General features: G+C 36.6%; 82 protein-coding genes, 1 tRNA gene and 2 other annotated features. Of the genes, 9 read left to right on the forward strand and 74 right to left on the reverse strand.

Annotated features, from left to right (window positions below; all coding sequences use genetic code 11):
- Positions 1–139: 139 nt before the first annotated feature.
- From EJN67_RS06650 to EJN67_RS06740, 20 genes are all read right to left on the reverse strand, one after another.
- Positions 140–2,488 (reverse strand): glycoside hydrolase family 65 protein, encoded by a 2,349-nt coding sequence (locus EJN67_RS06650; protein WP_129723569.1) that lies wholly within the window; start codon positions 2,486–2,488, stop codon positions 140–142.
- A 15-nt stretch (positions 2,489–2,503) separates the two neighbouring features.
- The gene (locus EJN67_RS06655) at positions 2,504–3,316 is read right to left on the reverse strand and encodes a carbohydrate ABC transporter permease (RefSeq protein WP_129723570.1); all 813 of its coding nucleotides are present in this window, start codon (positions 3,314–3,316) and stop codon (positions 2,504–2,506) included.
- A complete protein-coding gene (locus EJN67_RS06660) occupies positions 3,316–4,236 on the reverse strand; it encodes a carbohydrate ABC transporter permease (protein WP_129723571.1) in 921 nt (306 codons plus the stop codon). Before EJN67_RS06660 ends, EJN67_RS06655 begins: the two co-directional genes overlap by 1 nt.
- A gap of 74 nt (positions 4,237–4,310) precedes the next feature.
- On the reverse strand, positions 4,311–5,624 hold the full coding sequence (locus EJN67_RS06665; RefSeq protein ID WP_129723572.1) for an ABC transporter substrate-binding protein: 1,314 nt from the start codon (positions 5,622–5,624) through the stop codon (positions 4,311–4,313).
- A 153-nt stretch (positions 5,625–5,777) separates the two neighbouring features.
- Positions 5,778–7,307 carry a response regulator transcription factor gene (locus EJN67_RS06670; protein ID WP_129723573.1) on the reverse strand — a complete coding sequence of 510 codons (1,530 nt, stop codon included), beginning with the start codon at positions 7,305–7,307 and terminating at the stop codon, positions 5,778–5,780.
- 2 nt (positions 7,308–7,309) lie between these two features.
- Positions 7,310–9,130 (reverse strand): cache domain-containing sensor histidine kinase, encoded by a 1,821-nt coding sequence (locus tag EJN67_RS06675; RefSeq protein ID WP_129723574.1) that lies wholly within the window; start codon positions 9,128–9,130, stop codon positions 7,310–7,312.
- 134 nt (positions 9,131–9,264) lie between these two features.
- Complete coding sequence (locus tag EJN67_RS06680) at positions 9,265–9,837, reverse strand: HDIG domain-containing metalloprotein (protein WP_129723575.1); 573 nt, start codon at positions 9,835–9,837, stop codon at positions 9,265–9,267.
- An 18-nt stretch (positions 9,838–9,855) separates the two neighbouring features.
- On the reverse strand, positions 9,856–10,854 hold the full coding sequence (locus EJN67_RS06685; RefSeq protein WP_129723576.1) for a Gfo/Idh/MocA family protein: 999 nt from the start codon (positions 10,852–10,854) through the stop codon (positions 9,856–9,858).
- A 22-nt stretch (positions 10,855–10,876) separates the two neighbouring features.
- Complete coding sequence (melA, locus tag EJN67_RS06690; RefSeq protein ID WP_129723577.1) at positions 10,877–12,199, reverse strand: alpha-galactosidase; 1,323 nt, start codon at positions 12,197–12,199, stop codon at positions 10,877–10,879.
- Between the two features lie 154 nt (positions 12,200–12,353).
- Positions 12,354–13,112 (reverse strand): sugar phosphate isomerase/epimerase family protein, encoded by a 759-nt coding sequence (locus EJN67_RS06695; protein WP_129723578.1) that lies wholly within the window; start codon positions 13,110–13,112, stop codon positions 12,354–12,356.
- A 13-nt stretch (positions 13,113–13,125) separates the two neighbouring features.
- Positions 13,126–14,127, reverse strand: a complete 1,002-nt coding sequence (locus EJN67_RS06700) for a hydroxyacid dehydrogenase (protein ID WP_394347510.1) — start codon at positions 14,125–14,127, stop codon at positions 13,126–13,128.
- 8 nt (positions 14,128–14,135) lie between these two features.
- The gene (locus EJN67_RS06705) at positions 14,136–15,155 is read right to left on the reverse strand and encodes a sugar kinase (protein WP_129723580.1); all 1,020 of its coding nucleotides are present in this window, start codon (positions 15,153–15,155) and stop codon (positions 14,136–14,138) included.
- Positions 15,156–15,171: 16 nt separating this feature from the next.
- The gene (locus EJN67_RS06710) at positions 15,172–17,172 is read right to left on the reverse strand and encodes an FAD-dependent oxidoreductase (protein ID WP_129723581.1); all 2,001 of its coding nucleotides are present in this window, start codon (positions 17,170–17,172) and stop codon (positions 15,172–15,174) included.
- A 1-nt stretch (position 17,173) separates the two neighbouring features.
- The gene (locus tag EJN67_RS06715) at positions 17,174–17,950 is read right to left on the reverse strand and encodes a 3-ketoacyl-ACP reductase (RefSeq protein WP_129723582.1); all 777 of its coding nucleotides are present in this window, start codon (positions 17,948–17,950) and stop codon (positions 17,174–17,176) included.
- A 19-nt stretch (positions 17,951–17,969) separates the two neighbouring features.
- Entirely contained in the window at positions 17,970–18,971 is a 1,002-nt protein-coding gene (locus EJN67_RS06720; RefSeq protein WP_129723583.1) for a LacI family DNA-binding transcriptional regulator, read from the reverse strand.
- Positions 18,968–20,332 (reverse strand): oxidoreductase, encoded by a 1,365-nt coding sequence (locus EJN67_RS06725; RefSeq protein ID WP_129723584.1) that lies wholly within the window; start codon positions 20,330–20,332, stop codon positions 18,968–18,970. Before EJN67_RS06725 ends, EJN67_RS06720 begins: the two co-directional genes overlap by 4 nt.
- A 175-nt stretch (positions 20,333–20,507) precedes the next feature.
- Positions 20,508–20,678, reverse strand: a complete 171-nt coding sequence (locus EJN67_RS14010; protein ID WP_165000781.1) for a hypothetical protein — start codon at positions 20,676–20,678, stop codon at positions 20,508–20,510.
- Positions 20,679–20,752: 74 nt separating this feature from the next.
- Positions 20,753–22,189 (reverse strand): glucose-6-phosphate isomerase, encoded by a 1,437-nt coding sequence (locus EJN67_RS06730; RefSeq protein ID WP_129723585.1) that lies wholly within the window; start codon positions 22,187–22,189, stop codon positions 20,753–20,755.
- 108 nt (positions 22,190–22,297) lie between these two features.
- On the reverse strand, positions 22,298–22,804 hold the full coding sequence (locus EJN67_RS06735; protein WP_129723586.1) for a GNAT family N-acetyltransferase: 507 nt from the start codon (positions 22,802–22,804) through the stop codon (positions 22,298–22,300).
- 35 nt (positions 22,805–22,839) lie between these two features.
- Complete coding sequence (locus EJN67_RS06740; RefSeq protein WP_129723587.1) at positions 22,840–23,490, reverse strand: HAD family hydrolase; 651 nt, start codon at positions 23,488–23,490, stop codon at positions 22,840–22,842.
- Between the two features lie 245 nt (positions 23,491–23,735).
- Here EJN67_RS06740 and EJN67_RS06745 point away from each other — a divergent pair, with 245 nt between their 5' ends.
- A complete protein-coding gene (locus tag EJN67_RS06745; RefSeq protein ID WP_129723588.1) occupies positions 23,736–24,965 on the forward strand; it encodes a ComEC/Rec2 family competence protein in 1,230 nt (409 codons plus the stop codon).
- 19 nt (positions 24,966–24,984) lie between these two features.
- Here the strand turns inward: EJN67_RS06745 and sfsA are convergent, their stop codons facing one another.
- The 7 genes from sfsA to EJN67_RS06780 all read right to left on the reverse strand — a co-directional run bounded on the left by sfsA (position 24,985) and on the right by EJN67_RS06780 (position 31,439).
- The gene (gene sfsA, locus EJN67_RS06750; protein ID WP_129723589.1) at positions 24,985–25,731 is read right to left on the reverse strand and encodes a DNA/RNA nuclease SfsA; all 747 of its coding nucleotides are present in this window, start codon (positions 25,729–25,731) and stop codon (positions 24,985–24,987) included.
- Positions 25,724–26,374 (reverse strand): HAD family hydrolase, encoded by a 651-nt coding sequence (locus tag EJN67_RS06755; protein ID WP_129723590.1) that lies wholly within the window; start codon positions 26,372–26,374, stop codon positions 25,724–25,726. The genes sfsA and EJN67_RS06755 overlap by 8 nt, the downstream gene beginning before the upstream one ends.
- 31 nt (positions 26,375–26,405) lie before the next feature.
- Entirely contained in the window at positions 26,406–27,332 is a 927-nt protein-coding gene (locus EJN67_RS06760; RefSeq protein WP_165000782.1) for an aldose 1-epimerase, read from the reverse strand.
- Positions 27,333–27,347: 15 nt separating this feature from the next.
- Positions 27,348–28,622 (reverse strand): lactate racemase domain-containing protein, encoded by a 1,275-nt coding sequence (locus EJN67_RS06765; protein WP_129723592.1) that lies wholly within the window; start codon positions 28,620–28,622, stop codon positions 27,348–27,350.
- Positions 28,623–28,640: 18 nt separating this feature from the next.
- Complete coding sequence (locus EJN67_RS06770) at positions 28,641–29,459, reverse strand: SDR family oxidoreductase (protein WP_129723593.1); 819 nt, start codon at positions 29,457–29,459, stop codon at positions 28,641–28,643.
- A gap of 25 nt (positions 29,460–29,484) precedes the next feature.
- Complete coding sequence (gene gndA / locus EJN67_RS06775; RefSeq protein ID WP_129723594.1) at positions 29,485–30,897, reverse strand: NADP-dependent phosphogluconate dehydrogenase; 1,413 nt, start codon at positions 30,895–30,897, stop codon at positions 29,485–29,487.
- Positions 30,898–31,055: 158 nt separating this feature from the next.
- Entirely contained in the window at positions 31,056–31,439 is a 384-nt protein-coding gene (locus EJN67_RS06780) for a universal stress protein (protein WP_129723595.1), read from the reverse strand.
- 99 nt (positions 31,440–31,538) lie between these two features.
- Between EJN67_RS06780 and EJN67_RS06785 the strand changes: the two genes are divergently transcribed.
- Positions 31,539–31,823, forward strand: coding sequence for a hypothetical protein (locus EJN67_RS06785; RefSeq protein ID WP_129723596.1), 285 nt, complete (start codon positions 31,539–31,541; stop codon positions 31,821–31,823).
- Between the two features lie 5 nt (positions 31,824–31,828).
- Here EJN67_RS06785 and EJN67_RS06790 read toward each other — a convergent pair whose 3' ends face one another.
- The 6 genes from EJN67_RS06790 to acpS all read right to left on the reverse strand — a co-directional run bounded on the left by EJN67_RS06790 (position 31,829) and on the right by acpS (position 36,229).
- The gene (locus tag EJN67_RS06790; RefSeq protein WP_129723597.1) at positions 31,829–32,620 is read right to left on the reverse strand and encodes a sugar phosphate isomerase/epimerase family protein; all 792 of its coding nucleotides are present in this window, start codon (positions 32,618–32,620) and stop codon (positions 31,829–31,831) included.
- Positions 32,621–32,633: 13 nt separating this feature from the next.
- Positions 32,634–33,464, reverse strand: coding sequence for a YitT family protein (locus EJN67_RS06795; protein ID WP_129723598.1), 831 nt, complete (start codon positions 33,462–33,464; stop codon positions 32,634–32,636).
- A gap of 82 nt (positions 33,465–33,546) precedes the next feature.
- A complete protein-coding gene (locus tag EJN67_RS06800; RefSeq protein WP_394347511.1) occupies positions 33,547–33,894 on the reverse strand; it encodes a type II toxin-antitoxin system PemK/MazF family toxin in 348 nt (115 codons plus the stop codon).
- A 6-nt stretch (positions 33,895–33,900) separates the two neighbouring features.
- A complete protein-coding gene (locus tag EJN67_RS06805; protein WP_129723600.1) occupies positions 33,901–34,176 on the reverse strand; it encodes a CopG family ribbon-helix-helix protein in 276 nt (91 codons plus the stop codon).
- 116 nt (positions 34,177–34,292) lie between these two features.
- A complete protein-coding gene (locus EJN67_RS06810; RefSeq protein ID WP_129723601.1) occupies positions 34,293–35,852 on the reverse strand; it encodes an NAD(P)H-hydrate dehydratase in 1,560 nt (519 codons plus the stop codon).
- A gap of 11 nt (positions 35,853–35,863) precedes the next feature.
- Complete coding sequence (gene acpS / locus EJN67_RS06815; RefSeq protein WP_129723602.1) at positions 35,864–36,229, reverse strand: holo-ACP synthase; 366 nt, start codon at positions 36,227–36,229, stop codon at positions 35,864–35,866.
- A gap of 123 nt (positions 36,230–36,352) precedes the next feature.
- Between acpS and aroC the strand changes: the two genes are divergently transcribed.
- Entirely contained in the window at positions 36,353–37,468 is a 1,116-nt protein-coding gene (gene aroC, locus EJN67_RS06820; protein WP_129723603.1) for a chorismate synthase, read from the forward strand.
- 5 nt (positions 37,469–37,473) lie between these two features.
- Here aroC and EJN67_RS06825 read toward each other — a convergent pair whose 3' ends face one another.
- From EJN67_RS06825 to EJN67_RS06885, 13 genes are all read right to left on the reverse strand, one after another.
- Positions 37,474–37,713: a peptidoglycan-binding domain-containing protein gene (locus EJN67_RS06825; RefSeq protein WP_243641247.1), complete on the reverse strand. Its 240-nt coding sequence runs from the start codon at positions 37,711–37,713 to the stop codon at positions 37,474–37,476.
- A 52-nt stretch (positions 37,714–37,765) separates the two neighbouring features.
- Positions 37,766–38,890: an MGDG synthase family glycosyltransferase gene (locus tag EJN67_RS06830; protein ID WP_129723604.1), complete on the reverse strand. Its 1,125-nt coding sequence runs from the start codon at positions 38,888–38,890 to the stop codon at positions 37,766–37,768.
- A 136-nt stretch (positions 38,891–39,026) separates the two neighbouring features.
- A complete protein-coding gene (locus tag EJN67_RS06835) occupies positions 39,027–39,206 on the reverse strand; it encodes a hypothetical protein (protein WP_129723605.1) in 180 nt (59 codons plus the stop codon).
- 116 nt (positions 39,207–39,322) lie between these two features.
- Positions 39,323–41,143 (reverse strand): L-fucose isomerase, encoded by a 1,821-nt coding sequence (locus tag EJN67_RS06840; protein WP_129723606.1) that lies wholly within the window; start codon positions 41,141–41,143, stop codon positions 39,323–39,325.
- A 31-nt stretch (positions 41,144–41,174) separates the two neighbouring features.
- Positions 41,175–41,867 carry a class II aldolase/adducin family protein gene (locus EJN67_RS06845; protein WP_341538798.1) on the reverse strand — a complete coding sequence of 231 codons (693 nt, stop codon included), beginning with the start codon at positions 41,865–41,867 and terminating at the stop codon, positions 41,175–41,177.
- Positions 41,868–41,994: 127 nt separating this feature from the next.
- Entirely contained in the window at positions 41,995–42,756 is a 762-nt protein-coding gene (locus EJN67_RS06850) for a DeoR/GlpR family DNA-binding transcription regulator (RefSeq protein WP_129723607.1), read from the reverse strand.
- A gap of 15 nt (positions 42,757–42,771) precedes the next feature.
- Complete coding sequence (locus EJN67_RS06855) at positions 42,772–44,196, reverse strand: rhamnulokinase (RefSeq protein WP_129723608.1); 1,425 nt, start codon at positions 44,194–44,196, stop codon at positions 42,772–42,774.
- A 143-nt stretch (positions 44,197–44,339) separates the two neighbouring features.
- Positions 44,340–45,308, reverse strand: coding sequence for an ABC transporter ATP-binding protein (locus EJN67_RS06860; RefSeq protein WP_129723609.1), 969 nt, complete (start codon positions 45,306–45,308; stop codon positions 44,340–44,342).
- Positions 45,301–46,320 (reverse strand): ABC transporter ATP-binding protein, encoded by a 1,020-nt coding sequence (locus tag EJN67_RS06865; protein ID WP_129723610.1) that lies wholly within the window; start codon positions 46,318–46,320, stop codon positions 45,301–45,303. Before EJN67_RS06865 ends, EJN67_RS06860 begins: the two co-directional genes overlap by 8 nt.
- Positions 46,321–46,331: 11 nt before the next feature.
- Positions 46,332–47,210, reverse strand: a complete 879-nt coding sequence (locus tag EJN67_RS06870) for an ABC transporter permease (RefSeq protein WP_129723645.1) — start codon at positions 47,208–47,210, stop codon at positions 46,332–46,334.
- A 43-nt stretch (positions 47,211–47,253) separates the two neighbouring features.
- Positions 47,254–48,183: an ABC transporter permease gene (locus EJN67_RS06875; protein WP_129723611.1), complete on the reverse strand. Its 930-nt coding sequence runs from the start codon at positions 48,181–48,183 to the stop codon at positions 47,254–47,256.
- 156 nt (positions 48,184–48,339) lie between these two features.
- Positions 48,340–50,034: an ABC transporter substrate-binding protein gene (locus EJN67_RS06880; RefSeq protein WP_165000783.1), complete on the reverse strand. Its 1,695-nt coding sequence runs from the start codon at positions 50,032–50,034 to the stop codon at positions 48,340–48,342.
- A gap of 326 nt (positions 50,035–50,360) precedes the next feature.
- On the reverse strand, positions 50,361–51,359 hold the full coding sequence (locus EJN67_RS06885; RefSeq protein ID WP_207207982.1) for an asparaginase: 999 nt from the start codon (positions 51,357–51,359) through the stop codon (positions 50,361–50,363).
- A gap of 181 nt (positions 51,360–51,540) precedes the next feature.
- Here EJN67_RS06885 and EJN67_RS14015 point away from each other — a divergent pair, with 181 nt between their 5' ends.
- Positions 51,541–51,717, forward strand: coding sequence for a hypothetical protein (locus tag EJN67_RS14015; RefSeq protein ID WP_165000784.1), 177 nt, complete (start codon positions 51,541–51,543; stop codon positions 51,715–51,717).
- Positions 51,718–51,844: 127 nt separating this feature from the next.
- Positions 51,845–52,378 (forward strand): hypothetical protein, encoded by a 534-nt coding sequence (locus tag EJN67_RS06890; protein ID WP_129723613.1) that lies wholly within the window; start codon positions 51,845–51,847, stop codon positions 52,376–52,378.
- A 91-nt stretch (positions 52,379–52,469) separates the two neighbouring features.
- Here EJN67_RS06890 and EJN67_RS06895 read toward each other — a convergent pair whose 3' ends face one another.
- The 19 genes from EJN67_RS06895 to EJN67_RS06985 all read right to left on the reverse strand — a co-directional run bounded on the left by EJN67_RS06895 (position 52,470) and on the right by EJN67_RS06985 (position 71,102).
- Complete coding sequence (locus EJN67_RS06895; protein ID WP_129723614.1) at positions 52,470–53,306, reverse strand: DUF4367 domain-containing protein; 837 nt, start codon at positions 53,304–53,306, stop codon at positions 52,470–52,472.
- Between the two features lie 23 nt (positions 53,307–53,329).
- Positions 53,330–53,890: an RNA polymerase sigma factor gene (locus tag EJN67_RS06900; protein WP_129723615.1), complete on the reverse strand. Its 561-nt coding sequence runs from the start codon at positions 53,888–53,890 to the stop codon at positions 53,330–53,332.
- A gap of 385 nt (positions 53,891–54,275) precedes the next feature.
- Positions 54,276–54,351 (reverse strand) — tRNA-Ala (locus EJN67_RS06905).
- 247 nt (positions 54,352–54,598) lie between these two features.
- A complete protein-coding gene (proS, locus tag EJN67_RS06910; RefSeq protein ID WP_129723616.1) occupies positions 54,599–56,044 on the reverse strand; it encodes a proline--tRNA ligase in 1,446 nt (481 codons plus the stop codon).
- A 46-nt stretch (positions 56,045–56,090) separates the two neighbouring features.
- Positions 56,091–56,304, reverse strand: a binding site (T-box leader).
- A 40-nt stretch (positions 56,305–56,344) separates the two neighbouring features.
- Complete coding sequence (locus tag EJN67_RS06915; RefSeq protein WP_129723617.1) at positions 56,345–56,521, reverse strand: Spo0E family sporulation regulatory protein-aspartic acid phosphatase; 177 nt, start codon at positions 56,519–56,521, stop codon at positions 56,345–56,347.
- A 137-nt stretch (positions 56,522–56,658) separates the two neighbouring features.
- Entirely contained in the window at positions 56,659–57,165 is a 507-nt protein-coding gene (locus EJN67_RS06920) for a Gx transporter family protein (protein WP_129723618.1), read from the reverse strand.
- Positions 57,166–57,176: 11 nt separating this feature from the next.
- Positions 57,177–57,575 (reverse strand): NusG domain II-containing protein, encoded by a 399-nt coding sequence (locus EJN67_RS06925; protein ID WP_129723619.1) that lies wholly within the window; start codon positions 57,573–57,575, stop codon positions 57,177–57,179.
- The gene (locus EJN67_RS06930; protein WP_165000785.1) at positions 57,572–58,633 is read right to left on the reverse strand and encodes an FAD:protein FMN transferase; all 1,062 of its coding nucleotides are present in this window, start codon (positions 58,631–58,633) and stop codon (positions 57,572–57,574) included. Before EJN67_RS06930 ends, EJN67_RS06925 begins: the two co-directional genes overlap by 4 nt.
- A 45-nt stretch (positions 58,634–58,678) precedes the next feature.
- The gene (locus EJN67_RS06935) at positions 58,679–59,281 is read right to left on the reverse strand and encodes an HD domain-containing protein (protein ID WP_129723621.1); all 603 of its coding nucleotides are present in this window, start codon (positions 59,279–59,281) and stop codon (positions 58,679–58,681) included.
- Between the two features lie 13 nt (positions 59,282–59,294).
- Entirely contained in the window at positions 59,295–60,125 is an 831-nt protein-coding gene (locus tag EJN67_RS06940) for an amino acid kinase family protein (RefSeq protein ID WP_129723622.1), read from the reverse strand.
- Between the two features lie 10 nt (positions 60,126–60,135).
- A complete protein-coding gene (locus EJN67_RS06945) occupies positions 60,136–61,101 on the reverse strand; it encodes an NAD(P)H-dependent glycerol-3-phosphate dehydrogenase (protein ID WP_129723623.1) in 966 nt (321 codons plus the stop codon).
- Positions 61,102–61,323: 222 nt separating this feature from the next.
- Positions 61,324–62,739, reverse strand: a complete 1,416-nt coding sequence (locus EJN67_RS06950; protein WP_165000786.1) for a DUF4340 domain-containing protein — start codon at positions 62,737–62,739, stop codon at positions 61,324–61,326.
- Positions 62,736–64,160 carry a GldG family protein gene (locus EJN67_RS06955; RefSeq protein WP_207207983.1) on the reverse strand — a complete coding sequence of 475 codons (1,425 nt, stop codon included), beginning with the start codon at positions 64,158–64,160 and terminating at the stop codon, positions 62,736–62,738. Before EJN67_RS06955 ends, EJN67_RS06950 begins: the two co-directional genes overlap by 4 nt.
- Before the next feature lie 12 nt (positions 64,161–64,172).
- Positions 64,173–65,036, reverse strand: coding sequence for an ABC transporter permease subunit (locus tag EJN67_RS06960; RefSeq protein WP_129723625.1), 864 nt, complete (start codon positions 65,034–65,036; stop codon positions 64,173–64,175).
- A gap of 2 nt (positions 65,037–65,038) precedes the next feature.
- Positions 65,039–65,986, reverse strand: a complete 948-nt coding sequence (locus EJN67_RS06965) for an ABC transporter ATP-binding protein (protein ID WP_129723626.1) — start codon at positions 65,984–65,986, stop codon at positions 65,039–65,041.
- A gap of 98 nt (positions 65,987–66,084) precedes the next feature.
- Positions 66,085–67,494, reverse strand: a complete 1,410-nt coding sequence (gene cysS, locus EJN67_RS06970; RefSeq protein ID WP_129723627.1) for a cysteine--tRNA ligase — start codon at positions 67,492–67,494, stop codon at positions 66,085–66,087.
- Complete coding sequence (gene cysE, locus EJN67_RS06975) at positions 67,481–68,140, reverse strand: serine O-acetyltransferase (RefSeq protein ID WP_129723628.1); 660 nt, start codon at positions 68,138–68,140, stop codon at positions 67,481–67,483. Before cysE ends, cysS begins: the two co-directional genes overlap by 14 nt.
- Before the next feature lie 53 nt (positions 68,141–68,193).
- Positions 68,194–68,412 (reverse strand) — a binding site (T-box leader).
- 107 nt (positions 68,413–68,519) lie between these two features.
- Positions 68,520–69,311 (reverse strand): response regulator transcription factor, encoded by a 792-nt coding sequence (locus EJN67_RS06980; protein ID WP_129723629.1) that lies wholly within the window; start codon positions 69,309–69,311, stop codon positions 68,520–68,522.
- Positions 69,312–69,329: 18 nt separating this feature from the next.
- Positions 69,330–71,102: a sensor histidine kinase gene (locus EJN67_RS06985; RefSeq protein WP_129723630.1), complete on the reverse strand. Its 1,773-nt coding sequence runs from the start codon at positions 71,100–71,102 to the stop codon at positions 69,330–69,332.
- Positions 71,103–71,321: 219 nt separating this feature from the next.
- Between EJN67_RS06985 and EJN67_RS06990 the strand changes: the two genes are divergently transcribed.
- Complete coding sequence (locus EJN67_RS06990; RefSeq protein ID WP_129723631.1) at positions 71,322–72,626, forward strand: ABC transporter substrate-binding protein; 1,305 nt, start codon at positions 71,322–71,324, stop codon at positions 72,624–72,626.
- A gap of 115 nt (positions 72,627–72,741) precedes the next feature.
- Here EJN67_RS06990 and EJN67_RS06995 read toward each other — a convergent pair whose 3' ends face one another.
- The 6 genes from EJN67_RS06995 to ispD form a co-directional block, all read right to left on the reverse strand.
- A complete protein-coding gene (locus EJN67_RS06995) occupies positions 72,742–73,584 on the reverse strand; it encodes a carbohydrate ABC transporter permease (RefSeq protein WP_243641248.1) in 843 nt (280 codons plus the stop codon).
- 49 nt (positions 73,585–73,633) lie between these two features.
- The gene (locus EJN67_RS07000; RefSeq protein ID WP_243641249.1) at positions 73,634–74,503 is read right to left on the reverse strand and encodes a carbohydrate ABC transporter permease; all 870 of its coding nucleotides are present in this window, start codon (positions 74,501–74,503) and stop codon (positions 73,634–73,636) included.
- Positions 74,504–74,594: 91 nt separating this feature from the next.
- Entirely contained in the window at positions 74,595–75,974 is a 1,380-nt protein-coding gene (locus EJN67_RS07005; protein WP_129723633.1) for an ABC transporter substrate-binding protein, read from the reverse strand.
- A 147-nt stretch (positions 75,975–76,121) separates the two neighbouring features.
- A complete protein-coding gene (locus EJN67_RS07010) occupies positions 76,122–76,985 on the reverse strand; it encodes a DUF1002 domain-containing protein (RefSeq protein ID WP_129723634.1) in 864 nt (287 codons plus the stop codon).
- A 66-nt stretch (positions 76,986–77,051) separates the two neighbouring features.
- Positions 77,052–77,519 carry a 2-C-methyl-D-erythritol 2,4-cyclodiphosphate synthase gene (gene ispF / locus EJN67_RS07015; protein ID WP_129723635.1) on the reverse strand — a complete coding sequence of 156 codons (468 nt, stop codon included), beginning with the start codon at positions 77,517–77,519 and terminating at the stop codon, positions 77,052–77,054.
- Positions 77,516–78,214, reverse strand: a complete 699-nt coding sequence (ispD, locus tag EJN67_RS07020; RefSeq protein WP_129723636.1) for a 2-C-methyl-D-erythritol 4-phosphate cytidylyltransferase — start codon at positions 78,212–78,214, stop codon at positions 77,516–77,518. Before ispD ends, ispF begins: the two co-directional genes overlap by 4 nt.
- A 298-nt stretch (positions 78,215–78,512) precedes the next feature.
- Between ispD and EJN67_RS07025 the strand changes: the two genes are divergently transcribed.
- From EJN67_RS07025 to EJN67_RS07035, 3 genes are all read left to right on the forward strand, one after another.
- Positions 78,513–79,481, forward strand: a complete 969-nt coding sequence (locus tag EJN67_RS07025; RefSeq protein ID WP_129723637.1) for a N(5)-(carboxyethyl)ornithine synthase — start codon at positions 78,513–78,515, stop codon at positions 79,479–79,481.
- 393 nt (positions 79,482–79,874) lie between these two features.
- Positions 79,875–80,867: an alpha/beta hydrolase gene (locus EJN67_RS07030; protein ID WP_129723638.1), complete on the forward strand. Its 993-nt coding sequence runs from the start codon at positions 79,875–79,877 to the stop codon at positions 80,865–80,867.
- Between the two features lie 6 nt (positions 80,868–80,873).
- The gene (locus tag EJN67_RS07035; RefSeq protein ID WP_243641250.1) at positions 80,874–81,887 is read left to right on the forward strand and encodes an alpha/beta hydrolase; all 1,014 of its coding nucleotides are present in this window, start codon (positions 80,874–80,876) and stop codon (positions 81,885–81,887) included.
- 9 nt (positions 81,888–81,896) lie between these two features.
- On the opposite strand, the gene EJN67_RS07040 is transcribed toward EJN67_RS07035, so the two are convergent.
- From EJN67_RS07040 to EJN67_RS07050, 3 genes are all read right to left on the reverse strand, one after another.
- Positions 81,897–82,757 (reverse strand): HDOD domain-containing protein, encoded by an 861-nt coding sequence (locus EJN67_RS07040; RefSeq protein ID WP_129723640.1) that lies wholly within the window; start codon positions 82,755–82,757, stop codon positions 81,897–81,899.
- A gap of 119 nt (positions 82,758–82,876) precedes the next feature.
- Complete coding sequence (locus tag EJN67_RS07045) at positions 82,877–83,974, reverse strand: PIN/TRAM domain-containing protein (protein ID WP_129723641.1); 1,098 nt, start codon at positions 83,972–83,974, stop codon at positions 82,877–82,879.
- A 125-nt stretch (positions 83,975–84,099) separates the two neighbouring features.
- Positions 84,100–84,579 (reverse strand): CarD family transcriptional regulator, encoded by a 480-nt coding sequence (locus tag EJN67_RS07050; RefSeq protein ID WP_129723642.1) that lies wholly within the window; start codon positions 84,577–84,579, stop codon positions 84,100–84,102.
- Positions 84,580–84,939 lie beyond the last annotated feature (360 nt).

Below are 84,939 nucleotides of genomic sequence, written 5' to 3' on the forward strand. Positions count from 1 at the left end.
ATCTTTTGACCAGCTATTTTTAATCAACGTCTCTTAGGTGGTCTCATTGCCATGTCATTTTTAAATTTTCTGCTGCAAGAAGGCCCTCAAGAAACTTTCAAAATTATTTTATAAAAGTACTTGACTTTAATTAACTGGTCTAATATTTATAGATATATGATGGGTGCCCTTTATCAAGCAAAAGCTTTTCACTTTTATGGTATATTACCGCTCTTTCTCCATCTAGTAACTTATATGCTACTTCATCTCTATTTATATTAACTTCGATTAACGTCCCGTGATAATTAATCCTAAAGCTATATCCGCTCCATCCTTCAGGAATATATGGATTAAAGTAAATAGCTCCATCCATAGTCCTCATACCAGCAAAACCATTTACAACACACATCCATGTACCGGCCATATTTGCAGCATGTATACCATCCTTGGTATTACCTTGGTAATCATCAAGATCCATACGGGCAGTGTCCATAAAATATTTATAGGCCTTTTCCCTATAGCCTATCTCATTTGCCATAATGCTAAAAACACAGGTAGACAAGGATGAATCATGGGTGGTAATCCTCTCATAATAATCATAGTTTACCTCTTTTTCTTGCTGCGTAAAATATTGTCCTAAAAGATACATGGCTAATACCAAATCTGCCTGTTTGCATACTTGATGCCTATATATGACAAGGGGATGATAGTGCAATAAAAGCGGATAGTTTTCCTTTGGAGTTTGTTCAAAATTCCATACTGCTTTTTGAAAAAAGCTATCATCCTGTGGATATAAGCCTGTTTTTTTATCCTTTGGGATATACATCCTATCCCCTTTTATTTTCCAATCCCCTATCTCCTTTTCATCAATATCGAGCTTTGTACATAAATTTCTATATACATCCTCCGCATTCTGTTTTAGCCATAGGGCCACTTCATGGGCATACCACAAATTTTCCCTAGCCATCATATTGGTATATACATTGTTATTTACAATAGCAGTATATTCATCTGGACCAGTTACCCCATTTATACAAAACTGATTACCCTTTTCAGGTATGAAATCGCCTAAATCAGCCCATAATATAGCTGTTTCAAATAACATCTCAGCCCCATATGATATAAGAAAATCCACATCTCCTGTAGCATCCATGTATTTTTTTATGGCAAGGGCAATATCTGCATTTATATGATACTGTGCTGTCCCGGCAGGATAATAAGGAGAACACTCTTCTCCCCCTATAGTTCGCCAAGGGAAAAGTGCACCTTTTTTATGCCCCATCTGCCGGGCACGCTCCCTAGCCTTATCCAATATACCATAACGATATACCAAAAGTTGACGGCTAATATCAGGATGATTATATATAAAAAAGGGCAGTATATAGGTTTCCGTATCCCAGAAATAATGTCCTTCATACCCTTCACCTGTAAGGCCTTTTGACGCTATATTGGTCTTCCCGTCACGTCCTGTTGATTGGAGAAGATGAAACATATTAAACCTTAGGCCCTGTTGAAGTGACATATCCCCATCTATGGATATATTGCTTCTATACCAGAACTTATCCAAATACTCTTCTTGCTCAGCACAAAGCCTTTCAAAGCCTAGATTCTCACCCTTTTCAAGTATATCATCTAAATGTGAAAGCATATCCTCCTCTTCAAAATCTAGGGAAGTAATATATGCTATATATTTGTTCAAAGATATAACCTGTCCTTTAAAAGCATCTATATTATATATCGAGCTAACCCATTCATCTTGTAACTCTTCATCCATAGAATAACTATTAGTATATTCCAAACTATTTTTCATGCCACATATGAGTTTGAAATCAGTATTTTGAGTGCTAGACGCAATATAACCATATCCTGAATGAATCTTCCTATCATATGCAATAAGGGATTTACCCTTTAGCCCAGATCCTATCCTAGGATCATTTTCTACAGTAAGATTTGAGACCGATGCATCCAATGCCGTAATCAAAGTAATCTTACCATCAAAATTAATGGGTATTATATCCAAATGAATAGCTGCCAGCTGTTTATGGGTAAAAGACACCAGCCTTTTGAATACAATTTTTACCTCCCGCCCCTTTGGTGAACGCCATGTGATATCACGTATCAATATGCCCTTTTTTAGATCCAATGTCCTTTTATACCCTACCAACTCTCCCCTTAGCATATCAAAGGGCTCATCATCTATATATATACGGATAACCTTGCCGTTTGTAACATTTAACATGGTCTGACCCTTTTCTGCATATCCATAGGCAACTTCTCCATAGGAAATAGTATATGTGTCATAAAATCCATTTATATAAGTACCTTCAAGGCTACTACCTTTAGGTCCGGTATAGCCTTCTTCAAAAGTGCCCCTCATTCCAATATATCCATTGCCTAAGGCAAAAATTGTCTCACCTATATAATTGCTGTCGACATCAAAATGATCTTGGCTAATAGACCATTCTTCAAACGGATATAAACTTTTATTATTTAACTGAGTCTTCTTCATGTAAACCCTCCTACTTTATGATTTTAATCCTGAAGTTGCAATGCCCTGTACATATTGTTTCTGGAATATTAGAAAAAATATAATAACTGGAATGGTAGTAAGTACTACTCCGGCCATAGTCAGATTTGTACGATCAAAGAATAGATCCTTAGTAGTATTCAATCCTACTGTTAATACATACATATCTTCCTTACTTACGAAAGTACTGGGTATCATATAGCTATTCCATGTCCCGGTAAAGGATATAATCATCATTGTAACCATTGCCGATTTTGATAGTGGCATTACAATTTTAAAGAATGCCCCAGCCTTTGTCAATCCGTCTATCCTAGCTGCCTCTAGAAGTTCATTGGGAATAGAAGCATAAAACTGCCTCATCAAAAATATATAAAGGCATTGATAGAGATATGGTACGGTAAGGGACGCAAAGCTATTTAGCCATCCTATCTTAGCCATCATTATATAAACTGGAATAAGGATCATCTGATACGGAACCATCATTGTCGCTAATACTATAAAAAATATAAATCTTTGGCCTTTGAATTTGAGCTTAGATAGGGCATAACCTGCCATGGTATTGGTAAAGCAATTACCTAAGAGAATGATAGCAGTCATTATGATTGTATTTCTATACCATTTACCAATGGGATAGTTTGTAATAAGGGTCTTATAATTATCCATGGTCATACGGTTAAAGCCCACAATCTTATCCACATCCTGTAACTCTAAAAAAGAGGTGTATAGTGCATAAACAAAAGGAAGGATAAATATAATAGAAAATAAGGCCAATATAATATATAATAAAACCTTTCTTATCTTAGATGACATTATACCTCCTCCTTTTCATCCAATAATTTCTTTTGCAATAAAGTGATAGCAAGTATAATAAGAAAGAACACTATTACAGAAGCACTGCCCAATCCCATATCTTCCGTATACCGAATTCCATGTTGATAAAAATACGTTAAAAGTGTGCTGGTAGCCCCAGCAGGGGAGCCCAATACTCCGTATCTTGAGATGGCAGCTACTTGATCGAATATTTGGAATGCATTTATGGTACCCACCGTTACTACAAAAAAGGTCACTGGTCTTAGCATAGGTACAGTAATGTTATGGAACCTCTGCCACCCATTAGCCCCATCTACAGTACTTGCCTCATATAATTCTTTTGGTATATCCTGCAAGCCTGCTAAATAAATAATCATAAAAAAGCCTACCTGCTGCCAAATATACAATATGATCACAAAAGGCAAGGCCAGATTAACATTAGCAGTCCACGTTTCATTTGGCAGTTTAAAAACAGTCGATAAAACCCTAGTTATTAGATGATCCTGTCTAAAAAGGATCATAAAAACTGTAGCAGCAGCAATTCCAGAGGTGATATTTGGCATTACATATACTGTTCGGAAAAAGCCCTGTCCCTTAATGTCTTTATTCAAGGCACCTGCCAATAATAAAGCAATAATAGTCTGAACAGGTACTGCTATAAGAACAATTTGTACTGAATGCCATAATGCCTTATAAAATTCCGGATTGTTTTGAAACAAATTTTTGTAGTTTTCAAGCCCTACAAATTTAGCATTATCAGGATTTAAAAAGTCAAAACTCTGAAAGCTTAATGAAAACGACTGAATAAAAGGATACAAAAACCAGCTAATCCACAATATTAAGAATGGAGCTGAAAAAAGCCAACCAACAAAGCTATCTGAGTCTAACATATCCCTTTTTTGTTTTTGTACATTTTGCATTCTGGCACCTCCTATATCAAAATCAAACTCCTAAAGCAAATGTAGGGGAGACTCCCGCCTCCCCTATCTATAACCTACTTGTTAAACTTTTCTTGGATTTCGTCTAGATAATCCTTTACTTCACGATTGCTATTGTTGAATATTAAATCATCAACGGCATTGACCAGGGCATCATTGAACTTCTTGGTATCGGCAGGATATCCAAAGTCCTTAGCATACTCTACCATAGGCTGCACTGCTTTGGTCTGAGGATTTACCTCATAATACTGATCCGACAGCTCTGGAATAGCAGGATTTATACCTACGCCTTCCATCAACTTCTTCTGTGCTTCTTCTCGAGTTAGATATGCCGCAGCTTTAACAGCCGCTACTTTATCCTGGGCATCCTTCATCACTACCATAGCATCTGAATGCATGGTACAACCTTTCGTTGTGCCCTCAGGCATGGGGAGTATTTCATAATTGATATCAGGAGCCGCTTCTTTCAGATAGCCTATATACCACCAACCACCTGTTGTCATGGCACCTTTTTTGTTTGCAAACACTTCACCATCCCAACCGAAACCTGCTTGTTTCGGAGAGATAGCCAATCCTTCTTTATACATATCTACTATAAATTCAATAGCCTTTACATTGCCTTCAGAATTTATTGTTTTGCCGTTTCCCCAGCCGCCTCCAAATGACAATGCATAATTTGTTATATGATATTCATGATCATTTATTACAATACCTTTTACCCCATCTTTAGTAAGTGCTTTAGCAGCCTCTTTTACTTCATCCCAAGTCTTTGGATATTCTTTAAGACCTGCTGCATCCCACATATCCTTGTTTACTATGAACATGGCGGGAGCTACACTAAGGGGCAACCCATAAATCTTATCATCTACAGTCCATATGCCTTTTGCAGAATCACCATATATACCCAAATCTATATTTGCTTCTTTTACAGCATCATCTATTGGAACTAGCATACCCTTTGCTACATATTCATAATATCCCTCATTAGTCAGTTTTACTATATCAGGTGCTGTTTTTGCAGCTACCTCTGCAGGTAACTTGTTCCAGAACGTCTCACTATCGGGATATGCCTGGACTTCAATCTTTAGTCCCGGATATACCTCTTCGCTATTCTTTGCATTTTCCTTTTGAATATCTAATTCAGCTTGAGAACCCCATAATCCATAGCGTATAGTAATATCCTTTGATTCTTCCTTCTCTTCTTCTTTTTTCTCATCCTTCTCATCAGATGTTTTATCTCCATTTTGAGTATTATCTTGTGATACATCAGCTTGTTTATTGTCCTCATTTTTGCCACAACCGGTCATTGCCAAAACCAGTAACATACATAAGGCCAGCACTAATGAAACAACTCTAAAAGATCTTTTCATTTTTTCTCCTCCCTATCATAACCAATATTATTTGTTAGGTTTATAATATCAAACCTGAATTATAAAGGAAATTAAGCACTTTGCATTTTATTTAATATTTTTATACTTTTAAATGCATATACTTTTTTCTTTAATAAAATTGCACTTTCTTTATTATAATTGCATATACTGTTGTCTATATTGGGTGGGTGACATGCCAATGTATTTGTTGAATACAATATTAAAATGTACTGCACTTTTAAATCCTACCATCGTGGATACTTCATATACTTTAAGCTCTGGATCTTTCAAAAGTTGCTTTGCCTTTTCAATCCTAAATTCATTTATATAGTCAAACAATCCCTGATTCATCTCTTCCTTGAATAATCGGCTAATATAGGAAGGGCTAATATTTAGATTATCAGATAGTGCATTGAGGGAAATATCCTTATTATAGTTATCAGATATATAGCGAATGGCCTTTTTTATCAAATAATTGGACGTCTGATTTTTATTAAGATTGTCCCGGTTGCATATATAATTTCCTATAATTGAGTCAAATGTATCGTTTAGATCTTTAAGGGTTTCACATTGATTTATCCTGTCCATCTCCTGAAGACTGGAAGAGCTGTCTTTGATTAAAAATATAAAACCATTAAATATCCTTTTTACCTTCTCCTCTGACAATGCCTTTGTATCCTGCAATAAATCCGTTAATGCCATAAGATGGGACTTAAAGCTATCCATATCATTACGTACTATATAGGCCTTTAATTCTTCTACCGCCCCATCTATTTTCTTTATCTTCCCATCATCTCTATTTTTAATTTCACCATATCTCACCACACTACTGCCCTGGGCATAAAAATTGAGGTTATGGGCTTTATAGGCCTGCATAAAAGCCATATGGATGTTTTCATAATTATTTACAATATCACTTATGCCTATATACAACTCTATATCAAGAAATTTTTTCAATGCATCCTTCACTAATCTAGAAATTTCATCTAAACGTGAGAGCATTTTTTGTTGGCTTACAATATTATTAAACCCGATTAATATAACATATAGATTTCTATCATAGTGCAGAATCTGGATATCTTCATAATTTGAAAGAACCTCTCCCAAGATATTTATAATGGATGATTCTAAAATTTTTGTATCAGAATCTTTATAGCGCTGTTTAATCCTATGGTAATTGGATACTGAAAATACTAAGCAGCTAAAACAAGGACCTTTTATACCAATATTCTGCTTGTTATATGCTTCTCCATCTATCAATCGTCTTATACTATCCTCCATTAAAGTCTTGTCAGTTAAAAAATAGCTTAATTGTGCATCATCTCTTATCTCTTTTAATATCTCTATAATATCCTCAGAACGCATTCTAGGTTTGTGTATATACTCCAATGCCCCTAACTTCATTGCCTCCTTGACCAATTCAAAATCGTCAAAACTACTTAGTATAATAACTTTTCCCTTTAGATTTTCATCCTTCATGCGTTTCATTACATCGATACCACTCATGCCGGGCATCTTTATATCTAAAAAAATTATATCAGGCTCTAAATAACGGATCTGCTCCAATGCTTGAACACCATTTTCTGCTTCACCTACTATTTCCATACCATACTGCTGCCAGTCAATTGAGGATTTTAATCCTACCCTTACCAACAACTCATCATCCACTATAAGAATTTTCATATCTATATATCACCTCCATTAGTACGTTCATCAAATTTAATAGCTGGGGTAGCAATAGTAACAAGCGTTCCCCATCCCTTTTCACTTCGAATAGATAAGCCATGGGTCTCTCCAAAGTGTAGCTTTAATCTTTTATTAATATTGGGAATACCAATAGAATTAAAACGATTTTTTCGCTTTTCTTCATTTTTTTGCAGGATGGACTCTATGTCCTCCTTTTCCATACCCACACCATTATCCTGTATTTTAAATATTATTTGATCTTCCCATTTATATATAGATATATATATTAGCCCCCTCTCTTTAAGGCCTTCAAATCCATGAAATACCGCATTTTCTATAATAGGTTGTAATAGGAATTTAAGAGTCTTATACTGATAGACCTCTTCTTGAATATCATACTCTATAGCAAACTTATTATAGTATCGAAGATTCAATATGGCAATATAATCTTCTATAAACTGCATCTCCTCTTTAATGGAAACAAAATCTCCTTCCTTTCGAAAAGTATAGTAAAGTAAAGAGGTTAAATTTTCTAAAGCATTCTCTATTCCCGTAACTCCCTGCATATGTGCCATCCACTTGATTACATTTATAGTATTGTATAAAAAGTGAGGGTTTATTTGACTTTGGAGAGCTAGCATTTCCACATCCCTCTTTTCCGCTTCCTGTTCATAAATTCTACGTATCAATTCCTTTATCTCATTGAGCATTTTTTGCGCCGTCATGCTTATTTCCCCAACTTCTCCACCCTTTATATCTATATCAATATCCAAGTTTCCCGCACCTACCTGTCGCATCTTTTCATTCAATTGATTCAATGGACCTGTGATACTAGTAGCAATCCAAACTGCGGCAATGATTGAAAGAATAATGACTAAAAACGTACTTATAAAAGTTATGCGCCACATATATTGTTTATATGATAACAGCTGTTCTTTAGGTATAATAGTGATTCCAGTCCAACTAGATATGCCAGATACGGAAGAGATCAAATAGTTAGTCATTCCAGATATAGTCTGAGTCTTAATAGATTTATTTAAAAATTTTTCATTATCATTCAAGACCTCATGAATATCAATATCTAATTCATTGGAAAAATCACTATATATGATTCGGGACTTTTCATCTATTAAATAGAATCGGCTCCCAGACGTACTTTTTGTATCCATCCATAAGTGTTCTAGGTTTTCTGCTTTTACATTTATAACTATAACCCCTAAATCCTCCTTTGAATAAGGATCTTTTATAAGTCTACCTATAGATATGACGTAATCTTCCTTTGCGCTCATCTGATAATCCCTATGGATACCTACTATATGACCTGCACCTTCCTTATCAATGATCTCTTTAAACCAATCTTCAGCACTAGGATTATAAGCACTATTTACATAATCTGTTGGTGAGCGTCCGCTAATATCCCAGCCATCCATACGATAAAGGACACTAGAATCAATCGCATTTGAAAATGAGTTGATCTTTTCATATAAAAAATTATTGACTTTTGCAAAGTCCTTTTTTCTCTCATAAACTGGATTTTCTACCTTGGTATAATCCTTGGCAAGAATACTTCTTATTTCAGCATCTGAAATGGGATACTCGGAAAGCTTTATTATCATTCCCAAAAATGTATCCAAATTCTTAATAATCTGCTCGCTATTTTGTACTGCTGATTTTTCAGCTGTTTCCTTTATTACCTTTGAACTTATCTGGGTAAATACTGTTCCTAGCACTATTGCTGGGACAACAATAAAACATACAAAAGCAGTGATTAACTTTTTTCTTAAAGGTAAATCAGAGAACATACTTATCCATTTTTTCACAGTATATAATCAACTCCCCAAATCCTATTATAATCATAAGATATATGAGTATTATCTTACAAACAGAATATCAATTTTAATATAATATTTCAATAAAAAAATCTCCCACTTCTAAAGTAGGAGATTTAGTAATGTTAGCCTAAATCAATGTCAGCGGCTACTTTTTGCATACCCTTTATTGTTTCTTCTATTACCTCATTTAAATCCATGGCCAGCATTTCAGCACCTTCTTTGATTATTTCCCTGTTCACACCTGCAGCAAAACTCTTCTGCTTCCATTTTTTCTTAACTGATTTTACTCCAAGATCCGCTATACTCTTACTAGGGCGCATAAGGGCAGTAGCTGTAATAAGACCCGTAAGTTCATCTATTGTATAGAGCACCTTCTCCATCTTATCAACTGGTTCAACATCTGTACATATCTTCCAGCCATGACTCTCTATGGCATGAATATACTCTTCAGGCCAGTTTTCTCCTTCCAATATCTCACGAGTCTTTTTACAATGTTCATCAGGATACATTTCATAATCAAGATCATGCACTAGCCCTATGATGCGCCATTTTTGAGTATCCGTTTCTCCAAATAGCTCTGCAAAATGTAGCATTACAGATTCAACTGCCAATGCATGTTTTATCAGTCCTTCCGTTTTATTATAATCAGTAAGTAATTTATATGCCTGCTCCCTAGTAGGTACAATATTAGCCATAAATAAGTCCTCCTCTGCTTATCTTAATAAAGTAGAAAATGATATCTTCCTTCCTTCATTAAATGATGCATAAGCACCTTCCATAAGTTGTGTAAGCTCCATCCCTTCATTCAAACCAAATTCTATATGTTCACCTTTTGTTATTGCAGCTATCCACTGTTCGATTGGCATGGGCAAAGCCTTGGGCAGCTCATCTTTATCCACCCATCTCGTACCCACATCCTCCCTTGTAGATGATATATAGACCCTATCTTCTGGCCCTCCAATAATAAGCACTCCTTGAGTACCATATATTTCCAACCACGGCATACTGTTTGTGGATACAAATCCCGTTTCAACTATGCCAATAGCCTTGTTTTTAAATTCTATTACACTTACAGCATTATCCTCTACAGGCTTTTCAGTAAAGCTATTAAATACCGATGAGATGGACACAGGTTCTCCCAACAACCATCGAGACAAATACATTGGATGGGCTCCTAGATCCATCATAGCCCCGCCTCCACATAAAGCTGCATTATAGAAATAATCAGGAAGCCAATTTGCTATGGCACCATTGTGTGCATTACGTATTCTAAGAAGAGTAATATCTCCTATGAGTTTTTCAGATACTACCCTCTTGGCAAATAAGTTAGCAGGAAATGTCCTTTGGGGAAAAGATATGCAAAATTTGACTTTTCCATTCTCTACGGCATCTTTTATCTCTATACATTCCTTTACAGTAGGTGCCATAACCTTTTCAGTAAAAATATGCTTCCCCTTATTAGCTGCAGATACAATGACCTCCCTATGCATACTGGTGGGAGTATTAACTACTACAGCATCTATATCAGTCCTTGACAAAAGTTTTTCAAGATCCGGTTCAAAATCCACCCCTATTTCATCAGCCCATCTTTTCCCTCGTTTTGAGTCTTCATCCCATACAGCTACAATTTCGGCTTCATCATTTTTCATTATCTGTTTTGCATAATCATCTGCATGTACATGCCATCTACTAAGCATAGCTACCCTAATCATCTACTATTCCCCCAATCATATTTTAATCAAATTTAAACTGTGGTAACCACTCTTTATTAGCTGCAAACATCTCATCTACCATTTCCCGTATTTCATTTAAGCTAAGCACTGCTGAAGTCAGTGGATCCATACATATGGCATGAAATATCTTTTTCTTATTTCCTTCCATCGCTCCCTCCACAGCCAGCTCCTCACACTGAGCATTAACTCCAGTTAATGCAGCAAGATGCCTTGGAAGGGCACCTACGTATATGGGATCAAATCCCCTTTTAGAGGCCAATACAGGTACCTCAACACAACATCCATACGGCAAGTTGTCTATAAGACCAAAGTTACGCACATTTCCATTAAATTTAAATAAAGTACCATCGCCTATTATGGCATTTAATATCCCTGCAGCATATTCCTTGCCTCTGTTCAAATCTATATCATTTTTCTCAAGCCATTCTTCTATATCTACCTTCCAGGTATGTTCTCTCTTTAGATATTCTTTTAGAATGTAGGCATACTCACCTGGATTCCATCCTGTACCACTAGTACAATATTCTTCAATAAGATCCTGACGTTTTCTAAACCATGGATTATATTCTGAATTATGTCCACTTGACTCAGTTACATAGTAATCTAGGTTCAAAAACATCTCGTTTCGTACCTGCTCCTGATTGTATATATTTTTATCAGACATTATCGCCTTCTTTATATATGGATACGCATCCTTGCCCTTCCATTTAAAATCCAAATACCACGCTTGATGGTTTATACCGGCGCATAGATATGTAATATCATCCATTGAGGCACCAATCCATCCTGCTAACATTTCTGCCGTTCCCTGTACACTATGGCATAGACCAGTAACCTTCACATCTGTCTCCCCCTGCATAGCTCTACACAGCATGGCCATGGGATTGGTATAATTAAGTACTGTGGCATTTGGACAATACCTTTCAATATCCCTACATATATCAAGCATGACTGGAATAGTACGCAAAGCCCTGAATATTCCAGCTGGCCCTCTAGTATCACCTACATTTATATCTACTCCATATTTCTTCGGTATTTCAATATCATGGCGCCATACCTGCACACCACCCTGCAATATGGTTATAATAACGCCATCTGCACCGTCTAGTACCTCCGCCCTATTGGTCGTCGCAATTACATTTGCACCATAAGCTCCCGCCTTTATAATCTTTTCCACCGCTTGCCTGCTGTAATCCAGTCGCTCTGGATCTATGTCCATAAGTGCTATGGTACAATCAGCAAAAGCCGGATAGGATAATATATCCCTCACCAAATTACGGGTAAAGTCAAAACTTCCCGCTCCTATAAAGGCAATCTTTTTCATGATAATCTCCTTTCATACTTTCACACACATCTAACCTATTTAAAGTTTTTCTCCTATAGGAAAGCTATATAGGTTAAAAAAAATAGTAGTAGCATAATAATACTACTACTTTACAATAATTGTATCAATTTGTATAAGGAGTGTCAATCTGATTTTATGGTAATAATTCTCTTAAAACCTTTGCATCTTCTATAAATTGCTCAGGCCTATCATCCTTCACAAACTCCATCAGTATAAATCTATCCTTCGGCAGATCAGATAATATATCAATGTATTTTCTCCATTCGTCTGCCCCTTCTGCCAAAGGCATACGCTCTACTCCATGCCAATGAAATATGTGTACATTTTGGAGCCAAGGAAGTATATTTTTTAATCCTTCCAATCTATATTCTATAGATGTACCCACAGGTGGTTGCCAATAGGAATACATATTATCATGATCTACTTCCTGCATCAATTTTACAGCAGACTCATTTGTATCTGTCAAGGTGTTTCCATGGAATTCATATGCCACCTTTATTCCCTCTTTTTTGGCAAGATCGGCTATTCTTATGGAGTCCTCTATTACCTTCTCCCGCCAGTACATATCCCCATCTTTTGAGCCTTTGTTACCTGCCCATACCCTTATACATTCTGTTTTCAGGGTACAAGCAGTATCAAGTACCGCATTAAAGGATGGATTTTTATCCCCTTCATCCAAACCTACTCTATAATATGAACCGTAGGCACAAATGGAGATACCTGTATCTTCTGACATCTTCCTAACCTCGTCAGCCCTTCTTATATCCCCATGGGGTACATGAACATCTCCCCCCCATTCTACAGATTCTAAGCCGGCTTTTGATATTAACTTCACTATCTCCTCTGGAGATAATTGTCTAAAACTTACAGATACCAAACCAGTATGAAGCATGTTTAAAACCTCCCTATGCCAATATTTGAGCCTTTTGCCGCGTTATTTGCCACTTTAAATCCTGCCCATCTATGAAACGCTGTAGCTCCTCCACCATATACCTGCCCATACGCCTACATTCATTATTGAGTGATCCGGCAATATGGGGGGTGAGCACCACATTGGACAATGTATACAGTGGTGAACCTTCTACCGGAGGCTCTGGATAGGTAACATCTAATAATGCAAATATATCAGGCCTCTTTTTAAGTACCTCTATCATTTCATCTTCCTTTACTATAGCGCCTCTAGAGGTGTTTATAAAGGTAGAATACTCCTTCATCTCAGAAAAATGTCTACCCGTTATCATGCCTTCCGTCTCTTTCAGCCAGGGTGTATGCAAGGATACTACATCGGATTGTTTAAATATATCATCTAGGGATACCAGTTTAACGCCTAGTTTTTCCGCATCTAGTCCTGATACATATGGATCATATGCTATTATATCCACATCAAAGGGCTTTAAAAGCTCGCATACCCGTCTACCTATCATACCTAAGGATATAAGTCCTACAGTACTCCCATATGCCCCGGGCATATATTGCTTTATGGCATGTCTTTTTTGTTCCTTTGCATAGAGCACATAATACCAGCCCCTCTTTAATGAAAAGAGTATCTGCGATAGTGTATACTCCGACACGGGAATAGCATTTGCTGCATAGGCACTAGTTATAACTATATCCCTATCCCAAAATGCATCCGTTACAATATGCTTTATTGAGCCTGCACCATAGAATACCGCCTTAAGATTGGGAGCTGCGTTCATAAACTCATCATCAAGCTTTGGAGCTCCCCAGCCAGAAAATATCACATCTATATCCTTGAGAACTGATAAATTTTCTCCAATCGTCTTTTCAGTGTATAAAGGCCCACATATATCTACCAATTTCTCTATATCTCGTCTCTCATCTGGTCCATATATAACATTGAAAGATTTTTCATCTAATATATATAATCCCTTTAGCAAATTTGCCATCTCCTTTTCTATCGCTTTACACCACCTGATTTATCCCCGCTCATAAGCTTTTCTATCTCTTCTACACTTACCCAGTTTATATCCCCTTCAATAGTGTGCTTTAGGGCACATGACGCCCCGCCAAAGTTTAGGGCATATGCATCTTCCATGCCATTTGCAAGTCCATATATAAGCCCAGCTGCAAATGCATCTCCACTGCCTACCCGATCCACTACATGGATACTGTATCTAGGGGAGATATATACCTTTTCTCCATCATATAATGCCGACCACCATATGGTATCAAGGGCCGATACGGTACGCCTGTAGGTAATAGCTACCTTTTGACATCCAAACCTCTCCATGATCTTACTACCTATATCCTCTACAGACCTCTCATCAAATCCATCTTCCATACTATAGGGAGATGTTATATTAAATAATTCTTTGGCATGCTGCTCATTTATAATGCACACATCTACATATCTGAGTAGCTTAGATAAAACTTCTCCCGCTCTATTCTTATCCCATAGCTTACTCCTATAGTTTACATCACAGCTTACAGTTATGCCCATCTCTTTTGCCATTTTACATGCATCCATTGTGATATCCAGGGTATTATCGCTTAAGGCGGGAGTTATACCTGTAAAATGAAACCACGAAGCATCTTTAAATATCTCTCCCCAGTTAAAATCCTCCTGTTTTGCTCCTGCTATTGACGAATTGGCCCTGTCATATACTACATCGGATGATCTCATGGCAGCGCCCCGCTCTAAAAAGTAAAGTCCCATTCTGTCACCGCCTAATACTATATCATCTGTACACACACCTATGGAACGAAGATGATCTATGGCACCCCGGGCTATAGATGTAGGCGGGAGCTTTGTTATAAAGGAGGCATTTTTACCCCATCTGGCTAGACTCGCAGCTACATTAGCTTCAGCCCCGCCAAATTGCATTTCCAACGTTCTTGCCTGCTCAAGCCTTTGGTATCCCGGCGGTGTAAGCCTAAGCATTATCTCTCCAAACGTTACTATATTGCCCTTCATCTTATTACCACCCCTTTTAACGTATTATCCTACCCTCTCTGTAGTCATTCCAGACATTTTCAAACCAACCGTCCCCCTTGGGAATAGGACGTACATCTTCCCAGTTTACACTACATTTAAGACCGCCTTCTGTATTAAGCACAATTTCACATGCCTTACCAGATAGATTGCCGTCATCAAGGGTAAACTTAAATACATCTGGCAATCCTTCAATAGGCAGTCCACCTTCATCATCCTGAACAAGATATGATCCCCTGCTTTTCCCACCTTTTTGCATATATGCCTTAATGGCATTTAAGTATACAAATTGGGAAATAAGTATATCACGATTTCTAAAGACATGGGGTAGTTCATATATAGAAGATAACTTAGCATGATCTACTAAATTTTCTATATCATGCAGACACTCATCTATTGCTTTTCTACATCCTTCGATTGAACGTATATGGGCACCTGCCCTGGTCATCCTGCGCTGTGCCTTTATACGCCTATCTATTACATTGGATTCTTTGCCAATACTGTTCTTAAATCCATATGCCAAGTCTACTTTTTTTATTATTTGATCCAATGCCTCATCTAAAAATGCATCTACCTTTACAGGCGGTGCTGCATAATTTGCCATTATATACTGGGCTGCCCTTAGGCTTCCCACCTGAGTAGAGTTAAGGGCCGTACCTCCAGGTCGGTAGATACCAAATGTGCCATTTACCTCACCTACCGGGAAGAAATGCTTTAAATTGCTTTCATACCATACATTTCCTGCAAGCCCCCCATTATTATGTTGTGCACATACTGCTATCTCAAGATATTCCCTAGTTATATCTATACCATTATTCTTATAGAGGTCTATAGCTGGCTGATTCATCTTGGCCAGCCTATCTATAGGTTTGCCAAAGAGGGCATTTGAATTTTTGAGATAATCATAGCTCTCCGAACCCAATAAAGAAAAATCCAATTCTTCTCCGCCACTTCCCCATCTGGGATTTCGAGTAAAGTCTAAAAACACCCTTCGACCCTTTATTTCCGTCTCATTATATACAAGTATATCTATAAGTGAGGAACCGTAGCCATCTATCTTCCTAGGATCGAATGGCCATTGATATCCCTTTAGAAAAATGGCATCTAACATATGCCCCGGGGTATCGAAATAATCATTTAAAAACTCCCGCTCATCATTCCCCTCCTGATCGGTAGAGATATATCTTGGTATAACCTGCTGGTATGTGCCTGATAAATTCCATCTAAATTTAGTAGATGCAATACCATATTGCCATTCAGTAAGATTTATACCCCGCGCTCCCGCCTCAAATGCTACGCCACTTCCACCAGTCTGACTCTCTGGATATACCGATGTAAAGTACATACCTGCAGGACCGCCCGTTGCATATATTATATTGGTACAATTGAATAGGGTAATGCCCATATTCGGATCATCAAGACTATCTGTATTCAAGGTTATAAGCCCTATTGCCTTCTTTCTATCTCCATCTGTCAATATGCCTATTACAAGGTAACCATCGAATATCTTTATACCCTTTTGTCTAACCTGTGCCTCTAGTTTTTCAGTCATATATTTTGAAGTAAGGGGACCTACCGATGTAGCACGCTGCCTTGGGTCATGGTCGGTCTTATAACCTACGTACTCTCCATATCTATTATGGGGAAATGGCACCCCAATATTTATAAGCTTATAAAAACACTGTGAAGATAAAGCTGCCTCAGTAAGGGCTATATCCCCATGCATGCAACCACCTTGGAACAATGTATTTGCCATATCATATACTGAATCTGGCTCACCCCCTGCAAGGGTCAATTTATAGTATGTCTGTTTGTCTGAGCCGGTATTTCTAGAGGTACCCATATTTACCCCTTCAGTTATTATTGCAATATCTCGCTGCCCAAGATTATAAAGACTATCAGCTCCATTAAAACCAGCTACGCCCGTACCTACCACCACTGTATTTAGGCTATAGACCTCAATATCCATTCCATGTATGTTTACAGTACATCTATCCATCCTATAACCTCCTTATATGGAACCCTCCATCTACATTTATAACTTCCCCAGTGGAAAAATTAAGTTTGTCTGAGCAAAATACCGACACAGCATTTGCTATGTCTTCAGGATATCCCCAACGCTTTATAGGGGTTAGTCCCTCTCCTATAAGCTTATCGTATTTATCCTTAACTACCGAAGTCATATCGGTATATATGATACCCGGGCGTACTTCGTATACATTTATGCCATACTCTGCCAACCTATCTGCAAAAAGCGTAGTTATCATGCTTATACCTGCCTTTGATATGCAGTATTCCCCCCTAGATGTAGAAGATGTATATGCAGACATGGATGATATATTCACTATCTTAGGCCTTATGCCTGGTATATCTTCTATTTCCTTTATCATTACATTTGCAACAAGTTGTGTAAAGAAGAAGGTACCTTTTAAGTTTATACCCAGTACAAAATCAATACTCTCCTCAGTAGTCTCCAGTATATCCATGCGTACCTTTGGAGCCACACCTGCATTGTTTACCAATACATCTATTCGTCCAAAATCATTCATCACCTTGCCTACAAATGCTTTCCTGTCATCACTATTTGTAATATCCCCTCTAAAATACATTACAGGTTGACCATTTTCCCTTATTGCATCCAAATTTTCATTTACCTTTTGCTCATCTAGTATGTCAAATACTGCTATGGCGTATCCTTCCTTTGAAAGCTGCCTGGCTATACCATTTCCTATACCCCTGGCTGCCCCCGTTACTATAGCAACTCTATTCTCTAACAATTAAATCACTCCTCAAAATTTATGATTTTTCCCCGGTAGACTTGCGTGCTACCAATTTCACATCCATAACATCTACCTTGGGCTGAATTTTTTCTTTACCCTCCATTACTTCAATCAATCTTTCCATAGCCCTAGCTCCCATCTGATACCAGGGTTGAGCCATGGTTGTGAGGGGAGGATTTATAAAAGCACTAAGCTCCAAGTCATCAAATCCCATAACCGATATGTCCCCGGGTACATCCAATCCAAAGTCCAATATCGCCCGTATAACACCGTAAGCCTTTGGATCACTAGTAGCAAATACAGCAGTAGGCATATTTTTTGATTTTAAAAGGTTCGATACTGTCTCATAGGCTTGGCTAGTTGACTCTATATCCTGTAAAATAAATTTATCATCTATTGAAATGCCTGCCTCCTCCATAGCATGTTTATAGCCCTTAAACCGATCCTTATAGAGTTTTAAACTGCTATCCCCATTTACTATGGCTATATCCTTATGGCCTAAGCCTATGAGATACTTTGTTGCTTTATATGCCGCACTAAAATTATCCACCACCACCGCATCTATCTCATCCTCTATATTTCTTATGAGGAGTACCACAGGTATTCCTTGATCCTTTAAATCCAGTATGTGATCGTCTGCCTTGCCAGCGGTAGCAAATATAAATCCATCTACCCATCTTTTTTTGAGCTTTTCTATATATTCTATTTCTACATTCAGCTGTTCATCTGTATTGCATAAAACAACGGTATATCCATGTTCCCTTGCAATATCCTCCACGCCCCTTGCTACTGCCGGAAATACAGGGTTTCTTATATTTGGCATTATAAGACCGATGGTATTGGTTTTCCCTTCCTTTAGGCTTTTGGCCAAAGGGTTTGGCTCATAATTTAATGCCTTTACAGCTGCAAATACCTTCTGTTTGGTGGCCTCATCTACGGGCACCTTGCCACTAAGTGCCCGAGATACGGTGCTAGCTGATACTCCCGCCATTTTGGCCACATCTTTTATTGTGCTCATATATGCTCCTTTACCTCATTCCCCTGCAGGCTTTTCTTACCTTCACTGACCTTTTTATATATAGGGGCATATACTTTAGCATCTTTTATAACACATCCTGTAGTACCATCATAGCGCATTATCTCAGTACATTTGCTACATGATATACAGCATTTTTTCCTATCCATCTCACCTTTTTCTATTATATCTCGAGCAAAGTTAGGATAAGCAAATGCCTGGCGTCCAAACCCTGCCATTTTAAACCATCCATCTTCTATTCCACCAGCAGCCACATATGGTGCTAGATCCCTTAGCCAACTGTACCCTGTGGATATAATGGGCATATCAGGCACTGCAGTTTGAACATCCTTTATTATATTTAAAAATCTGTCTATACCGTCTAATGGATGCTCTGGAGGTACATATGGTCCCATATCGTATGGACGACCTACATGGGGGTTATAGTATGGATTGCCTATTGTAATATTTATAAGTCTTACACCCCTGTCCTTAAGCATGCCTATAAGGCGTATGGGCTCCGTCAAATCAGGTTTATGGAAATCTTCTTTATCAACGCCCCAACCATATGGATATGGAATAGCATCATATGCGTTTAACCTAACGGTGATATCTATGCCATCTCCTAACCTGTCTTTTATCTTATCTACTATATTCAATAAAAATCGTGTTCTATTTTCAAAGCTTCCACCATATTTCCCTTCTCTGGTATGTGATGATAGAAGTTCTGACGAAAGATACCTATGACAGCTTTTTATATCAACTCCATCAAAACCTATCTCCTTTGCTAAAATCGCCCCTTCTACAAACTTATCCTCCAATTTTTCCAGCTCACCATCGGTGATTATGCGGTAATTAGGAGATAAAAACTTATCTAAATAAGGATTTTTAGTAGCAATTATGGGAGCTGGCTTATCATATGGTCTGCTATAGCGACCGGAATGGGTCATCTGAAGCACTGTATATGGCTTAAAGTCAGATCCAAATTCCTCTTTTGCTCTCCTATTGATAGTATCTACAAGTTTTTCAAAATCAGCCTTATTTTCTCTACTTATATAGAGCTGCCTAGGATTTGCACGACCATCAAACTGTACAGCGCTGGCCTCTACCCACAAAAGCCCTGCTCCACCCCTCGCAAATCTATCATAACGCCTGAGGGTAAGTTCGGATGGCTTGCCATCTGCTGTGCCATCACATCCTTCCATTGGGTGAATAGCCAATCTATTTGGTGCAATCTTTTCCCCTATAGGAAGGGATTTTCTTAATAGATCAAGATCATAAGATATTGGAATATTAAGTCCTCTGTCCTTAATATCCTGCTTCAGTTCGTCTAAGTTTTTATACCTAAAAGATGCGTGTTCCATTTCATCCTCCTACCTTTCTTGAAAACGTTTGTGCAATCGTTTGTATACATTATATATATTCTATACAGGATTTAAAAATCCTGCTTTTTAGAAAAAAATTATTCTTAAATAAGAAATAGAGGATATCTCTATTTAAGACATCCTCTATTTCTAACCTGATGCAATTTGTTATATGCTATCCCCTTCTTATCTGACTTATAAATACTCGATCATCAGCAAAAAGGCATATTAATATTCCTATTATCAATGACGGCAAACTTACCAATAGGCCAAATATCAATATAGATGTATCTAAAATCATCTTGCCATTTCTAGCACCTAATATCCCTATATTTCTAAACATCATAACAGACGAAAACATTTCTTAAAAATGGCATTGAAAAGGCTTAATTAGATAAGTCCTAATTAAGCCTTTTTGTATTATAATATATAATTTTCCTTTTTCATTGGTCTTGCATCCAATTCCTTCTTTTTCTCATCATAACCAGGACGTCCAAACATGGCATATGTGGCATTTTTCCCTTCCTCTACACCTGGCTGATCAAAGGCATTTATATTCAAGAGCTCACCCATAACAGCGGTTTGTACCTCTAAGAAGTATAATAGCTCCCCTATTGTAAAGGCATTTACCTCAGGCAAAGCTATGGTATTATTGAGCTTTTTAGACTTTAATAGGGCATATTCAGTAGCCATCTGCTCTGTCTTTATAAGCTCACCCATAGTATGACCACCTAAAAATGCAATAGAAGGAATATCTTCATACCCATGGGGGATATCCACATCGCATCTATACTTATCCACAGTTATAAAGGTAATCACCTTATCAAAAGGTCCCTCAGTATACAGCTGCACCTGAGAATGCTGATCCGTAACGCCTAATGCCTTAACGGGGGTTTGACCTACAAATACGTCCATACCCTGCTTATCCACACGCTTACCAAGGCTCTCTGCCCAAAGCTGTGCATACCAATCAGCCATATATTTTAGGGAATCAGCATATGGCATCATAACCGATACATTCTTGCCATTTTGCATTGCTATAAATTGAAGAGTAGCTGCTACGTAGGCAGGATTTTTAAGTACATCCTGATTTTTGCACATCTCATCCATATATGCAGCTCCCGCCAATAGACCTTCTATGTCTATACCGCACATTGCTGCAGGTAATAAACCTACGGGACATAGCTCAGAAAATCTACCGCCTACACCTGCTGGTATGTAAAAAGTCTTAAAGCCTTCAGCCTTTGCAATCTTTATAAGATTACCATTTTTTCTGTCAGTAGTGGTTATTATATGATCCTTATAGCCATCTCCTAGATTTTCTTTCAATATATCCTTTATTATCAAAAATTGTGACATGGTCTCAGATGTGCTACCAGACTTAGTAATAACATTGAACATGGTTTTTTTCACATCTATAATATCAAAAAGGGCAGTCATCCTTTCAGGATCCACATTATCCACTACGTAAAACTTAGGAAATCCACCTCTTTTTTCTTTGCTCAACTCGTTATAATGCAAATGGTTTAAAGCCTGTTGTACAGCTATAGGGCCTAATGCCGAACCTCCTATACCTAGCACTACAAATGCATCAAACTTTTCCTTTACCTCATTTGCAGTATCTAGTATATCCTTTACTACCTGATCCTGCGTATATGGAAGATCCATCCATTCTAACTCTCCATTAGCCCTCATCTGTCCTAGAGACAATGATGCACTTTTTAGTCTATCTTCCATCTCCTTTATCTGATCAAATGTTATACCTTGCTCAGGGCCTATAAATTCAGCCATCATATTGTTGAAATCAAAACGCAATTTCATGCCTTTTTTCCATGTATCATCTAAATATTTTTCCATGATCACACTCTCCTTATTACTTGCTATAGTTTAGATTTTATCACATTAGGATTTAAAATTCACCATAATATTATTTTCATACTATAGGATTCCCATTTATAGACCTCATCAAAATTTTTTAGCTAATGCCCTTAATGAATCACCATGCAGTCTATATATGGTCCATTCATCCATAGGTACTGCTCCCATATTTTTGTAAAATTTTATGGATGGTTCATTCCAATCAAGACAAACCCAATCCATTCTACCGCAATTTTTATCTACTGCAAGCTTGGCCATAAATGTAAACATCTCTTTCCCAAGGCCCTTACCCCGCATATGGGGCTTTACATATATATCCTCTATGTATAGTCCTGGTCTACCTACGAAGGTTGAAAAATTATAGAAAAATACTACGAATCCAACCGGCTCCCCATCATATTCCCCAATTATAGTCTCCGCTACTTTGCGCTTAAATAATGAATCCATTAAAGTTTCTTCAGTTGCAACAACTTCAGCCTCCATATTTTCATATGCTGCTATACCCTTTATAAATGATAATATAAGGGGTATATCCCCTTCGCATGCAAATCTTAGTTTAAAATTTTCTATATTGGTATCAATTACTTCATGCATATATGTCATCCCTTTCTAGATAAATAAAATATTCTCTATAGCAGCTCGTAAAAATCCTCTATATAATAATCTGCATTCTTTTTTATATCATCCTTTTGATACTCTGAATTCTTATCATATACGCCAATAACTTGCATACCAGCCTTTTTAGCACTTAAAACAGCAATATATATATCCTCAAATACTACGCATTTCATGGGGCTAACCCCCAATTTTTCAGCTGTTTTTACGTATATATCCGGAAAGCTCTTATCCTTGTTTATCTCATCAACCGTTGATATAGCATCAAAATATTCAAATATACCATTATTCTTCAATGCTATATCGACCAATGTACGACTCGAACTAGTAGCAAGACCTATTTTTATTCCTTTTTCACTTAGTGATTTAATATATTCACCGGCACCTGGTTTTAGTTTTATATGATGGGCATATTGGTCATATACCATTTCATGCCACTCTGTCATTATATCATCGATAGATTCATCCAAATTAAAGCGTTTTTTAAAATATACCGCTGAATCATAAAAAGTCATATGTCCTATGGCATTTGATAGATCCTCAGGCATTTTTATATTCCTTTTGTCCAAAAAATCCACATCCACCTTTTGCCATACACACATAGAATCTACTATCGTACCATCCATATCGAATATTGCCCCTCTAACATCCTTAATATTGCTCATCCTCCCTAGTTCTATTTTCGATTCTATATCACTAATTTATAATATAATAACACAATATAATATTGCAAACAACGGAAATACTTAGTGAATCATATTTGTAAATTTTAAATATTATATTGAAAATAATCCATATATAATTTATACTTTAATCTGCTAAGCATTTTTTGAATATTTTTGAAAACGGTTATTTGACGTGTAAAAATATAAAAATTCAATATACTATATACTTGAAAGGGGTGTAACTTTTGAAAAAAATTTCCATACCAGGCTTTAGAAACAATAGTAAGGGGAAAAAAATAGCTGCTACTATATATTATATATGGGCATTACTTTCATGTTTTTCAAGGGGATGGGGTTTTAGCATGGTGCTTTTATCTGCACCATTTATAATACTCTCATTTATAGATATCATAAAATTGAAAAAACATCATTTGCCAAATAAGACGGCAATTATATCATTCTTTACTGCAATGGCCGTTTTTGCATTTGGGACATTTTTAGTATATGAATCGTTTTTTCAAAAAGGAGTAACCAGTAATCTTCCTGGTATTATAGGAGACACAAAGGCGGGAGAAGTAGATTCCATTCCTGATATAACGACCGATCAACTAAAGGTACATTTTTTAAATGTTGGTCAAGCTGAAAGTATCCTGATTCAGCAAGGACAGCATGCAATGCTTATAGATGCAGGAAATTTGAGAAGCGGCAGATCAATAGTTGAATATATGAATAAAAATGGCATATATAAATTGGACTATGTAATAGCTACCCATCCTCATCTAGACCATATAGGTGGTATGCCAAAGGTAATACAGGATATGGATATAGATAAATTTATAGCACCTAAGGTCCCTCATAACTCCGGCACATACAAAAAAGTATTGACTAATTTAAACCGAAAAGGTATAAATGTGAACAAGCCTATAGTCGGCACAAGTTATGCTTTAGGTGACGCTACTTTTGAAGTGCTTGCACCAAATAATGATCCCTATGAATCATTAAATGATTATTCTGTGGTTATAAAGCTAAACTATAAGAATACATCCTTTCTATTTACAGGCGATGCACAATGGACTTCAGAACAGGAAATGCTAAAAAATGGAGTAAATTTAAATGCGGATGTGCTAAAAGTAGGACATCATGGAAGTCGTACATCTACTACAACATCGTTTTTAAAGGCGGTATCACCTAAATATGCAGTAATAAGTGCAGGCAGGAATAACCTCTTTGGACATCCTACCCTGTATACCGTTAAAAAGCTATTGGATTACGGAGTACATGTATACAGAACTGATAAATCAGGTACTATAGTTAGCGTATCAGATGGAGAAAAAATCATATTTAATGCTAAAGCAGAGCCCTACAGGCAAAATCGAGTAGTAAAAAACATAGCAGTATTTAGTGCTAAAATTAATCGAAAATTTGGGCAAATAAGTAGACTCTATGGTTGGAATAACAGATGGGTGATAAATTAAAGGCTTGAAGCATTTTGTTTCAAGCCTTTAATTTTTTAGATACTACTTTTACAGGATCTCCAAGGGATATACCTTGCAAACTGACATGACATTTTCGCCCTAATATATGTACTCCCGCCCTGCTTGCCTTATGAAGTTCTAATGCAAACACCTCATCTATATCAGTAGCAGCCTTTATGATGTCTATATCCTCTCTCTGGGCAACAAACAATAATGCAGCTTCTACTTCGCCCTGAATAGCAAATTTAGTAAGCTCCCTTACATGTTTTACGCCCCTTGCAGTTACAGCATCAGGAAATAAACCTATACCATCCTTTTTAAGGGTAACACTCTTTACTTCCAACAACATATCACGGCCTTCAGCATTTTGGAGCAAAAAATCCCATCTAGAATCTCCTAATGTATACTCTGTACATTGAAATTTCCATCCATAAAACTCTTCCATATAGCCACTTTCAAGGGCTTTTTGTATGAGTCTGTTAGGCAAGGTAGTATCCAATGATACAAAATCTTTACCATTGGGATCTTCAACTAATACAGCCGACCATCTGGTTTTTCTATTTGGGTTATTCGCAGATCTAAGCCATATCCTACATCCTGGTATCAATAACTCCTTTAATCGGCCTGGATCAGGCAAATGGGCTTCCACAACTTCCCCGGCTGAATAAAAATTAGATAATCTGCATCTTACAATAAATCGGTTTGTCCGTTCCAAAAATATTCCTTCCTGCAAAGGTTCCCCAAATTGTATGCTTACTTCATTCATGGCGCCCAGCCTCCACCTTTAAAAAAGCATCCAGTATATCCTGCGGTTCTTCGAATATATATGAAGGTTTTTGAGTTATCAACTGATCAAATATACCTTCTCCCCATAGGGCGGCTCCACTCTTTATACCTGCCCTGTGGGCAGCTTGAATATCGGTAGGTTGATCTCCAATATATATACAATCATATGGCTGTACCCCCAGCCTTTCAAGGGCCATATTTATAGGAGCTGGATGGGGTTTATGATAATCACAATCGTCTAGCGTCACCACCACATCAAAAAAAACATCCAAGTTAGTAGATTTCATCTCTTCATATACATACTTTTTATATTTGGAGGTAACTATCCCCATCCTTATACCATATCTATTTAATATATTTAACATCTGATGCACATCTTTATATGGCTCTATATTGCTCTGTATACCTTCATAACACTTAAAAAATAGCTCTAGTACCTCTTGCTCCCGCCCTTCAAACCACTCGTTCAAAATGACCATTATAGGTTTCCCTATTAAATAGTTTTTCTCATCATCAGTAAGAGATTTTTCTCGGGCCTTTTCCAAGCAATCACAACAAGCCTTTATATACCATTTTTCACTATCATGGAGTGTACCGTCCAAGTCAAATAATATTGCCTTCATAATTTATTGCCTCACTTATTTTGCATATTGATTATCTAAAGGACGAGCTTATATCCATTACTATCCTACCATTCACCTTTTCCCCAGGTGATAAATATATGCTGCCCGTATCCTCTATTCCCTCTTCATCCATGTTAAATGCATTATTAGCATTAGTAACTGGTTCTACTGCAAAATATCCTGGTTTATCAGGAGGACAATATACTATACAATGCTTAAAAATCTCATCAAAGACCATTTTTAGTGTTATCCCATTTTTTGGCCATTCTATGGTGATATCATCATGTTCTATCCTAAAGCACCTATCTAGAAAATCGGAAGAAAGTTCCTGCCCTTGTCTAAAATCCATATACTCCGGCACATCTATCCAATGACCTGTTGGTATACAAGTCTCCCCAGGATACACGCCTATATTTTGCATCTTAAGTATGACCTTATCATCCTTATCATTAAGCTTTCGCATAAAATACGGATGTATCCCCATTCCACAGGGCATTATTTGATCTCCTACATTTTCTAGCATAAGATCCATCGTAAAGCTATTCTCTGAAATAGCATACTTAATCTCAGAATAAAATGGGAACGGCCAAATTATATCAGAAAAATCTCTGCTATCAAGTGATAGTATAATTTGGTTATCCCCCTCTGCCTTTATGTCTAAAGGCCTTGTGCGCATTTCTCCATGTATAGCATGTCCATCATCATTGTTAACCTTTAGCCTATATTCTTTACCGTTGTATCTTAAAACAGCTTTTTCTATTCTATTTGAATATGGTATAAGATTAAAAGATGAAAATGGACTTGGATTACCTGCTTGTAAAGCCTCCTTAGGGGTAGGACGCATTATATCTACCCATTTATCTCCCAATTTATATTGCATGGCATATATGCTGCCCCCTACTCTAGGCGAAATTATAACCTTTATATGGGAGTTTGAAAGTTCTATTAATTCCTTCAAATACAACACCTTCCTTTAAAATCTGGATTTATCCGCCCATAATCCCAAAGCTGGATTACTTATATAGTATATCACATCACCATCTTTAAGGGTATTATATCCATCCTTTAATTTTCTAGGGTTGTATTTTTTATATGCCTCATCCAATGCCATATACTTAAAATTCACACCTTCAATCTCTTCCTTACTCAGGTGTTGTACTGCATATGTAATAGAAAATCTACCATCCGATGATCCGTGGATAAGATGGGCTGCAACTGATTGACTGGTCATTAAATCTTCATTTTCACTGAGCATTTTAAGTACCTTATCTCGCCCTAGATAGCCATATTTTCTTATAAGCCTGTCTATTTCCATATCTTCACCAAATTGCCTAACGCCTGGCGCCAGTATTATGAGTTCTCCTCCATCGGCAATAGCCATTCTAGTACGATATACAGCCTTATTCCCGAGCCAGGTACTCTTAAATTCATCTTCATCCAGATAAACTACCACTTTATTAAAAGGTTCATCTACAAAGGTAAGATTAAGCCGCTGACTTAAAGCAACTGCCCGTTCAAACGTTTTTCTACTATTTCCTATATATAGTCCATTTAAGAGGGTTTGTCCTTCCCCTTGTGTGGTTACGGTAAGTACATATAAAAGGGGGACGCTTGATATAAAATGCTCCTGTGCATAATCAAGTACCTTCCTAACTGGCGTACTATCCCTCCCCATCATCCGCTCTAGGCCGTACACAGCACCTAATATATGGGTACCATCTATCATATGACGGCCGCCACATCCTACAAATATATTTTTACTATAATTGGCCATACCAACTACTTCATGGGGTACTACCTGACCTATGGAGATTATGAGATCATATTCTCCACTAACAAGCCTTTTATTCACCTCTACATCAATAGGTCTATCAAGAAGCCCTTCCGATACATCGGATATAAAGGCGCCTGGCACTTCTCCAAGTTTTACTATATCCTCACGCCACCTGTGATCAATAAAACAACTCTTTGGTATATCATCACCAAACATAGCTGTAACCTCCTTGTCACTCATGGGCATGTGAGTACCTAGTGCGGGCATTATATTAACTTCACATCTATCCTTTAAGATGTAATAATAAATAGACGTAATAATGCCTGCACATGAATGGCTACGGGTAAAATCAGGGGGTATTAGAAGCACCTTTTTAGGTTCTTTACCCCATTCGTTCAACGATTTATATATGGCATCTTTTAATTGAGCATGGTCTAGACCATGCTCAACATTCTCTAATTTTATATCAATCATAAAAATAACCTCCGCACATCATACTCCTGAAAATGCAGCAAAACCCCCATCTATCGGTATAACAGCACCATTTACAAAGGAAGCCGCATCAGAACACAACCATATAATAGCGCCTACTAGCTCCTCCGGTTCTCCATATCTGCCCATGGGAGTATGATTTTTTATATCATTACCCCTCTTAGTATCTCCTCCAGTTTCCTTATCCACAAGTAGGTAATAATTCTGTTGTGTCAGCAAAAACCCTGGTGCTATTGCATTTACCCTTATATCCTTGGAATAATTTTGATTTAGATAAATTGCCATCCATTGGGTAAAGTTGTTTATAGCCGCTTTAGCTGCTGAATAACCAATTACCTTTGTAAGTGGTCTATATGAGGCCATTGAAGACATATTTATTATATTACCTTCCTTTTGTTCAGCCATTACCTTGCCAAATACCTGTGTTGTAAGCACCGTCCCAATAAAATTTAAATCAAATACCCATCTTAAGGCATCTACCGGTATATCAAAAAAGGACATATTCTCATCGGCAGTAGCTTCCTTTTTATTCCCTCCCGCTCCATTTATGAGAATATCCAATCTGCCATATTTTTTAAGTATTGTATCCCTTGCAGCCTCCAAGCTTTCCTTACTGAGTACATCAACCTTTACTCCTATTGCATCTCCACCAGCAGCTACAATATCATCTGCTACCTTTTTAGCCTTATCCCCATCCAGATCAAGTACTGCAACCTTTACCCCTAAACTGCCAAGTTGACGGGACATTTCACCACATAATATCCCTGCTCCTCCTGTAATAACAGCTACCTTACCAGACAAATCAAACTTTATTGACATTTTTATTCCTCTCCTTATAATTTTATTATACAAGCCAATCGGTATGAAAAACGCCTTTTTTGTCCAATCTTTCATATGTGTGGGCACCAAAGTAATCCCTCTGTGCCTGGATTAGATTAGCAGGTAGGTGCTCCCGCCTATATGAATCATAATACGCAAGGGCAGAACTAAAGCATGGAACAGGTATCCCTTGTTGAAATGCCATAGATACCACTTTTCTCCAAGCACTTTGTCCATCCTCTATAGCAGATCTAAAATAATTATCCAATAAGAGATTTGGAAGATTTTTATCATTAGCATATGCCTCTTTTATCTTATTCAAAAATTGAGCCCTTATTATGCAGCCACCCCTCCATAAAAGGGCAATATTTCCAAGGTCTAAATCCCAATTATATTCTATTGAGGCCTTTTTTAATATATCAAAACCTTGAGCATATGAACATATTTTAGATGCATATAACGCCTTTCCTATAGCATCTATAAATTCATCCATATCACCAGAAAACTTAGACTCTGGCCCTGACAATATCTTTGATGCCGTAACCCGCTCAGTTTTATTTGATGACATGCTTCGTGCAAATACAGCCTCAGTGATGGTAGGTGTTGATACATTTAACTCTAATGCCTGCTGGGATGTCCAACGCCCTGTACCTTTCTGACCAGCAGTATCTAGTATTACATCCACAAGGGGCTTTTGCGTCTCTTGGTCCACCTTACCCAATATATCGGCAGTAATGCTTATAAGATAGGAATTTAAAACTCCCCCATTCCATTTTTCAAACACCTTCTGTATATCCTTTGCAGACATGCCTAAAAGCTCTTTCATCAAGAAATATGCCTCGCTTATTAGCTGCATATCACCATATTCTATACCATTATGTACCATCTTTACGTAGTGTCCAGCACCATCAGGGCCAATATAATCACAGCAAGATGCGCCTTCTGCTTTAGCTGAAATATCTATCAGTATATCAGATACCATATTCCATGCATCCTTTGAGCCACCAGGCATTATGCTCGGACCCTTTAGTGCACCTTCTTCACCACCTGATACACCTACGCCTAAATAGAGCAACCCTTTTTTCTCTAAATATGTCGCCCTTCTGCGTGTATCTTCAAAAAAAGAGTTACCTCCATCGATTATAAGATCTCCCTTATCCAAAATGGGTAAAAGGCTTTCTATTACCCCATCTACTGGAGCACCCGCCTTTACCATCAACATTATCTTTCTAGGTCTTTTAAGTGATGATACAAATTCCTCAATGGTATATGTAGGAATAATTGTATCCCTACCCTTTGCAGAGCTTGATATAAATTTATTTGTCCTTCCTGGGGTTCGATTATATACCGATACAGAATAGCCATTATTATTCATGTTAAGTACCAAATTTTGCCCCATAACAGCTAGACCTATAAGTCCTATATCTGCTTTTTCCATAAGTTTACCTCCCCTTATATATTTGTAATATTTTACTCATATTTTCCCCTTTATATTATTAGATAAGCTACTAATTTTATAAAGTCCATCGTGTAAGCGCTTACAAACATTGTACCATTAACCCCTTTTACAAGTCAATATGGTTTTAGTACAAAAAACTATGCAGGAATTACTTTTATATCTACACTAGGCAAACGTTGCTCCAATTGTCTTATTATATTAGTATCACTTTGATAATTAGGACTCTCACCTAATACAATCATGGATATGTGATTCTTTTCTGCATATTCTGCAATAGTATCTACCACATCTTCTGAGCGCAGTACTGTCATATCAGCTCCCGCCTCTTTCGATATCTGAAAAAGATAATCTAAAGCTTCCCCTTCATCTGGGTTTCCTAAAAAATTCACTCCAATTTTTGCAACATGTATAACAGATAACTGTCCTGATGCTTTAACAGCTAATTTTTGTCCATTTTTTATAAGCCTTTCACAGGTTTTTTGTCTAGTTACACAAACTAAGATCTTAGGTCCTCTACTCAATTGAAAAACCCCTTTACAATTATATATTATGTTTTAAACAGCAAAAGCAAAATCCCACATATAATAAAGTATACTAAAACATAGAAAGGATAGGTTAATTTGAAAAATATAAAGGATATATACGAAATTTTATCAGCCGATATCTTTAAATTATTAATAAATAACAACACCGTGCAAATAACGCAGTTAAATGCCGCAATAACCCTGCTTATAAAAAACGGCATCCCTTTTGATGTTGCTTTCACCCCCGGCACAAGAAGGACAGAACCTCAAGCCGAGCTTACCATATATATAAACCCAAATACTACTATAACCTTTACTATGGGATTTGGCTCTGGCACATTCATGTTTTCTCCATCTGATATACCAGGTTTTGAGCAATAATATATTTAACTAAATATTTGCTCCAAATGTTTTACACCATCCATAATTTCGCTGTAATGCTTATAATTATTCCCATATATTTCCATTATGGCAGGCCCATCATAGCCCTTTTTATCCAGAAGTCTTTTTAATTGATTAAAATCAAAACTGCCCCTTCCAGGCATAAAAAGTCGTTTTTCCTCATCGTAGTCACATAGATGAATATTTACAAGTCTATCACCCATATATTCTAAGAAATTATATGGGGTATAACCACTTTTCATAGCTTGCTTTATATCCAGTGTAAAATATATATTAGATTTTGTATGCTCCAAAAGACGAATGGCAAACTCAGGATAGGCATAAAGACACCAGCATACATTTTCCCAGGCTAAACGCACTCCATATTCAGCTGCCATATCGCATAATTCATCGGTAATCCTGCCTATACGTTTAAAATCCATATTAGGCATTGAATTGGCCCGAACAGGCGGTCCATGGAATACATATATATCAGCCCCCATAATTTTGGCGCCTTTTAATACCTTCTTGAAAATTTTTACAGCATCATCTCTCTGCCTGCTGGTAAGGGCAAATAATTGGGGTTCAAACTGGGTGCTTAGTGTATGAACTGAGCTGGCCTTCATATCATATTTGTTAAGAACTTGAGCTATATCCATACAAAAATTTTCTTCATATTCACTATATGTTTCTAAAAATACCTCTAGATTTTTTATACCCATTTTGCCCATAATCTCTACTGCTTCTTCCGTCAATGCAGCCGGATAAAAACTAGCTGTCGATACGCCTATCTGCAATGTAACTGCCTCCTTAAAAACCCTCTCCCATTACTTCTCTAACATCTGTTACTAATACGAAGGCATTAGGATCCATTTCATTTATAATCTCCTTTAACCTCACTACCTCTCTACGGCTTATAACGCATAGTATTACATTTTTACTAAGCCTGGTGTATGCACCTGTGCCATTCAATATGGTAGCACCCCTATCCATATCCTTCAGTATCCTATCAGCTATTTCTTCTGCATGATCTGATATTACAAAAAATGCCTTTGAAGAATTTATTCCTTCCTGTACCATATCTATAACCTTTGCAGTAAGAAACAGGCACACCAGAGCATAAAGTGCTTCGCTCGGGCCAAACACTATTCCTGCCACTAATACTACTAAAAAATCTATGAGAAACATTACCCAGTTTACGCCTATAATAGGCCAATGGCTGTGGATTATGGCAGCAAAAAGATCCGTACCACCAGTGGTAGCATTGGCGCGAAATACCATACCCAATCCTATCCCCATCAGTACGCCACCATATATTGCAGATAGAATAGGATCCCTTGTAAGGGGAGATACCTTTACTAAATCAGTAAAAAGGGATAAGAGTACAGCGGCAATAAACGTCCTTATGCCAAACTGTCCTCCCTTAAGTTTTATCCCAAATATAAACAATGGAATATTTATAATCAGCATAGTAACACCAACTGGAAATTTCCATAAGTAATATGTTATTGTAGCAATACCACTTACACCGCCTGGTGCAATCTTGTTTGGAACCAAAAAAAAGTTGAGGGATAATGCTACAATAAAAGACCCCACTACTATACATATGTAATCAAAAATTATACTATCCTTAAATTTCATAATCAATAACCTCTATTTATAAATCGTTATGTAAACTTGTCCAACACACAGTTAAAAAGAGACTGGGGATATGCACCACAGTCTATAGCTCTATCAGGCCAAAACTTATCATAAGGCCTTCATCTACTTTTTTCATGGTTTCAGGCATGAGGTACCCTACCTTTTCCCTAAGTCGCTTTTTATCTATAGTACGTATCTGTTCTAGCAAAACAACTGAATCCTTAGGTAAGCTATAATCTTTTGCACTTATCTCTATATGGGTAGGAAGCTTGGCTTTGTTTATCTGTGATGTTATAGCAGCAATAATGATGGTAGGGCTATATTTATTGCCGATATCGTTTTGGACCACTAAAACAGGGCGTACACCACCCTGTTCAGATCCTACAACGGGGCTAAGATCTGCATAGTAGATTTCGCCTCTTCTCACCATAATCCACTACTCACACTCCGATAAAATGGCTTCATAAGCCTCCAGCGCCTGGTTATCACAATTTGCCCCTACCTCTGTCAATTGTATATTTATCTTGGCCATCTCTTCATAACCCTTTCTCATCTTCTCTCTTATCTCGATCTTATGCCGTTCACGTATATAAAGTTTCATAGCTTCCCGAATAAATTCACTCCTGTTTTTCTGCTCCATAGCTACTATCTCATCTACCTCTTGTAGTAGGCTGTCTGGCAGGCTCACTAATATTTTCTTTAATTCAGCCACGGCGGCACCTCCTAAACTTTATAAAGAACTAGTTCCGCGCTATATACTCTCTATGGATATACCCTATTATATAGCATTGGATATTGTTTGACAACAAATATTATAATGAAGATTTTCTATAAAAGGACGGTATCTTGCAATGCCTTAAATGCGTAGGGAATCGCTCTTAGTATATCTCCTGCCATCATCCCCATTTCGCCCTTTTCATCCTTTGCCATATCCCCTGCCATACCATGTACAAAACAGCCTAAAACCACTGCATCAAATGGCTCATATCCCTGAGCCATAAGCGACGTTATCACTCCGGTAAGCACATCCCCACTGCCTCCGGTGCCCATGCCCGAATTTCCCGTAGCATTTAAGTATATTTTTCCTGCCGGGCTGGCTACTACGCTGGTAGCGCCCTTGAGCAACACGATTACACCCAATCGTTTAGCAAATTCTAGCGCTACCTCTACAGGATTCTCCAATATATACTCTACGGATTTTCCTGTAAGTCTGGCCATTTCTCCAGGATGAGGCGTAATTACTACGGGCTTTCGATGCTCAGTCAAAACTTCAATATTGTCAGATATATTGTTTAGACCATCCGCATCTAATACTATGGATATATCAATTTTACCAAAAATATTCCATAAAAGCCTTTGTATTTCATTATTTTGTGATATTCCCGGACCTATAGCAAGTACATCTTTATCTTTTATAAGGGCGTATATATCCTTTAAACTTTCTTGTGTAATATACCCTAATCCATTATCCTCAAGGCAAAAGGTCATTACCTCAGTAAGTTTACCTGCCATTATAGACTGAAGACTCTTTGGGATACCTAGTGTAACGGTCCCGGCACCGCTCATTTGGGCTGCCATACTAGTTAGATAAGAAGCTCCGGTCATCCCCCTTGAACCTGCAATAATCCCTACTCTGCCAAATGTACCTTTATGCCCCTCAGGTGGGCGGCTCTTTAGCATAGAGGCAGCCCCCCTCCTATCCATGGTAAACGTCTTTACTCCCTCCATCTTAGCACTATCAGATGGTAAACTAATCGGCACTACATAAACATCTCCACAATATCGTCTCCCTGGATATAAAAGGTGCCCCCGCTTGTAATACCCAAATGTAATCGTATGATTAGCCCTTACTGCATTTCCCATTATTTTGCCAGTAGCCCCATCTATACCAGATGGTATATCCACTGCTACTATAGGTACGTTTGACTTATTTATAATATCTATTACACTGTAAAAGATACCTTCTACTGGCTTTGAAAGCCCTGTACCAAATATAGCATCTACAATCAGAGAGCACTTCATAGCATAAAGCTCCAAGGGTTTTGTATCATCCTTTATCCATTGTATGGGGAGCTTTAGTTCTTCTATAATATCAAGATTTACCTTGGCATCGCCTCTAATCTTATCATGCTTAGCCAATATAAATACTTTGACATTAACTCCTTTAAGGTATAGATGTCTAGCTATTGCTAAGCCATCACCACCATTATTTCCCCCTCCAGCTATAACCGCTACACTTCCATTACTAGACAATTCATAATTTTTGCATATTATATCAAAAGCCCTTATTGCAGCATTTTCCATCAATACCATTCCCGGTATTTTATATTCGGTTATAGCTCTTCTATCCATGTTGCCAGCCTCGTTTGGAGTAACTACATAATCCATATAAATCCTCCTCACCCTTCTATTATTGCTTGAGCCACAGCATACTCCCGACTATGGGAAATAGATATATAAACCCTCTCTCCACCTATAGCATCCATATGGGATTTGGCCATATTATGAAGCTTTACATATGGCTTTCCATCATTATCATGTACAATTTCAATATCTCTCCATGATACTCTTCCGATGCCGGTACCCAAAGCCTTTGCTACCGCTTCCTTAGCCGAAAAGCTTCCTGCTATAGTGTATATGTTATCATTTCTCATCTTTAAATAATGGCGCTCCACTTCAGTAAATATACGCTCCATAAACTTTGTATTTGATGCCTCTTTTATCCTATTTATCTCTATTATATCCATTCCAATACCTAATATCATACTAACCTCCAATTAAAAACGCCATTCCAAATATATTCTACTACTCTTCACCATAATAAATCAACTTGTATCATTGAAAGATAGATGGTAAAATTTAAATAAAAAATAAAAAGGATGATAAACATGTCAGGTTCTACTTATGGAAAACTTTTTACAGTAACTACTTGGGGGGAATCCCATGGTAAAGCCCTAGGAGTAGTAGTAGATGGGTGTCCAGCAGGCGTACATATAACTGAAGAATACATACAAAGGGAACTTAATAAACGCAGACCTCAAGATCCTCTAATAAGCACCCCTAGAACAGAACCTGATAGAGTAGAAGTACTCTCAGGTATTATGAACGATATTACAACCGGTACCCCCATATCACTAATAATATATAATACAAATGCAAAATCTGATGATTATGAATATTTAAAAGAAATATATCGTCCCGGGCATGCAGATTACCCATATGAGATAAAATACGGAATAAGGGATTATCGAGGAGGTGGGCGTTCTTCAGGGCGGGAGACCATAGCCCGTGTGGCTGCTGGTGCAATAGCTAAAAAAATACTCCAATCCATTGAAATAAATATTTTTGCCTATACCATTTCAATAGGTGATATAAAAATTAATCCATCTGCTTTTAATAAGGAAGAGATATGTAAAAATCCTATGTACATGCCTGATAAGGATGCAGCCTATAAAGCCCATGAATTAGTATCAAATTTGAGAAAGCGTGGGGACTCAATAGGTGGCATAGTAGAATGTAGAGTCAATGGGCTCCCTGTTGGTATAGGAGAACCTGTATTTGATAAACTAGATGCAAAACTTGCCCAAGCCATGCTCTCCATTGGCGCTGCAAAAGGCATAGAAATAGGCAGCGGTTTTGGCGCTGCCCAAATAACAGGCTCATACAATAATGACCCATATATACTAGATGATAATACGACCTTCGGCATAAAAAAATCCTCAAACAATGCAGGAGGGATACTGGGAGGAATGAGTGATGGTAGCGAAATAGTATTTCGTGTGGCATTCAAACCCACACCTTCTATTTCCACACTTCAGACTACTGTAAACACCCATGGGGAAAAAACATCAGTAAATATAAAAGGGAGGCATGATGCCTGTATAGTACCTAGGGCAGTAATAGTTGTAGAATCAATGGCTGCCATTACAATAGTTGATTTGTTATTTCAGAGTATTCTCTCTAAAATGGAAACTATAAAAAAAGCCCTTATAAAAATCAAATAACCTAATCATGGATATACGAGATCCAATGCGGCATAGGTTTTCGGCCCTACGATACCATCAGGAACCAAACCATTATCCAATTGAAATTGTATTACTGCAGCCCTGGTACGGGGGCCAAATATGCCATCTACAGGACCGGGATTATATCCTATACTTATCAAAATACGCTGAAGCATAGCTACATCCGCTCCTCTGGATCCCATTTTTAATATGCGCCTCTCATTACTGTTCATAAAATCACCCACTTTCTATATGCCTCCTTTCTATATTTATATGGGGAATATAGAAAGCAAGTGCCTATTTATTTAAACTTTCTATAAAGTTCACCAAATCACTACTTGAGTTAGGCCTACCAACCTTTAGCATACTCTGTTTCAATATATTTAAACGCCAGTCATTAAATAATAACTGGTATACAGCCTCATCTACATGGTATGTATCACTTGTCTTTATGGCTAGTCCATTATTTAGAAGGAACTCTACATTTCTATCCTCCTGCCCCGGGATGGGATTTGCCAGTATCATAGGAATACCCTTTGCCAGACATTCTGAGACAGTAAGCCCCCCTGGTTTTGTGACGATACATTCACTCGCATCCATCATCAAATCTACATTATCTACAAATCCAAAGTTATATATAGTCTTCTTAAGAATTAATTCATCTATCTTTTCCTTTAACGCCTTATTATTTCCACATACCGATAATATTTGCAGATCCATATCCAATCTGTCTATTTGTAAAATATTATCTACTACATTACCATACCCCATACTACCGCTCATAACAAGGATCGTAGCCTTATCCCGTATTCCCAAGGCCTTTCTCGCTTCAGATTTATCCATTTTTTTGCTAAATTTTTTGTTTATCGGAATACCAATCGGTAGAATCTTATCCTCTGGAATACCCTTCTTACGGGCCTGTAAATTTAAAAGCTCACTCGCAGTTACATAATAATCCATTTGAGTTTCTTCCCAATATGGATGGAATGTAAAATCGGTAACTATACCTATAGTAATTGCATCAAGGCCCTTCCCCTTTAGATGGGTTATTATCTGAGCTGCAAACACATGGGTACACACTATTACGTCTGGATTATAATCAGCCAAAAAATTAGTAAGTTTTTTAGAAAGCATAGATTGGGTAATGGCCGATAGTGAAAACTTATTTTCTCCTTCTTTATTTTCTCCTGCTTCATATTCATATTTATCTGCTGCATTATAAAACATACCATATACAGCCGGCGTAAATTTTGTGGAAATTAAATATCCCTTTGCTATTGATTCACTTAAAAATGGATTAATATATTCAAAAGTATCTAACATAGTACATTCTATATTACGTTCTTTTAGATCATCTATGACACCCTTGGCAGCCTGTATATGACCATATCCTGCTGTTACAGAGAGAAATAATACTCTCATTTAAATTACACCTCATCTCTTGATGTATTTTATCCTTCTCCATTCTATCCTAACTAAAAACCTTTAGCAATATGTATGTATTTACAATAATATAAAAAGAGCTACTCATGCAAGAGCAGCCCTTTAGTGTTATAGCTTACTTTTCTACTACGCCAAACCCTCTAAAAAACGTTCCACCACCAAATAATATTACCAATATTAAGAAGAAGAACAATAATTCGGATCCTGAGCGGAATAATCCACAATTACAGAAGAAAATTACTAACAGTAGGAAGAAAAAGAGTAAGCTATCATCATCCCTACCAAAGAATCCCATATATATACCTCCCTTTCAACTAATTTAGTATTTACAACCTCCTGGTTTAATACATTATATGTGCAATTATAAAAATAGGTGATTAAATACATTCTGTGAAAAGGAGTAAAATAATATTATTTTCTACCGTACAGCGGTCCATAGTTTGAACAAGCTCTAAAATCAGCACCTTCTAAATCATTTGTACCAAATGAATACCAAGCCGATGGTCTGAAGATTCTATTTTCAGATACATTATGCATGCTAACTGGTATTCTAAGCATGGAAGCCAATGTAATAAGTTTATCCCCTATATGCCCATAGCTTATTGCTCCATGATTTGCACCCCAGCTGTTCATTACCGAATATACATCCTTAAAGGCACCTTTGCCAGTCAATATGGGAGTAAACCAGGTGGTGGGCCAAGTAGGATCTGTACGTCTATTTAATATATCATGTATATCCTCTGGCAGATCTATAGTATAACCCTCTGCTATCTGAAGCACAGGCCCCAAACCTTTAATGAGGTTTACCCTAGACATGGTAACCGGCATACCTCCTTTTGTTAAAAAGTTTGATGAAAATCCACCCCCACGAAAATACTCACGTATAGCAGGCCGCCATCTTGTGCCATCAAGACACTTACCTACTTCATTAGGTGTTATTTCCCAGAATGGTTTCATTACCGGCTCATCTTTTGTTGTCTGCTCTCCTGTTGCATCAAGAGCAGCTGCACCTGAGTTTATCAAATGTATAAATCCTTGTGCTGCCATGCCATCAAGTTCCTTGCCAGTTACTCTCTTCACAGCCTCAGGGCTCCAATAAGTCCTTACGTCGGCAAATATCTGAGCTCTATCTGAAACTAAATGGCCAAAAAGCATTGCAATTCCATTTAAACAGTCATTTTCAGTAGCTACTAAAAAAGGCTCCCTTATACCATTCCAATCAAATGACGAATTGAGGATAGCCTCTAAGAAATCACCATTTGGAAAATGATCTGTCCATTGTCTTTGACCTTGAAAACCTGCTAAAATAGCATTATGTCCAAGTGCTTCCTCTTCAAACCCCATCTCAGCTAGTTTTTTATTGCCTGCCATCAAATCTTTGGCTATCATAGCCATCTTAACTACAAACTCCCATTCCCAATCTTTTCTTTCACTAGAAGACTGCATATGTGGTTTATTGTTATCCTTACCCTCTATGCAATTTTCTTTCGTCCATGCAAGGGCTCGTTCAAATTCTTCCTTATCATATATTCCTTCATCTATACGCCTTATAAATTCAGTAAGGTCTATTGATTCAAAACGCATACCAAGATAGTCTTCCAGAAAATCAGGGTCTACCATAGAACCTGCTATACCCATAGCAACACTGCCCATTTGGAGATATGATTTTCCCCTCATTGTTGCAGCAGCCAAACCTGCCTTTGCAAATAGCAGCAATTTTTCCTTTACATCACTAGGAATCTCAGCATCATCTGCTTCCTGAACATCCTTACCGTATATACCGAAAGCAGGAATACCCTTTTGATCATGGGCAGCCAATGCAGCTGCAAGATATACCGCACCTGGTCTTTCAGTACCATTAAATCCCCATATCGCCTTCGGTATTAAAGAATCCATGTCAAGTGTTTCAGCACCATAGCACCAACAGGGAGTAACTGTTATAGATACACCCACTCCCGCCCTGGCAAATTTTTCAGCAGTTTGAGCAGCCTCAGATACTCCACCTATGCAGGTATCGGCAATAACACATTCGACTGGTAAGCCATTTGCATGTTTGAGGTTGTGCTCAAGTAAATCCGCAACTGATCTGGCCATCCTCATTGTCTGTTCTTCCAAGGATTCACGAACACCCCTCCGTCGACCGTCTATAACTGGCCTTATCCCAATTTTAGGCATACTACCTTTAAACCTATTCTCTAGCCCACTTAACCTCATCCCTTTAATATTTGCCATAAAAACACTCCTATCTATTTCAATTTAAAGCTTATTTATGTTCTTCAATAGAAAAAGCAGGATGCCTTCCTGGTAAATTCATCTGTTTTCTTATGCTATAAAGGGCTTTCACCTTTTCTTCGTCTAAAACATTAGCATCACCCAACAATTCACATATAAATGTTATCTTGGCATAAAACTCTAACGACTCCATTCTAAAGAATGCACCCTCCAAATCTGAGCTATATGTAAGGGCACCATGATTCTCAAGAAGCATGGCATCATAATCCTGTAAGTACTTTGATATTGCATCCGGTATTTCTTCAGTGGACGGCGTACCATATTTTGCTACAGGCACCTCCCCTAATAATATAACCGACTCTGGAATAAGAGGTTTATCAAGTGGTTTATTCATTACTGCATATGCAGTTCCAAAAGGTGGATGGGCATGCACTACTGCATTTACATCAGGTCTTTCCTCATACACTCTAAGATGCATTTTTACCTCTGAAGAAGGTCTATTTTTACCATTTGTCTCTAAAACCTCTCCTTTTAGATTGATCTTACATATCATATCAGGTGTCATAAAGCCCTTGCTAACCCCTGTAGGAGTACACAATATTTCGTCATCTCCCAACTTTACTGATATATTACCATCATTAGCTACTACAAAGCCCCTATCATAGACTCTTTTCCCTATTTCACATATTTGCTCTCTTATTTTATCCTCATCAATAATACTCATATACACATCACCTTTTATTAATATTTGTTTTGTTGTTTTTATGTTGGTTTATATACTATTGTACACACAAAGCAAAAATAGTGCAATATTATTTCTTAAATATCTTTAATTTATAATATACTTTTTATCAGCTGTATATAATATTCACATTCCTATCCTGACAAAACTGTTCCCATTCAGGAGATAATTTTTTATCGGTAAATATCGAATGTATGTTATCAAATTCCGTGATATTTACAAAGGAAACTATATCAAACTTGGTACTATCAAGAAGCAAAAATGTCTTTTGCGCTCGCTCTACCATGGCTTTCTTTATATAAGCCTCCATCTCACTGGATTCCAATATACCTTTATTCATATTTATGGCCTTGCAGGACAATATCGCCTTATCTACATAATAGCTTTTAATAGCCTTTTCCGACAAATATCCTACAAAGGAAAGGGAAGAACTTCTAAGATCGCCCCCTGTAGATATAGTCCTTATATTTTCTGCATTATTCAATTCTAAGAGCATGCTTAACGAATTGGTTATAACGGTAATATTTTTCTTTTCCTTTATATACTTTGCAAGCTGTAGGGCCGTAGAGCTGGAATCTATCATCAAGGTATCACCATCCTCTATAAAGCTTGATACCTTTTGTGCTATCTTCTGCTTAGCCTCTATATTGGTTATTTCGCGCACATCAAAGGGCAGATCCATACTAGTATTCTCATTGAGCACAGCGCCACCATAACTTCTCTTTACCAGCCCCTCCCTCTCTAACTTTTCTAAATCCCTTCTTATGGTCTCCTCTGTCACATCAAACTTTTTACTAAGATCCGATACCAAAACGCTTTTTCCATCCTGCAGTATGGTCATTATCTCCCGTCTTCTTTCAATAGCAAGCATCCTATACCTCCTTATTTATTTAATAGTTTCATATGTTTTTCGCTCAAATGAGCGTGAAATGATCTTCCTACCTTCCTCTATATTATCTATATAACTATTTGCTAAAAGCTGTATGGCAGCATTTCCAAGGGCTGAAGCCTCTATAGGCCCTGCTATTACTTCCTTTCCTGTTGACATGGCAGTAAGTTCACATAAAAGCTCGTCCTGAATACCTCCTCCTACCATGTTTATGCCTTTTATCTCTTCTCCCGCCACCTCTTCCAATTCAAATATAGTATTTTTGTATTTATCTACCAACCCATTATATGCTGCAATAGCAATCTCTCCAAGTCCTTCCGGCTGTCCCTGATCATGTTCCTTGCAAAAAGAAACTATCCCATCTATCATATTCCCCGGTGTCATAAATCTGGAAGATGCCGGATCAATGCAAAACGCTTTACCATGTGCCTGGCGAGCAGCCGTTACAATATCACCAAAGGACACCTCATATCTGGTAGCACTCCATTCTTTTCTAAGCTGCTGAATCACCCATAAGCCATTTATATTTTTCAAAAGTCTAATAGTATCCCCTACTCCCCCTTCATTAGTAAAATTATACTGTAATGATTTTTCCGTAATAACTGGCTCATCCCGCTCAAGTCCCAGCAAAGACCAGGTACCACAGCTTAAATATGCACTTCTTTTATCTTTTAAGGGTGTACCACATACAGCTGATGCAGTATCATGACTTCCAACAGCTATAACAGGTATATCCTTAAGTCCCACCTCATCTGATACATCTCCCCTTAGATATCCATAAATCTCTCCCGGATGTATAACATGTTGAAAAATATGATTTGGAAGACCTAACTCTGATATTATTTCTCGATCCCAACGCCTTGAACTAGCATTAATAAGCTGAGATGTGGAGGATATGGTATATTCATTATGCTTTTCACCGGTTAGATAATAATTAAATAGATCTGGCATAAAAAGCAATGTATCTGCATTCTCCAAACTCACAGGTCTTACAACTTTGTCGGAATATAATTGATATATGGTATTTATGGGCATTTTCTGAATACCAGTTCTTTTATACAGCTCACTAAATGGTAATATTTCATCTACTTTGTCCATTATTCCTTCTGTTCTATCATCCCGATAATGAATAGGTGCTCCAATTAGATTATTATCCCTATCCAGCAAGCCATAGTCTACTCCCCACGTATCAATGCCTATGCTTGTAATATTCTCTCCGTGCTTAGAAGCTATCTTTAAACCTCTTAATATTTCATAATATAACCTAAAAAAATCCCAGCAGTATCTCCCGCCTACCCTTACTGGCTCATTTGGAAACCTATATACCTCATCAAGTTTTATAGAGGAACCATCAAAATTTGATAGTATAACTCTGCCACTGGAGGCTCCAAGATCCACAGCTATGCAACTAACAATATCCATACAAACTCTCCTCCCAATATCTTATATGTTGTTTGTTCTGTTTTTATGTTTATTCTTTTATTATTATAACATATTCGATTGGTTTTGTTTATATGTATATAAAAAAAACAGCATGCCCGGTTTCTTGAGCATACTGCTTTTTATCATTTATTATATAAATAACAAGCTACAAAATGACCTCCACCTTGATCTACCAGTTCAGGTGCTTTTTCCTTACATATTGGCATTGCATGTTTGCAACGACTTGCAAACTTACAACCTGCAGGAGGATTTATGGGACTCGGTACATCCCCCTCCAATAATATCCGTTGCCTACTACGCTCAATATCAGGATCAGGTATGGGAATTGCCGACATAAGAGCCCCAGTATATGGGTGCATAGAATTTTTATATAGCTCTGCACTCGGTGCCATCTCTACTATAGATCCTAAATACATAACGCCTACACGATCACTTATATGTTTTACCATGCTAAGATCATGGGCAATAAATAAATAGGTAAGCTTTAGATTTCGCTGTAGTTCCTCCAATAAGTTTACTACCTGAGCCTGTATTGATACATCAAGAGCTGATATGGGCTCATCACATATTATAAGCTTTGGCTCTATTGCAAGCGCCCGTGCTATGCCTATACGCTGTCTTTGACCACCACTAAATTCATGCGGAAAACGATTGGCATGCTCCTGATTTAAACCTACAAGGCCTAGAAGTTCATAAATTCTCTCTTGCCGTTCTTTACCTTTATAAATATTATGAATATCTATACCTTCTGCAATTATATCTCCTACGGTCATTCTCGGATTTAAAGAAGCATATGGATCCTGAAAAATCATCTGGACATCCTTGGTATAATCCTTTGCCTCCCTTTTATTTAGCCTGCTTATATCTTTTCCCTCGTAATATATTTCACCACTGGTAGCTTCATATAGCCTTGTAATAGTACGGCCAGTGGTAGATTTACCACAACCACTTTCTCCTACCAGACCAAAGGTTTCACCCTTATCTATATAAAAGGATACATCATCAATCGCCTTTAATACTTGTCCCGATCCCACATTAAAATACTTTTTTAAATTTTTTACTTCTAATAGATGTTTTACTGAATTACTCATTTTTTATACCCCCTACTGGTCTTTCAACTTTTGGAGCATTAGGATGCATGAGCCAACATGCTGCAGTATGGGTATCCGAACACTTTGTTACCTCAGGCTGCTGCTCTTTGCAAATGATCATAGCATGCTTGCATCTATCAGCAAAAGGACAACCTTGAGGCGGTGATAATAAATCCGGCGGTGTACCTGGAATAGGAACCAATGCCTTTTTCTCTTCCATATCAAGTCTTGGCACTGACTCTAAAAGCCCCCAGGTATATGGGTGCATTGGATCATAAAATATATCCCTTAAAGTACCTGATTCTACCACCTTACCTGCATACATTACATTCACTCTGTCAGCTATATCTGCAACTACTCCCAAGTCATGAGTAATAAGGATGATGGCTGTACCCGTTTTTTTCTGAATATCTCTCATTAAATCTATTATCTGCGCCTGTATGGTAACATCCAATGCAGTTGTAGGTTCATCTGCAATAAGAAGATTAGGATTACATGCTATAGCCATAGCTATTATTACCCTCTGACGCATACCACCACTGAACTGATGGGGATAATTATTTGCCCGTTTTTTTGGATTAGGTATCTGCACCAAATCCAATAATTCTATCGCCTGCTTTGCGGCTTCTTTCTTAGAAACTTTTTTATGTTTTACAATAACCTCAGATATCTGCTGCGATATGGTCATAGTAGGGTTCAATGATGTCATAGGATCCTGAAATATCATCCCAATTTGTGAACCCCTTATATCATTCATCTGCCTTTCATTCAAAGTAGTAATCTCTTTGCCTTCCAGCAGAATGCTTCCTTGTTTTATTTTGCCTGGAGGTGATGGTATAAGCTTCATAAGAGAATTTACCGTTACACTCTTACCAGAGCCTGATTCACCAACAATGGCCAATGTTTCACCTTTATCAACATAAAAATCTACTCCACGTACTGCCTGTACCTCCCCTGCGTAGGTATAAAAAGAAACATGAAGATCGTTTACTTCTAATAAATGTTCTGACATATACACACCACCTAACTCCGTAACTTTGGATCAAGGGCATCCCTTAACCCATCGCCTAGTATATTAAATGAAAGCATGGTCAAGCATATCATTATAGCAGGGAATGCAAGCATCCACGGACGCTCCACTACTTGTCTGATGCCATCACTAGCCAAACTACCCCAACTTGCATTGGGAAGTTTTATACCCAAACCAATATAGCTCAAAAAGGCCTCACTGAATATCGCTCCAGGGATATCCATGGTCATCTGCACTATCATAACTCCCAAAATATTTGGAAATAGATGCTTGGTTATTATCCTCCAAGGACTTGCACCTAATGCCTGGGCAGCTAATACAAATTCCTGATTTTTAAGCTGTAGTATCTGACCCCTCACCAGTCTTGCCGTACCCACCCAGCCAGTTATTGACATGGCCAAAATAAGGGTAAATTCACCTGGTTCTAATACTATCATCAAGAGAATAACTATTATCATATAGGGAATAGCATACAGTATATCAACTATACGCATCATTATATTATCAACCTTACCTCCAAAGTAACCTGATATACCACCATATATCATACCCACCACTATATCGATCAACGCGGCAAAAAAGCCTATACGAAGGGATACTCTAGCTCCCATCCAAACTCTAACAAACAGATCTCGACCAAGATCATCTGTTCCAAACCAGTGCTCTGAACTAGGAGGGCTGAACACAGCAGCATAATCCTGATCTGAAAACTTGTAAGGTAGCATATGGGGACCTATAATAGCCATCAATATCATGGCAGCCAATACACATAAAGAAAACATTGCTGCCTTGTTGGATTTTAATCTTCTCCATGCATCTTGCCAGTATGTCATACTAGGCCTTAATATTTTTTCACTGTGGGCTATATCCATATCTACTGGTTTAAATTTTTCTAGTTCTATCGCCACTTGATGTTCACTCCTTCTTTTTGGCAAGTGTTATTCTTGGGTCTATAACGCCATATAAAATATCAACTATAAGATTCATAGTAATTAATATAATTGCATAAAACAAAGTAAGTCCCATTATGAGTGTATAATCACTTTGGTTAACACTATTTACAAAGTGCACACCCAATCCCGGAATACCGAATATATTCTCCACTACAAAAGTACCTGTCGTTATTCCTGCAACCAATGGACCTAGTATAGTAACAACAGGTAAAATGGCATTTCTTATTGTATGTCTCCATACTACAGCTCTATTAGACAGTCCTTTGGCCTTTGCAGTTTTTATATAGTCCTGACTTAATACATCTAACATACTAGTACGCATCATGCGTGCCATCAGAGCCAAAGTACCAAGTCCCAATGAAAATGAAGGTAATATGGTCTGTTTAAATTCACCCCATCCCGCTACTGGCAATATCCTCCATTTAACACTAAATATATACTGTATTATACCGCCTATTATAAAGCTAGGCACTGAAACACCAATAACTGCTATTACCATAGCAACATTATCCCAAGCCTTTCCCCTGTGTGTAGAGGCTACAATACCCAGAAGCAATCCTGCTATCACAGCAAATATAAGTGCACGTAGACCTAAAGATGCTGAAACAGGAAAATTATCCTTTATTATCCCCTTTACACTTCTATTAGGTTGAAGCATGGACATGCCCAAGTCACCCTTCAATACATTTTTCATATACTTGACATATCGCACATATACCGGCTGATCCAATCCATATTTCTTATTCAAGTTTTCCTGAATAGCCTTTGGTATAGGTTTTGTGCCGATAAAAGGCTTGCCGGGGAGCCTGTTTGCAAGTATAAAGGTAAGGGTTGAAATAACAAATAAAGTAATTATTGCATATAATATACGCTTTAGAATGTACCGTTTCAAGCCTTGACACCTCCTAGATTTTTATGATATTTTATCAATATTTTTACATAGCAGTTATAATACGCATAGAAGGTATATACAACATGTTGCATATACCTTCTACGTATATAATTACTATGCGTATAGTTACAATTTATAATTTTAACTCTTTCTTCACTATTTGTCCAGTCCAAGTTCCTTTATTCCTTCAATAAGAAGTTTCTTAGCTTCTTCTATCTGGGCATCCTGAAATAAATCGCCTACTTCATCACGGAAAAATCCGGATTTTCCTGGCATAACAGGGGGTACATATCCTAATGCCACCTTAGAATCATTACGCAGGATATTCTTCACGTAATTTTCCCTCTCAAGGGCATATGTCAAAGCCTTACGTATCTTTGCATTCTTTAGTACTTCATTATTAGTATTAAACTGTAGATACCATGAAGAACCATCTGAAAAGTTATAAATTTCATGCCCTTCACTCTTAACGCTTTCCCTCTGGTCTCCCCTTACACCTGTTATATCCAATTCACCAGTTTTAAACATATTAAGTGAAGTATTACTATCCTTTATCATTACATAATTTACAGTATCAATATTTATTGCATCCTTATTCCAGTAATTAGGGTTCTTCTTTAAAACAATCTTTGATTCATGATTCCATTCATCTATTACCCATGGACCGTTATATATAAGATTTTTAGCTTCTGCTGCATATTTGCCACCCTGTTCCTTGAAGAACTTCTCATTGCAGGGCATATAGGTATTAAATGCAGTCAATGTATCAAAGTATGGTGTAGGTAATTCAAGCTCTACTTCCAAAGTCTTGTCATCAACAGCTTTTACCCCTACTTCATCAGCAGTAGCTCCACCATTTGTATTATAGGATTCGGCATTCTTTATAGGATAAAGGATGTATGAGTATGGGGATGCCGTTTCAGGATCAAGTGCCCTTTTCCATGCATATTCAAAGTCATGGGCAGTTACAGGATCACCATTGCTCCATTTTGCATCATCCCTTATATTGAACGTCCATTTCATACCATCATCGGATACCTTCCAATCCTTAGCCATGCCTGGAGTAGGCTTATTATCCTTATCCATACGTATCAATCCCTCAAATACAGCATTCTGTATCTGGAAAGATGTGGCATCCTGAGAAAGTTGGGGATCTAACTGAGGTGGCTCTGAACTAAGATTTAAATTTATATCTTTTCTACCTTCTACCTCAGCCCAGTAAAGATCGAGATTGGCACCTATAAAACGTCTTACTTCATTCTTTACAGCAGGATTTTTGATATAATCCATATATCTAAAATATATAGGACCTATGGGCATATCTTCCATAAGTATTTTTTCTGCTTCGACCATTAAATCCATACGTTCATCATTGTCAGCACTATGTTTTGCCTTATCTATAAGCTCATCATATTTAGGATTGCTGTAAGCTGTCTGGTTCTGAGGTCCGTCAGTTACCCAAAGATCCATAAAAGTCATAGGGTCATTATAGTCTGGTCCCCAACCAGCAAGACATATCTCATAATCCATATCATTCATACGTTGTATACGATTCTGGAATGTCGTAGATTCTATCTCTACTTTTACTCCAAGATTCTTTTCCCACATCTGCTGATAAACCTGTGTATCACGCTTAGCCACATCACTATCATCAGTCAATATCTTTAATGTAGGCAATTTTGCTACTAACTCATCGTAATTTTCCTCAGTTTTTTCTGAGGAGTTATTATCCTCTGTTTTATTGTTTTGATCCTTTTGAGTATCATCTTGCTTGCCACAGCCAACCAATGCCAAACTCATGCACATGGTTAAAACCAACAGCAACGCCATGATTTTTGCACTTCGCTTCAAAATTTCTCTCCTCCTTGAAAATAATATATTGTTTCTATAATTTATTTTATTATGAAAGTTAGCAGATAATACGTTATTTTGCATATTACAAAAAGCTGTCTTTCATAATTATTGTTTATTATACCATGATATTTTATATTCTTCAAACTTTTTTAATCAATTTTTTTGTTTGTTTTCCAAGTCAAATATATTGTACACAAGTCTCAATATATAGAACGTCATTTTGCATAAACTTTCATCAAAATGAAATAATTTTTTCTATTAGTTTCATAATTAATTTCAGAAAAAAAAGTCCAGGTATTTATACCCAGACTTTTCTATATATACTATATTCGAAATACAGCTTCTTTACGTCCTACCACTATATTATTATCATTTTTTATATCAGTAGGAAAGACATTATAAAGTCTAGATATTGTTTTTTTATTGTCATATCCAATCTGTTCCAATATAGAAGCCACAATTATACCCCAATTGTTTTCAGTACCATCCATAACCTTAAGAGCAATCCCTAGCTTTTCTTTTTTAAGTCCAAAACAATATACTCCTTGTGCACCGCCCTTTGCTACTATATTGTCATCCATAAGAAGATTGGAGCAGATGGTACCAGTACCGCCTATCATCTCACTATTTTCATTCATAAGTTTGGTTAATCTTATAACTGCCATCCTTATTTCATCATCTTTTATAAGTTCGGGACATGCCATTCTTAGAAATGCCTTAGCAAGGTTATAAAGTGGCATGGCAAATACAGGTACTCCGCATCCGTCCACCCCTATTTTTACCTCATCCTTATCGTATTCAGCCATATATGCTACATGCCTTAAAATCTCTTGCTGTGCTGGATGATCGATTTTCCAATATCCCTCTGTTTCATATCCCATTCCTTTAGATAATGTAAGTATACCCAAATGCTTTCCAGAACAATTATGATACACTCTTCTTGCCGGTTTATTTGCCTTTAAAAGCGCCTCCCTAGCCTTTACATTTATCGGATATGTTGGGAGCATTATAAGGTCATCTTCTGTAATGTTCAATTTAGCAATTATAGACTCTATAGCTGCTATATGAAATGGTTCACCCCAGTGAGAAGCTGCCAATATGGTTGTCTCTTTATCCGTATATCCATACTTTTTATCAAAACCATATTTTATAACAGGTATAGCTTGTAACGGCTTTGCACTCGACCTCATATAGGTAATATGCTGATTGTCTCCTACATCATATTTAATCTTTCCATTGTAATCTATTATACATATATGACCAGGATGTACGTTTTCCAAAACATTTCCCCTATAATCTTTAACCAATACATCTCCCATCATGATAATAAAACCTCCCCACAGTTATAATAAAGGTATTTTCATAATTGTATATCGTTTTATGCATGAAAGTCAACGACTTATGAATTGTATGCTTTTTGTGAATTTTTTGTAATTTAAGAAATAATATATCAACATATAAAACATAATATACTGCAATAATAATTATAGGAGGTTGATATATATGAAGAATAAAAAGAAAAACTCCCGTTTAAATAATATTATGTATGAATTTGGGGATATGATGGGTATCGGTACAACAAATAAAAAAAGAAATAACAAAATGAACATAGCAGTCCCTGTAATGACTGGTATAGTTAGTACCCTAGCAGTAGGACGAATGATAAAAAAATCTAAATAAATCCTTTTTAAAGCCGGATAGTTCCGGCTTTTATTTTTTTGCATTTTTATTTTCAAAATATTTGAAACCTTTTTGTATTATTTTGTATCTAATAGATAGAATAAATAAATTTTAGGAGGTTTTACATATGAAAAAAATCAAATCAATCATCAGTATTACATTAATGTTTAGCCTTATGTTCTGCTTTCAACTAACTGCCTTGGCCGATGGGGAAACAGCAACTTATTCTACTATCCCTACAGAGGGTATACCTTCACCCTACCCCGATTTTGGACAAGACTACCACTATAGGGAAGTACCACCAAACCGTAACAATAGCTTATCTGGAACTACAGCAAAAGAACCAGGGTATCTAGGAGTATGGGGATGTGAAATAGGCAAGAGCTCCAGCACAAGGCTTAAAGGATATGGAGAAAGCGTTGCCAGCAACTATGTAGATATTGTAGGATTTACACTCACATTTCAAAAATGGGAAAATGGAAGATGGGCCAACCTTAAAACCTTTGAATATGAAAGGTTCAATTACATGAAAGCCGATAACTATTTCTTTTTGGATGCAAAACCTGGATATTATTACAGGACTACCAGTGTAAATTATGTTAAGGATATGGGAATATCAGACTATAAGAGTGCAGTATCAAATTATATTTTTTTTAATTAGACTAAATAGGCACATAATCGATATGCTCGCCTTATAGCAGACAGTTAAAATAATAAAACTGCTTACATAGGTGGGGCATATCACAAAGTGCCTATTTTAACCCTTTTATTGTTTTTATTATTTCCTCATCTTCTAATGAATATACCGATATTTCATATTTAAAACCATCTTCATACCATTTTGCATATGAAAATTGTCCTTGACCACTAACTATAATTACATCCGTTCCTCTAAGTTTAATGGATTCAAGACCTGCCCTGCTAGAATCGGCATTTGTTATGGAATCTACATCAGTTGCATTTGAATGCTGAGATATGGTAAAATACTCATCTCTATTTTTATAAACCTGTTCAACAACATTAATACCATCCACGAACCTTCTCCAGCTTATTCCCTTAAGCTTATAACCATTGGGTAAATACGTTGGATATAACACCTTAAATGGAATCTCCTTTTTTGCCTGCTCCAATGTCATATTTTCCTTTGAAATGGATGAATCGTCGCTGCTGCATTGCGTTTTGGAACCCTCTATTTCATCTTTATCATCCACATTTGATTGATGTACAAAATAAACACCATCTTTAAGTTCCGTAAACGTCTTTATAATATCAAACCTAAAAGCCTGACCCTTTGAAGTATCAAAATATATGGACAGACCAAATGCAATTATAAATATACTCGCTGCAATACCTATTTTAGATACTACACTTTTTAATCTTTTACGTTTTGCCTTTTTCCCTAAAATCACCCTATAGTCTATCACTTTTGATTCTCTATTTATATCTTGCTCAAAATTGTCTAACATCTCACTCATATCAGGCACTTCTATATCTCCCAGGTCCTTTATGTCTTGCCAATTATTGGCAAACACATCCTCTAAAAGCTCATCCAACACATCCTTGCTGACTTTTTTACGCCTGTCAAACATATTATTAAAACCTCCCAACCATCTTAATGAACTTTAACATCCTGATCCTGGGACATATAGGATGCAAGCTCCTTATATATTATATTTTTAAGCCTTCTATGCCACGTTTTTACCGTATTTATATTAGTATTCAAAATTTCCGATATCTCCGCTAAGGTTAACCCATTACCATACTTCAGTATGGCCACATCCCTGTATTTTGCATCCATATTATTTATTATCTCTATAAGCTTATCATTTAATTCTTTTCTTATTACCACATCATGTGGGATATTAAAATCGGTATTTTCGTTCATATAGACTATAAAATCTTCGCTATCAGTAGGCAATTCTCTGTTATACAAGCGTAAAACTTTTATGCTCTCCCTCTTCGCTATCGTAAATATCCATGATTTGAATTTATTGTCATCTCGTACGTCAAATATGTAAATATACGCATTCAAAAATGTATTCTGCATGGCATCCTCTGCCAGTTCCTTATTTCTCACTATTGAATAAATAAACCTATATAATTCACCATATATTGGTTCAATGCATTTTTCAAATAGCATTGCTTTTTCCCGATTGTCCTCTATCTTCTGCATATAGTTCTTCCTCTCCCCTGGCGAATTACCTACCTCCAATATAAATATTATACCATATATAATAATCAAATGTAATTTATAGATACGAAAAAATATGTATTATCAAACCTGTGATCCCTTGAACGCCATTCAAAAAGCAAAAATCAAAATACAACATATTCATTAGTAATCTACTAATGTTATCATGAAAAGAAAATATAAAAAATTATTTGTACAGCCTTTTAAGAAAAAAATAATATCCAAAATAAAAACACTTATATATAAGCCCTTATTCGCTAGATACATATAAGTGTTTTTTAGTACTATTCTTTGCCTATGTATTAATTATAAACATAATTAGATTTACTGTGTTGAATTCGAGCAGTGTTAGACTTTGAATCCTATTTGGTGGAGATAAGGGGAGTCGAACCCCTGACCTCTTGAATGCCATTCAAGCGCTCTCCCAACTGAGCTATATCCCCATGACAAACATTATTATAACTAAAATATTTTGATTTGTAAAGGGGTAATTTAAAAAGGTGGAAATAAAGTCATAGTTGAATAAAGGCAATGTCAATAGAAAAGACACAATTCAAATTAAACAATGCCTGGTTATACACCAAAGGCAGACAACAATCTGCTGTCTGCCTTCCCTGAAACCTCACAGTTAAATTTGTGTCCCTATGGATATGCGCCTAAAACCGCACCTTTTATTTATTTACCTGTTAATCAATATGCCTTTGCAAAATATACCATATGCTTAGCCTCTTGTCCACAGCAAACACATTTATCACCTAAATGTTCCTGCTTAAAGGGCATACACCTAGTAGTAGCACCAGTAGCATCTTTTATAGCATCCTCGCACTCCCGCCTGCCGCACCACATGGCCTTTACAAAACCTTTCTTGTTTTCCAAAGCTTCTTTAAACTCATCCATATTACCAGCTGCATAGGTATGCTCATCTCTCATGGATAATGCCTTTTCATATATACCATCATTTATACTATCCAACATATTTATTACGGTGTCAGAAATATCTTCCATCGATGCCCCTATCTTCTCAAGGCTATCCCTTCTAACCAGCACTACTTGATTATTTTTTATATCCCTTGGCCCAATTTCAAGCCGTATGGGAACACCTTTTAATTCCCATTCATTAAATTTCCATCCCGGACTTTGAGTATCCCGGTCGTCGAGTTCTACCCTAAGACCTGCCTTTTTAAGCTCGTCATACAATTCCCGTGCCTTTTCTAGCACACCTTCTTTATGCATGGCAACAGGCACTATTACCACCTGTATGGGAGCCACTTTAGGCGGGAGAACCAATCCTCGTTCATCACCATGTACCATTATTATGCCGCCTATTAACCTCGTAGATACCCCCCAGGAGGTTTGCCATACATACTTAAGCTGACCATCCTTATCTAAATATTGAATATCAAATACCTTAGCAAAATGTTGTCCCAAATTGTGTGAAGTTCCTGCCTGAAGGGCTTTTCCATCCTGCATAAGTGCTTCCATGGTGTAAGTACTTAGTGCACCTGCAAACTTCTCCTTTTCTGTCTTTTGACCAGTAATCATAGGTATTGCTAAGACATTTTTTGCAAACTCATCATATACATCAAGCATTTTTAGAGTCTCTTCTTGAGCCTCTTCATAGCTAGCATGCACTGTATGACCTTCCTGCCATAAAAATTCAGATGTCCTCAAAAAGGGTCTAGTGGATTTTTCCCACCTTACTACACTGCACCACTGGTTATACAAAAGTGGTAAATCCCTATAGGATTGAACCCATTTCGAGTACATTGCGCATATTATGGTTTCAGATGTAGGACGCACTACCAATCTTTCAGCCAGTTCTTCATCTCCCCCATGGGTCACCCATGCTACTTCAGGTGCAAACCCCTCCACATGCTCCTCTTCCTTTTTTAACAAGCTTTCCGGTATAAACAATGGAAAATAGGCATTTTTATGCCCTGTTGCCTTAAATCTCTCATCCAATTCTCTCTGAATGTTTTCCCAAATTGCATAGCCATATGGCTTAATTACCATACACCCCTTAACTGGAGAATAATCAACCAGATCCGCCTTCATTATCACATCCGTATACCATTGTGAAAAATCCTCTTCTCGAGGGGTAATATGGGCTACAAATTCCTGTTTTTTTTGTGCCATATAAAAAACTCCTTTCAAATCTATATAAAAAAACTCCTATCCTTAATCAAAGGACGGAGTTCCCCCGCGGTACCACCTTTATTGACTATATTAAATATATAATAAGTCCTCTCAATTGAATAACGGTCAACCTAAATACCGGCAAGGTATACTTATATTCCACCTTGCTGCTCCAGGGCGGGTTGGGGATACTTTAGGATCTTTCAGCCTAAGGATCCTATCTCTTAATCTTCCCTACTATTCCCTTTCATTACATTTAAGATAGTATATCCTGAAACACATTTTATCATCAATAATCTATCATTGCAACACATCATTATTATTTTTCAGCTGCAATTCATAGTAATCCACAATCAACTCATCAAGGAGTTGGCTTACCCACAGAATATACCTATCGTCCAGTTGCTGATCCACCGCATCATTCAGATACTTCCTAATATTCTCTATATTGTCCTGTATTTTTTGCATTTCCTTCATGTTGGTATCCCCCTGCTACATAGTATGCTATATTTTTATAATATATATAGCTAGCACAGCCCATATATTTATGTGCCTTATCTATTATACGCCATATTTTCGTTTTTTCCTGCTTTCTTTCTAAAAATTTAATATATTTAATGATTAGTTAAAAATTTTGGCAAAAACTGTAGGATATAAATAGACACAAGACCTATAAAAAACCCAGTTATAACAGAAACCGATGCTAAAATAGGGATATATGTAAAAAATATCCCTATAGTCCCAAATACTACAGAAGCAACTAAAAGCTGTCCTACATTATGAAATAAAGCTCCGGCAACACTTATTGCAATTAAGCTAAAATACTTCCCAAAGTACCTGTATAGTGTCCATATAACTATACAACTTAAGATACCTCCCGTCAGACTATATAGTATTGACATGGGATTACCTGCCAATAACGAGCCTAATACACACCTTATAATTACCACTAGAAGCGCCTCTCCAAACCCAAATAACGCTATAGTAACCATAGTCATAATATTGGCTAATCCAAGTTTTATTCCGGGAATCAATACAGGTAAAAAGCTCTCTATATAATGAATTACAATGGCTTGTGCAGTTATAAGGCTTAAAACCACCATCTTTTTTGTATTATTCATAACACCATTCCCTACTTTACTATATCGTCAACACCATTATTGCTCACATTAGTTCCCTCTATCTTTACCACCATTTTGTGTGGCAGGCATACTATAACCTGACCAGGGTCTTGTATCCAGCCTTCATGTATACATATCTTATCGGGACAATTAGCGTCTATAATACTTACCCCTTTATCATCTATTCGGATTACATTATATCCACCATTGCCTGTCTCTATGGTAAATTCTTTCCCAATAGTATCTACTGACATTGGAATCTTCTCTATTATCCTGCCATCTACTTCAACAATAACCTGCCTTTCATACTCACCCCTTGCCAACCACTTAGCACCAAATATCCCTATGAGAATAAATAATAATACCACACAATATATAAAAATATCCCCTATCTTAAACAATTGCTTCATTTTTTATATCCATACTCTCTATCTGTTATGTTAATTGGCACTGAGAATTTTTTTGACAAGGTTACCTTTTTATCAGTAGATACCAATAATGCATCTACCCCTTCCAATTCATCTATAATATTAAACCCTTCATAACCCATTACAAAAAGGCAGGTAGACAATGCATCGGCATCTATAGATAATGGCGATATAACAGTAGTTGCTATTATACCTTTATCAGCAGGATAACCAGTCTTTGGATCAAATATATGATGGTATCTCTTACCTGTCTCTTCATATATCTTTACCATATATCTTTGATAATCTCCAGAGCTTACAACTGCGCTATCTGAAACCTCCAATACTGCAAAGTATCCTTCATTATCCTTACTGGTTCTGGGATTTTGGACACCTATATTCCATTTAGAGCCATCCACCTTATTACCTATGGCCATAATATTACCACCTAAATTTATCAATGCATGTTCTATACCATATTTTTTAAATATCCTTGTCACCTCATCAGCTGCATATCCTTTTGCTATGGCGCCAAGGTCTATTCCCATACCCTTTTCCATAAGGTATACACTATTTTTGTCCCTATCAACTACTATCTTCTTATAATCTACATATTTTAAAGCCCCCTGTATTTCCTCAGCTGAGGGAACACGTGGATGTTCTGATTTTATATCCCACAGTTTTATAAGCGGGTATATGGTAATATCAAACATACCATTACTCATGCTACAATATTCAAGCGCCTTATCCAATACATATAGTGTGTCCTTATGAACAGTCACAGGAGCCTTACCTGCATTTTTATTTATCTTACTTATATCACTGTCATCTATGGTAGTACTCATATGCTCCTCGATCTCTTGTATACGATATATGGCTTCATCAATTGCCTTATCTACATTTTTCCCTCCATAGGCAGTAAGGGTTATTATGGTATCAAGGGCAAATGCCTCCCTTTTATGTTCATCATACTTATTTGCACTGCAACCCGATATACATATGCAACATATCAAAACTACTATGGTGATTATTTCCTTTTGTCTAGCTTTATGGTGTGCCAATTTCAAACGTCTCCATTCCATAAAATACTTCAGACATAATCTTTACTACTTACCTTCATGTTTTAGATAACCCTTTTCAACTGAATCATCTATCATCCTTTGTGCATATTCCCAGAGCACTTCTGAACTATCCTTTATATATTTATTTCGCTCTATAACTTTTGAATAGTCCACATCATGCTCACGCCAAGTGTATCCTTTAGTCATATAATTATGATATAAAGGTTGCAGCCTGTCAAGGGCAGCTCCAAACCTAGCCTCCGGAGTAGAACGTTCTTCAAACTCCCTCCATAACTCCATAAACTCATCACACTGATCTTCCGGTAACATTCCAAAAAGCTTCCTTGCAGACCTTATTTCCCTCTCTGACTTGTCCAATCCAGCCTTCTCATCATAGCAAAATGTATCACCAGCATATATCTCTACCAAATCGTGGACAAGTACCATCTTTATTACTCGGCAAAAATCCATATCTTTATCATCTACATATTCTCCTAATAGCATAGCCATTATGGCAATATGCCAGGAATGTTCTGCATCGTTTTCTCTCCGTGAAGCATCCATCAATACGGTTTGACGATAGACCTCCTTTGCCTTGTCTATCTCCTTTATAAACTGCATCTGTTTAGACAATCTATCCTTATCCATAGTTTTTCCTCCTTTATCTTATACGAAATATTGTTCTGTCCACGTTTCCTTCTATAAGGTCCTTTAACCTATGTTTTGAACTGCCAATTATGACAGTAGTTCCCTGTTTAACCGGCTCGGATAGAAATTTAAGCTTGGCCTTCATACCATTTGCCCCTTCCCTACTACTTCCATTACAATACTTTTCCAAGGAATCTATATGATCTAACAGCTCATATACATCCTTACCTTCAACTTCCCTTATAATGGATGTAGAGTCTTTCGGATCCTTCAAGATCCCTGGAGCTGATGTCAATAATATAAGCATTCTAGCCCGCACTAATACTGCTATCTGTGCGGCAGTTTCATCATTATCTATACATTCTACAACATTCTCATGATTTTGCTTTAAGTTATACAGCTCCATTTTGCGTATCTCTTCGCTACTTACCGAGTCATTATAATTGACTATAGGTATAGCACCCTGCTCAGATGCACGGTTTAAAAGTTTTCTTATAAACTCGCGCTTTTCAGGATCATTAAAATGTTGATGTTCTACCAATATCTGTCTTACAGAATATTTAGGATCTATAAACCTTCTGTAATTTTCCATTAGTATGGCTTGTCCCTGAGCCGCATAATCAGCCTTTACCTCCTGCATGTCTAAACCCTTTAGCTCATCCCCATTATTACGCTTCATATAGTCCAAACGCCCTATTTCAACAGAGCCCGAGGTGACCCATATAAAGTCCGGATTAAGATCCATACCCAATCTGCTAAATACATTATAATCTATATCATATTCGTCCTTGCGTATAAGTGCCATAGAACCTATTTTCCCAACGATTTCATGATCAAATTTCATTTATACAACTCTACCCCCAAAACTCAAATTTAATAGAACGTAAAAACATATCATTTAATACCTTTTCCGGTTCCCTTTTGTCAAATAGTATGGCATATACTCCCTGACATATGGGCAAGTCAACATTGTATTCTTTAGATAAATTTACAAGGGCTCTAGTAGTATCTACCCCTTCTGCTAATTTTACAAAATACTCTCCCTTTGCATATGCCTCACCAAATCTACGGTTATGACTATGGGCTGAAAAAAGTGTAGCTTCATAATCACCTAAATGGCATAGGCCATAAGCAGTAAAAGGATCGCCACCTAGTGCCCTTATAAGGCGGGAGATCTCCCTAGTACCCCTTGCCATAAGGGCTCCTTTGAGACTGGTAAGATTAAATCCATCTAGCATGCCTGCAGCAATCCCTATTACATTTTTAGATGCCGCCCCTATCTCATTGCCTATTAAATCATGTCCATAATAAAACCTTATAAGTTCACTGGCGAATATGTCAACAAGTTCCTTTGTAATTCCAGTGTCTGCAGAATCAATTACCATGCAATTTGGTATACCATTTATATAATCCTGTACATGACCTGGACCTACCCATATTGCCAAATTGACATCCTTATCTATCCCATCATTAAATACTTCTGTAAGCCTTTTACCCGTATCTGCCTCTATTCCCTTCATACACAGGACAAAGGTTTTGCCCTCTATATTGTACTTTGATAGTCTGCCCGCAAATTCCCTCAACCCTTGGGCGCTTATAGATATAATTATTACATCTCCATGGGATATGGCCTCATCCAGAGAATTGGTAAGCTTTATAGATGGCGGGAGGGTAAGATAACTATTTTGCCTATTCAGTTCTAAATTTTTATATGAATCAGAATTCTTCCTACCCCACAACATTACATCATAACCTAATTTTACACAATACCAAGCCAAAAAACTACCCCATCTTCCACATCCCAAGACAGAAATTTTCATAATAACTACCTCATTTCAATTTTCTTTTTATAGAATAAATACCCATCACAACTTATTAAATATGTATAACCAACCATGAATATTATATTATCCTTAAATATATTACACAAGAACTTAATATGCAATCTTCAATTTGTAATATGGATTATATTGACATAAATAATGATTAATAAAAGAATACCGTAAAACCACTGAATAAGCAGTCTTACGGTATTATCTTAGTTAATCATTTTCTAGTTTGCCCTGTATGAGAAGCTCTAGATCCTCTAGCATCTTATGCACCTGATCCCTGCTTATAATAAATTCTGCCTTCCCTTGACGTACAACTGAATAAAAATCCCTGTCATATGGTACATAATCCACATGGATCTCCCGATCTTTTCCCTTGTTTAAGAAAAAGGTGGTCTTGACTTCGGCCTTTTCTGTCGACTCCTTATCATTTTCTGCATCCACAAGCAGTCCTATAATACTCTGATAATACTTTTTAAATGGACTCTCCTCTACTTCTTTGCCATCCACTTTATAAACGGTTTCTATCTCATCCTCTTCCCCTTCCTTTTCTGCCTTTTTAGTAGAACGCTCTAGGGTAAGAGTATGAGCTTTTCCTTCACCTTCTACAACTATCTTATCAACATCATCTATATTGACTATAAATGCAAACTTTTCTACGAGTTCAAACGGCTTGATATCCATAAATGATACCTTTTCCTTTGCCATCGTATATACTGCATTAGAGTCTGCCGTTTTAAAATATACTTCATCATCGCCTGCATCTTTTCCAAAATACAGATGAACAGTATTTGATTTATCCTTTACCACGAGTTCCCTAGAGGGAACATCTAAGCCATACTGACCCAAATCTGAAGGATCATCATCTATGAAGCCTTTTATTTCAAGATTTGGTATGTCGGAGAGTACCTTCTCAATGCCATTGCTATCTACTCCCATCGGCTGATTATACGGCTTTATCATCTTCCACATTCCAAGACCAAATTGGGCTTCATCTTCAGAACGATTGTCATTTTCCTTAATTTCTATAACAGTTTTATCTGCAATAACCATCTTTAGGTAAGATAGCTCTTGTACATTTATCTCGGTCAACTTTTTCTCCCGTATATCGTCCATTTTATAGCTAAAGTGTTCTCCGTGATTCATCCATACGGCATAGACCTTAGGATCGCCCTCTATCATAATATAATAATTATTTCCTGTAGGTGCCTTGTCCCCAAGATAAAATACTTTAGTCTTATTACCGTCTTCAAGCTCTGCCCATGCCTTTACTGAAGGCTCTTTGAGGCCATATTGGGATAAATCATCAGGATTTTCATCTACTACCCTCTCAGCATATAGGCTTGCAAAACTATAGGCAATATCATCTATATAGGTCTGCTTTAGCTTTACAGGATGTGGATAATCAATAGACCACTCTTCTCCCTTCTTTATAAAGGTTAAGGTAGAATCCTTTGATTGAAGCACCATCTTGTTTATTTTATCCTTCTCTACCTTACTCAGCTCTATCTTTTCCTGTTCTCCCTCAGCATCTTCTTTTTTCGTAGGTCGGTTCTTCATAAATATATAACTACCTATAAGCAAGCCCAATACTACTATTAGTATAATTATCTTATTGCCCTTACTCATAGATGTCTCCTCCTCAGCCATACCATAAGTCCTGCCAAAAAGATCACAACAGGAATAACTATAACCACAATACCCGACCAAACTAGAGATTGCATACCCGTTATATTCAGTCTAGTATATTCAAGACTCTTCGAGCGGATAGATATCATATCCTTTTTATCCTGCAACCAGCTAAGGCTGTTTAATAACAATTCGCCATTCCCCGGAACTTGAGCGGAAAATTGTCCATCGGTAAATGTAGCATTACCTACAACCACAATTTTAGTAGTCTTTTCCTTATTATCCTCATAGGTTTTATCCGTAACCGCTACAGCCAAATCAAAAGGTCCTTCAAAATCACCTGTTTCCTTGTCCACAGTCTTTGCATCTAGATTCTTCTTTCCCCATGAATTAGATGAGGTGGTGAGTAATGGCTCAACTTCTATGGACCTCTTCTTTTTGTCCAGCGTCTCTATTCCCTGTGCACCAGGCATAATAACCATCATGTCTTTGCTCTTTAAAGGGGATATTATATCATGGGATTCCATATTAGGTACTAACCATACCGGATTACCTGCATGATGATTTCTATCGCCTTCAACTATTATGGAGGGTTGAATGGCTACGCCATAACTTTTCAGCAATGATTGAAAATTAGTTAATTCATCACGGAGCACATCAAATAGAAATACTGCCCTTCCTTGATTTGTAAGATACTCCCTTATCTTTTTATCCTCTTCTTCTGAAATATCCCGTTTAGGAGATATTACCATAAGCAAATCGATATCCTCTGGTATCTTATCTTCAGTAAGGAGGTTAAGTTCTTTCACCTCATAGTTCTCATTTTCAAACCTTTTTTTCAATTCAACCGACAATGCCGTTTCATCATGCCCCTGTAAGGTATATACAACTGGATTTTTCTCAGAAGTAACATATGATATTGCACTAGTCACCCTCTGTTCTACAGCAATTGATTCTGCCCTATAGGTTTGGTAGTTATAATCATATAGATCAAAGGGACTTATAACTTTAAATTTATTTCCGCTTATGACTATGAGGCTACCAGTACTTAATCCATTCCCTTCCTTATCATACTGTTTTGCAAATGTAGGATTTTTCACAGGATCTACATATTCAACAGATACCTTTTTTGTACGTGCCTCATATTTCTTGAGTATCTCATCTACTTCCTTATTTTCCTTTCCTGCCTCATATAGACCTATTATCCTTATATCCTGATCAAGGTTATCTAGTATCTTATAAGTGTCTTCAGATATTGAATATAGTTTATTTTGCGTTAAATCTAACTTCCATGGTATCTGATCCACTAAAAGATTTACAACTATCAATATGGCTAGTACTACTGCGGTCATCAATGTGGCGTATCCACCATACTTGAACTTTTTATCTTTAAATGATTCAAGGATACTTCCTTTTTTCAACGTACTCCCCCCTTAGCTCCATCTTTTTTTGTCTATTCTACGTATAGTCAAAAATACAAAAGCAAAAGAAAACGTTACATAGTATATTATTGGGCTTAAACTAATGACTCCCATCGCAAAGTCTTGATATCTTTTAAGAAGTGAAAACCACTCAAAAAATTTTACAATAAACGCATCATAAATAGTACTATTAATCATATATACTATTACTATTATAATGCCGCCCACCGCTGCAGTGCCAATAGTAACAAAGGTATTTCTAATGCTAAAGTATACAAATAATGAAATTAATGCAACCAGTATAGATGCAAAAACCACTCCCGGAATAGTTCCTGTAGGCAAACCTTGCTGTATACCCTCAAGGAGCCATATAAAAAGCATCACGCCAAATGTGACTATACCTGCAGTTACCTGATTCTCCGTAAGGGATGAGATAAAAAGACCTATGGATATAAAAGCAGAACCTAATAGGAAAAATCCCACATATCCACCTATAATCTCCCCAACAGGTACTTTGCCAAAAAAACTTAATATTATCGGATACAAGCAAGTTATAAGCAAAGTTATCAAAAAAACTGTTACTGCAGCAAAATATTTGCCAAATACAATGTCCGATACCTTCAAAGGACTTGTAAGAAGCAGTTGATCGGTCTTTTGTCTAGCTTCTTCAGACATCAGTCTCATAGTAAGGAGTGGTATGGCAAACAAAAATACAAAGGTTATACTGGCAAGTACACTATTATAATTCGGACTTGCAGACATCAAGTTGTACAATGCAAAAAATATACCCGATATCAATAAAAAAGATCCCATAAAGATATAGCCGGCAGGTGAAGAAAAATACATCTTCATCTCTCTTTTAAATACTGACAGCATAATTATGATACCCCCTCTTCTTCCGTAGTAACATGCAAAAAGATATCTTCAAGAGTCATATCCATAGACTTCATCATTAGTATTGGATACTGTGCCCTACTCATAGCAAAGAATAGTGATTTTCTTATGTCGATATCCTTTTGTGATTCAACTAAAATATCTACGGTATCAGGCTCTTTATTTCCCTGAATATCAGCGTATTTTACTCCCTGTATTTCCCTTATTGTTTTTAGTACTTGCTTGTCAGGCCCTGATACCCTGAGTATCAGTTTACTGCTATCACCTATCCTTCTAGATAGATTTTCTGGGGTATCGCTTGCTACCAGCTGACCTTTATTTATTATGATTACCCGCTCGCACACCGCACTAACCTCAGGTAATATATGGGAACTCAATATTATCGTATGCTCTTTCCCCAATTCTTTTATAAGATTTCGAATTTCGATAATCTGTTTTGGATCCAAGCCTACAGTAGGTTCATCCAGTATAAGTACCTCAGGATTACCAATCATAGCCTGAGCTACTCCAACCCTTTGTTTATAGCCTTTTGATAGGTTCTTTATGAGTCTTCCCCTTACATCACCTATACCCGTAAGTTCGGTTACCTTGTCTAAGGTCTTCTTTTTATTATTTACATCGACCTTCTTTATATTGCTCACAAATTCCAGATATTCTTCTACCGTCATATCCATATAAAGCGGTGGAAATTCCGGTAAATATCCTATACGTTTCTTTACTTCTAAAGGATTTTCCAGGATATCATAGCCATCCACTTTTATTGTACCTTCTGTTGCCGATATATAACCGGTAATTATATTCATAGTGGTAGACTTCCCGGCACCATTAGGTCCTAAAAAGCCAAGAATTTCACCTTTGTTTACAGTGAAATTGATATGATCTACAGCAACATGCTGTCCATATCTCTTGGTAACATTTTGAACTTCTATCAACGGTCTCCCCCCTATTTTTTTGTATTATTTGTAACGACTATTATATCATCACGCAAATGATTATAGCAAAAGTTTTTGAATAAATTGTGAATAATTTATTAAATAAATTCCTTGTAATGCCACTTTACTCCTTGAGGGGTATCCTCTAATATTATACCTCTACTCTTTAAATCATCCCTTATCTTGTCGGCAAGTGCCCAATTTTTCTCCCGCCTGGCCTGCTGACGCTTTTCTATAAGTAATTGTACTTCCATATCTATATCCTGCTCTTTATCCTTTTTAAGAATACCTATTACCCTGCAAAGCTCTAACAACCTATCATAGGCAACCTTTATTACCTCCTTAGGTGTATCTGCATTTAGCGTTGAATTTGCATCCCTTACCATATCAAATATGGCTGCTATGGCATCGGCAGTATTTATATCATCCTCCATTGACTGTTCAAATTCTTTCTTATAGCCATCCAAACGCCCTAAAAACTCTGTATAAACCTCAGATATTGTTCCACACTCCTTTGCATTCTCCATCAAATATTCCATATTCTCCTTTGAATTATACAACCTCTCTAGGGCACTTTGAGCCTGTTTTAAAAGTTCCTTGCTAAAGTTTATTGGATTCCTATAATGGGCAGATAACATGAAAAATCTCACCACTTCGAGGTCAAACTCTTCCCCTATCTCCCTTACTGTAAAGAAATTACCAAGGGATTTTGACATCTTTTGATTGTTTATATTTATATAACCATTATGGAGCCAATATCTAGCAAACGGCTTACCAGTCAAACCTTCACTTTGGGCAATTTCATTTTCATGATGGGGAAAAATAAGATCCTGACCCCCTGAATGAATATCCATAGTTTCACCCAAGTATTTCATAGACATAACAGAGCACTCTATATGCCATCCAGGCCGTCCTTTGCCCCATGGACTATCCCATGCAGGTTCTCCCGCCTTTTGAGCCTTCCATAGGGCAAAATCCATTGGATTTCTCTTATTTGTATTTACATCTATGCGTGCTCCCGCCTCTAAATCATCTATACTCTGCCCCGATAATTTGCCATAGTCTGGGAATTTTTTAGTATCGAAATATACATCCCCATCCAATTCATACGCCAATCCCTTATCTATAAGCCTTTGTACAAATTCTATTATATCATCTATATGTTCCGTAGCCCTTGGATGATAGTCAGCCCTCTTTATATCCAATGCATCTGCATCTTTAAAATATTCGTCTATAAACTTATCCCCAAGTTCCTTTATGGATACACCTTCCTCATTGGCACGTCTTATCATCTTATCATCTATGTCGGTAAAATTTTGAACAAATGTGACATTATAACCCTTATACTCAAAATATCTTCTTAAGGTGTCAAATACTATAAATGGACGAGCATTTCCTATATGAAAATAGTTATAAACGGTAGGTCCGCATGAATACATACGCACCTCTCCTTCATGTATAGGTACAAATTTTTCTTTTTCCCTAGTAAGTGTATTATACAGTTTCATCTTTACCCTCCAATTTTTTTATTGATTTTTCTAAACATATAATTTTATATTTTAAAATATCAATCTGTTCCTCTACAGGATCCGGCATCCTTATCTGATCTAGGTCAATGCCTTCATCGCATATCTTCCTCTTATCCTTTATTACTATATGCGCTGGTACACCAACTGCTGTACAATTTGCCGGTACTTCCTTAAGCACCACGGCATTTGCTCCTATCTTTGAATTATCCCCTACCTTGAAAGGTCCTAGTACTTTGGCTCCTGTGCTTATAACAACATTATTTCCTATAGTGGGATGCCTTTTACCAGTCTCCTTGCCAGTACCACCGAGGGTAGCTCCCTGGTATATAGTAACGTTATCACCTATTTCAGCAGTCTCACCTATAACCACACCCATTCCATGATCTATAAATAGACCTTTACCTATTTTAGCCGCAGGGTGTATCTCAATCCCAGTTATAAATCTATTTATCTGAGAAATTATACGGGCAATTAGCCTCCATCCCTTATTATAGAACCAATGTGCTATTCTGTGAAGTATTATGGCATGGATTCCCGGATAGCATAGCAATACTTCAAAGGCATTTCTAGCGGCAGGATCCCTTTCAAGTACGGCATTTATATCATAACGCAAGGCCTTAAACATTACATTTCACTCCTTAAAAATTTCTATACTAAAAAAACCTACGCATCTGATAAATCAGAGACGTAGGCTAGCTTACGCGGTTCCACTCTGTTTGAGTAAATTACTCCCCTCGAAGCATTAACGCAGCATATACGGCATACCCTACTAAAAATTCGAATATGCAGCTCCCAGGTGCACTTTCAATATATACCCTTTCCAGAATGATTTCCACCCGATGATCATCCCTCTCTGTGGATGGCATATATATACTTCTCCCCGTTCATCGCCATTATAGATTTTTAGTTTTATCAATATATTATATGCAAGATATTTAAAAGTCAATAATTAATAACCCGTTTTGCCCTCTTTAAAACATAAAAATGCAAAACTTGGTTTTTATCTACTTATTTTTGTACTCACCAGGCGTTAGTCCAATATTTTTCTTAAAAAGACGCGAAAAATATGCAACATCTGTAAAACCTACTGCATTAGCCACCTCATATACCCTATATCTAGGATCCTTAAGCAGCTTTTTTGCTTCCCCCAGTCTTATATTATTTAACACATCTACAAAATTAGAGCCTGTATATTTTTTAAACAATTTGCTTAAATGCCATGTGCTAACATATAGATGATCTGCAACTTCCTGTAAGGTAAGATTTTTATGATAATTCTCTTGCATATACTCTATTGCCTTTGATATATATAAGCTTTGGTATTCGTTTTCCTGTCCTTCATAATTAGAATTATCAGAAATACCATAGTACTGTTTTATCTGTTTTTCAAGATGCCCATAATACTCCTTTTCCTCTCTATCCTTTTGTATTTCATATTTGGCTTCATTTACTGCCTCCATTAATTCGCTATTTTTGGTAGGCTTAAGTAAAAATCTAAACGCCCCCAAATGTACAGCTTCCTGTGCATAGGCAAAATCCCTGAAACCTGTAATGATGATTATTCTGCAATCATCTTTTAAATCTTTTATTTTTTTTATCATATCCAACCCATCTATGCCAGGCATCCTTATATCAGTAATAATGATATCAGGTTTCTTATGTCTTATAATTTCCAGACCTTCTTCACCATCTTCCGCTTCGCCTACTATTTCACAACCCAGTGTGTCCCAGTCTATGGTCTTTCTTATACCTTCCCTTATCACATATTCATCATCTATTATCACTACTCCAAACATACTTCTGCCCCCTTAAAACTACTTTTTAAATGGCAATATAACGGTCACACAGGTGCCCTTCCCCCTATGACTAGATAAATCTATCCCATATTCTTTGCCATACATCAGCCTTATCCTTCTGTGAACATTTATCATACCTATATGTGTATTACTTTGTACCTCTTTTTCTATATCAACATCCTCATCTAAATATTTTTTTATGAGCTGCAGTTTCTCTTCTGACATGCCTATGCCATCATCCATAACTTCCATAAGCAATCTGTACCCTTGAATACCACTTTTAAGATATATATGTCCCCCGCCTTTTTTGTTCTCCAATCCGTGATACACTGCATTTTCTATAAAAGGTTGTATCGAAAGCATTGGTATTATACAATCAAGGGTGTCTGAATCTATTTCTTTTATAATACTTATCCTATCGCCAAATCTTTTTTGTATAAGAAATGCATAATTATCGATATATTCTATTTCCTTAAATAGCGGTATTTCCCGCTCATTACCCCTATTTAAGCTAGCATCTATTATAAAGGCAAATGCCTCTATCATCTCGCTGATCTCATCTAAATCAGCAAGTTTTGCCTTCCAACTTATAGTCTCTAATGTATTATATAAAAAGTGGGGATTTATCTGAGCCTGAAGCGCTTTTATCTGGGCGTCCTTTAGCGCTATCTGCTTCTTATATACAGAGTTTATTAAATTTGATATCTCTATAGACATATTGTTAAAACTATCAAATACATATCCAAGCTCATCCTGCCTTTTAATCTGTACAGTAGCCCCAATTTCTCCATCCTCAACCCTTTTCATGGTATTTATAAGTATCTTAGTTGGTTTTACTATATCAAAATACATTATATATATGACAACCATCCATAAAGGTAGTGTTAAAGTGCATAATATGGCTATTTTTTTTGCTGTTTTTTTTACATCTTCCAAAAATATATTTGAGGATATGGTGACAGTGATTTTCCAATCGATGGGAGTTACATCTTTATATATTATGTAAAGCGTATCATGATTTATAAATACCTCTTCTATACCCTGTTTATTATTATTAAGCATTTTTTTTATATCTACAGGTGTAGATGCTAGACTAAAACTGTCAAATGCAAAAAGCTTTATATAGTCATCATTATATATAGATATATTCTGTTTTTTGCTAATCGCAAAGTCTTTAAAAGAGTCAAACAGATATCCTTCGTCTATCTTATATGCCAATACACCTATCTCTTCAAGGGAATTTATATCGTATACCATTTTTATAAGGTAAATACCTATAGAATTGTTATATTCTTCATGAAAATACCATATTGGCTTTCCCTTTTGCTCTTTAGCACTATTATATATATCTTCTATAAGTAAATCAGGAGGATTATAGGCTTGAAAATTTTTATTTACCCCATAGGTCTTCCCATTAGCTGTAAAATGAAAGAATACTGCTTTAAGCTCTGATTTTGAATGCAATATTGATTTAAGATATCTCTCGAAATCTTCCTTAAATGTATACTCAGATAATATATCCTTACACACTTGAAGCTTTAACTGTTTATCAAACACATATATATTATCGTCATAGAGCATTTCCTGGGCAAATGTATTGAGCTTTAAAGTACGCTCCATCAATAGATCTGATAACTCGTTTACGCTTTGCCAAGAATACTGTATAACCTTCTCCTTTATAGCCTTTGCATAGTTTTTATATCCTGTGTATCCAATTACCACCATTGGGTATATTATCAATATAACAGTTATAATTATAAGCTTTTGTCTTATGGATAATTTTTTAGCCATGCATTATCACCCCAATTTATATGATATTTTCGATAAAAAATCTATATATCCTGCCAAAAAAAAATCAATAGGCCAATAAAATGCAAGATATGCCAAGATAGACAGTTTTGTTATATAAATAGAAATACTAAGCTTTAATATATAGGTAATATATGCTATAATTTTGTAATAGCAATGCATTTCAAATAGACAATTTTTCTAGGAAGGTGTTGATGCACTGTGTATAAAAGGGAAAAATGTGTCTGCATACTATTTACGTTAGGCATTATATGCACTATCTTTGCAAGTTGTTCTCAGGATAGTAGACCCTATACCTACCAAGACGAAATAATTCACTCAAGCAACAATCCTTCCAACACTGATGAAATAGATAAAAATCAGCAAATTCGCATAGTAACGTATCATGTAGGTGAAGACACATGGGCAGGCACATATAATGAGGTATTAAATGACTATATAAAAGAAAACCCCCACTTGAATATTATCGATGAATCTGTGCCAGCTCCTGGAGATATAATAAGGACAAAGATTAAAACCGACTTTGCATCTGGAAACGAACCGGATATATGTTTCTTTTTTACCTCTGCCGATGCAAAGCCATTGGTAGAATCAGGGAAATTGTTTGCATATGATGAGGAACTAAAAAAAGATAAGGAATGGGGGGATAATTTTTTACCTGCTGCTTTAGATGCAGTAAGATATAAGGATGGAAAAATATACGCTATTCCCACAATAGGATTTTATGAAGGACTCTTTTGTAATAAAGATCTATTTGATAGATATGAAATTGATATACCACGTACTTATGATCAACTAAAAAAATCTATAGAAATATTTAGCAATAATGATATTATCCCTATAGCAGACTCCATCTCAGATTCATACTATCTTATAGAAACTTTTATACTTTCTACTGCAGGTCCAACATTACAGAACGAATTTTTTGATTCCTCTTGGGCTAAAGGGCTTGATTATATAAAAGAATTATATCATATGAATGCATTCCCCAAAGATGCCCTGACCATAAAGGAACCTGAAGCTAACAGACTATTTGTTGAAAAAAAGGCAGCCATGCTGATAGCTGGATCATGGGTGCTAGGCCAGATAAGAGATCAGCAAAATACTGTAGTAATACCTCTCCCGCTGGTACCAGATGCCAAAGCCCATCCAAATGATATAATAGGGGGTTTTGACTCAGGTTGGTATATAACCAAATCCCTTAATGATGAAAAGAATAATGAACCGCTTAAGATGGTTAAATATTTTACATCTCCAGAGATAGTAGCCAAATTTATCAATAAGGCGGGAGTACCTGCTATGAAATCTATGTCCCCCATAATGACTACCCCCCTACAGAAGAGCGGATATGAGATGTTTTCAAAGGCAAATACAATTACAAAACCCATAGATAATAAGATATCGCCATCAGCCTTTTCCCACATAAGAACTAATATGGCTTATATAGTAGAGAATAAGAAAACTGCACAAGAAGTGCTTGATGAAGCAAAAGCTTTAAATAGATAAATCATCAAATAAAAATCTGATATGCCTATAATAAAATAATATGCTCCTCCTTGTCTTAAACAGTTTTTATTATTTTAACTGCTTACCACAAGGGGAGCATATCAGGTTTTCTCATTCAACCTTTCACTGCACCTGCTGTCAATCCATCTACAATTTGTTGCTGAAATGCTAGATAGACGCACAACATAGGCAGCACAATTATGGTAATTGCAGACGCCATAAGGCCATAATCTGTTCCATACTGACTGCTTATTTCATTGAGCAATACATTTATGGGCTGCATATTGCGAGATCTTAATATAATAATAGACATAAACAAATCGTTGTATGACCATAGAAAGGAAAATATACCAACAGTAGCAAATGCCGGTTTTGCTATGGGAAATATCACCTTGCTATATATTTGCCATGCATTACACCCCTCAACTACAGCTGCCTCTTCCAATTCTATTGGGATAGTAACCAGATAACCCATTAAAACAATAATAGCAAAGGATAGATTACCTGCTACCTGTGGTAATATAAGCCCTAGGTAGGTATTGGTCAATTTCATCTTATATAGCATTCCAAATAGAGGGATAGCTGTAACATAGGCAGGAAAAAGCAGACTTCCTACTATTAACATATTAAAAAAGCCTTTTGTTTTGAAATTATATCTTGACATTACATATGCTGCCATCCCTCCAAAAAGTATTACCAAAACAACCACAGAACCTGACACAATAAAACTATTTAAGTACCCACGTCCAATACTCATCCTCTTGAAGGCATTTACATAGTTATCTAAATAAAAACTATTAGGTAGCGCAAAAGAATGTTGTATCACATCTTTAGAGGGTTTAAATGAGTTATTAATCACCCAGACAAGGGGATAAATAGTAGTAAATGCATATAAACATAATACTATATATGTAATTGTCTTTCCTCCGCTGCCCTTTTTCTTCACTTTTGTCGACATATAAAGCATCCTTTCTTTAAAATCTACATAATACAATACTTATCTGTTTTCAATAGGTAATTTCCTCTCTCTTTAGCAGTTTATCTAGTAAAAGTGATATTACAACGCCTAATACTACTATAAGCACAGCTATAGTGGAGCCATAACCAAATCTATTATCTGTAAATGTTTTTTGGTACATATAAGTACTAAACAGCTCTGTCGTCCCCATAGGGCCTCCCTGTGTAATGACAAATACTATGTCAAATACCTTGAGTGTACCAGTAATTGCTAATATTAAACACACCTTTATCATATCCCAAATTAAAGGAATGGTAATATAAAATGTTTTAGTAAATCCATTTATACCATCTAGCTGAGCACATTCATATAATTCTTTAGGTATACGTTTAATAGCAGTTAATAGAATAACAAAATAAAAACCTATATACTGCCATATAATAGGGATACTCACCATTCCCATAGCCTTTTCTTCAGAAAGCCATATAACTGGTTCCTTGCCCATAATGGTCCTTATGCTATTTAATAGTCCACCTTCGTATACATAAAACAATTTAAACAAAAGACCGATAGCCGTTGCTGAAATAACAACAGGAAAGAAAAATACTGTTTTAAAAAAGTTGCTTCCGACCTTGATACTATCTACCAATATGGCAAATAACAGTCCTAAACCTACCTGTATGATGCAAACAAAAAACATCAGTATAAAGGTGTTCTTTGCCGCCGTCTTTATAATGGGATCATGTATCAATCTTTTATAATTTCCTAATCCTATAAACTTGGAATAAAAGAATCCATCCCAATCGAAGAAACTCTTGTAAAAATTCATAAAAAAGGGGTAGTACAAAAATATGCCCATAAGTAAAAAAGCTGGGAATAAAAATAATACTAGAGATGTTTTGCTTTGATACTGTTTCAATGAATCTTCCCTCCCATAATCATTTGTAGTTAGATATAGGCTAACAACAATTTATGCTGCTAGCCTGCATCATAACTTTTTAACTATTTCCTTATTGCTCTGGATTTTGAACTTTCATAACTTCTTCTAATACATCCTCAGGAGTCTTTTTGCCTGTTACAATAAATGGTGTTCCTTGTTTTACTATGACATTAAAAGCTTCTGGAGTAAGTCTAGAATCAATTGGCATATTCAATGTACTAGCCTCTGCAAACATCTTGTGACCATCCTGGGCAACTGGGCTTAGACCAGGCACCGATACCCTTGCAGCAGGAATACCCCCATTTGCTGTAGCCATCTTTTCTATCATCTCTTCACTCAAAAGATAATCCACCAATTTTATAATAGCCTCCTGCTTATCTGGATCATCATATCCCTTTTTACTGATATAATAACCTGATGAGAAACCACCAATTATGGATTTGGGATCCATTTTCCCATTAGGCGCTGGCGTCATGGGAATAACGGTCATATCATTTTGAAGCTCCTCATCACACCCACCTATAAACCATGAACCTTCAAGTATCATAGCAGCTTTCTTTTCACGAAATAGATTTTGAGCACCTTCTATCTCTAAACCAGTAGCATCGGCAGAAAAGGCATTCATATCATATAATTTCTTCATATTATTAAATCCCTCAACCCAGTCAGGATTTACACCGTTTGAAAATACATCTTTATGCCCTTCAGCACCTGCAGCAGATAATACAAAATGTTCAATTAAGTAATGGGACTGACCTACTGGAGCAGCAATGGGAACTATGCCCTTTTCTTTTAATTTCTTTACTGCATTTTCTAACTTATCCCAGTCCGTAGGTAAATCAAGATCATTTTCTTCAAACATTTTTTTATTTACAAATAATCCTTCATAAAAACCTGTAACAGGTAAAGCATAGATCTTACCATCAAACTCCCTCATGGCCTCTTTAGAGGCTTCTGTCACAGCACTGCCAAGATCAGGATGTTTGGACCACATAGTTTCATAGTCCATAACCTTGCCGCTCTCAATGAGCCCCTTAGCGTCAGCCGCCGTATAGAAAAATACCACATCAGGATCATTACCAGAAGAAAAATCGGTCTTTACCTTCGTTCTATATCCATCACCTTCAGAAGTCATCGATTCATCCTCGATTTTAATATGGGGATTCTCAGACATAAAATCTTCTATAGCTTTTTTATAAACCTCCGTCGCAGGATCCGTCCCGCCAAACATAGTAGAAGTCTTTAGGGTTACATCCTTCTCATTGTCATCATCTTTTTTGTCATCATCTTGTTTGTCATCATCTTGTTTGTCATTATTATCCTGGTCCACAATTTCATCGTCTTTTTTGTTTGCATCTGCATTTTCATCCTTGTCACCGCATCCCACAATCAATACCATTACGAGTGTCAATGACAACATAATGCACAGCCATTTTTTGGTTTTTTGCATAAAAATAAACCTCCCCTGTTAGATTTAATATTGATCTATTGCTCAATACCATCATAACAGTGGAAGGTTTGTTTTTAAACATGGTCGTTTTGGCGTTTATTGTTCATTTTTGGTTTATTACATAAATTGATTTTTATATATCACCTTTTAACTAAATAAGTCGCCTATTTTCTTGAAAAAACTTACTATGGCATCTAGAATCTTTTGAATCAGACCCTTGTTTTCTTCTACTGTACGCCTTACATCATCTAAGCTGGATGAGATCTTATCAAGCTGACTACTTATCTTGTCTATATTTAAGTCCAGCTGGCTTATCTTCTTCATTACTTCCATTATTTGATTTATCTGATCCTTATCAAGCTTTATATTGAGTTCTTTGGCTGCATTTTTTATTATAATAGTGATTTCACCTGGATCGGTTACCTTATCCTTTACCACCTTTTCCTTTACGTCTTTTATTAAAGCAGCCGCCTCATCTTTTCCTACCTCTTCCCCCAGCTCACCTGTTAACACCAACTCCTCACTGGCGGCTTTTTTAGCTTCATCACTTAGTTTTTTGCCTGTAGCTGTTTCAAAAGCCTTCATTATTCCAGTCAAAGCTGCTGTCCCTGATACCTTAAATGGAGCAGCTGCCATTACCTTTGCATCCTCTATGCCAGCAGTAGCCATGGCATTGGCGTACATCTCCTTGGTAACCCAATTTATGTTATATGTTTCAACCGATATACCTGCTCCTTTTCCCAAAGTCTCTATGTACACTGATGATATGGCTCTAGTACCTATCTTATCCTCCGATATTAAACCCTTTAAATACTCCCTCTCTTCATCATTACTAACTTCTATTATCCTTGCTTCATCTTTCGATACTCCAAATTTTTCGAGCATTTCGGTCATTTGTGAATCGTTCAAATTTGCGCCTAAACCTACAACCTTTTCCTGGTCAGCCAATGCTACGCTGCCAAACATCATCATGCAAAACGTCAATATAAATACAACAATCTTCTTTTTCATCGTGGAAACCCTCCTCTTCTTAAATTACATAGGGAATCATAATACCATACTTTTTATTGTTAAAAATCAAAAAATAATTGCTATGGCCTGGGCTGCCATACCTTGCCCTTGCCCCTCAAACCCAAGCCTTTCAGTAGTAGTAGCCTTTATGTTTATATCATCTTTATTCGCCATCAATGATTTTGCTATATTAGTTCGCATCTCATCTATATACGGTGAAAGCTTAGGCTGCTGAGCTATAATTACAGCATCTATATTACCCACTACATAACCCTTGCTACGCAATATATCTCCTGTCTTTTTCAAAAGCAATAGACTGCTAATATCTTTGTACCTTTCATCTGTGTCAGGAAAATGATGGCCTATATCTCCAAGGGTAGCTGCTCCCAATATCGCATCTATTATGGCATGCACTAGTACATCGGCATCTGAGTGGCCTAAAAGACCATATTTATAGGGTATCTCTACACCCCCTAGTATAAGAGGTCTGCCAAGTACCAGCTTATGCACATCATATCCTAGCCCTGCCCTCATAGCATATCACCTTTCAAAAAGGCTTCAGCTACAACCATATCTTCTTTTGTAGTTATTTTTATGTTTTTATAGCTGCCCATAACCATTTTAACTGGTATATCCAATCTCTCAACTAACATAGCATCATCGGTCCCATATATGCCATGCTTTTCTGCAAACTCATGTGCTCCCCTTATAACATCATATTTAAACGTCTGAGGAGTTTGCACATTCCACATTATATCCCTATACAGGGTGTCTATTACATATCCATCATCGTCAACTTCTTTTATGGTATCCTTTACAGGAACTCCCACAACGGCTGCTTCATCTTCTATAGCCGTATCTATTGTACGCTGTATCATATCCCCTGTTACAAATGGCCTTACACCATCATGTATAACCACTATATCCGTATCCAGACCTAAAGACATTATCCCCCTATATACAGACTCCTGCCTTTCACTACCACCCCGTATTACCATAATAGGCTTTTTAAAATGATACATAGAAAGTATATCGTTCTTTACATGATCCATATACTCTCCCATAGTAACTACCACAATCTTGTCTATATCTTCAACCTCGTCGAACTTCTCCAAAGTATGAACAAGTATTGGCTTATCCTTTAGATTTAAAAACTGCTTAGGCATATCAGCATCCATACGCTGTCCCTGTCCAGCAGCTACTATTATAGCCCGGACCTTATATCCCATCATATCCCCACCTTTCTCCCATAAGTATAACCAATATTTTGCTATTCCACAAGTACAAAAACTTGAGTTTCCGTAAAAATATATTGACATGCCAATATCTATAATTTTATTGATTACACGCCAAATTACCATTTTCTATTACTAGTGCAATGAAATATATACCATATTAAAGGAAAATCATAATCATTGTTACCTTTTTTTGCATTTTATGTGGAAATATGATATACTTTATATAAAATTCAGAATTTTCAAACAAAATAACTAGGATCCATTTAATCTTAATAGGAGGTTTTTTATAATGAAGAGTGTAGGATTTCCAATAAATGATAAAGAAAATGAAAAGAGACGGGCACTACTACCAAATCACCTTAAGCATGTCAAAAATAGAAAATATTTATATTTTGAAAAAGGTTATGGAAAAGTGTTGGGAATTAAGGATGAGGAATTTATAAAGGCGGGAGCTAATATCGTAGAAAAGAAAGATGTATTAAATAAAGATATTATATGTGATGCAAAGGCGGGAGATGCTAGCTATCTTGATAAATTATCAAATGGTCAAATCGTATTTGGATGGATACATGCATTAGAAAATAGTGATATAACAAAGAAATTTATTAAAAATAAGCTTACCGGCATAGCATGGGAGGAAATGTTTACGCAAGGCAGACATGTTTTTTGGAAGAATAACGAATTGGCAGGAATGGCTTCTGTATACCATGCATTTCTTTTATATGGAAAATTACCATGTGAAACAAAGGTTGCCATATTGGGAAGGGGAAATGTTGCAATGGGGGCTTACAGAATACTTACAACATTAGGTGCAGATATAACGATATATAACAAAAGTACGGAAAAACTTTTTAGAAAAGAAATAGGCAAATACGATGTTTTAGTTAATGGAATCTTATGGGATCCAAATCGAAAAGACCATATTATTTATCGAGAAGATCTAAAAAGAATGAAAGAAGGTTCTATGATAATAGATGTCAGTTGTGATGAGAATAGAGGCATAGAAACAAGCAAGGCAACTTCTATAGAAAATCCCGTATATTCAGTGGATGGTGTTTTACATTATGTTGTTGATCATACTCCGTCACTATTTTATAAATCTGCATCAAAAGTCATAAGCAGTGAAGTTTGTAAGTATCTAGATTATCTCATAGAAGGAAAATCTAAAGGGATTAAAACCTTAAATGATGCAATCATTATAGAAAATGGAAAAATTATTGATAACAAAATAAAAACAAACACGCCAAAAACTGCGTAAGAAGTAATTACTTATAGATAGACTGATCATATAAATATCCATTCTCTTTATACCGGTGGTATAGTCTAGCTATTTATGTACACCCTCTTATTAGTTGGTAAAATATCTTTACCAACCATATGGGTGCCTTTTTATTTGATCCAAATTTGAATAACCCGTAAATACAATAAAAACGATCATTTCTTCTGAAAATAAAGCCCAAATTCCTTTTTATAAAAATTATTTATGCCTATTTAAATGTTTTTATCCATTACAGATTAATGACATCATATAATTGACAAAAAAGCACATTACACTTGTAAATAATGGACTACATATTTATAGATTATACATTGAATATGTGAGATAATAATAGCATAATTAGATTCACAGCCCATAATTAAGGAGGAAATAATGAAGCGGGAGAAAATAGGAGAAAAGCGGAAAGAACTTAAAAAGTCGGTCTTCATTGTAAATAGGCTATATCTTTGGGTAATATTTCTATCCCTTAGTATAGCAGATCTAACTTTGGGGATGTTTTCCCTATTGGTTTATTTTTTTATCTATCTATTGCATATATTTACAAAAAAGCTTCCCATAGAAACGTCTGATGAATTTAGATATATAACCAAAGTATATAAAAGGATAGAAGATGATGAGTTAAAACTGGATATATGGTATCCCAATAATATTAAAGATGAATACCCTCTAGTTGTATTTGCTCACGGCGGTGGTTGGATCTCTGGATTTCGCAATCAGCCTAATAACATCTCATGGTGTAAATATTTAGCTTCAAAGGGTTTCGCCACTGCATCGATAGATTATAGATTTGGTATAAAAAATAACATGCAGGATATCCTTTCGGATTATAGTGATGCATTAATTTTTTTAAAAAATCATGCAAAAGAACTAAGGATTTGTCCCCAAAATATCATCCTTATGGGATTATCAGCAGGAGGACATTTATCCCTACTATATGCAGCATACTACTCATATAGGCAGGATAGGGAACATATGGAAGGCATACAAGGAGTAGTCGCATACTATGCCCCTTCCCATCTAGAAGACCTGCTATCTACCGAATCCAGATCCTTGTTTACTCGGTTTGCCACAGTTAAAACTATGAAAGGACATCCTAAAAAACAAGGTGCTGATTATAGATATTATTCACCTATTGAGTGGATATCCAAATATATGCCTCCAACACTGCTAGTACATGGCAAGGAAGATACTACCGTCCCTTTTTCATCTGCTACAAACCTCGCTAAAAAATTAAAAGAATATGCTGTATCTTATAGACTTTTAGTGCATCCTAGCGGTGAGCATTGTTTTGAAATGAGTTCTAAAGATTTTCAAACTGTACGTATATTAAATTCAACTATAAAATGGATGAAAGAAAGGATTTAATCGATAATGATAGATTTTTCTTATGAAAAACAAAATATAGAGGCCAGATCAGCATGTATGTTTAAAGGGAGGCATTATAGATGCTTTTATGTCACATTCCCTACCCTATACAAAAACCCAGCACTTGGAACTGAAACAGTACAACTCTATGATTTTAGGCCTAAGGAGAAAATCCGTGCATCTGTCATAATTCTCCATGGATTGGGTACTAAAAACATTGAGTTTTTGCTATGGATGGGTACTCATTTAGCATCTGCAGGTGTAAATGCAATAATGCCAGTACTCCCCGGTAATTTTACACGTGTAGAAGATGGACGAACCTTCGGCAGTCGATATCTATGGCCTGATTATAGTATTATGTACGATATATATCAACATGCCATAGTAGATATACGTTCTACAATAGACTATATGCAGCAGGAAGAACGCTGGATGGACAATAACTGTATGATGGGGTATTGCCTTGGCGGTATGCTAACTACAATAGTATCCTCAATGGATAAAAGGATCAATCAAAAGATATTGATGACAACAGGAGGGCATATCCCTCAAATATTATTTGAATCTAGCGCCGCCCGATTTGTTAGGCGAATGATTGCTCAAGGAGATGTAGAAGATAAAACTTTAAGCGATAAAAAAATGCTCTATGACCTATATAATTCACAGATGGAAACAGTTAAGAGCATGTCCCTTGAACAGCTTTTAACATCTAAAGAGATACATCCATTTTTCAGAGTAGATCCCCTATCCTATGTCCATTTGGTGGATAAATCAAAATTTTCTTTTATAGATGCACTGTTTGATAGAACATTATCCATTACTAGCCGCAAAACTCTATACAAAGAAATGGAGGGTGCAAAACGATATGTACTCCCCATATCACATGTAAGTTGGCTGCCCTTTGAATTTCTACTAGCCAAGTATATACTACATAAGGTAAATGTATATGATCGCAAGGCAGCAGCTAGAATACTGATTAAAGAAGTGGTACACGATCCATTGCAGGATGAAAAAAACTGATGGATACCATTATAAATGGTATCCATCATAGCTTTGTTCATCGCTTATCATATCAGAAATCTCTAGTATAATTTTCTCTATGCCTTCCTCTTCGCTTATGCCAAATCTTTCTAAGGCGGGAGTATATAATTCATATGCCATCCCATCTACACCTAAGCCAATGCCCAATGTCATAGTAATAGCATCTGATATATGGGTAATATATAGGCTATCTATATTTTCCACACCCCTTTGTGGATCGTGATGATATGCAATTGGCTCCATAAGTGCATATGGTAAATTCCACTTTTCGCACATCTTTGCTCCCAGCTGACAATGGTCAAAACCCAATATCTGCTGCTCAGCTTCTATAAAAGGCATATTATTTTGCTGTACCATTTTAATTACCTGATCATAATTCTCCTCCATGTAATAACTCATTATGACTTTACCTATATCATGTAAAAGGGCAGCTGTATAGATTTCATCAATATTCTTAACACTAAATTTTTTCCCGAGATATCGTGCTATTATAGCGCAGGTCTGAGAATGTTTCCATAGAGCTCCCTCAGGCATACCATAACCTGGCAATTTTTTGAATAGTACTTTCTTGACAGCAGCCGATATGGTAATGCTCTTAACCGTCTGAAATCCCAGCAATATGGTGGCTTCAGTAATCGTACTAATACGCCTTGGATATCCATAATACGCTGAATTAGCTAATCTAAGCACCCGGGCTGTCAAACTTTGATCCTTAATTATTACCGACTCAATATCCCTTGCTGTAGAATTTGGATCTTCAGTCAGTTCAATTACCCTGTTTACTATCTGAGGAAGAGCAGGAACATCTTGCACTCTGTCTATTACCTGTTCTAGCGATAACCTGGTCATGAAATTTGCCCCCTCCATTATATACTATATATCTAATATAAGTATATAATAGGGCGATATATAAGTATATAGACAAAATGCACTATTACCCCATATTTAAAAAATACTTGTTTTTTATTTTATACAACCTTATCCATTGCCTTAGGCTTTGCAAATATCATACGCCCAGCTGCCGTCTGCAATACACTGGTCACCATTACGCCAATAGTCTGTCCTACATGCTTTTTCCCACCATCTACTACTATCATGGTACCGTCATCTAAGTACGCCACTCCCTGCCCCATTTCCTTTCCGTCCTTTATAACCTGGACATACATCTCCTCCCCTGGCAATACTACCGGCTTCACTGCATTGGCCAATTCATTTATATTTAACACTGGGACACCTTGAAACTCTGCCACCTTATTTAAATTGTAATCGTTGGTTAGTACCTCCCCTTCCATTATCTGGGCCAATTTTAGAAGTTTTGAATCCACCTCCACTATATCATCAAAATCCTTTTCACATATTTCAACAGATATATCCAATTCTTTTTGCATACGGTTTAAGATATCCAGTCCTCGTCTCCCCCGATTCCTTTTTAAACTGTCTGATGCATCTGCTATATGGCGCAGTTCTTCTAATACAAACGCTGGTACTATCAATGGACCTTCTACAAATCCTGTTTTGCATATATCAAAAATTCTACCATCTATTATTACACTTGTATCTAAAATCTTTGGACGTACTTTAATCGATGTATTACCGCTTTTATCCCTGTGACCTCGTTTTATGCTGCCTAGTTTATTCAAATCATCTACTCGCTTTACAGATGTGCTTATGCCCAAATATCCGAACAATAAATAAAATATGGTTATTAATATACCTGAAAGCCAGTTAGGCTTAATATGACTCAAAGGAAAACTTATAAGAAACGCAATAACCAAACCTATTATAAGCCCCAATGCTCCATATACTATATTAAGAGTAGGGACTGGCTGAAGCCTGCTCTCTATCCATAAAGTAAACTTCAATATTCCATCTATAATTTTGGTTGACATACCAAATATCATAATTGCAAAACCAATTGAAGTTATGAAATATACAATAGCTTGCTGATAATCAGGCATAAACAAAATACCAAACTTTCCAAATACGGTATTTATAATCCAACCTATTCCTATACCTAAAACTGCGCCCAGTATAGTCAGAATGCCGCGTGCAATTTTTTGTATCACTTTTTCACCTCCCATTATTTTATTTTTGATTAATCTAAATACATTTTATATTATTAACATTATACCAGAATTTTATAAGGAATATATAGGATATGAGTAAAAAAATTAGCGTCTATTAAAGACGCCTAAGCAAGTGTGAGTTTTTCTACCAAGTCAGATACTTCTTCTTCATCCATTTCTTTACATAAAGCTATCTCACTTATTAAAATATGTTTTGCATTGTTTAAAAGTTTACGTTCTGCTGTAGATAGACCCCGTTCTTTATCTCGTATCATTAGGTTTCTTACTACATCAGCTACTTGAAATATATCTCCGCTTTTTATCTTCTCCATATTATATCTATATCTTCTATTCCAATTAGTAGGCATACTGGTTTGATCACCCTTCAATACACGGATAACACGATCAACCTCATCTTCTGTTATAACATCGCGAATGCCTATATCTTCTACATTTTTAACAGGTATAAGTACTCGCATACCTCCCAATGGGAATCTAAGCACATAATATTTTTGTATCTCACCTAATATCTCTTTATCTTCTATACCCTCTATTATGCAAGCACCATGCATAGGGTATACAACCTTGTCACCTATTGAGAACATGTAAGATTACTCCTTATTACTATATTTTTAATATTCACATTAATATTATAACATTTCCCCTGTTTTTTGTCAATAAATTTTATATTGTAGCACATCTACTATGCGCTGTCAATCAAAATTTATCTTGAGTTTCCGCAAAAAATTATGGGTTCGTTGTATAATTAAATGCAACACCAAAAAAATATAGAACCATAGCGAGAAAATCATGTATAATATTTTTAACCAAAAAAAAATAATACAGTGAGGTGCTCGCTATGGCTAATTCTAATTGTAACACAGGTACACGCAAATTTGAACATCTAAATTCATATGAACGTGGAATAATATGTGCTTTGCTAAATGAGGGGAAAAGTATTAGAT

Source organism: Xylanivirga thermophila, from assembly GCF_004138105.1.
Lineage (GTDB): Bacteria > Bacillota > Clostridia > Caldicoprobacterales > Xylanivirgaceae > Xylanivirga > Xylanivirga thermophila.

Bases quoted from the DNA above. Each gene is read 5' to 3' on its own strand.
- EJN67_RS06890 (WP_129723613.1), top strand. From the start codon at position 51,845: ATGAAAAAAATCAAATCAATCATCAGTATTACATTAATGTTTAGCCTT.
- EJN67_RS06700 (WP_394347510.1), bottom strand. From the start codon at position 14,127: ATGGCAAATTTGCTAAAGGGATTATATATATTAGATGAAAAATCTTTC.
- EJN67_RS06755 (WP_129723590.1), bottom strand. From the start codon at position 26,374: ATGAAGGCAATATTATTTGACTTGGACGGTACACTCCATGATAGTGAA.
- EJN67_RS06710 (WP_129723581.1), bottom strand. From the start codon at position 17,172: ATGGATAGATGTACTGTAAACATACATGGAATGGATATTGAGGTCTAT.
- EJN67_RS06840 (WP_129723606.1), bottom strand. From the start codon at position 41,143: ATGGCAAATATTAAAGGGATGAGGTTAAGTGGGCTAGAGAATAGGTTT.
- EJN67_RS06945 (WP_129723623.1), bottom strand. From the start codon at position 61,101: ATGAAAATTTCTGTCTTGGGATGTGGAAGATGGGGTAGTTTTTTGGCT.
- EJN67_RS06850 (WP_129723607.1), bottom strand. From the start codon at position 42,756: ATGCTTGCTATTGAAAGAAGACGGGAGATAATGACCATACTGCAGGAT.
- EJN67_RS06730 (WP_129723585.1), bottom strand. From the start codon at position 22,189: ATGGAAAAATATTTAGATGATACATGGAAAAAAGGCATGAAATTGCGT.
- EJN67_RS06925 (WP_129723619.1), bottom strand. From the start codon at position 57,575: ATGAAGCAATTGTTTAAGATAGGGGATATTTTTATATATTGTGTGGTA.
- EJN67_RS06800 (WP_394347511.1), bottom strand. From the start codon at position 33,894: ATGGTGAGAAGAGGCGAAATCTACTATGCAGATCTTAGCCCCGTTGTA.
- gndA (WP_129723594.1), bottom strand. From the start codon at position 30,897: ATGGAAAAAGCAGATATAGGACTTATAGGTCTAGCTGTTATGGGGCAA.
- EJN67_RS06680 (WP_129723575.1), bottom strand. From the start codon at position 9,837: ATGGCTAATATTGTACCTACTAGGGAGCAGGCATATAAATTACTTACT.
- EJN67_RS06765 (WP_129723592.1), bottom strand. From the start codon at position 28,622: ATGATTGATATAAAATTAGAGAATGTTGAGCATGGTCTAGACCATGCT.
- cysE (WP_129723628.1), bottom strand. From the start codon at position 68,140: ATGTTTAAGGCCTTGCGTTATGATATAAATGCCGTACTTGAAAGGGAT.
- EJN67_RS06860 (WP_129723609.1), bottom strand. From the start codon at position 45,308: ATGAGTAATTCAGTAAAACATCTATTAGAAGTAAAAAATTTAAAAAAG.
- EJN67_RS06960 (WP_129723625.1), bottom strand. From the start codon at position 65,036: ATGCTGTCAGTATTTAAAAGAGAGATGAAGATGTATTTTTCTTCACCT.
- EJN67_RS06735 (WP_129723586.1), bottom strand. From the start codon at position 22,804: ATGCATGAAGTAATTGATACCAATATAGAAAATTTTAAACTAAGATTT.
- EJN67_RS06705 (WP_129723580.1), bottom strand. From the start codon at position 15,155: ATGAAGGGCAATATAGTAACGTTTGGAGAGATAATGCTTAGGCTTACA.
- EJN67_RS06655 (WP_129723570.1), bottom strand. From the start codon at position 3,316: ATGTCATCTAAGATAAGAAAGGTTTTATTATATATTATATTGGCCTTA.
- EJN67_RS06835 (WP_129723605.1), bottom strand. From the start codon at position 39,206: ATGGGATTCTTTGGTAGGGATGATGATAGCTTACTCTTTTTCTTCCTA.
- aroC (WP_129723603.1), top strand. From the start codon at position 36,353: ATGTCAGGTTCTACTTATGGAAAACTTTTTACAGTAACTACTTGGGGG.
- EJN67_RS07050 (WP_129723642.1), bottom strand. From the start codon at position 84,579: ATGTTCTCAATAGGTGACAAGGTTGTATACCCTATGCATGGTGCTTGC.
- EJN67_RS06830 (WP_129723604.1), bottom strand. From the start codon at position 38,890: ATGAGAGTATTATTTCTCTCTGTAACAGCAGGATATGGTCATATACAG.
- EJN67_RS06980 (WP_129723629.1), bottom strand. From the start codon at position 69,311: ATGTTTGGAGTAGTGATAATAGATGATGAATATGTGATAAGGGAAGGT.
- EJN67_RS07035 (WP_243641250.1), top strand. From the start codon at position 80,874: ATGATAGATTTTTCTTATGAAAAACAAAATATAGAGGCCAGATCAGCA.
- EJN67_RS06665 (WP_129723572.1), bottom strand. From the start codon at position 5,624: ATGAAAAGATCTTTTAGAGTTGTTTCATTAGTGCTGGCCTTATGTATG.
- EJN67_RS07010 (WP_129723634.1), bottom strand. From the start codon at position 76,985: ATGAAAAAGAAGATTGTTGTATTTATATTGACGTTTTGCATGATGATG.
- EJN67_RS06950 (WP_165000786.1), bottom strand. From the start codon at position 62,739: ATGAGTAAGGGCAATAAGATAATTATACTAATAGTAGTATTGGGCTTG.
- EJN67_RS06915 (WP_129723617.1), bottom strand. From the start codon at position 56,521: ATGAAGGAAATGCAAAAAATACAGGACAATATAGAGAATATTAGGAAG.
- EJN67_RS06845 (WP_341538798.1), bottom strand. From the start codon at position 41,867: ATGAGTATTATTGATGAGGATAAAATAAGAGAGCAAATATGTGAAATA.
- EJN67_RS06940 (WP_129723622.1), bottom strand. From the start codon at position 60,125: ATGAAATTTGATCATGAAATCGTTGGGAAAATAGGTTCTATGGCACTT.
- sfsA (WP_129723589.1), bottom strand. From the start codon at position 25,731: ATGAATGAAGTAAGCATACAATTTGGGGAACCTTTGCAGGAAGGAATA.
- cysS (WP_129723627.1), bottom strand. From the start codon at position 67,494: ATGAAACTGTATAATACACTTACTAGGGAAAAAGAAAAATTTGTACCT.
- EJN67_RS06660 (WP_129723571.1), bottom strand. From the start codon at position 4,236: ATGCAAAATGTACAAAAACAAAAAAGGGATATGTTAGACTCAGATAGC.
- EJN67_RS06810 (WP_129723601.1), bottom strand. From the start codon at position 35,852: ATGGATTATGTAGTTACTCCAAACGAGGCTGGCAACATGGATAGAAGA.
- EJN67_RS06865 (WP_129723610.1), bottom strand. From the start codon at position 46,320: ATGTCAGAACATTTATTAGAAGTAAACGATCTTCATGTTTCTTTTTAT.
- EJN67_RS06685 (WP_129723576.1), bottom strand. From the start codon at position 10,854: ATGATTAGGGTAGCTATGCTTAGTAGATGGCATGTACATGCAGATGAT.
- EJN67_RS14010 (WP_165000781.1), bottom strand. From the start codon at position 20,678: ATGATGTTTAGAAATATAGGGATATTAGGTGCTAGAAATGGCAAGATG.
- EJN67_RS06670 (WP_129723573.1), bottom strand. From the start codon at position 7,307: ATGAAAATTCTTATAGTGGATGATGAGTTGTTGGTAAGGGTAGGATTA.
- EJN67_RS06885 (WP_207207982.1), bottom strand. From the start codon at position 51,359: ATGATGGGAGATGTATTGGTTAAAGATTATAGGGGAAATGTTTTGGAA.
- EJN67_RS07005 (WP_129723633.1), bottom strand. From the start codon at position 75,974: ATGCAAAAAACCAAAAAATGGCTGTGCATTATGTTGTCATTGACACTC.
- proS (WP_129723616.1), bottom strand. From the start codon at position 56,044: ATGGCACAAAAAAAACAGGAATTTGTAGCCCATATTACCCCTCGAGAA.
- EJN67_RS06920 (WP_129723618.1), bottom strand. From the start codon at position 57,165: ATGAATAATACAAAAAAGATGGTGGTTTTAAGCCTTATAACTGCACAA.
- EJN67_RS06740 (WP_129723587.1), bottom strand. From the start codon at position 23,490: ATGAGCAATATTAAGGATGTTAGAGGGGCAATATTCGATATGGATGGT.
- EJN67_RS06795 (WP_129723598.1), bottom strand. From the start codon at position 33,464: ATGAAATTTAAGGATAGTATAATTTTTGATTACATATGTATAGTAGTG.
- EJN67_RS06935 (WP_129723621.1), bottom strand. From the start codon at position 59,281: ATGGATAAGGATAGATTGTCTAAACAGATGCAGTTTATAAAGGAGATA.
- ispD (WP_129723636.1), bottom strand. From the start codon at position 78,214: ATGGGATATAAGGTCCGGGCTATAATAGTAGCTGCTGGACAGGGACAG.
- EJN67_RS06770 (WP_129723593.1), bottom strand. From the start codon at position 29,459: ATGTCAATAAAGTTTGATTTGTCTGGTAAGGTAGCTGTTATTACAGGA.
- acpS (WP_129723602.1), bottom strand. From the start codon at position 36,229: ATGATATTAGGTATTGGAATGGATATAATAGAGATAAATAGGATAAAA.
- EJN67_RS06695 (WP_129723578.1), bottom strand. From the start codon at position 13,112: ATGCTTCATACTGGTTTGGTATCTGTAAGTTTTAGACAATTATCTCCA.
- EJN67_RS06900 (WP_129723615.1), bottom strand. From the start codon at position 53,890: ATGCAGAAGATAGAGGACAATCGGGAAAAAGCAATGCTATTTGAAAAA.
- EJN67_RS06895 (WP_129723614.1), bottom strand. From the start codon at position 53,306: ATGTTTGACAGGCGTAAAAAAGTCAGCAAGGATGTGTTGGATGAGCTT.
- EJN67_RS14015 (WP_165000784.1), top strand. From the start codon at position 51,541: ATGAAGAATAAAAAGAAAAACTCCCGTTTAAATAATATTATGTATGAA.
- EJN67_RS06985 (WP_129723630.1), bottom strand. From the start codon at position 71,102: ATGGCTAAAAAATTATCCATAAGACAAAAGCTTATAATTATAACTGTT.
- EJN67_RS06725 (WP_129723584.1), bottom strand. From the start codon at position 20,332: ATGGAACACGCATCTTTTAGGTATAAAAACTTAGACGAACTGAAGCAG.
- EJN67_RS07025 (WP_129723637.1), top strand. From the start codon at position 78,513: ATGAAGAGTGTAGGATTTCCAATAAATGATAAAGAAAATGAAAAGAGA.
- EJN67_RS06650 (WP_129723569.1), bottom strand. From the start codon at position 2,488: ATGAAGAAGACTCAGTTAAATAATAAAAGTTTATATCCGTTTGAAGAA.
- EJN67_RS06720 (WP_129723583.1), bottom strand. From the start codon at position 18,971: ATGAGCACAATAAAAGATGTGGCCAAAATGGCGGGAGTATCAGCTAGC.
- EJN67_RS06870 (WP_129723645.1), bottom strand. From the start codon at position 47,210: ATGGATATAGCCCACAGTGAAAAAATATTAAGGCCTAGTATGACATAC.
- EJN67_RS07040 (WP_129723640.1), bottom strand. From the start codon at position 82,757: ATGACCAGGTTATCGCTAGAACAGGTAATAGACAGAGTGCAAGATGTT.
- ispF (WP_129723635.1), bottom strand. From the start codon at position 77,519: ATGAGGGCAGGGCTAGGATATGATGTGCATAAGCTGGTACTTGGCAGA.
- EJN67_RS07030 (WP_129723638.1), top strand. From the start codon at position 79,875: ATGAAGCGGGAGAAAATAGGAGAAAAGCGGAAAGAACTTAAAAAGTCG.
- EJN67_RS06855 (WP_129723608.1), bottom strand. From the start codon at position 44,196: ATGGATATTGTTAGTTGCATAGCTGTGGATCTTGGAGCCTCCAGTGGC.
- EJN67_RS06995 (WP_243641248.1), bottom strand. From the start codon at position 73,584: ATGTCGACAAAAGTGAAGAAAAAGGGCAGCGGAGGAAAGACAATTACA.
- melA (WP_129723577.1), bottom strand. From the start codon at position 12,199: ATGAAAAAGATTGCCTTTATAGGAGCGGGAAGTTTTGACTTTACCCGT.